113 protein-coding genes, 2 tRNA genes and 1 pseudogene (1 of these 116 running past the window's edge) are annotated in these 115,343 nt (G+C 41.6%); 78 read left to right on the forward strand and 38 right to left on the reverse strand.

From position 1 onward, the window contains the following. Positions 1 to 339: 339 nt before the first annotated feature. Complete coding sequence (locus M2135_RS04115; protein WP_280747337.1) at positions 340 to 1,245, reverse strand: helix-turn-helix transcriptional regulator; 906 nt, start codon at positions 1,243 to 1,245, stop codon at positions 340 to 342. Positions 1,246 to 1,610: 365 nt separating this feature from the next. On the opposite strand from M2135_RS04115, the gene M2135_RS04120 reads away from it, so the two are divergent. The 6 genes from M2135_RS04120 (at position 1,611) to M2135_RS04145 (ending at position 8,815) form a co-directional block, all read left to right on the forward strand. Then, entirely contained in the window at positions 1,611 to 2,222 is a 612-nt protein-coding gene (locus M2135_RS04120) for a TetR/AcrR family transcriptional regulator (protein ID WP_280747489.1), read from the forward strand. A 41-nt stretch (positions 2,223 to 2,263) separates the two neighbouring features. Continuing rightward, positions 2,264 to 3,658 (forward strand): TolC family protein, encoded by a 1,395-nt coding sequence (locus M2135_RS04125; RefSeq protein WP_280747338.1) that lies wholly within the window; start codon positions 2,264 to 2,266, stop codon positions 3,656 to 3,658. Positions 3,659 to 3,690: 32 nt separating this feature from the next. Continuing rightward, entirely contained in the window at positions 3,691 to 4,710 is a 1,020-nt protein-coding gene (locus tag M2135_RS04130) for an efflux RND transporter periplasmic adaptor subunit (protein ID WP_280747490.1), read from the forward strand. Positions 4,711 to 4,725: 15 nt separating this feature from the next. Beyond that, complete coding sequence (locus M2135_RS04135) at positions 4,726 to 7,866, forward strand: efflux RND transporter permease subunit (RefSeq protein WP_280747339.1); 3,141 nt, start codon at positions 4,726 to 4,728, stop codon at positions 7,864 to 7,866. A gap of 91 nt (positions 7,867 to 7,957) precedes the next feature. After that, entirely contained in the window at positions 7,958 to 8,251 is a 294-nt protein-coding gene (locus M2135_RS04140) for a PG0541 family transporter-associated protein (RefSeq protein WP_280747340.1), read from the forward strand. 3 nt (positions 8,252 to 8,254) lie between these two features. Beyond that, a complete protein-coding gene (locus M2135_RS04145; protein ID WP_280747341.1) occupies positions 8,255 to 8,815 on the forward strand; it encodes an STM3941 family protein in 561 nt (186 codons plus the stop codon). Between the two features lie 59 nt (positions 8,816 to 8,874). On the opposite strand, the gene M2135_RS04150 is transcribed toward M2135_RS04145, so the two are convergent. From M2135_RS04150 to dnaG, 3 genes are read right to left on the reverse strand one after another with little or no spacing between them, the layout of a single operon-like run. Next, complete coding sequence (locus M2135_RS04150) at positions 8,875 to 10,179, reverse strand: ABC transporter permease (protein WP_280747491.1); 1,305 nt, start codon at positions 10,177 to 10,179, stop codon at positions 8,875 to 8,877. Further along, positions 10,179 to 11,093 (reverse strand): ABC transporter ATP-binding protein, encoded by a 915-nt coding sequence (locus tag M2135_RS04155; RefSeq protein ID WP_280747342.1) that lies wholly within the window; start codon positions 11,091 to 11,093, stop codon positions 10,179 to 10,181. Before M2135_RS04155 ends, M2135_RS04150 begins: the two co-directional genes overlap by 1 nt. Before the next feature lie 11 nt (positions 11,094 to 11,104). Then, positions 11,105 to 13,180 (reverse strand): DNA primase, encoded by a 2,076-nt coding sequence (gene dnaG / locus M2135_RS04160; RefSeq protein WP_280747343.1) that lies wholly within the window; start codon positions 13,178 to 13,180, stop codon positions 11,105 to 11,107. A 170-nt stretch (positions 13,181 to 13,350) separates the two neighbouring features. On the opposite strand from dnaG, the gene M2135_RS04165 reads away from it, so the two are divergent. Further along, positions 13,351 to 14,025 (forward strand): peptidylprolyl isomerase, encoded by a 675-nt coding sequence (locus M2135_RS04165; RefSeq protein WP_280747344.1) that lies wholly within the window; start codon positions 13,351 to 13,353, stop codon positions 14,023 to 14,025. 6 nt (positions 14,026 to 14,031) lie between these two features. On the opposite strand, the gene M2135_RS04170 is transcribed toward M2135_RS04165, so the two are convergent. From M2135_RS04170 to M2135_RS04185, 4 genes are all read right to left on the reverse strand, one after another. Continuing rightward, positions 14,032 to 14,700 carry an RluA family pseudouridine synthase gene (locus M2135_RS04170; RefSeq protein WP_280747345.1) on the reverse strand — a complete coding sequence of 223 codons (669 nt, stop codon included), beginning with the start codon at positions 14,698 to 14,700 and terminating at the stop codon, positions 14,032 to 14,034. 90 nt (positions 14,701 to 14,790) lie between these two features. Then, entirely contained in the window at positions 14,791 to 15,537 is a 747-nt protein-coding gene (gene fabG, locus M2135_RS04175; RefSeq protein WP_280747346.1) for a 3-oxoacyl-[acyl-carrier-protein] reductase, read from the reverse strand. 58 nt (positions 15,538 to 15,595) lie between these two features. Beyond that, complete coding sequence (locus tag M2135_RS04180) at positions 15,596 to 16,540, reverse strand: ketoacyl-ACP synthase III (RefSeq protein ID WP_280747347.1); 945 nt, start codon at positions 16,538 to 16,540, stop codon at positions 15,596 to 15,598. Between the two features lie 8 nt (positions 16,541 to 16,548). Beyond that, positions 16,549 to 17,142, reverse strand: coding sequence for a TetR/AcrR family transcriptional regulator (locus M2135_RS04185; RefSeq protein ID WP_280747348.1), 594 nt, complete (start codon positions 17,140 to 17,142; stop codon positions 16,549 to 16,551). A gap of 150 nt (positions 17,143 to 17,292) precedes the next feature. On the opposite strand from M2135_RS04185, the gene M2135_RS04190 reads away from it, so the two are divergent. Beyond that, a tRNA-Met gene (locus M2135_RS04190) sits at positions 17,293 to 17,364 on the forward strand. A 582-nt stretch (positions 17,365 to 17,946) separates the two neighbouring features. Here the strand turns inward: M2135_RS04190 and M2135_RS04195 are convergent. From M2135_RS04195 to M2135_RS04205, 3 genes are all read right to left on the reverse strand, one after another. Beyond that, positions 17,947 to 20,064, reverse strand: a complete 2,118-nt coding sequence (locus M2135_RS04195; RefSeq protein ID WP_280747349.1) for a tetratricopeptide repeat-containing sensor histidine kinase — start codon at positions 20,062 to 20,064, stop codon at positions 17,947 to 17,949. A gap of 205 nt (positions 20,065 to 20,269) precedes the next feature. After that, positions 20,270 to 22,213 (reverse strand): ATP-binding protein, encoded by a 1,944-nt coding sequence (locus tag M2135_RS04200; protein ID WP_280747350.1) that lies wholly within the window; start codon positions 22,211 to 22,213, stop codon positions 20,270 to 20,272. 28 nt (positions 22,214 to 22,241) lie between these two features. After that, positions 22,242 to 22,889, reverse strand: coding sequence for a response regulator transcription factor (locus M2135_RS04205; RefSeq protein ID WP_280747351.1), 648 nt, complete (start codon positions 22,887 to 22,889; stop codon positions 22,242 to 22,244). Positions 22,890 to 23,139: 250 nt separating this feature from the next. Here M2135_RS04205 and M2135_RS04210 point away from each other — a divergent pair, with 250 nt between their 5' ends. The 4 genes from M2135_RS04210 (at position 23,140) to M2135_RS04225 (ending at position 28,103) form a co-directional block, all read left to right on the forward strand. Further along, complete coding sequence (locus tag M2135_RS04210) at positions 23,140 to 24,801, forward strand: PL29 family lyase N-terminal domain-containing protein (RefSeq protein ID WP_280747352.1); 1,662 nt, start codon at positions 23,140 to 23,142, stop codon at positions 24,799 to 24,801. A 102-nt stretch (positions 24,802 to 24,903) separates the two neighbouring features. Then, complete coding sequence (locus tag M2135_RS04215) at positions 24,904 to 26,616, forward strand: FISUMP domain-containing protein (protein WP_280747353.1); 1,713 nt, start codon at positions 24,904 to 24,906, stop codon at positions 26,614 to 26,616. A 24-nt stretch (positions 26,617 to 26,640) separates the two neighbouring features. Further along, entirely contained in the window at positions 26,641 to 27,642 is a 1,002-nt protein-coding gene (locus M2135_RS04220) for a leucine-rich repeat domain-containing protein (protein WP_280747354.1), read from the forward strand. Positions 27,643 to 27,644: 2 nt separating this feature from the next. Then, positions 27,645 to 28,103, forward strand: coding sequence for a hypothetical protein (locus tag M2135_RS04225; RefSeq protein WP_280747355.1), 459 nt, complete (start codon positions 27,645 to 27,647; stop codon positions 28,101 to 28,103). Here the strand turns inward: M2135_RS04225 and M2135_RS04230 are convergent, their stop codons facing one another. The 4 genes from M2135_RS04230 to M2135_RS04245 are packed head-to-tail and all read right to left on the reverse strand — an operon-like array spanning position 28,104 to position 29,500. Then, complete coding sequence (locus M2135_RS04230) at positions 28,104 to 28,481, reverse strand: winged helix DNA-binding protein (RefSeq protein WP_280747492.1); 378 nt, start codon at positions 28,479 to 28,481, stop codon at positions 28,104 to 28,106. It abuts the gene before it with no gap. Positions 28,482 to 28,504: 23 nt separating this feature from the next. Next, on the reverse strand, positions 28,505 to 28,975 hold the full coding sequence (gene trxA, locus M2135_RS04235) for a thioredoxin (protein ID WP_280747356.1): 471 nt from the start codon (positions 28,973 to 28,975) through the stop codon (positions 28,505 to 28,507). 6 nt (positions 28,976 to 28,981) lie between these two features. After that, positions 28,982 to 29,284 carry a rhodanese-like domain-containing protein gene (locus M2135_RS04240; RefSeq protein ID WP_280747357.1) on the reverse strand — a complete coding sequence of 101 codons (303 nt, stop codon included), beginning with the start codon at positions 29,282 to 29,284 and terminating at the stop codon, positions 28,982 to 28,984. A gap of 12 nt (positions 29,285 to 29,296) precedes the next feature. Then, a complete protein-coding gene (locus M2135_RS04245; protein WP_280747358.1) occupies positions 29,297 to 29,500 on the reverse strand; it encodes a DUF6132 family protein in 204 nt (67 codons plus the stop codon). 260 nt (positions 29,501 to 29,760) lie between these two features. Here M2135_RS04245 and M2135_RS04250 point away from each other — a divergent pair, with 260 nt between their 5' ends. From M2135_RS04250 to M2135_RS04300, 11 genes are all read left to right on the forward strand, one after another. Continuing rightward, positions 29,761 to 31,074, forward strand: coding sequence for a TolC family protein (locus M2135_RS04250; RefSeq protein ID WP_280747359.1), 1,314 nt, complete (start codon positions 29,761 to 29,763; stop codon positions 31,072 to 31,074). Positions 31,075 to 31,090: 16 nt separating this feature from the next. Next, a complete protein-coding gene (locus M2135_RS04255; RefSeq protein ID WP_280747360.1) occupies positions 31,091 to 32,173 on the forward strand; it encodes an efflux RND transporter periplasmic adaptor subunit in 1,083 nt (360 codons plus the stop codon). A gap of 8 nt (positions 32,174 to 32,181) precedes the next feature. Beyond that, on the forward strand, positions 32,182 to 35,394 hold the full coding sequence (locus M2135_RS04260; RefSeq protein WP_280747362.1) for an efflux RND transporter permease subunit: 3,213 nt from the start codon (positions 32,182 to 32,184) through the stop codon (positions 35,392 to 35,394). Between the two features lie 2 nt (positions 35,395 to 35,396). Beyond that, positions 35,397 to 35,708, forward strand: a complete 312-nt coding sequence (locus M2135_RS04265; protein WP_280747363.1) for a hypothetical protein — start codon at positions 35,397 to 35,399, stop codon at positions 35,706 to 35,708. A gap of 2 nt (positions 35,709 to 35,710) precedes the next feature. Continuing rightward, positions 35,711 to 35,896: a DUF2892 domain-containing protein gene (locus M2135_RS04270; RefSeq protein WP_280747364.1), complete on the forward strand. Its 186-nt coding sequence runs from the start codon at positions 35,711 to 35,713 to the stop codon at positions 35,894 to 35,896. Positions 35,897 to 35,906: 10 nt separating this feature from the next. Further along, positions 35,907 to 36,437: a helix-turn-helix domain-containing protein gene (locus M2135_RS04275; protein ID WP_280747365.1), complete on the forward strand. Its 531-nt coding sequence runs from the start codon at positions 35,907 to 35,909 to the stop codon at positions 36,435 to 36,437. A gap of 456 nt (positions 36,438 to 36,893) precedes the next feature. Further along, positions 36,894 to 37,073, forward strand: coding sequence for a hypothetical protein (locus M2135_RS04280; protein ID WP_280747366.1), 180 nt, complete (start codon positions 36,894 to 36,896; stop codon positions 37,071 to 37,073). Between the two features lie 52 nt (positions 37,074 to 37,125). Next, positions 37,126 to 37,602, forward strand: a complete 477-nt coding sequence (locus M2135_RS04285) for a YdeI/OmpD-associated family protein (RefSeq protein WP_280747493.1) — start codon at positions 37,126 to 37,128, stop codon at positions 37,600 to 37,602. A 102-nt stretch (positions 37,603 to 37,704) separates the two neighbouring features. Beyond that, positions 37,705 to 38,106 (forward strand): hypothetical protein, encoded by a 402-nt coding sequence (locus M2135_RS04290; protein WP_280747367.1) that lies wholly within the window; start codon positions 37,705 to 37,707, stop codon positions 38,104 to 38,106. Positions 38,107 to 38,213: 107 nt separating this feature from the next. Next, a complete protein-coding gene (locus tag M2135_RS04295; RefSeq protein ID WP_280747368.1) occupies positions 38,214 to 38,420 on the forward strand; it encodes a hypothetical protein in 207 nt (68 codons plus the stop codon). A gap of 28 nt (positions 38,421 to 38,448) precedes the next feature. After that, positions 38,449 to 38,637 carry a hypothetical protein gene (locus M2135_RS04300; RefSeq protein ID WP_280747369.1) on the forward strand — a complete coding sequence of 63 codons (189 nt, stop codon included), beginning with the start codon at positions 38,449 to 38,451 and terminating at the stop codon, positions 38,635 to 38,637. A 97-nt stretch (positions 38,638 to 38,734) separates the two neighbouring features. Here the strand turns inward: M2135_RS04300 and M2135_RS04305 are convergent, their stop codons facing one another. Further along, positions 38,735 to 39,049: a hypothetical protein gene (locus M2135_RS04305; protein ID WP_280747370.1), complete on the reverse strand. Its 315-nt coding sequence runs from the start codon at positions 39,047 to 39,049 to the stop codon at positions 38,735 to 38,737. 16 nt (positions 39,050 to 39,065) lie between these two features. Here M2135_RS04305 and M2135_RS04310 point away from each other — a divergent pair. From M2135_RS04310 to M2135_RS04360, 11 genes are all read left to right on the forward strand, one after another. Then, positions 39,066 to 39,140: transfer RNA gene (locus tag M2135_RS04310), tRNA-Val, on the forward strand. Positions 39,141 to 39,431: 291 nt separating this feature from the next. After that, positions 39,432 to 40,493 carry a site-specific integrase gene (locus M2135_RS04315; protein WP_280747371.1) on the forward strand — a complete coding sequence of 354 codons (1,062 nt, stop codon included), beginning with the start codon at positions 39,432 to 39,434 and terminating at the stop codon, positions 40,491 to 40,493. 540 nt (positions 40,494 to 41,033) lie between these two features. Continuing rightward, positions 41,034 to 41,582, forward strand: coding sequence for a dihydrofolate reductase family protein (locus M2135_RS04320; RefSeq protein WP_280747372.1), 549 nt, complete (start codon positions 41,034 to 41,036; stop codon positions 41,580 to 41,582). A gap of 173 nt (positions 41,583 to 41,755) precedes the next feature. Further along, on the forward strand, positions 41,756 to 42,169 hold the full coding sequence (locus M2135_RS04325) for a DUF302 domain-containing protein (protein WP_280747373.1): 414 nt from the start codon (positions 41,756 to 41,758) through the stop codon (positions 42,167 to 42,169). A gap of 77 nt (positions 42,170 to 42,246) precedes the next feature. After that, positions 42,247 to 42,669: a transcriptional repressor gene (locus tag M2135_RS04330; protein ID WP_280747374.1), complete on the forward strand. Its 423-nt coding sequence runs from the start codon at positions 42,247 to 42,249 to the stop codon at positions 42,667 to 42,669. Between the two features lie 453 nt (positions 42,670 to 43,122). After that, positions 43,123 to 47,466, forward strand: a complete 4,344-nt coding sequence (locus M2135_RS04335; RefSeq protein WP_280747375.1) for a CusA/CzcA family heavy metal efflux RND transporter — start codon at positions 43,123 to 43,125, stop codon at positions 47,464 to 47,466. 1 nt (position 47,467) lies between these two features. Next, a complete protein-coding gene (locus M2135_RS04340) occupies positions 47,468 to 48,691 on the forward strand; it encodes an efflux RND transporter periplasmic adaptor subunit (protein WP_280747376.1) in 1,224 nt (407 codons plus the stop codon). 156 nt (positions 48,692 to 48,847) lie between these two features. After that, positions 48,848 to 50,689 carry a heavy metal translocating P-type ATPase gene (locus M2135_RS04345; protein ID WP_280747494.1) on the forward strand — a complete coding sequence of 614 codons (1,842 nt, stop codon included), beginning with the start codon at positions 48,848 to 48,850 and terminating at the stop codon, positions 50,687 to 50,689. Positions 50,690 to 50,846: 157 nt separating this feature from the next. Beyond that, a complete protein-coding gene (locus M2135_RS04350; RefSeq protein WP_280747377.1) occupies positions 50,847 to 51,674 on the forward strand; it encodes an RteC domain-containing protein in 828 nt (275 codons plus the stop codon). Between the two features lie 253 nt (positions 51,675 to 51,927). Continuing rightward, entirely contained in the window at positions 51,928 to 52,239 is a 312-nt protein-coding gene (locus M2135_RS04355) for a helix-turn-helix domain-containing protein (RefSeq protein WP_280747378.1), read from the forward strand. Then, positions 52,232 to 52,564: a helix-turn-helix domain-containing protein gene (locus M2135_RS04360; RefSeq protein WP_280747379.1), complete on the forward strand. Its 333-nt coding sequence runs from the start codon at positions 52,232 to 52,234 to the stop codon at positions 52,562 to 52,564. Before M2135_RS04355 ends, M2135_RS04360 begins: the two co-directional genes overlap by 8 nt. A gap of 123 nt (positions 52,565 to 52,687) precedes the next feature. Here the strand turns inward: M2135_RS04360 and M2135_RS04365 are convergent, their stop codons facing one another. The 7 genes from M2135_RS04365 to M2135_RS04395 form a co-directional block, all read right to left on the reverse strand. Continuing rightward, positions 52,688 to 53,215: an antirestriction protein ArdA gene (locus M2135_RS04365; protein WP_280747380.1), complete on the reverse strand. Its 528-nt coding sequence runs from the start codon at positions 53,213 to 53,215 to the stop codon at positions 52,688 to 52,690. 565 nt (positions 53,216 to 53,780) lie between these two features. Further along, on the reverse strand, positions 53,781 to 55,889 hold the full coding sequence (locus M2135_RS04370) for a DNA topoisomerase 3 (protein ID WP_280747381.1): 2,109 nt from the start codon (positions 55,887 to 55,889) through the stop codon (positions 53,781 to 53,783). A 35-nt stretch (positions 55,890 to 55,924) separates the two neighbouring features. Continuing rightward, a complete protein-coding gene (locus tag M2135_RS04375; protein ID WP_280747382.1) occupies positions 55,925 to 57,514 on the reverse strand; it encodes a DUF3945 domain-containing protein in 1,590 nt (529 codons plus the stop codon). Positions 57,515 to 57,658: 144 nt separating this feature from the next. After that, positions 57,659 to 59,668: a conjugal transfer protein MobC gene (mobC, locus tag M2135_RS04380; RefSeq protein WP_280747383.1), complete on the reverse strand. Its 2,010-nt coding sequence runs from the start codon at positions 59,666 to 59,668 to the stop codon at positions 57,659 to 57,661. A gap of 34 nt (positions 59,669 to 59,702) precedes the next feature. Beyond that, the gene (gene mobB, locus M2135_RS04385) at positions 59,703 to 60,971 is read right to left on the reverse strand and encodes a conjugal transfer protein MobB (RefSeq protein ID WP_280747384.1); all 1,269 of its coding nucleotides are present in this window, start codon (positions 60,969 to 60,971) and stop codon (positions 59,703 to 59,705) included. A gap of 3 nt (positions 60,972 to 60,974) precedes the next feature. Then, a complete protein-coding gene (mobA, locus tag M2135_RS04390) occupies positions 60,975 to 61,406 on the reverse strand; it encodes a conjugal transfer protein MobA (RefSeq protein ID WP_280747385.1) in 432 nt (143 codons plus the stop codon). A 51-nt stretch (positions 61,407 to 61,457) separates the two neighbouring features. Next, positions 61,458 to 61,700 carry a hypothetical protein gene (locus M2135_RS04395; protein WP_280747386.1) on the reverse strand — a complete coding sequence of 81 codons (243 nt, stop codon included), beginning with the start codon at positions 61,698 to 61,700 and terminating at the stop codon, positions 61,458 to 61,460. A gap of 460 nt (positions 61,701 to 62,160) precedes the next feature. Here M2135_RS04395 and M2135_RS04400 point away from each other — a divergent pair, with 460 nt between their 5' ends. From M2135_RS04400 to M2135_RS04485, 18 genes are all read left to right on the forward strand, one after another. Further along, entirely contained in the window at positions 62,161 to 62,913 is a 753-nt protein-coding gene (locus M2135_RS04400) for an AAA family ATPase (RefSeq protein ID WP_280747387.1), read from the forward strand. A 7-nt stretch (positions 62,914 to 62,920) separates the two neighbouring features. Continuing rightward, on the forward strand, positions 62,921 to 63,391 hold the full coding sequence (locus M2135_RS04405) for a DUF3408 domain-containing protein (protein WP_280747388.1): 471 nt from the start codon (positions 62,921 to 62,923) through the stop codon (positions 63,389 to 63,391). Positions 63,392 to 63,394: 3 nt separating this feature from the next. Further along, positions 63,395 to 64,135 carry a hypothetical protein gene (locus M2135_RS04410; protein WP_280747389.1) on the forward strand — a complete coding sequence of 247 codons (741 nt, stop codon included), beginning with the start codon at positions 63,395 to 63,397 and terminating at the stop codon, positions 64,133 to 64,135. Positions 64,136 to 64,283: 148 nt separating this feature from the next. After that, positions 64,284 to 64,586, forward strand: a complete 303-nt coding sequence (locus M2135_RS04415) for a DUF4134 domain-containing protein (protein ID WP_032853573.1) — start codon at positions 64,284 to 64,286, stop codon at positions 64,584 to 64,586. A 23-nt stretch (positions 64,587 to 64,609) separates the two neighbouring features. Continuing rightward, positions 64,610 to 64,945 (forward strand): DUF4133 domain-containing protein, encoded by a 336-nt coding sequence (locus M2135_RS04420; RefSeq protein WP_280747390.1) that lies wholly within the window; start codon positions 64,610 to 64,612, stop codon positions 64,943 to 64,945. Next, positions 64,938 to 67,436 (forward strand): TraG family conjugative transposon ATPase, encoded by a 2,499-nt coding sequence (locus M2135_RS04425; protein ID WP_280747391.1) that lies wholly within the window; start codon positions 64,938 to 64,940, stop codon positions 67,434 to 67,436. The genes M2135_RS04420 and M2135_RS04425 overlap by 8 nt, the downstream gene beginning before the upstream one ends. A gap of 41 nt (positions 67,437 to 67,477) precedes the next feature. Then, entirely contained in the window at positions 67,478 to 67,681 is a 204-nt protein-coding gene (locus M2135_RS04430; RefSeq protein ID WP_280747392.1) for a hypothetical protein, read from the forward strand. An 11-nt stretch (positions 67,682 to 67,692) separates the two neighbouring features. Continuing rightward, positions 67,693 to 68,007 carry a DUF3876 domain-containing protein gene (locus M2135_RS04435; RefSeq protein WP_280747393.1) on the forward strand — a complete coding sequence of 105 codons (315 nt, stop codon included), beginning with the start codon at positions 67,693 to 67,695 and terminating at the stop codon, positions 68,005 to 68,007. Positions 68,008 to 68,059: 52 nt separating this feature from the next. Further along, on the forward strand, positions 68,060 to 68,680 hold the full coding sequence (locus M2135_RS04440) for a DUF4141 domain-containing protein (RefSeq protein WP_280747394.1): 621 nt from the start codon (positions 68,060 to 68,062) through the stop codon (positions 68,678 to 68,680). A 3-nt stretch (positions 68,681 to 68,683) separates the two neighbouring features. Continuing rightward, complete coding sequence (gene traJ, locus M2135_RS04445; RefSeq protein WP_280747395.1) at positions 68,684 to 69,682, forward strand: conjugative transposon protein TraJ; 999 nt, start codon at positions 68,684 to 68,686, stop codon at positions 69,680 to 69,682. Between the two features lie 20 nt (positions 69,683 to 69,702). Next, positions 69,703 to 70,326, forward strand: coding sequence for a conjugative transposon protein TraK (gene traK / locus M2135_RS04450; RefSeq protein ID WP_163218438.1), 624 nt, complete (start codon positions 69,703 to 69,705; stop codon positions 70,324 to 70,326). Positions 70,327 to 70,333: 7 nt separating this feature from the next. Next, positions 70,334 to 70,621 carry a TraL conjugative transposon family protein gene (locus M2135_RS04455; RefSeq protein WP_280747396.1) on the forward strand — a complete coding sequence of 96 codons (288 nt, stop codon included), beginning with the start codon at positions 70,334 to 70,336 and terminating at the stop codon, positions 70,619 to 70,621. Continuing rightward, on the forward strand, positions 70,599 to 71,963 hold the full coding sequence (traM, locus tag M2135_RS04460) for a conjugative transposon protein TraM (RefSeq protein WP_280747397.1): 1,365 nt from the start codon (positions 70,599 to 70,601) through the stop codon (positions 71,961 to 71,963). Before M2135_RS04455 ends, traM begins: the two co-directional genes overlap by 23 nt. Before the next feature lie 46 nt (positions 71,964 to 72,009). Beyond that, positions 72,010 to 72,963 (forward strand): conjugative transposon protein TraN, encoded by a 954-nt coding sequence (traN, locus tag M2135_RS04465; RefSeq protein WP_280747398.1) that lies wholly within the window; start codon positions 72,010 to 72,012, stop codon positions 72,961 to 72,963. A 41-nt stretch (positions 72,964 to 73,004) separates the two neighbouring features. Continuing rightward, positions 73,005 to 73,586: a conjugal transfer protein TraO gene (locus tag M2135_RS04470; protein ID WP_280747399.1), complete on the forward strand. Its 582-nt coding sequence runs from the start codon at positions 73,005 to 73,007 to the stop codon at positions 73,584 to 73,586. Positions 73,587 to 73,599: 13 nt separating this feature from the next. Then, positions 73,600 to 74,055 carry a DUF3872 domain-containing protein gene (locus tag M2135_RS04475; protein ID WP_280747400.1) on the forward strand — a complete coding sequence of 152 codons (456 nt, stop codon included), beginning with the start codon at positions 73,600 to 73,602 and terminating at the stop codon, positions 74,053 to 74,055. Positions 74,056 to 74,202: 147 nt separating this feature from the next. Beyond that, positions 74,203 to 74,796 carry a M23 family metallopeptidase gene (locus M2135_RS04480; protein WP_280747401.1) on the forward strand — a complete coding sequence of 198 codons (594 nt, stop codon included), beginning with the start codon at positions 74,203 to 74,205 and terminating at the stop codon, positions 74,794 to 74,796. 65 nt (positions 74,797 to 74,861) lie between these two features. Further along, positions 74,862 to 75,314 carry a PH domain-containing protein gene (locus tag M2135_RS04485; RefSeq protein ID WP_280747402.1) on the forward strand — a complete coding sequence of 151 codons (453 nt, stop codon included), beginning with the start codon at positions 74,862 to 74,864 and terminating at the stop codon, positions 75,312 to 75,314. Between the two features lie 54 nt (positions 75,315 to 75,368). Here M2135_RS04485 and M2135_RS04490 read toward each other — a convergent pair whose 3' ends face one another. Next, on the reverse strand, positions 75,369 to 76,163 hold the full coding sequence (locus M2135_RS04490) for a cation diffusion facilitator family transporter (protein ID WP_280747403.1): 795 nt from the start codon (positions 76,161 to 76,163) through the stop codon (positions 75,369 to 75,371). A 235-nt stretch (positions 76,164 to 76,398) separates the two neighbouring features. Between M2135_RS04490 and M2135_RS04495 the strand changes: the two genes are divergently transcribed. The 3 genes from M2135_RS04495 to M2135_RS04505 are packed head-to-tail and all read left to right on the forward strand — an operon-like array spanning position 76,399 to position 79,653. Next, on the forward strand, positions 76,399 to 77,628 hold the full coding sequence (locus tag M2135_RS04495) for a tyrosine-type recombinase/integrase (protein WP_280747404.1): 1,230 nt from the start codon (positions 76,399 to 76,401) through the stop codon (positions 77,626 to 77,628). Continuing rightward, positions 77,625 to 78,605, forward strand: a complete 981-nt coding sequence (locus tag M2135_RS04500; RefSeq protein WP_163219627.1) for a tyrosine-type recombinase/integrase — start codon at positions 77,625 to 77,627, stop codon at positions 78,603 to 78,605. The genes M2135_RS04495 and M2135_RS04500 overlap by 4 nt, the downstream gene beginning before the upstream one ends. Further along, on the forward strand, positions 78,592 to 79,653 hold the full coding sequence (locus M2135_RS04505) for a tyrosine-type recombinase/integrase (RefSeq protein WP_163219625.1): 1,062 nt from the start codon (positions 78,592 to 78,594) through the stop codon (positions 79,651 to 79,653). The genes M2135_RS04500 and M2135_RS04505 overlap by 14 nt, the downstream gene beginning before the upstream one ends. A 201-nt stretch (positions 79,654 to 79,854) precedes the next feature. Here M2135_RS04505 and M2135_RS04510 read toward each other — a convergent pair whose 3' ends face one another. From M2135_RS04510 to M2135_RS04530, 5 genes are read right to left on the reverse strand one after another with little or no spacing between them, the layout of a single operon-like run. Continuing rightward, positions 79,855 to 80,082 (reverse strand): hypothetical protein, encoded by a 228-nt coding sequence (locus M2135_RS04510; protein WP_280747405.1) that lies wholly within the window; start codon positions 80,080 to 80,082, stop codon positions 79,855 to 79,857. Continuing rightward, positions 80,079 to 80,261, reverse strand: a complete 183-nt coding sequence (locus M2135_RS04515; protein WP_280747406.1) for a hypothetical protein — start codon at positions 80,259 to 80,261, stop codon at positions 80,079 to 80,081. Before M2135_RS04515 ends, M2135_RS04510 begins: the two co-directional genes overlap by 4 nt. Before the next feature lie 51 nt (positions 80,262 to 80,312). After that, positions 80,313 to 82,289, reverse strand: a complete 1,977-nt coding sequence (locus M2135_RS04520) for a ParB/RepB/Spo0J family partition protein (protein WP_280747407.1) — start codon at positions 82,287 to 82,289, stop codon at positions 80,313 to 80,315. An 11-nt stretch (positions 82,290 to 82,300) separates the two neighbouring features. Continuing rightward, positions 82,301 to 82,540 carry a hypothetical protein gene (locus M2135_RS04525; protein WP_280747408.1) on the reverse strand — a complete coding sequence of 80 codons (240 nt, stop codon included), beginning with the start codon at positions 82,538 to 82,540 and terminating at the stop codon, positions 82,301 to 82,303. A gap of 43 nt (positions 82,541 to 82,583) precedes the next feature. Beyond that, positions 82,584 to 82,874 (reverse strand): hypothetical protein, encoded by a 291-nt coding sequence (locus M2135_RS04530; RefSeq protein WP_280747409.1) that lies wholly within the window; start codon positions 82,872 to 82,874, stop codon positions 82,584 to 82,586. Positions 82,875 to 83,025: 151 nt separating this feature from the next. On the opposite strand from M2135_RS04530, the gene M2135_RS04535 reads away from it, so the two are divergent. Next, positions 83,026 to 83,304, forward strand: a complete 279-nt coding sequence (locus M2135_RS04535; RefSeq protein ID WP_280747410.1) for a helix-turn-helix domain-containing protein — start codon at positions 83,026 to 83,028, stop codon at positions 83,302 to 83,304. Between the two features lie 6 nt (positions 83,305 to 83,310). After that, a complete protein-coding gene (locus M2135_RS04540) occupies positions 83,311 to 83,607 on the forward strand; it encodes a helix-turn-helix domain-containing protein (protein WP_280747411.1) in 297 nt (98 codons plus the stop codon). A gap of 76 nt (positions 83,608 to 83,683) precedes the next feature. Here the strand turns inward: M2135_RS04540 and M2135_RS04545 are convergent, their stop codons facing one another. Together M2135_RS04545 and M2135_RS04550 are read right to left on the reverse strand one after the other, a co-directional pair. Then, positions 83,684 to 84,871 carry a site-specific integrase gene (locus tag M2135_RS04545; RefSeq protein ID WP_280747412.1) on the reverse strand — a complete coding sequence of 396 codons (1,188 nt, stop codon included), beginning with the start codon at positions 84,869 to 84,871 and terminating at the stop codon, positions 83,684 to 83,686. A gap of 20 nt (positions 84,872 to 84,891) precedes the next feature. Next, positions 84,892 to 86,118 carry a site-specific integrase gene (locus tag M2135_RS04550; protein ID WP_280747413.1) on the reverse strand — a complete coding sequence of 409 codons (1,227 nt, stop codon included), beginning with the start codon at positions 86,116 to 86,118 and terminating at the stop codon, positions 84,892 to 84,894. A 313-nt stretch (positions 86,119 to 86,431) separates the two neighbouring features. Here M2135_RS04550 and M2135_RS04555 point away from each other — a divergent pair. The 8 genes and pseudogenes from M2135_RS04555 to M2135_RS04590 form a co-directional block, all read left to right on the forward strand. Beyond that, positions 86,432 to 86,632: pseudogene (locus M2135_RS04555) on the forward strand (tyrosine-type recombinase/integrase); the annotation flags it as partial. 95 nt (positions 86,633 to 86,727) lie between these two features. Then, positions 86,728 to 87,753 (forward strand): histidine kinase, encoded by a 1,026-nt coding sequence (locus tag M2135_RS04560; protein ID WP_280747414.1) that lies wholly within the window; start codon positions 86,728 to 86,730, stop codon positions 87,751 to 87,753. Then, positions 87,750 to 88,505, forward strand: a complete 756-nt coding sequence (locus M2135_RS04565) for a LytTR family DNA-binding domain-containing protein (RefSeq protein ID WP_280747415.1) — start codon at positions 87,750 to 87,752, stop codon at positions 88,503 to 88,505. The genes M2135_RS04560 and M2135_RS04565 overlap by 4 nt, the downstream gene beginning before the upstream one ends. A 169-nt stretch (positions 88,506 to 88,674) precedes the next feature. Further along, a complete protein-coding gene (locus M2135_RS04570; protein WP_280747416.1) occupies positions 88,675 to 89,592 on the forward strand; it encodes a DUF6268 family outer membrane beta-barrel protein in 918 nt (305 codons plus the stop codon). A 27-nt stretch (positions 89,593 to 89,619) separates the two neighbouring features. Then, positions 89,620 to 90,642 (forward strand): lysophospholipid acyltransferase family protein, encoded by a 1,023-nt coding sequence (locus M2135_RS04575; protein WP_280747417.1) that lies wholly within the window; start codon positions 89,620 to 89,622, stop codon positions 90,640 to 90,642. A 154-nt stretch (positions 90,643 to 90,796) separates the two neighbouring features. Further along, positions 90,797 to 91,060: a hypothetical protein gene (locus tag M2135_RS04580; RefSeq protein ID WP_280747418.1), complete on the forward strand. Its 264-nt coding sequence runs from the start codon at positions 90,797 to 90,799 to the stop codon at positions 91,058 to 91,060. Between the two features lie 124 nt (positions 91,061 to 91,184). Beyond that, positions 91,185 to 91,439: a hypothetical protein gene (locus M2135_RS04585; protein ID WP_280747419.1), complete on the forward strand. Its 255-nt coding sequence runs from the start codon at positions 91,185 to 91,187 to the stop codon at positions 91,437 to 91,439. A gap of 150 nt (positions 91,440 to 91,589) precedes the next feature. Next, the gene (locus M2135_RS04590; RefSeq protein WP_280747420.1) at positions 91,590 to 91,922 is read left to right on the forward strand and encodes a helix-turn-helix domain-containing protein; all 333 of its coding nucleotides are present in this window, start codon (positions 91,590 to 91,592) and stop codon (positions 91,920 to 91,922) included. A gap of 126 nt (positions 91,923 to 92,048) precedes the next feature. On the opposite strand, the gene mobB (M2135_RS04595) is transcribed toward M2135_RS04590, so the two are convergent. Further along, positions 92,049 to 93,329: a conjugal transfer protein MobB gene (mobB, locus tag M2135_RS04595; protein WP_280747421.1), complete on the reverse strand. Its 1,281-nt coding sequence runs from the start codon at positions 93,327 to 93,329 to the stop codon at positions 92,049 to 92,051. Continuing rightward, positions 93,314 to 93,754: a hypothetical protein gene (locus M2135_RS04600; protein WP_280747422.1), complete on the reverse strand. Its 441-nt coding sequence runs from the start codon at positions 93,752 to 93,754 to the stop codon at positions 93,314 to 93,316. The genes mobB (M2135_RS04595) and M2135_RS04600 overlap by 16 nt, the downstream gene beginning before the upstream one ends. 546 nt (positions 93,755 to 94,300) lie before the next feature. Here M2135_RS04600 and M2135_RS04605 point away from each other — a divergent pair. The 6 genes from M2135_RS04605 to M2135_RS04630 all read left to right on the forward strand — a co-directional run bounded on the left by M2135_RS04605 (position 94,301) and on the right by M2135_RS04630 (position 101,396). Continuing rightward, the gene (locus M2135_RS04605) at positions 94,301 to 94,759 is read left to right on the forward strand and encodes a DUF3408 domain-containing protein (protein ID WP_280747423.1); all 459 of its coding nucleotides are present in this window, start codon (positions 94,301 to 94,303) and stop codon (positions 94,757 to 94,759) included. Positions 94,760 to 94,797: 38 nt separating this feature from the next. Further along, positions 94,798 to 95,583 (forward strand): division plane positioning ATPase MipZ, encoded by a 786-nt coding sequence (locus tag M2135_RS04610; RefSeq protein ID WP_280747424.1) that lies wholly within the window; start codon positions 94,798 to 94,800, stop codon positions 95,581 to 95,583. A gap of 2 nt (positions 95,584 to 95,585) precedes the next feature. Then, positions 95,586 to 96,275: a hypothetical protein gene (locus tag M2135_RS04615; protein WP_280747425.1), complete on the forward strand. Its 690-nt coding sequence runs from the start codon at positions 95,586 to 95,588 to the stop codon at positions 96,273 to 96,275. Between the two features lie 285 nt (positions 96,276 to 96,560). Further along, entirely contained in the window at positions 96,561 to 97,835 is a 1,275-nt protein-coding gene (locus M2135_RS04620; RefSeq protein WP_280747426.1) for a DNA methyltransferase, read from the forward strand. Continuing rightward, on the forward strand, positions 97,828 to 100,077 hold the full coding sequence (locus M2135_RS04625) for an ATP-binding protein (protein WP_280747427.1): 2,250 nt from the start codon (positions 97,828 to 97,830) through the stop codon (positions 100,075 to 100,077). Before M2135_RS04620 ends, M2135_RS04625 begins: the two co-directional genes overlap by 8 nt. Next, positions 100,074 to 101,396, forward strand: a complete 1,323-nt coding sequence (locus tag M2135_RS04630; protein WP_280747428.1) for a hypothetical protein — start codon at positions 100,074 to 100,076, stop codon at positions 101,394 to 101,396. Before M2135_RS04625 ends, M2135_RS04630 begins: the two co-directional genes overlap by 4 nt. 282 nt (positions 101,397 to 101,678) lie before the next feature. On the opposite strand, the gene M2135_RS04635 is transcribed toward M2135_RS04630, so the two are convergent. From M2135_RS04635 to rsgA, 3 genes are all read right to left on the reverse strand, one after another. After that, positions 101,679 to 102,632 carry a nucleotidyl transferase AbiEii/AbiGii toxin family protein gene (locus tag M2135_RS04635; RefSeq protein WP_280747429.1) on the reverse strand — a complete coding sequence of 318 codons (954 nt, stop codon included), beginning with the start codon at positions 102,630 to 102,632 and terminating at the stop codon, positions 101,679 to 101,681. After that, positions 102,625 to 103,392, reverse strand: a complete 768-nt coding sequence (locus tag M2135_RS04640; protein ID WP_280747430.1) for a hypothetical protein — start codon at positions 103,390 to 103,392, stop codon at positions 102,625 to 102,627. Before M2135_RS04640 ends, M2135_RS04635 begins: the two co-directional genes overlap by 8 nt. A 341-nt stretch (positions 103,393 to 103,733) precedes the next feature. Beyond that, the gene (gene rsgA / locus M2135_RS04645) at positions 103,734 to 104,786 is read right to left on the reverse strand and encodes a ribosome small subunit-dependent GTPase A (protein WP_280747431.1); all 1,053 of its coding nucleotides are present in this window, start codon (positions 104,784 to 104,786) and stop codon (positions 103,734 to 103,736) included. A gap of 322 nt (positions 104,787 to 105,108) precedes the next feature. Between rsgA and M2135_RS04650 the strand changes: the two genes are divergently transcribed. From M2135_RS04650 to M2135_RS04665, 4 genes are all read left to right on the forward strand, one after another. Then, positions 105,109 to 105,495, forward strand: a complete 387-nt coding sequence (locus M2135_RS04650; protein ID WP_280747432.1) for a co-chaperone GroES family protein — start codon at positions 105,109 to 105,111, stop codon at positions 105,493 to 105,495. Positions 105,496 to 105,589: 94 nt separating this feature from the next. Further along, the gene (locus M2135_RS04655; protein WP_280747433.1) at positions 105,590 to 106,381 is read left to right on the forward strand and encodes a sulfide/dihydroorotate dehydrogenase-like FAD/NAD-binding protein; all 792 of its coding nucleotides are present in this window, start codon (positions 105,590 to 105,592) and stop codon (positions 106,379 to 106,381) included. 15 nt (positions 106,382 to 106,396) lie between these two features. Further along, complete coding sequence (gene gltA / locus M2135_RS04660) at positions 106,397 to 107,875, forward strand: NADPH-dependent glutamate synthase (protein ID WP_280747434.1); 1,479 nt, start codon at positions 106,397 to 106,399, stop codon at positions 107,873 to 107,875. 104 nt (positions 107,876 to 107,979) lie between these two features. Continuing rightward, positions 107,980 to 108,135 carry a hypothetical protein gene (locus tag M2135_RS04665; RefSeq protein WP_280747435.1) on the forward strand — a complete coding sequence of 52 codons (156 nt, stop codon included), beginning with the start codon at positions 107,980 to 107,982 and terminating at the stop codon, positions 108,133 to 108,135. Here M2135_RS04665 and M2135_RS04670 read toward each other — a convergent pair. Together M2135_RS04670 and M2135_RS04675 are read right to left on the reverse strand one after the other, a co-directional pair. Then, complete coding sequence (locus tag M2135_RS04670; protein WP_280747436.1) at positions 108,132 to 109,982, reverse strand: endonuclease/exonuclease/phosphatase family protein; 1,851 nt, start codon at positions 109,980 to 109,982, stop codon at positions 108,132 to 108,134. The genes M2135_RS04665 and M2135_RS04670 overlap by 4 nt on opposite strands. Positions 109,983 to 110,408: 426 nt before the next feature. Next, positions 110,409 to 111,338 carry a TIGR01212 family radical SAM protein gene (locus tag M2135_RS04675; RefSeq protein WP_280747437.1) on the reverse strand — a complete coding sequence of 310 codons (930 nt, stop codon included), beginning with the start codon at positions 111,336 to 111,338 and terminating at the stop codon, positions 110,409 to 110,411. Between the two features lie 66 nt (positions 111,339 to 111,404). Between M2135_RS04675 and M2135_RS04680 the strand changes: the two genes are divergently transcribed. From M2135_RS04680 to M2135_RS04690, 3 genes are all read left to right on the forward strand, one after another. Then, positions 111,405 to 113,579 (forward strand): S9 family peptidase, encoded by a 2,175-nt coding sequence (locus M2135_RS04680; RefSeq protein ID WP_280747438.1) that lies wholly within the window; start codon positions 111,405 to 111,407, stop codon positions 113,577 to 113,579. Beyond that, the gene (lipA, locus tag M2135_RS04685) at positions 113,579 to 114,424 is read left to right on the forward strand and encodes a lipoyl synthase (RefSeq protein WP_280747439.1); all 846 of its coding nucleotides are present in this window, start codon (positions 113,579 to 113,581) and stop codon (positions 114,422 to 114,424) included. The genes M2135_RS04680 and lipA overlap by 1 nt, the downstream gene beginning before the upstream one ends. Positions 114,425 to 114,487: 63 nt before the next feature. Further along, positions 114,488 to 115,343 carry the 5' portion of a hypothetical protein gene (locus M2135_RS04690; RefSeq protein WP_280747440.1) on the forward strand. Its footprint extends 302 nt past the window's final position, so only the first 856 of its 1,158 coding nucleotides appear in the window; the start codon lies at positions 114,488 to 114,490; its stop codon lies beyond the right edge, outside the window.

A 115,343-nucleotide genomic window follows, 5' to 3' on the forward strand; every position in this document is an offset into this window, starting at 1 on the left:
CTATGTTTGTAAACTCTTTTAAGGACCATGAGTGTTTTGGTCTTTTTCGAAACTTAGAAACAGTCAAACTTGACAACCAATTTTAGGACGGGACATAATATGTCAAATAAACCGACAGCGACGTGACGGTTTATTGTTTGATATTCTCTTGTTTTTAATGCGAATTCAATATAAAAATTTATCTTCAGATTGTGGAAGATGGGAACAGTTTGTGTGATCTTTATATTGGGTAATGTTTGAAGACTTTCCGAAGGCCAAATCCCTGTGGCGTTCGCCTTCACTATCTTCACATATTCTTCGGATTGAATACTTTTTCTTATAACTCAAGCTGTCTTAAGATTAAGACGATTTTCGGTATTCCATTGGAGACATTCCAATATGTTTTTTAAAGAATTTCCCAAAAGTCGATTGATCAGAGAAGTTCAATAGGTCGGCCACCTGCTGGACAGTAATCTGAGGGGTTTTCAATAAGATTTTTGCTTCAACAACCAAGGCGTCATCGATCCATTTATTGGCTGATTTCCCTGTTAATTCTTTTAATACCAGTGACAAATATTGGGGAGTTATAAATAATTTATCTGCATAAAACGTAACGACATGATGCTCCTTCACATGTTCGAAAAGTAATTGCAAGAACATATTGAGAATTTCCTCTTTGCGTGAAAGGGTCGTTCGATGCATAACGTCTTTCTTTTCGACCATAATATTGGCAATTTCCAATAAAAAACCGACAAAAGCATTTTGCATCACCTCTTTATGGAATGAATGCGTGCGCAATCTGATTTTTTCTCTTAACGCATTGAAACAGTCGGCAATATGCAAAGAGTCGTTTTGATTGAATGTTGTACACGGATTCTTGCGTAATTGCATATAATTCATCATAGAAGGGCTCCGTTTGGCCGGATTACAATCTTCTAAAAATGATTTGTCAACAGCTAATAATATCCCTTTAAAGTCAGAACTTGTTTTAGCCACTTGAAAAATATGTGTCGGCATAATAATCAAAAAACTATTCGCCCCTAGTGTATAGGGGACATAATCCAGGCTGACCTCTGTTGTGCCTTGTTGAACCAGAATCATAAACAACGCATTCAAGCGGATGGGAGAGGTATACCCTTCATGACAAAGTTCTTGGTTTGAAACTCCTGCATCAAGATCTGTAATCGTAAACACGTCTTGAAAATTATCACTTCCTATAATGTGATCATTCAACTCTGCCATTTCTATAATCGGGAGCTTCTCCATTTTGCCTAATTTATTGATTTGATTATATATAGTTATAGAAAAGAGACCATAACAGTTTCGTTTTCGACCAACAAATATAGATTTATTTCTTTTAAAAGCAAAAGAAAGTCCTTTTTGTCTTTCTTTTTTGACCAATCCTGTAACAGAATAAACCTTTTCGGTTTCCAATTATTGACAGAACTTTGCCACAGGAATAAAAAAGTCAATAAAACTGTTTTTTCAATTCAGGTATTTAGTCGATAATAATCCGCTATTCGTCGATAATTCTAAGTAGATAAACGGTTTCTCTTTGTACACAGGATAGAAGAGCGATACCTTTACGGTATTAATTTTAAAGATATAAATTATGGAGTTATAAAATGACAATTGTTAAAACCCAGATCATAATAATGGCTTTGGATCTATTTTCACAGTATGGTATCAAAAGTGTGAGTATGGATGATATCGCTCGAAACATGGGCATTTCCAAACGTACATTATATAGTTTTTTTGATGATAAAGAGACCTTGTTAGTAGAAAGTTTACTCTACCTCAATCAACAACTCAAGCAATATTTCAAAGAATTGAAGAAAGGGACATATACTGCGGTTGATATTATTATTTTATTTCACCAAAAAGCAATGGAGCGCCCCAGATGGTACAGTCGAAAATTCTACGAAGATCTGAAACGCTATCCCAAAGCGGTAGAGATGAAAAATGGAGAGAAAGAAGAATTCACAGAGGTTTGTATCTCACTGTTTGACAAAGGAGTAAAAGAAGGAGTATTTCAAAAAGAGGTCAATTTTGAAATTATGGCATTATTAGCCAAAGAACAATTTAAAATGCTCCACCCTTCAAAGTCATTTTCAAAACATTCCAATACGGATGTATATAATACGGTGTTATTCACTTTTCTTAGGGGAATATGCACAGATAAAGGACGGGTAATTCTGGATAGCTGGATTAGAAAAAAACAATTGAACATCATTCAGAATTAAGGTAAAAAAGTAGATAGGTTAGAAATTTAATTTGTATTTAAATGAAACGATTAGTGTGTAACAAAAAGATGATGTGGGTAGTATTATTCATACTGCCGTCTTTAGCTTTAACAACGCTCAACGCACAACAACCGATCGTGCTCGACTTGGAAAAAGCACTAGAGATTGCGTTGAGTGAAAATCCGACAGTGAAGGTCGCCGATCAGGAAATCGAGAAGAAAAAATATGCCAAAAAAGGGGCATATGCCGCTCTGTTTCCTCAAATAAGTTTTAGCGCCGATTATACACGCACGCTGAAAAAGCAGGTGATGTATATGGATTTTGACATGAGTAGTATACCTGGTATGGGTGGAGAAGAAGGAGGAGATGCTGGAGCTTCTGCCGGCAGCAACGATGGTTTCGAAGTAGGGCGTGACAACAACTGGAGCATGGGATTCTCAGCGAGTATGCCCCTGATCAATGCGTCATTATGGAAAAGCCTTGCGTTATCCGGATTAGATGTTGAGTTGGCTATAGAACAGGCTCGCTCTTCTAAAATCGATATGGTCAATCAGGTCAAGAAAGCATTCTTCGGAGTGTTGTTGGCCAATGATTCTTACGAAGTTTTTAAAGTAAGTTTCGATAATGCCATGAAGAATTACCTGGACATTAAACAGAAATATGAGCAAGGGACAGTCGCCGAATACGATCTGATTCGCGCTGATGTGACTGTTAAAAATACCGAACCGAATGTCTTACAGGCTGAGAATGCATTAGCACTGGCGAAATGGCAGTTAAAGGCACTACTGGGGATGGATCTTGATCTGTCGATTGCCTGTGAGGGTCAATTAACCGATTTTGAGTCGAATTTGCTGGGCGACTATCTATCTACTGATACCTCTTTGGGAGAGAATACCACTCTTAAACAGATGGATATTCAGGTCAATCAGTTAAAACAGACATTGACCATGCGGAAATTCGACTATTTACCGACATTATCACTGACTTCGATGTATCAATGGAGTGCGATGAATAACGACTTTAAATTTAAAGATTACAGATGGAATCCATACTCTATTTTAGGAGTATCGCTTAGTATTCCTCTGTTTTCGGGAGGAAGCCGTTTGAATAATGTGCGACAATCTAAAGTCTCTATGCTCCAACTCAATCTGCAAAGGGAAGATACGGAGAGAAATCTGCAGTTGGCTGTTAAGCAATATATGGATAACATGTCTACTTGTATCAAACGATTTGATGCCTCACAAAAAGGGGTCAAACAGGCTGAACGTGGCTATACCATTGCTCAAAAACGGTATGAGACAGGAGCAGGTACTCTTCTGGAGTTAAACGATGCTGAATTGGCGATGACTCAGGCAAAGCTAAACTTTAATCAGGCCATTTATGACTATATGGTGGCCAAATCTGATTTGGAAAAAACACTTGGTAAACAAAACTAAAAATGAGAACAACAATAAAATCTGATGATAAAATGAAAACGAACAATTTGTTGAAATTGATTCCAACTGCTACAATACTTGCTTTATTGATCTCTTGTTCGGGAGGTGAAAGTAAAAATGTGGAGACAAAGGATGAAAAGGTAAAAGTAAAACTGGAAACCGTACATTTGCAAAATGTAGATCAGATTGCCGATTTTACAGCAACTGTAGAGGCCAACATTACAAACAACATAGCCCCTCAATCACCCGTGCGTATTCAAAAATTGCATGTGGAAGTCGGTGATCATGTACGTGCCGGACAACTACTGGCCACCATGGATGCCACCAATCTGAAACAGACGCAATTGCAACTGGAGAATCTGGAGACGGAATTCAAACGCATCGATGAGCTGTATAAAGTAGGAGGAGCGTCTAAATCGGCATGGGATGCACAGAAAACGCAATTGGAAGTCAACCGTGCCATACTCAAAAATCTGGAAGAGAACAATAAACTAACCAGTCCGATTAACGGCATTGTTACCGCTCGCAATTACGACAATGGGGATATGTACGGTGCCTCACCTGTTTATGTGGTCGAAGAGATTCGCCCGGTTAAACTGATGTTACATGTTTCGGAGCAGTATTTTGTCTATGTAAAAAAAGGGATGGATGTTCAAATCAAACTGGACGTATACGGAGATGAAGTTTTCCAAGGAAAAATACATCTGATACACCCAACAATCGATCCTAACACGCGTACTTTCCCTATTGAGGTGAGAATTAACAATAATGACGAACGTGTTCGTCCCGGAATGTTTGCACGCATTCAATTGACCTTTGGCGCATTGGATCATGTAGTTGTTCCCGACCAAGCGATTGTTAAGCAGACCGGATCAGGTGACCGCTACATTTATGTGTATAAAAACGGCGTTGTCTCCTATCAGAAAGTGGAATTAGGACGTCGCATGGGCAATCGCTATGAAGTATTATCCGGTGTTTCCGACGGAGACCGGGTAGCTATAACAGGGTTAAGCCGTTTAACAAACGGACAAGAAGTAGAGGTTGAAAACTAAGTAAAGTAGGAAAATATGAGTTTATATGGAACAGCGGTAAAAAAGCCGGTTACTACAGCTCTTGTGTTTGTGGCTGTCGTAATTATGGGACTTTTTTCTTTAACACGATTGTCTGTTGACTTGCTGCCGGAAATCGAAACCAACATGATTATGGTGATGACGGCTTACAGTGGAGCAAGTGCCTCAGATATAGAAATGAACGTAACAAAGCCGTTAGAGAACACACTTAATAGTGTGAGCAACTTAAAAAATATCACCTCTCAATCCAAGGAGAACATGTCTATTGTGACATTGGAATTTGAGTATGGTACAGATATCGACGTAGCCACCAATGACATCAGGGATAAGTTGGACATGGTGGAATCGGCTCTTCCGGATGCGGTAAATAATCCGATTATATTCAAATTCGGTACAGACGATATTCCGATCCTGATCCTGTCGGTGACAGCGGAAGAGAGCACGAACGCTTTATACAAAATCCTGGACGAGAAGATTGCGAACCCGTTAGCACGTGTCAGCGGGGTTGGAGCGGTGTCTATTTCCGGTACTCCGATCCGTGAGTTACAGATCTATTGTGATCCTTACAAATTGGAAGCTTACGGTCTGACTATCGAAACAATCTCTTCAGTTATCGGACAAGAAAACAGAAATACCCCGGCCGGTAGCATCGATATCGGTTCCAACACCTATTCATTGCGCGTACAAGGTGAATTTACCGATGCCAAACAGATGGAGAGCCTCGTGGTCGGAACATCGAACGGACGGACGATCTATCTGCGTGACGTTGCCCGTATTCAGGACACCGTGGAAGAACGCGCTCAGGAAGCCTACAACAATGGTGAACGCGGAGGGATGATCATTGTTCAGAAACAATCGGGTGCCAACTCTGTAGAAATTGCGAATAAGGTGAACGCCATGCTTCCGGAGTTGCAGGCCAGCTTACCTTCCGACGTCAAACTGGGTATTATTGTGGATACCTCCACGAATATTTCTAATACGATCCAGAGTTTGGTCGAAACAATCATGGTGACATTCATCATCGTTATGCTTGTCGTATTTGTCTTCCTGGGACGTTGGAGAGCTACATTTATTATTATCCTGACTATTCCGATCTCATTGATCGCCGCTTTTGCTTATTTGCTGGCATCGGGTAATACATTAAATATTATTTCACTCAGTTCACTCTCCATTGCTATCGGTATGGTAGTGGATGATGCTATTGTAGTTTTAGAAAACATTACCACCCATATTGAACGAGGCAGCAAACCGAAACAAGCAGCAGTACATGCAACCAATGAGGTGGCAATCTCGGTTATTGCTTCTACATTGACCATGTTGGCGGTGTTCTTACCATTAACCATGGTAACCGGTATGGCTGGTATCTTATTTGAACAGTTAGGATGGATCGTTAGTATCATTATGATTATCTCTACTATAGCGGCATTGACACTGATACCTATGCTTTGTTCACAAATGCTTCGGTTAGATCCGAAGAAAGGGAAATTGTATACCCTGTTCTTCACTCCGATAGAAAAAGCATTGAACAAATTGGATATCTACTATGCCCGATTCTTAAGTTGGGCAGTGCGTCACAGGAAAACAGTTATCGTAGGTGCTTTTCTGATATTTATTGGAGCCATGTTTTTACTCCCGTTAGTAAAAACTGAATTCTTCCCGACTCAGGATAATGCCCGTATCGCAGTCAATGTTGAGTTGCCTATTGGAACACGACAGGAGATCACACGTGAACTGGCGATCCGGATAGACAATGAACTACGAGCAAAATATCCTGAGATTGAAGTGTCAAACTTCAGCGAAGGACAAGCCGGAGAAGATAATACCTTCGGACAGTTAAGTGCTAGTGGTACACATATCATTGAATTCAACATCAGTCTCTATAGTGTTGGTTCCCGCCTGGAGAAAAGTGGTTCTAACAGGGGATTGATTGAGATTTGTGATCTGATCCGTCAGGATCTGGCAGAATATAGTGAAATTAAAAAATACGAAGTACTTGCCGGTGGTGGTATGTCGATGGGAGGTGAAACGAGTGTAGATATTGAAATTTACGGTTTCGACTTTGAAGCGACTGATATGGTAGCTAACCAGATTGCCGAACGTATGCGTAATTACAAAGGGACTTCGCAGGTAAACATTAGCCGTGAAGATTATATTCCGGAATACCAGGTTGACTTCGACCGTGAAAAACTGGCATTGAACGGATTGAATGTAACGACCGCTTCGATGTATCTGCGCAACCGGATCAATGGGTCATTGGCATCACAGTATCGTGAGGATGGGGATGAATATGATATCCGTGTCCGTTATGCACCCGAATTCCGCCAATCATTGGAAAGTATAGAAAATATCATTATGTACAATAACCTGGGGCAAGGTGTTCGCATCCGCGACGTTGGTACGGTTGTTGAGCGTATGACCCCTCCGACTATCGAACGCAAAAACCGTGAACGTGTAATCACTGTTTCTGCAATGGTAGGACCTACCGCTACATTGAGTGACGTGGTGGCTGCGGCAAATAGTGAAATGCGCAGTATGGATATTCCGTCAGGTATCGGCTGGCAGCTGGGTGGTACATATGAAGATCAACAGGATACCTTCCAGGAATTAGGTGTATTGATGCTTCTAATCATCATCCTGGTTTTCATTGTAATGGCGGCACAATTCGAGTCACTTGTCGACCCATTTGTTATTATGTTCTCCATCCCATTTGCGTTTGTGGGTGTGATTCTCGGATTGACTATTACCCAAACACCTCTTGGAGTAATGGCACTCATCGGAGTTATCATGTTGCTGGGTATTGTGGTAAAGAACGGTATTGTGTTGATCGACTATACGATCCTCTGCCGTGAACGTGGAATGAGTATCCTTACAGCGGCTGTAGCAGCAGGAAAGTCACGTCTTCGTCCGGTGCTTATGACTACATTAACAACGGTCTTGGGGATGATCCCTATGGCTATAGGTACTGGTGAAGGTGCTGAAATGTGGCGCCCTATGGGGATGACAGTTGCTTGGGGATTAGCTGTATCTACATTGATTACGCTGATTATCGTACCGGTTGTATATAGTGTATTTGCCGGTAATGGGGTAAAACGCAGACGCAGAAAATTTGCCAAACTCCGTCATTTGGAAGAACTTTAAAATTAATGATGGATGGTGAATGATTAATAACACATTTACCATTCATCATTAATAATTAATCATTAATAATTAATCATTAATAATTAGAAGAATGAAAGCTGTATTTATATCCTTTAATCAAGCATATTACGAGATGATTCTAACCATTATGGATCGCAATAATATCCGCGGATTCACTCATTGGGAAACAGTACAAGGACGTGGCAGTAAAACCGGCGAGCCCCATTTCGGCAGTCATGCATGGCCAACACTTAATTCAGCGATCATGGCGATCGTGGATGATCAAAAGGTAGCTGGTTTTCTGGATTTACTCCATAAATTGGATAAACAGACAGAAGCACAGGGATTACGCGCTTTTGTATGGAACATCGAACAAACGATTTAAGCCATGATCCCAAATGTAATCAGGTTCACATTAATCAGGAAGAAAGTAAGAGGATTGTTTTTAATCGCAATCCTCTCTCTTCTGTGTGGGGTCTTGGAAATATACCTGTCGCATATACTTGGCTTTGGACAGGGGAAATTTATCTTACTTCTTTTGGGATTAGTTTCTTTTTTGGTCGTCGCTTTCTGCCTGGGTAGTCTTTACCAATTGCGGAAAGAGAAATTTACAGGAATGTATATCTCTGATGAAGGGGTCAACGATATTTCTACGGGCAATAATATTGGAACAGTTTTATGGAAAGATGTTGAAAGTATCAAAATCATGTCCGATCTGGGAAAGCCGGATTGGAAATATATGGTATTGATAGTCTCTAATCCCAACGAGTATATCCAGCGGGAAATCAGCCGTAGCAAACGTAGGACACTGGACTTGAAACTACAGTATTACGGTTCTCCGATCTGTTTTTCCAACAGGGCTTTGAATTGTACCTTTGAACAGTTAAAAGACGCTATATTCTGCAAATACAATCAGTATAAAGAGACTCACTCAGAGAAAGAACAGTAACATACAGAAAGAGGGTACCCATTGTGGATACCCTCTTTCTGTATGTTTCGGAAGAAGTATTATTTATATCTTATCCATTTAATCATCTCTTTCAGACTCGGTTTCTTGCCATACATCAGGATTCCTACCCGATATATTTTTGCCGAAAGCCAGACGATTGCGATAAAAGAAGGATACAGAATAGCCACCGACAACAACTTCTCCCATAACGGTATTTCGAAAGGAATACGGATCATCATCACAATAGGTGATGTAAATGGGATCATTGAACACCAGAATGCCAAAGGCCCATCCGGATTGTCCATACTATAGATACCGGCATATAACGCAAATGCCATAAAAAGCGTAATGGGTACTAGAAATTGTTGTGTATCTTCCTGACTGTCTACAGATGAACCGATAGCAGCAAATATAGAAGCGTACATCATATACCCGCCGACAAAAAAGACAACAAAATAAATCCCGATCTCCGTAAAATTGATCGTAGAGATCATTTCAAGCCATTCTGCTCCCTGTGTCAATCCGGCAGTCTGCATCTCCTGCTGCATAGCAAGCATATCTGTGGCATTGAAACTAACCTCTCCTGCCATAACCAAACTGGCTATAAGAAACAGAATCATGGTCAGTATTCCCCACAAAAAAATCTGTGTTAACCCAACAAATCCAATACCTATAATCTTACCCATCATCAAATCAAACGGACGTACAGAAGAGATCATAACCTCTACGATCCGATTGGTTTTCTCTTCCATGACGCCTTGCATGACCATCGAACCATAGATCATAATAAACATATACACGATCATCGTAAAAATGATACCAACAATGGAAGCGACCATTGCCGAAGAGGCTTTCTCGCTGCCGTCATCACTCCACTTCATCGTCTGGATCTGAAAATCCACTTTGCTCTCATGAATGATCTGTTGCAGATTGGGGATATTGAATGTCGCAAGTTTATCTTGTTCCATTTGCCTACGGATTGTTTGATCGACCAACCGACTTAACTCACCAGGCACCTGTTTCTCCGAATAAAGAAATGCCGCTTTGGGCTGCAGAAGCAAATCATCGGTAATATTCAGAATAGCAAATATCTCCTTATCCGGATTTTTACGATAGCTTTCCAGCGACTCTTCACTCTGAATAAAACGGAAGCTTTCCGTATCTTCAAACAAAGGGGCATATTTACCTGTAGCATCTACAATAGCAACCGTTCGCACTTGCCCATCTTTTATTGTCGACAGCCATAGGGGTACAAAGATCAAAGCGACCACCAAAAAAGGCATAAATATTGTCAGTAGAATAAAGGACTTCTTATTGACTCTGCGTAAATATTCCCGTTTAACAATTAACCCGATTTTGTTCATCATTGTATGGTGTTAGTGGCAGATACCGTTTGAATAAAAATGTCATTCATCGAAGGAACCTCTTCTTCAAAAGAAAAGATTTCACAACCTGAAGCCAATATTGTTAATAATTCGGAATTACTGATCTCAGCTCTTTTATGAATATACAATTCCGTTATATCTCCTTGCTGTTTCTCCGATAAAACGGTACAACAATCTGGCAACACCGTATATCCCGAACCTATTTTCAATAAAAAATTATTCGTTTTAAACCGGTTACGCACTTCTGTCACATTACCCGACAAAACAACTTTCGAATGATTGATCAATGCGATCTCATCACAAATCTCTTCCACAGAGGCCATATTATGGGTTGAAAAAATGATGGTATGCCCCGCTTCTTTCAATTCCAATATCTCCTGCTTCAGGCGCTCCGCATTAATCGGATCGAAACCACTAAAAGGTTCATCAAAAATCAACAGAGCCGGCTCATGAATAATCGTGATAATAAATTGTACTTTCTGCTGCATTCCTTTGGATAGCTCTTCCAGTTTTTTATTCCACCAGGGCATGATCTCGAATTTCTCAAACCAACGGATAAGCCTTTCCCGAGCCGTTTGGTAAGAAAGTCCTTTGAGTTGAGCCAAATAAATGGCTTGTTCTCCGACTTTCATCTTTTTATAGAGTCCACGTTCTTCAGGTAAATACCCTATCTGATAAATATCATCCGGTCGGGATTCATGACCATTAAACCTGACCGTACCACTATCTGGCGCTGTAATCCTGTTTATAATACGGATCAAAGTCGTTTTTCCGGCACCGTTCGGTCCTAATAAACCAAATATTTTTCCTTGAGGAACCTTGATACTTACATGATCCAAAGCCAGATGAGCCGCATATTGCTTGACTATATCCTCCGTTTCTAAAAAAAACATTCTAATTTGAATTACATTTTTATGACAATACGTTCTCCTAATTCCTTACAAAGAACATTTTTTATTTCATTCAACTGGGTCAGCCGCATCATCTGCGCGATCACCTTCTCCTGATCACCGTTGGCGTGAGCCTCTTTGATCTGCGCGTGAGTCTCTTTGATCTGATGAGAAATATAAGCGTCTTTCAACGCATAGATATCTTTAAGTACGATCTGTTCCAATTTGTCCTCCTCCTGCTCTATCTCCCGAAAACGCGTATGATATTTACTCAATTGGTATTTCTCACTGATCAGATTGGCCGCCAAACGGCTAACGCTCGGATCGGGATGCGCCAGAAAATAACGACTGGCTTTAAATTCCTCTTCTTTACATTTTAAGGCGGCCTCATCCAATATGGCTTTAAACAGTGGAGTCTGGAAACTCAGATCATCCCGTTCCAAATCAAAAAGGATATAATCAGCCACACGCCAGACGATCTTTTCTTTCGTCTCTTCATCGATATAATCATACAATACCTTCTCTCCATACCGGATTACATAACGCAATAACGCAATTTCATAAGACTCGAACGGAGACTGTTTGAGCATCGTAGTTGCTTGAACACTATCTGAAGAAATAGGCGAAGACTCTCCATCTGCCAGATAATCCTCTGGGGGTGGAGGAAGCAAATCGTCCGGAGGAGAAGGTGTTGTCCCGACCTCTCCCTGGTTTAAATTATTCGTTCCCGAAGAGGCCGTCTGCGATCCGTTCGGGGATACCGGTGAAGAAACTCGTTTTTCATTATTCCTAAGCTGTATCTTATTGACCTCATTCAATAATAATCGTTCATCCACCTCCAACATTCTGCTACATTCACGGATATAGACAGAACGGGCTATATTATCAGGAATAATCGCTACGGATTGGATAATATCATTGATCAGAGTCGACCGTTTTATCGGATCTCCAGCCGCCTCATCCAGTAACAATTTCGTTTTAAAACGGATAAAGTCCACTTCATTCTTCCGAATGAACTCATTAAAAGCTGTGGCATTATGTTTACGGGCAAATGAGTCGGGATCTTCTCCGTCGGGCAAAAGAACAACCTTAATATTCATTCCCTCTTCCAACAACATATCAATCCCGCGAATGGCCGCTTTTATCCCGGCAGCATCCCCGTCGTAGAGTACGGTTATATTATTTGTAAACCGTTTGATCAGACGAATCTGTCCATGTGTCAAAGCAGTTCCCGATGAAGCGACAACATTCTCTACACCGGCCTGATGCATGGATATCACATCCGTATACCCCTCGACCAGGTAACAGCGGTCGGCCTTTACGATCGGTTGTTTGGCAAAATAGATCCCATAAAGTTCATTGCTCTTATGATAGATCTCACTTTCCGGGGAATTGACATATTTTGCAGTCTTGTCATCCTTCTTCAACGTTCGTCCGCCAAAAGCGATCACCTTTCCACTGATCGTATGAATGGGGAAAAGGACACGTCCGCGAAAGCGATCATTCACATTCCCGTTTTCATAGGCAATGATCAGGCCGGTTCGCTCCAGAAAATCCTTTTTATACCCCTCTTTCGTCGCTGATTTATAAAGCGCATCACGCTGATCCAAGCTATACCCTAATTGAAATTTTCGGATAATATCATCCCGAAAACCACGTTCGATAAAATAGCGGTAACCGATATCTTTTCCTTCACTGCTTTCGAAAAGCTGCGTTGAAAAATAGTGCTGTGCCCACGTGTTCACAATCAACATACTTTCGCGATCTCCTCTGGCCTGTTTCTCCTTATCCGACAACTCGCGTTCCTGAATCTCGATATTGTATTTCTTAGCCAGAAAACGTAACGCATCAAAATAGGTCAACTGTTCATGTTTCATGATAAAGTGAACAGCCGTTCCTCCTTCACCACAGGCAAAACATTTACAGATATTTTTAGCCGGCGACACATAAAACGAAGGAGTCTTATCGGTATGAAAAGGGCAAAGACCAACATAGTTGACCCCTCGCTTACGAAGAGTCACAAAATCGGAAACCACATCATAAATATTTGCAGTATCCAGTATACGATCTATAGTGAGTTGATCGATCACGGTTCTGTTTTAGCCTTACAAAGGTACGATTATTTCCGCTTAGACGTAAACATCCCAGACACAATATTAAAGAAGTAGACGACTTGATTTTTTGAATATGCTATTTACCTGTTCATCAGAATTAAGAGATTGAATTTTTATTACCTTTGTCAGACATAAAACATAATCATATGAGACGTATACTACTTACATGGATGCTGATTGGTGTGTGTGGATTAATTGTAAGTCCGCTGACAGCTCAGGAAAAAGAAACAGTTGTGTTGATGGATACCAGTATGGGAAAAATCAAAGTGAAGTTATTCAATGATACTCCCCTGCACCGGGATAATTTCATCAAACAGGTGAACGACAAAGTGTATGACGGGCTTTTATTTCACCGGGTAATCCGTCATTTCATGATACAGGGAGGTGATCCGAACTCCAAAGATGCTCCTACTGATGCCAAACTGGGTGATGGCGACTTGGGATATACCATTCCGGCCGAAATTGTTTATCCGAAATACTTCCATAAACGGGGTATGCTCTGTGCCGCCCGCACCTCCGATGAAGAAAATCCGGAAAAGGCATCCTCAGCTTCTCAGTTCTATATTGTCACAGGCAAACATCTGACGGAAATGGAACTGGATAAGTTGGAGAAAAATGAAAATAAAACCTTTACTCCCGAACAACGTCAGGGATATATGCTGGAAGGTGGGACGCCTCATCTGGACGGACAATATACGATCTTCGGAGAAGTGATCAGCGGTATGAAAGTGGTTGATAAAATCCAAGTAGTAGACATAAACGTAGAGAGCCGCCCTTTAAAAGATGTCGTTATCAAATCGGCTAAAGTGGTCGAGAAATAACAATTGTTAGCTTTTAAAACAACCCCACAATGGTTCATCCGGTAACGGAGCAATTAGTTCGATCGGTTGCTTGGATACCGGATGTACAAATGCAACCTGGCGAGCATGTAGACTGATCCCGCCGTTTTTATTTGAACGGTCGTACCCATATTTCAGATCACCTCGGATGGGTGAGCCCATTTTGGCCAGTTGAACCCTGATCTGATGATGGCGGCCGGTTTTCAAATCGATCTCAAGTAAATAGTAATTCTCCGACTGTGCCAATAGTTTATAATGAAGGATCGCTTTTTTCGAATGTGGCTTTTCGGTATCATACGCATAACTTTTATTCTGTTTCTCATTACGCACCAGCCAGTTTTCGAGTACCCCCTCTTCCTTCGGAGGTCTGTTCTTAACAATTGCCCAGTATGTTTTTTTCACCTCACCTGTACGGAAAAGTTCATTCATACGCGACAAAGCCTTACTCGTTTTGGCAAACAACACAATCCCGCTTACCGGACGATCCAAACGATGCACCACACCCACAAAGACATTGCCCGGCTTATTGTATTTCGCCTTCAACCATTCTTTTAGCTGCTCAGAGAGAGGGATGTCGCCCGTTTTGTCTCCCTGAACAATTTCATTACACGTCTTGCTAACGCCTATCAGATGATTATCCTCGTAAAGTATTTCCACCGGAAAAAAGATTAAAAATTAAAATGAAGAATCAAGCCTGTTTATACAACCCTTAATTCTTCATTTTTCTATTTTTTATGTTTCATTCTATTAGGTGTTCATCCCACCGCATACAGGTATCACTTGTCCTGTGACATACGAAGACAAGTCGGAAGCAAGGAATGTCGCCACATTAGCCACATCCTCCGGTGTTCCGCCACGACGAAGCGGAATTTGTTTCGCCCATTCGGCCTTAACCTCTTCAGACAATACCGCTGTCATTTCAGTAATAATAAAACCCGGAGCAATGGCATTGGCACGAATACCTCTCGAACCCAATTCTTTGGCTACACTCTTAGCCAAACCAATCATACCCGCTTTAGAAGCCGAGTAATTACTCTGCCCGGCATTCCCTGAAACACCTACAACAGAAGCCATATTGATGATACTTCCGTTTTTCTGTTTCATCATAATAGGAGTAACCGCATGAACAAAGTTAAATGCCGATTTTAAATTGACATTGATCACCATATCCCATTGCTGTTCCGTCATACGCATCATCAGACCGTCTCGTGTAATACCGGCATTATTCACCAGAATATCGATATGTCCGAAGTCTTTATGAATTTCAGCTATGACAGCATGAGCATCCTCAAAATTGGCCGCGTTAGAAGCATACCCTTTTCCTTTTACACCAAAAGCTTCAATCTCTTGCTGAGTCGCCAACCCATTTTCGTCGATCGCTAAATCAGTGAATGCCACATCAGCTCCTTCTGAAGCGAACTTCAATGCGATAGCCTTACCTATCCCGCGTGCAGCACCGGTTACTACGGCAACCTTCCCTTCTAATAGTTTCATAATATATTTAGTTAGTTATTTATTACAAGAAAACAGAAAAAAACACTCAACCCCTCGCTTAACATTTTATTAAACAAGCACCTGCCGAATACCCTCCTCCAAAGACTGTTATAGCGACTAAGTCATCCTTTTTAAAGAGACGACTATTTTGTGCATATACCAATGCCGAACTCACCGAGCCGGTATTTCCCAACTCCTCAATGTTATGCAGGAATTTCTCTTCCGGCAAGTTCAACTGTTTGGCGATATTAGTCATAATACGCATATTCGCCTGATGCCCGATAAAATAGGCCAGATCGTCAAATGAATATCCGTTCTTTTCCAACAAATACAATACATTCTTAGGCATATAGGTACACGCCTGGATAAAAACATCACGTCCTTCCGGCATCATAATTCCTCCGTCACGCGGACGTAGCTGAACCCCTTGCGGTCCTTTACCCAAATGACCTAATCCTTCTGTATATATATCCAGAACACGAGGCTCTTTGCCGGTGATTGGCTCCTTAGAGATAAAAAACGCTGTTGCCGCATCCCCCCATAAGTGTCCGGCTTTCGGATCTGTCTCATTATAGTATGCCGAGTTTTTATCTGCTGACAACACCAATGCTTTCGACGCCTTGCCCATCGCAAAATAACCCTCTATGATTTCCAAGGCATTGACGAAAGACGAACACGCCGATGAGACATAAAAAGCTTTTGCTTTGGATAATTTAAACTCTTGTTGAGCAACATGAGCCGCCGTTGCAACGGTATCATATGGAGAATAAGACGCTGAAATAATCAGATCGACCTCCGTTATATCATAGGGCAACCGGGGTAAAGCATCATGAACGGCAGCTAAACTCATTGTCGTTATATTCTCTTCCGGTTTGGCTTTCGATCGGGTGACTATACCCGTGCGTTGTTCAATCCACTCATTCGTTAACCCGTTTAACTCTAAAAAATGATCGTTATGTACCCGTTCTTCAGGTACATAAACACCTGTAGCATTTATAAACATCCCTGTTTTTACTTAATCTTTATTCCGTTGAATATCAAATTTATTACATTCTCCCGGCGTCTTACCCGCTGACTGATATTATCACCCATTACACCTCGTATGTACGGCACTTCCAATCCTTTCAAACAATGATGAAGAACCAAAGCGGTTACATGGGTATCGGGCATTCTGAAAACCCCTTCTTCTACCCCTGCATCCAGAATGCCTTCTATAATCTCTATTTCGCGTATATCAAAACTCTTACGAACCTTCTCCACACGCCAAATATCCCTGAAAAAATTAGCCCTCAATGTACCGTTACGAAAAACCAACGCTTTCACAGCATCCAGTCTCGTATAAATAAAGGTGATTAATTTATCGTCTGCCGGCAGATCCTTTTCAGCCACATCCAAAAGCATCTTATGCAATTTATCCAACTCCGACTCCACCACAGCCAGATAAACCTCATTTTTACTCTTAAAATAGGTGTAAAGTGTACGCCTTCCTTTTCGTGAAGCTTGTGCTATATCATTCATGGTGGTGTTGTCCACACCCATGCGAGCAAACAATTGTCTGGCCACATCCACTAACATATCCCGTGTTTTTGACACACTCACCGGCATAATAATTGCACATTTTGATTAAAACTGTGCGCAAAGTACTTAAAAAAGATTGTATCTACCAAGTATATCAAAAAAAACTTGGCAGAAATTTGATATCATAGAAAAAAAGCCTACCTTTGCAGTCGCAATCAGAAATGATCGCAACTATATCGCGGAGTGGAGCAGTGGTAGCTCGTTGGGCTCATAACCCAAAGGTCGTAAGTTCGAGTCTTGCCTCCGCAACAAATTCGGAAGAATCGCTTTTCAGCGATTCTTTTTTTTGTTTCTACATACCCAATCAATCCGGGATCACCCCGGATCTTAAACTATTTTTTTCGATAGACAAGGAGAATATACAGATGACAATTTGTTATTTGAACATTTTGTCATTTTATCCCTTCCGAGAATCATCTATTTGAGGTTCACCTCGATCACACGCGGAAATAACGCCAGGATTCGGAGTTTATTTTTGCATTATACATTGAGTTTCATGGTTGCAGTCCTATTTTTATCGATCTGAAATAATGACTATTCCAGAAAAGAAACAGCCGGTTTTGAGTCCGTTTTTTGCCCATTTCAGTCCCCTTTTAAAATTTATGCTAATGATTTTTTTAACGGTTAAGAGCATCCTCCAAAATCATCTGCATGATCTGTTGCATTCATGCAAATAAATTCCCGAAAAAACCAACATAAATAGTCAAAAACAACCCGATTTTCACCGAAAATACTTAAAAAAACCATCTATTTGCCTAAAAACGACCAAAGCACGAGTTAGCAAAAAATGCATTTTCCCCAACTTATGTTATCAACCAACCCTTTTCAACATCATATTGTAAATCTAAAAATACTCCCCTCCCCTCTTACACTCTCCACAGCAAGCGTACCGCCATGCTTCTCGATCAGTTCTTTACAGACGATCAGCCCCAGGCCGTTTCCCTGTTCTCCGGAAGTCCCTTTCTGTGATTGACGGCGGTTGATCTGGAACATTTGATGGAGTTGGTCGGAAGAGATGCCGATACCGGTATCACGGATGATAAAAGTGTGATTTTTGCCGGTTTGTTCTACGTATAAGGAGACGAGTCCGCCTTTGTGAGTAAACTTTACGCCATTTGTCAATAGGTTACGGACGATGGTCGCCACCATGTTCCGGTCGGCAGTCAGGATCGTGTTGACGGGTATCTCTATATGCAGGAGAACGCCTTTGTTTTTAGCCATATTGTTTAACAGGGATATATCGGTGGCTAATTCCGTTGCCAGATCAAAAGCCGTAGGCGAATAAGGCATACGTCCGGTCTGTACCTGCGCCCAATTGAGCAGGTTATACAATAGTTCAACCTGACTGTCTGCCGACTTGAGTAACTCATTGTAGTAGGTCGAGAGCGACTCCGTGTCCCACTCTTTGGCATAATCGATCAACATTTGTAACGCTTCACGCTGGGCGATGGCGGGGTTTTTCAAGTCATGGGAGATAATACTGAAGAACTGGTCTTTGGTGGCGTTCATTTCGGCCAGTACCCGGTTGCGTTTGGTTCGAAGAGCCAGGACATACCAAAGGAGTATCAGGATAATAAAGCAAACGATAAATCCGGATAACAGAATAAAGCGGTGCAGGTTCTGTTGCTTGATCACATGCTGCTGCCGTTCGATTTCCAACTCTTTTTCGGCTGTTTGATATTGAATGTGGAAGTTGTTGAGTTGGTGCTGTGTCTCTTCCTTTTGCAGTTGTTTGAATAGTTCGGTCGATTTTTCTAAGTAATTGAGTGCAAGAACAGGATTCTGCGGTTTATGCAACGTATAAAGTCTATCGTAAGCAAGCATAACATCTTCCGACCGGTTGTTTTTCTCATTTTCAGCGACAGCACGCAACAGGTATTTTTCGGCATGAGCCTGACTGATACCGCTTTCGAGGTATATATCGCCCAGATGCAACAGACAGAGACTGACAAATTCGCTGAATGCATATTCCTCTGATGCCGTTAAAGCAATATTCAGCCGTTCAATGGCTTCACCCCATTCCCGTTTTTTCTTATGGATCAACGCCATGGCTATCCAGCAATCGATTTTGAACGAAATCCGATCCACCTGTTCGCATAACAAGTAGGACTCCTCGATACAGTCCCGGGCTTCCTCAATCCGATCCAGATCGATATAGAGGTTACACAATGCGTTCAACGACCAGATAATCATTCGGGTATTCTCCAGTTCGCGGTTAATTACCAACCCTTTTTTGATACAGTCGATTGCCGACTCATTATTCTGATTATGTGTATGAAGGCTACCCATACACAATAAGCTGTTGGCAACCATTGCCTGATCGCCGATAATTGTGGCGATAGCCAAACTCTCTTTCAGGCAGTCGAGTGCTTTGTCGAATTGCCCGGTAGAGGCGTAGTTTACATACAGGTTTTGCAATTTATGGATGATACGTGTGGAATCATTTATCTGGCGATAGAGGCTAAGACTCTTTTCGTTGTGAAAAATCGCTTCCACATAATTGCCCCGGTCGGAGTAGTAGAGTGCCATTGCGCCATAAATAATCGCATCGATCAAATGCGGAGTCTCTTTTTCTGTCAGAGGATTGATCTTATCGATATGCCCAAGTGCATGAATACGATCGGCAAGCTGGTTGGCCATTTCTACATGTGATCGGCCTTCGCTTTGGGAGAATACGGAGAACAGGCTATCTACATCCTGCCCCAATGTCAGGGTAGAAAAACTAAAAGAGAACAGTATGCCGATCAGGATTTTAATTCCTTTATTCTTTAAAAGCTTCTTTATCCTCTTTTTGTTTATCGACGATTTATCCAACCGTTTTTCGACATTTCGAACCCCTTCTTCTTCCGACAGCCAGTTGTCACTTTGCTCGATCAATAAGTCGCAGTAACGTTTTGTTTTTTCAGCTAAGGAGATAATCTCTTTTTTGTCCGGTTTCTTTGTCGCCATAATCTATAGAATTTATATCGACAAAGTTCGATACCGTCGAGAACCGCAACAATGAGTAAAAATACTCAATCTGTCTAAGTAATATTACTTAGTACAAACTGTTCAAAAAGGTTATAAAACGCGAGTTCGACATAAAAACAGGCTTTGAATGGAAGAAGATGGAAAGAGGTTCTCTTCAAATTTTGCCCTATTTGAAACTTGTTCATTATATAGTGAACCAAAAGCGGCTTCCTTTTCCCTCTTCACTTTCCACATGAAGGGTGCTTCCGTGTTTTTCGATCAGCTCTTTGCAGACGAGAAGACCGATTCCGCTACCGTGTTCACCGGCTGTTCCGGTTTTTGAGCGTTGACTGTCGAGAAGGAAGAGAGTTTTCATCTGTTCTCGGCTCATGCCTGTGCCTGTATCGGTAACAGAAATCCGACAATGACTATTCTCTTCCGGTTGTATCTCCAAGGTGATACATCCGTCTTTACCTGTGAATTTCACGGCATTGGTCAAGAGGTTACGCACAACGGTCGTCAGCATATTCCGGTCACCCGTCACCATAGCGGTATCGGGCATTTGAACACCCAAGGTAATTCCTTTCCGGTCTGCCATATTCCTAATCAGGGCAATATCCAAATGCAACTCGGCAGTCAGATCGAAAAGTGCCGGTTTGTAAGGCATCCGTCCGGTTTGCACCTGTGCCCAGTTCAGGAGATTATAAAGCAACTCGACCTGTCCGTCTGCTGATTTAAGAAGTTCTTCATAGTAAAGAGAGAGGGACTCTGTGTCCCATTTCCCCGAGTGAGCGATCAGTTGCTGTAGTGCATCACGCTGTGCGATCACAGGATTCTTCAGGTCGTGTGAGATGATACTGAAAAATTTGTCTTTGGTGGTGTTAATTTCGGCCAACACCCTGTTGCGTTTGTTTCGCAGATTGACAATAACCATGAGCAATGCCACCAATATTCCAGCGATAACCAATCCGCCGATAAATACATATTGCCGGGTTTTATGCTTCTCTATTTCGGCCTGTTGGCGCAGGATTTCAACATCTTTTTGCTGTGTGTCATATTTGACTTGAAACTCATTGATTTGTTGTTGGGTAGACTCCTGAAACAGCGAGTCGTTCAAGGCGATAAATTGCTCCAGTGTCGAAAGGGCAAGCTGTGGCTGATCCGTCTGTTTGTATAATTGATGGAGTGTATTCAATGCTTCGCGTTTACTTCTTCTGATCGTATACGCTTCGGCCAGCGCAATACAACGGGTCAAGACATCAATACCCTCTTTATACCTTTCCTCTTTCAGATAGAGCCGCCCCAGCGACATCAGCGAAACAACCTCCATCCGTTGATTTCCTTTTTTTTCAAAAAACTGAAGTCCTAGGCGGAAACTCGCTTCTGCTTGTTCCAAACTATCGAGTGCAAAATAGATATCTCCTTTGATATTCAGGTGTACGGCAATACGATCTCCCTTTACACCCTCATTCAACGTTTCATCCATGGCCAACGCTTCTTCAATGAGTGGTAAGGCCTCTTTGGCTTCACCCAATAAGAGTGTCTCTTTGGCAAGTGAGGCCAATCGGTTAGCGTAATAGAGCGGACGTGCCAGCACACGTTCCATATCTATGGCTTCCTGAAAAAAGCGAATAGCCGCTTCATGTTGTCCCCACTGGCTATGCACGATACCCAAACTATTCAACGTCACACTAAGCCCCTCTTTATCGTCTATCTCTTTTTCATATACATAACATTTCATCAATAGTTGAACCGATTTCTCATACTCCCCCAAATAATGGTAGTTGATTGCCGCATCACCATACATGATATCGGCCGACAAAAATTCACCCACCTGTTCATAAAGTTTTGCCGCCTCCAAATAAAACAATGTGCTTTTGTTGTAATCCGAATGTTGGTGTTTGGCGTAATATCCCATGACTTCAGATATAATGGCCTGCTGGTGTTTCGTCGACAGGTTATTGTCTATTTGAAAAAGCGTATCCACATAATCTAGTTCGTACACCGTCCGGGCAATCTCATTGGCAAGTACAATCTGCTTATTTCGACTGGATTGGGTGTAAAGCGAAAACAAGCTGTCTACATCTTGTGCACACAACACAACGGAAAAAAGAAATAACAGTGCGAGAAGTAATTTTATTTTATTCATAACTGATCAGATTTAGAACTTTTGCAGATTACTCCAAGCTGACTATTCCATGTTTCAGTGCATATTGCACCATCTCCATCGTGTTGTTGATACCAAGTTTGCGGAAAATATTGTTCTTATGGTTATCTACCGTGCGCGAACTGATACAGAGTCGGTCGGCAATCTGTTTACTTAACAATCCATCACGACAGAGGAGTATAATCTCCTTTTCTCGTTCGGTAAACTCCGGTGTGACTTCGGCGGTTCGTTTTTTGGAGACATAGATCTTGTAGATAATGGCGGAAATATCATTCCCGAAATAGTCAAAACCGTTCATAATCGCGCGGATGGCCTGTGCGATCTCATCCGCTCCTCCCTGCCGTTTGCTGATAAACCCTTCGATGCCAATATCCAACATCTCCTGTATGACATCGGCCGTGTTTTCGGCGGAGATCGCCAATACTTTTATAAGGGGATACTCCTTTCTGATCCTTCGGGCAATTTCTATTCCGGTCATATCGGGCAGGGCTATATCCAGGAGGATAATATCCGGCGTTACGGTTTCAAGCAGACGGAACAAGGCTGAACCGCAATCTGCTTCACCGGCGATGCAAATATCGGTATGCCCATTCATGATCGCACTTTTTATCCCCAGACGAAACAGGGCGTGGTCATCAACTAAAATTGTGTTTATCATAAAAGTAAAAGAACAAGATTTATTTTGAAAATCAAAGCGTAAGATACTGTCTATCTTTCACAAATCAAAATCTGAAAAAGATTTTCTATCTCTTTCCCTCGTTCTATTAAGCAAAATTACTTAGTCCAATTTGAGTAAAATTACTCATTGACAGGTTTTTCCCCGGCACATACTTTTGTGGAGTGAACTTTTCATTGGTGCAATCCAAAAAAGAAGAGTAACAAACAAACAACTACTAAATATGACAATTATGAAAACAAAGTACATCTTAGGAATGATCCTTTCCGCGGCAGTCTGGTTGACCGGATGCGAGTATGACGACAATGAATTATGGGATACAGTAAACGGTCAGGCCGTGCGCATCGCTGCATTGGAGCAATGGCAAAAGACGGTGAACAGCAACATCTCCACTTTACAGGGGATTGTTTCGGCACTTGAGTATAACGACTATGTAACGAAAGTGACTCCATTTGACACTCCGGCACCGGGCGGCTACACAATCGCATTCGCCAATAACTCGCCAATCACCATCTATAACGGCACTGACGGAAAAAACGGCACTGACGGAAAGGATGGTGCAGACGGAAAAGACGGCTCGACACCCGTTGTGGGAGTGAAGGAATATCCCGCCAAAAGCGGAGTCTACTATTGGACGGTAAACGGTGAATGGCTTTCCATCGACGAAAAGTCCCCAGACAAGAAGATACCCGTGACGGGTGAAAAAGGTAGAGACGGAGCGACACCGAAGCTGGCTATCGGCACCGATAACTACTGGTATATCTCAGCCGACGGCACAGCCTCCGGTAAGGCCCCGGGTGCAGGTTGGGCAAATACAGGCGTGAAAGCCACCGGAGACAGAGGGGCGGATGGCGCCAAAAGCGATAACATTTTCGCCTATAACGGCGTAGACAATACCCACCCGGATTATGTGCTATTCAAACTCGCCAACGGAGAGATTATCTCCTTACCCAAATACAGAACCCTTGGTATCAGTTTCAGTCAGCCGGAAATCTTTATACCAAACAAAGAACAAGTGATCTCATTCATTGGAACAGGCACGACAGAATCGACCAACATCTGGGCGATAGATATTCCGGAGGGATGGAGTATATCAGTCAATCTGTTGGCTAAAACAATCACTATCACACCTCCAAAGACAATTGGCCCGGCTAATTCGGGAGGCACGTCAACGATACTGGTTGCCGACGGTGACCGGGTAACGGCCATGTACAGATTGACACTCAATTCCGTATCCAACAACGAGAAAGGCTCCACCTATTATGAAAACGGCAAAGCGACGGGTATGATCTATATCCCTACCGGGGAGCCCCGCGATGGCACAGGCCGCATAATAAGCCTACAAGAATCAACGGCAGCGTGGGCAGAGAGTGGATATGACAATGATCAGACGGGATGCGACTCTTACACAAACGGTCGATTGAATATGGCGGCAATGGCCACCTATATCCGCGACAACGATAAATCGTGGAGTAATTTCCCCGCATTCGAATGGATACATACGATGAACGGTGGCACAGCCAACTATACGTCTGACGCTACGGGTCTTTGGTATTTCCCAGCCCCAGCGGATTTACAATATTTATTATGTGCGGCAGCCGAAAAGCCGTTGCAGACCTGGTCCTGGCCTGACAGTGATAATCCAAAGAAATATTTAGCTCCGTTTACATTTGACTTGACGACATTTAATGGTTGGCTGACGGCTAATGGCGGGACAGCACTCTCCATTAGTGAGGCAAAAGCCTACCGGTTGTCCAAAGAGCAAGAAGTTGGTGGTGATGATGGTAAGTACTACTATATGTGGTGTATCAGTTTCTATGAAGGAGAAACAGCGAACACTGCCTATAAGGAATATAGTAAATACTCTCTCACCCGGGCTATCCTGGCATTTTAACCCACTGATCGATGCGTCTCCTCCGCGTGGGGGAGATGTATCGGTGTCATTATTTCAACGCGAAATTCTTTTTGAAATATCCTCAACAAAAACAACTCAAAAATGAAGACAAAAGTATTTTTTATAACATTGTTGCTTAGCCTGTTTAGTATAAACAGCGGTTATGCGCAACTGGGTAACGCTTTGAAGAAAGCGAAAGAGAAAGCAAAGGAGGTCGTAAAGGATACGACAAAAGAGACGGTTCTGCCCGAAAGTAAGACAGAACAGGCTCAGGAAAAAGCAACAACTCCAGACGCTGATTCCAGACAGAAAGCCAGTTCGGGAAATAAACTCAAACCTTCTGCTGCCGCTATTGCTGCCGATCCAAAAGCCAGCGACGAAACGATTGAAAGTGGCTTTACCAGATCTCATAGCGAGATACGTGCTCATTACGAACAACTGTCGGACAAGGTCTATTATAAACCCTACTACGCTGACGAATGCAACTATTTTTATGCGCTCGGAGAAGAACAGCAACAAGTATTTCAGACGGAATTGAGTTATGTCGAGCAGACTTATCAGGCTGCCCGCAAATTTGCACACATAAAGATCATACAGCCAATAAACTATCGGAATTACGTGAAAGTAAAAATACCGGCTTACCGCGAAAATCCCGCGCGTGAAGGGTACGCTGTCATAGGGCAACATGCTGTATATGCTTACTTTGCCCAATTCGCAGCCGATCCCGAAGGTTTTTACCCGTACCTGAACTTTGTTTCCGCACGCGTGGCTCATACGGCACTCAGCTTCTTTAAGGTGGCCGAGTGGATGAACAGAAATGGCGAACAATGTGAGTGTGCGATCACGCTCGAAGACGGCAGTAAAGCCCAATTAGTAGAAAGTTTTCAGGGGTGGAAACTTAAAATGAACGATGAATTTTTCCGCTTAAACAAGATACTTAACGAACAAACCCCCTTTAATACCATTGGAAAAGCGGCGGTCGGTGTCTTGCAGCAAATGAAAAAAGCGGAAAGCGATAGCAATTTACCGATACTGCGTATGTATTTCCACCGGTATGAAACCATCATAGACGATTTGATGAATCATCCCCAAAAAGTAGAAGAAGAGTCATATTTTATGCTTGTACGCGAATACAACGCATACAAGGAAAAATACGAAGGATGGGCTGCTACCACAAAATCAGCCAATAATTATAATCCGACAAGCGCACAAACGCAATCAAACAGTAACTCCAACGAAACCAAAGCGGCGGTCGACGACAAGGAAGGGGTTGTTATTAACGGTATCAAATGGGCGATCTCTAATATCGCCGCTCCCGGCACCTTTGCCGCCAAACCCGAAGATGCAGGTTTGATGTACCAATGGAACCGGAAAAAAGGCTGGCATGCAACCACACCAAAGAATTTCGAAGGCGATTGGATTAATAAAGAACAAACCGGCAAGGTATGGGAAAAAGCGAACGACCCCAGCCCGGAAGGATGGCGTATACCAACCTTAGCCGAAATGCAAAAGTTGTTGGATGAAACCAAAGTGACTCAAGAATGGATAACTGTAAACGGAGTACCGGGAAAGAAATATACGGATAAAGCTTCCGGCAAGTCTATTTTTCTTCCGGCTGCAGGTAGTCGCCACCAGGGTAATGGTAATCTCAACAAGCTGGCCGGTGACAACGCTTCCGGAGCCTACTGGAGTAGCGAGGCTACTGTTCAACGAAATGCCCACTGTCTGACCTTCGCCAAGACATTTTCAAAAGCAGATAATTACTCGGCTGCAAATGGCAATTACGGTTATTGCCTCCGTTGTGTGAAAAAATAAAATGAACAAAAAAACAATGATATTATGAACAAAATATGCTTTTTTAGAACCTTAATGGCGATAGTCATTATGTTCACAACAGGTACAGACGCACAAGCGCAAGGGTTGAAAGGCCTTGTAAATAAAGTTAAAGATAAAACAGGACAGACGGCTACCAAAGAGGGCGGAGGTGCAGTAGCCGGTAAAGCGGTCATGCTTAAACAACCCTGGTCGGTAGGCGAGAATGGGACAGGGAGTGTACAGGCGACATTTGCAGATGGTGTCCTGACGATCTCAGGAACAGGGCGAATGAAAAATTTCGATGTCACCATGCATTCCGACAACCGTCCGTGGGGCGCACATGCCAAGGATATAACGACCGTAATCGTGGAGGAAGGGGTTACCCGTGTCTCATCACCTGCTTTCTATAGGTGTGAAAACATCACATCGGTCTCTCTGCCCAGCACATTAACAAGCATTGGCGGAAGCGCGTTCTATGGGTGTAAATCTTTGCCTACGATTACGCTACCCAAGAGTTTGACTGATTTCGAAACGGGACAGATACAAACCGACCAGGGAACAAAGGAGCGAGCTGGTCTGTTCGAGCAGTGCACAACGCTTAGCGAAATTAAGGTAGAGGCCGGAAATGCGAAGTACAAAGCCATAGACGGCATACTGTATGAATTCTTTAGTAACAAATGGCGATTGAAAGCTTATCCGGCAGGACGTTCGGCCACTAAATTTACCATTCCCGACAATACACCGGTTATACAGACAGGCGCTTTTGCATCATGTCAGGCAATCAAAGAAGTCATATTACCTGCCAGTTGCGGAACCATCGATGAGGTTGCTTTCAAAGACTGCGTGAATCTGCAATCACTCACCATGAATCAGTCGTCGGGAGTCGTCTCTTTGAGCCGGCATGCCTTTCAAGGTGTAGAGATGACGAAAGTTAAGTTCATCGTTCCCTCCAAACTCCTCAACGACTACAAAACCCGCCCCGACTATGAGTGGAGGGATTGGGCCGATCAATTTACAGGGAAATAATCATGGATATAGGTATACTCAACTCAATCAGCTCCCGGCGGGAAGCACTCTGCGCGCATTACAACCTGCCGGAAGATGCTGAGCGAAAAGTAGCGGAACTATTTGCCCGGATCGAACGGTTCGGGCAGACCTGCTGCGATCAGGCGGACTTTGAAAAGCAATTCCTTATTTCTGAACTGAACCAGATATATACGAATTTTTTTACGGAATTTGCGCCTTATGTAAAAACACCGGAAGGAACAATAACAGTGGAAGAGCAACAGCAACAAGCGGCTAACGAATTAGCAGAGTCGGTTGTGAAAAGCCAGGCGAAACGAACTGTCAAAAGCGCTTTTGTGCAGATGCTTCCCCGACCTCTTTACGACTGGTATATCTATGGCATATACAATATTCCGATACTGGGTCGCATCCTGGGAGCGAAGAATAATATTGAACAGATTAAGCGTTTAAAAAAGAAGTAGTCATAGTTTGACTACTTCTTTTAGGGTTTCCGGGATGACGAATTCAGCGCATTTTATCGATTCGAGCTTTTTACGTCCCAAATCAGTTAACGTAAAATACATCTGACGTTTATCGTCTTTCCCGACAATACGCTTGATAAGCTTTTTCTTTTCAACCGACTTTATAACCTTCGATGTGTTCGAGTTGCTTAGTCCCAGAACTCCTGCCAGTTCGTTTGAAGAATATCTCTGATCGTTGAGCGAGCATAATAACATCCCTTCGTTCAGGCCCAGGTCGTATGATTGTTGGAAGTTTAATTCAAATTCATAAATGGCCCTGTACACATCCCTGATCTGACAAAGGGTATTGACTTGTGAATTGTTCATATTGTCTGCCATCATAGTATAAGTTTATACTTTTATTACTCTTTTAATAAGACGTTATCGATCGCCTCTTTCAACTGCTGCTTAGGTAATGCGCCTGCAGCCATCTGAGGCTGTCCGTTCATCGGAATAAACAACAACGACGGAATACTTCTTATCCCAAAGACAGTAGCGAGTTCGGATTCTGTTTCCGTATTGACTTTATAAATATAGATACGATCGCCATATTCTGCGGCCAGTTCTTCCAATATCGGAGCTATCGCTTTACATGGGCCACACCAGTCTGCATAAAAATCGATCAATGCCGGTTTGTCCCCTAAATACTGCCACTCGGAATTGGTCTCAAAATTAGCAACTTTTGATAAGAAATCTGCTTTTGTTAATTGTAATGTTTTCATTTTATTCTCTTTTTTAGTTATTTCTTTCATTTGATTTTTTGCTTCTGTCTTGTTTGTACAAGAGATTAACCATAGCGCTATTAGCGGGATGAATAAGACGATCTGTTTCATTTTTCTTTATTTAAAATTAGACCAGCTTCCGCCATTGTATACCTCCAGAAATCCATTTGATCTTAAAAGAGCAACCGCACCACGACTGCGCATACCACTGACACATACAGCAATAATCGGTCTGTCTTTCTCCAATTTGGATAGATTCGTATTCAAACGATCCAAAGGGATATTCAGGGAATTTACTACTGCTCCTTGCTGATACTCTTCTTCTGTGCGAACATCCAGAAGTATCGCTCCGTTCTCTAATAATGTTTTGTAATCGGCCTTCTCCTCTAATCCGAACAGCCTACTGATAAATCCTGCCATAATGTTTTTTTATTATTGTTCTTTTACTTTATCTCTTTTAAATATTCCGCCTAATAAACCGCCCATCACGACTCCATACAATGTACTCATGGTAGGCGACGAAGTTATGGGGCAAGTTCCGGTATTGCATCCGATGTACCTCCAATAGAGATATCCACCTACAGCCCCCAATAGAGCCCCTAAAAGATACGTCCAATTGTTTTTTATACGATTCACACTTCCTTATTTTGAGGTTTCAGCTGCAAAGATATTAATTTATTTCTAACGGAAACCATTTCTTTGAGAAATAATTTTACAAAAGTGCATATTTGCTGAAAACAAACCAATTATAACACATATTCCAACTAAAACAATACTTATTAAATATATTTTCCTCAGGAAACTTGTTTCTTTGGAATATATTGTTTTCCTTTGCATCATATTTCCAATGGAAACTAAATGGAATATCTAATAAATTAAGAATAGAATAGAGCAAAATGAAAAGGACAACTATTATTACATTAAGCGCAATATGGCTTAATCTCTCGGTTCAGGCGCAAAACAATCAATACATTACGGCAGATCAGGCGGTAAGTATGGCGATCGAGAATAACAGCCATATAAAGATGTCGGATATGGATCGGAAAATCGCCAACGCCGACTTTCATCAGACAGATGCGATTTTTCTGCCCCAGATTACATTGGGATATACGGCATTGACAACGAATAATCCGTTGAATGCTTTTGGTTTCCTATTACAGCAAGAATCGGTTACGACGATGGATTTTGATCCTGCAAAATTGAACCATCCGGGTGCTACACAAAACTACGGCACTCAGGCCGAGGCAAAACTACCTCTTTTGAATCTGGATATGATTTACGCCCGTAAGGGAGCCCGGGCGCAGGAAGAGATGTACAAATACAAAGCTGAACGAACAAAAGAGTACATCGAGTTCGAAGTGCGAAAAGCATATACGGGATTGCAAATGGCTTATCAGGCACGGGAGATCCTCCGGAAATCGTTCGAAGATGTGAAGCAGATACACCGTTCAGTGACGAATTTTCACGATCAAGGTTTGATACAGAAATCGGATGTATTGAACGCTCAGGTTCAAGTCAACACCATTGAAAGCGCTTTGGCCAGAGCTGAAAGCAATATACATAACGCCTCTAATGGACTTCGTCTGTTGATGGGGTTGGCTATAAGTGATGAAGTATATACGGCTGATTCATTAATACAGAAAAAGGAAATATATCCCGAAACGACTCTTTCGCTGTTCCGCTCAGATATTATGGCGCTACAGAAAGCCGTAGATGCAACAGATATGATGGTGAAATCTTCCCGGATGACCTTTCTTCCACGCATTAATGCCTTTGGTTCGTACAACTTGAATGACTCCAAAGCTTTTAAGTTCAGAAACGATTCGTACCTGGCCGGCATCAACCTGAGTTGGGATATCTTCTCGGGCAACCGCAACCGGAGTAAAATGAAGTCGGCACAATACCAAAAAGGTCGAATGCAGGAAGAACTGAATCTGCATATTAAAAAAGAACAACTCGAATTGGACAAGGCCAGACGCGATTTGAACGACTCGCAAACAGAAATCGACAAACAACAGATAAGCGTTGAACAGGCGGAAGAAGCTTTGCGTATTCTGGCTGATCGCCACAACGAAGGTTTGGCAAGCACCACCGATCTATTGATGGCGCAAGCTCAGTTCTCTCAACAGAAACTTTTGCTTTCACAAGCCATTATGTCCTATAACGTTATAGAGGCATACCTCCATTTTTTATCGACAACTAAGAACTAAATAAAAATAGACAGATATGAAGATTTCAAGAAACGCAGTTTTAGGTATTGTAGCAATATCCTTGTTTTATGCCTGTTCATCGGCCGATGAACAAAAAGAGAAAGGCCAGGCGGTCGTAAATGTAGAAGCCTACTATCCGACACAGTCGACAAACAACGGTTTCTACCTGAGTGGCGAGATCACTGCCCGGCAAACAGCTGCCATCAGCACACGCATGATGGGCTACATTAATAAGATACACATCAAACCCGGTGATAAAGTTTCAGCAGGACAGTTATTGGTTTCGATCAGTAGCGATGAGGTACAAGCCAAAAAGGCACAGGTACAGGCCATGATTACCGAAGCCGAAGCCGCGGCTAAAAATGCCGAACGCGACTACGAACGCTTCCAAACATTACGCGCGCAAAACAGCGTATCGGACAAAGAATTGGAAAACGTAACCTTACAACATACGTCTATGCAGGCCAAGGTTCAGATGATGCATCAACAGATGAATGAAGTAAATGCAATGTTGGCCTATACAGATATCCGTGCACCATTTTCAGGAACAATTACCCAAAAACTGATGGACGAAGGTAGTATGGCCAATCCGGGAATGCCTATCCTGATGATGGAGCAAAGTGGCGAACTACAGATCGTAGCGTCGGTACCTGAAAATTACATCCCATACGTGAAAGTCGGAGATGCGGCTCAGATAGAAATCAAGTCGTTAGGTACAACTATTTCCGGAAAGGTGTCGGAACTTAGCCCTTCCGCCTACCGCACAGGAGGACAGTATGCCATAAAGCTGGCTATCGACACCAAAGACAAGGCAAATATCCATTCGGGCATGTATGTGAATATACTTATCCCCAATAAGGTTAAAGAGGATACTGCTTCAAAGATACTGATCGATAAAAAATCTCTTGTATACCGCGATCAGCTTACGGGAGTCTATGTCGTAGACGACCGTAGTGAAGCGAACTTGCGCTGGGTTCGGCTGGGCAAAACAAATGGGAATCAGATAGAAGTACTTTCGGGTTTAAATGCCAATGACAAGGTAGTATTAAGCGCTGATAGTAAGTTGTATAACGGAGTAAAAGTATCAGCATCTAAATAAAAGGAGTTATGGAAAACGGAATTTCAGGAAAAATAGCCAAGGCATTCCTTCAATCGAAACTGAGTGTTTTGCTCTTTATCGCTTTTATGCTCTTGGGGCTGTTCAGTATATATCTGATCCCGCGTGAGGAAGAACCGCAGATCGATGTTCCGATGGCGGATATTATGGTGGGTTACCCCGGTGCGACACCACAGGAGGTAGAATCGAGAATCATGCAACCGCTTGAAAAGGTGGTCTCTAATATCAAAGGGGTCGAACATATCTATTCGACTTCCATGAGCGATATGGGAATGTTTACCGTACAATTTTATGTAGGCGAAGACGTGGAACGCTCGTTGGTAAAACTTTACAACGAGATCATGAAGAACATGGATCGTATGCCGGAAGGAGCCACTATGCCGCTGGTAAAATCGCGGGCCATAGACGATGTCCCTGCATTGGCATATACGCTCTGGAGTGAAGAGATGGGCGATTACCAATTGCGCCAGGTAGCCGAAGTGGTGGGTGATGAGATAAAGAAGATACCCGACGTCGCTCAGGTCAATATTGTCGGTGGACAGAGCCGCGAAGTAAAAGTCATGCTCGACAAGGACAAAATGGCACAAAGTAGACTCGATTTTGGGGCGATCACCCAGGCTTTGCAGGCAAACAACGCGCAGATGCAGAGCGGTAATATCATAACCGGTGACCAGGTTTACTCGGTACAGACCGGTAACTTCTTTGCCGACGTGGAAGAGGTAAAACATCTGATCGTAGGAACGAACGACAATCAGCCCGTATATCTTTATCAAATCGCCGAAGTAGAAGACGGCCCCGAATTGCCTAAACAATATGTTTCGTTTGGTTATGGTGCCGCAGCGAAAGAGAAAAAGGATATTATGCCCGATGATTACTCGGCAGTAACTATTTCGATAGCCAAGAAGAAAGGAGCCGACGCTATGCAGTTGGCGGAAATAGTAAGCGACAAAGTAGAACATTTAAAGAAAGAGGTGATCACCAATGATGTATATGTGGAAGTAACCCGTAATTATGGAGAAACGGCTTCCGATAAAGTATTCGAACTATTGTCGCATCTTTCGATCGCAATCGTCATCGTCACCCTGTTTGTGATGCTGGCGATGGGTTGGCGCGGCGGATTGGTCGTATTCCTTTCCGTACCGGTGACCTTCGCTCTGACGTTGTTTGCCTATTACTTCCTGGGATATACCCTCAACCGTATAACCTTGTTTGCGTTGGTATTTGTAACAGGCATTGTGACCGACGACTCCATTGTGATTGCCGAGAATATGCACCGCCATTTCAAGATGAAGAAACTGCCACCATTGCAAGCAGCCCTGTATGCGATTAATGAGGTGGGTAATCCGACTATCCTGGCAACACTTACCGTGATTGCCGCTGTACTGCCTATGGCTTTTGTTTCTGGAATGATGGGACCTTATATGAGCCCGATGCCTATTGGTGCATCTATCGCGATGACTTTCTCGTTAATTATTGCATTGACACTCACTCCTTATTTCGGTTATCTATTTCTTCGCCATAAAGAGAAAAAGGGAGAGAGAAAAGGAGAGATACAGGAAGAGAAAGATTCCGACCTGCGTGAAACAAAGATGTACCGGCTGTACGCCAAGACCATTACTCCATTTTTGGAAAACAGAAAATACCGTTGGGGCTTTATGATTGGGTTGACCGTGATTCTATTTGCGACCTTCTCATTGTTCTACACCAAAGCGGTTCCCGTGAAGATGCTTCCTTTCGACAATAAGAACGAGTTTCAGGTAGTTATCGATATGCCCGAAGGTACGACTTTGGAACGCACGGCAGCTGTCACTAAAGAATTGGCGGTGTATCTGAGCCGGAACGCGATGGTAACGAATTACCAGACCTATGTAGGCACTTCGGCTCCGATCAGTTTCAATGGATTAGTTCGCCATTACGATATGCGTAAGGGGGATAATGTAGCCGATATACAGGTCAATCTGATAGGCAAAGGAGAGCGTAGCGAACAGAGTCACGATATAGCCTCTTCCGTGCGTGCCGATTTACAAGCTATCGCGAAGAGATACAACGCCAACGTAAAGGTGGTAGAAGTGCCTCCCGGTCCTCCGGTGATGTCGACTATCGTCGCCGAAATCTACGGCCCGGATTATGAACAACAGATCGATGTTGCCCGTCAGGTAAAGGATATTCTGGCGACAACCGACAACGTAGCTGATGTCGATTGGTCGGTAGAGGATACACAAATCGAATACAAATTCGAAGTCGATAAAGACAAGGCCATGCGGTTGGGGATCCCCAACGCACAAATCGCTCAGAACCTGCGTGCCGCATTGTCGGGTATGTCCGTGGGGGTATTGCACCTCCCTGCTTCCGTCCAACAGGTTGGGATTGTACTTCAATTGCCCGAAATAGAAAAAGCAAGCCTCGAAGAGGTATTAAATCTGAAAGTCGTCAATCAACAGGGAATGGCTATTCCAATCAGCGATCTGGTAACAGTAACCCAGGGCGAAAAGGCAAAAAGTATCCAGCGTAAAGATCAGAAACGGGTGGTCTTTGTGTTGACCGAAGTGGCCGGAGACTTAGAAAGTCCGATCTATCCGATCACCACCGTATCAGATAGGTTGTCCGAGATAAAGCTACCCGAAGGATATACGCTGTCGGAAGAATACAGCGAACAACCCCGATACGAAGATAATTTCGCCCTGAAATGGGATGGTGAATGGCAGATTACTTACGAAGTCTTCCGCGACCTGGGTTTAGCTTTTATGCTGGTATTAATAATTATATACACCTTGATTGTAGGCTGGTTCCAGAACTTTATCACACCGCTGGTTCAGTTGGCCGCCATACCGCTCTCCCTGATCGGGATTATTCTTGGACATTGGATCTTTGGTGCTTATTTCAGTGCCCCTTCGATGATCGGGTTTATTGCCCTGGCCGGCATTATGGTACGCAACTCCGTGTTGTTGATCGACTTCATCGACATCCGTCTCAAAGATGGTGTCCCATTGAAACAGGCGGTGATCGAATCGGGAGCCGTGCGTACAACCCCTATTATATTGACCGCCGGAGGTGTGGTATTGGGAGCGATTGTTATGTTATTCGATCCGATCTTCCAAGGCCTGGCTATCTCTCTGTTGGGTGGAACGATCACTTCTACTGTACTGACATTAATTGTCGTACCTCTATTATATTTCAAGATGTTAAAGAAAAAAGTGAACTAATTATGAAACTACTGATCGTATTAAGTATCAAAGAACACCAGGAGCGGGTTGCCAGCCTGCTCCAGGATGCCGGAGTGAAACGTTTTAGCGTAACCGACATCGTTGGTTATAAACGGAAAAAGGAAAATCTGGGCTGGTTTGCCATCAATTCCAATGCGGCGAAGACAAACTCCATTATGCTCTTCAGCTTTCTTGAAAAAGAGATCGCCGATAAAGCCCTTGCGGAGATCGATAGCTGCAATCTGGAAACGGAGAACCCTTTCCCGGTACATGCCTTTATTCTTGATGTTGAAAACTTCTCTAAATTATTCTGATTATGAAACGTGAATATATTATCCGCATAGTTGCCGGTACCATGGTATTGGCCGGTATTTCCCTGGCTTATTTTGTCTCCATCGGGTGGCTGTTACTGCCTGCCTTTGTGGGGGTGAACCTTATACAATCGTCGTTTACCGGGTTTTGCCCCTTGGAGATGATACTCGATAAATTGAATATTAAATAGTAATCCAATTATGAATAATAGCCGGTTAGCAATTCGTGAAGCAAATAATTTCAGTATGAATAGTACGGACTTCTGTGTGTATTTCCGCTATTTATACTCCCATTTGCAAAATAATTTATCTCAGGATGAAATACTTGAGTTTTTCAAACAGATTTCTGTTGATATGGAGAATTTTATTCTGTCCAAATATCAACAAGAAAAAAAATATCGCAAGTCGAGGCAAGATGAGCTTTTCGAAAAGTTCATCGCCGCCTTGCGGTTGCACTGTTCCACCGAACATAGTCTCAAATTTTATGCCGATAAACTTTTTGTCTCCCCTCAATATTTATCGAAAGTGGTAAAAGATGTAAGTGGCAAAACGGCAAGTGTATGGATCGCAGAATTTGTCTTATTGGAAGCAAAAGCACTATTGACACACACCAATCTAACCATTCAGGAAGTCGGTTTTAATATGGGATTTGCCGATCAATCTTCATTTGGCAAGTTCTTCAAGAAAAATGTAGGGATGTCACCCAAGAAATTTATTCAACAATTGGCTTAACCCCTCCTCTTTTCTCCACTTTCAAGAATCACTGGATATGGTCTGTAAAAAAAATGAATTGAATCTTGTCCCCCAATCTTGCGGATCATCTGTTTTTTTATCCGGAAACATTGATCGTCTACCAATTGGTAGACGATCGAGCCACAGTTGGTAGACGAAAGTGATCCAACTGGTAGACGATCGGGACACAGTTGGTAGACGATTAATTCCTTCAAAAAAAATATTAGACTATCTGGGCAAAAAAAGAACAAGATCCAATTGAATTTTCAACTCTCTGAGAGAAGAAACAAGGTTGAAAATAAGACAACTGTGTAGGCAGTGGAATTAAAATCAGGCAGAATCGGATAAACATATTCCACCTCTTTGAGGTTTAATAGAGATAGTTCAAAGCAAATTATATGAAATACACTATCTTTGTTTGAACAATTGTATGAAAAAAGTAAAAAGTGTTCTATTATGACGCACCATAATTGCGAAAACTGCTCCATAAGAGCGAAGTATGACCAAGCTCCCAAGTCGCTGATCGGTCGTTTCTGGCGTTGGCACATCAACTTCTGTCCGGGATGGAAAGGATATATCCATTCATTGGATGATGAGAAAAGGCAAGCCTTGAAAAATAAATATCAGCTGAAATAAATATTGAAGAATTAATCTGGCTTTCGGCCGAAAAAGAAACAATTGGAATATGGTGGAGAAACCCCTGGTAGATAAACAGTACTTACTCGAAAAATTCCCCGGCAAAAGCGGTTGGACATATGCAGAAATTCCTGAACTCCAGATTGGCAATCGATCCTTTGGGATGTTGAAAGTAAAAGGTTCGATTGATGGTTTTGAGGTTGCCAACTTCCATTTAATGCCTAAGGGCAACGGCAATTTGATGATCACGGTTAAAACCGAAATTCGAAAAGCGATCAACAAGCAAGCAGGTGATTGGGTACACATTGTTTTATATTCGAATGATGAACCGCTTGTTACCCTCGAAGACTTTCTATTATGTCTGCGCGATGAGCCGGAAGCCCTACGGTTTTATCAGTCGCTCAACGAAAACGAACAACAAGACTACGTCAAGTGGATCTTCTCCGCCAAGGCTGAGCAAACGAAAGTAGAACGAATCGCCAAAACACTTGACAGGCTTGCGAAGAATCAGAAGTATCACAAAGAATAAGGATAAAGGAGATAAAAATGAGAACACCTACCGATCACAAAATTTCAATAGTTCAATCTACTGAATAACACTATATTTCTAAAAAAATACTATCTTTAGCGCATGAAAAAATTTCTTTTCATACTCGGACTGTTTTTTACAGCATTTCTACTTACACCCAAAGAAGTTGTGAGTAGTGATGATATGCTTGTTTTGCAAGAACACGAGGCTGTTATGAAAGAAAAAAATGCGGCAGATATGCAGCATCGACTGGAAACGATTACTAAAGATTTACGGAACAGTAGCGGCCTGACTCCTCGTCGAAATTTTCAGACATCTTCTCAGACAATCAATGTTCGTTTTTTGAAAAATACCGAACGAATCATTCAATATATCCGTTTAAAAAACCAAAACTGTCTTCAAAAAGTCTCAGAATACGTTAGTTTTAATGAAACGACCAACCACTCTGCACTTCTTACCCGAATGCGGTATCACGTCTTCGCTTTGCGAAAAATAATTATTTGAAATTTAAGTAAATATCAGATTTGGTGAGGGAAATAAGTTTCTTTCACCCATACGTTTGCGTCTAAGCGTAACAAAAAGTCTATTTATTTATTAAAATCATAATTATCATGGCAAAAAATAAAGCGGGAAAAACGCGTATCTATCTATATGTACTTTTAACAATTGCAGGTTGTATCTTAGCTTGCAGTTCTATCATCACAAACGACTATCTGAAATTACTGGTAGTGATGCTTACGTTATGTGGTGGACTTTTCGGTATTATGAAGGGGTTAAGCAACCCTTCAGATACAGAGAAATCAATAACTAAGGAATAAATAACTTCAAATAGAAAATATAATGCGCATGAATAAAGATTTGGCAGAAGCTCTTATGATGCTTTCTGCAATCTGCTTGGTATTGGTCGGCACTTCAGCTTTTGATAGTGGAACGACAAAAAACATACTAATGGGCGGATTAGGTATTTTAGCTGTTTTAATGGGAATCATTCGCTTCTTCTCAAAAAAAGGGGGAGAAGAAACGACCGAAAATTAACCAGCCAGTCTGTTCTGATAGAAAAGAGAAGTTTTCCAGACTTCTCTTTTTCTATTTTAATGCGTTTGCACAAGCACTCTTAAACCTTCTCCTAAAGTCAGCACTCTCTTTTCTCCTTCTGCATTATAGACGCATCAAAAAGAACTATTAGAGAGCAACTATATATTATCGCAGGGTATATGACCCCAATTTTTACACAAAACTCAATTCTTTGGATTTTTAAAATTATCGTCATCAACAATTCTAACAACCCAACACCTCCTTGATTTACAGGCATTTTATCCATTTCTCCGATACACAAAAGTCTCTTTCGCCCCACCCTCATCATCTTTTTATCCATTTTTTTCTCGATATCGTTTGGAGTTAACCAAAAAAGCCATATCTTTGCAACGCTTTTCAGGGGAAAAGTCATTCAAAAACAAATTTACGGGCGTTTAGCTCAGCTGGTTCAGAGCATCTGCCTTACAAGCAGAGGGTCGGCGGTTCGAATCCGTCAACGCCCACGGAACGGCGAAATCCTAAAAAGACAGGAGAAGCCAACAAAAGACAAAAAGTCTGTTAGTCAGTAGATTAGCAGACTTTTTTTATTCTACCCTCGGACAAGAAAAGACAATTTAGGACAGCAGTCGAGTGAGTAAAAAGTGACCGAATTCACATACTCATTTTTCAGTCACTTTTTCGTTAATTATCGGCTGGAATATAATGACTTACAATGACCTAACTTGGCTTATTTGAGAGCTTCATTCTTTAAGTTTCAGTGAGTAATTTTGTCGAATTATTAAAAAGAATGAGCAATGAAAAGTACGTATCGAATCCTTTTTCTTATCAGAAAGAAGAATGCAAACAAAGATGGCCTGACTAATATTATGGTCAGAATATCCATTAGCGGAGAAAAAGCAGAATTCAGTTCTAAAGAATTTGTAAAGCCTGAAATGTGGAATTCATTGGGCAAAGTCATGGGAAGAACAAAGGAAGCCCAACAAATCAATGATTCACTGGATAAAATAAAGATTGCTCTAGATAAGCAATACAAAGAAATCCTTGAAAAAGACGGTTATGTTACACCAGATAAACTCCGAGATACCTATTTGGGTAAAATTATACGCAAACACTCAGTCTTATCTTTATATGATATTAAGGTGGAGCAAAAGCGAAATCTTGTAGGCAAAACAATTCGTGATACTACTCTTGCTAAATATCTGGCAACCAGAAAACGCGTCGGTGATTTTATGGTATATAAATACAAGAAAGAAGATATGCCAATCCGCGATGTAGATTTTCAGTTCGTAACTGATTATGAAGTTTATTTAAAGTCGGTCTGTGGATGCGGGCATAACTCAACGGTCAAGCATTTACGTTATCTGAAACAAGTTGTTACCAATGCACTCAAAAACAGATATATCACTGTTGATCCTTTCGATGATTATACATTGGGATACAAACCTGTAAAAAAGGAGTTTTTGATTGAACCTGAAATCAAGAAACTGATGAATAAGAAATTCGAATCGAAACGATTAGAAGAAGTACGAGATGTTTTTTTATTCCAAATTTTCACAGGATTAGCTTATATAGATGCTGCCAATCTAACAGAAGATAATATCATAGAAGATGGCTTCGGTCAGAAGTGGATACAACTAACCCGCCAAAAATCTTCCGTTCAGGCAAATATTCCTCTGTTGGATGTTCCTTTATCTATCCTCAAAAAACACAGAGGATTAGAGGATGGCAAACTTCTACCAATTCATACCAACCAGAAAATGAACGAATATTTGAAAGAAATCGCTTCTTTATGCGGCATAAACAAAAGGCTTACAACACATTGCGGAAGACACAGAGTTGTATCTTTTGCGCTATAAATAAGCAAGTTACAGAAAATAATTTCTTGATAGGTAACGATTTAGAAACGAGCGAACTTCATTGATTCGCTTAGTTCTTGCATAAAATAAAGAGCGACTTAACTTGGTGTAAAGATACGGAATAATCTCCATATTGCCAACATTTTCAATATATATTCTTAATCCCTTTCTCTGCTATTTCTTCCGTTCAGCCATTCAACATATTGGCACAATGTACGTGTAAATATGTGATTTTGAAATTTCTACTATTCTCAAAGAATCACTATCTTTGTATCAGAAATATAGAATTTTAACGGGTTAAATCCGTTTAGATATAACATAACGTTCGCTGAACGTCTCAATGTAGAAAACTGGTAATTTTCATTTGAAAGAGACTAATAGCGCAATGTTCATGCTATACGAAAGTATGGCGTGGGCTTGCCTGTTTCTTTCAAAGGGTATACCAGTACCTCTACATTGGAACTGTGTGAGTTCCACGCTTTTTTTTGCGTGTTACAGCGAATTAAGTTAAGGACTTAATAATACGTAAATATTAGTAACATGAAAAAGATTATTCTTTACATTGCTGCATCACTCGACCAACGCATTGCAGAACCGGGCGGTGAATTGGACTGGCTTACCGGATTCTCAAATCCCGAAAAGGCAGATTACGGCTACAAAGAACTATCAGCTTCGGTAGACACGGTTATTATGGGTGGTCGGACTTACCGTGAAATTCTGAATATGGATGTAATCTGGCCGTATTCAGAGCAAACGGCTTATGTTGTTTCCCACCATGAATGGGAAGCAAAGGGAAATATACGTTTCATTACAGAGAATATTATTGAAACAATTTCTGAACTTCGCAATCAGGACGGGAAAGATATTTGGTTGGTCGGAGGTGGCAAATTGGTTTCAATGTTGCTTGCTGCGGATTTAATTGATGAAATGCAAATTTGCTACGTCCCTTTAATTTTAGGAAATGGTATACTCTTATTTCCCGGACAAGATAAGGGATCAAAATGGAAAATAACAGGTACTAATGTTTACAATTCAGGTATGCTAAAAGTTGATTATCAAAAAATATTACAGTATCATTTAAAATATTAGTATCTTCATACAAGATACTAATAAATTAAAGTACATATTAATGCGTATTATGTAACCTTTTTGGCAATAAAATTGTTTATAAAATATATAAGAATACATAAAGGCGAGTTTCCACTAAAAATTAGGGAATTGTTCACTCGCCAAAACATTAAGTAATATTAAAAAACATCATTATGGAATCAACTAAACAGCAAGCAAACACCATGTTCTTAGAAAACGTAAGCCGCTACAGTTTTGACGAGACTTTTGAAAAATTGTCAGAAAAAATCCTGTCCATAGGTAATTGGAAAATACAGCATATTCATGATATGCAGGAAACGCTTCGTAAAAATGGGAAAGAAGTACTGCCTATAAAAGTTATAGAATTGTGCAGCCCTAAATATTCCGGAAGGATATTGGAGCGCGATGCGGAACGTCTCTATTCATCGTTACTTCCATGTCGCATATCTATATATCAAACTTCTGACGGTGTAACTCATATTTCGCGTATGAACTCGGCTGCAATGGCTGCACAAATTGGTGGGCTGGTAGAAGAAGTAATGAGTGAAGCCTTCGCAGAAATTGAAAAAACGATAACTGAAATATAATCGTAAATTTAAGGGTAGGTAAAAACGAATAATTTCATGGCAAATTTGTAATTTTACAGCATGAAAAATTTGGCTGAATGTCTGAAAATATAGAATCGTTATTACAAGCAAGAGGTATAAAACCTACTGCCATGCGTATGCTTATTTTAAAGAATATGCTTGATTTTTCGCGGGCATTCAGTTTAGCTGATTTGGAAGCAGTGATGGAAACTGCTGATAAATCAACCATTTTTCGTACCATTACCCTTTTTCACGAAAAACAGTTAATTCACAGTATTGATGACGGGTCAGGAGCGGTGAAATATTCCGTCTGTAACAGTAATTGCTATTGTAGTATCGACGATACACATGCTCATTTTTACTGTTTACATTGCCACAAAACCTTTTGTTTGGAAAAAGTTGCCGTTCCTGATATAAACATTCCCGATAAGTTAATTCCAGTAAGTATAAATCTCGTAATTAAGGGCTTCTGTGAAAATTGCACTAAGTTTGCAACTTAGTTGCAAAATATAATCGCTATCTTTGCAGCATGAAAATATTCGCTCTCATATTTGCATTATTCATTTTTTCACTTTCGGTTAACGCCTTTGGTGAGATCGGATGTTTGTGCGATAAATATGAGATTACGGCGAATATGGACGGAAACTCGCAAAGCAGTGATGATGGTTGTGCAGAGGGTTGCTCCCCTTTTCATGCGTGCCACACCTGTTCGGGGTTTACAATATCTCCGGTTTCTCATATTGCGAAACCTGTATTGAATAACAGGCTTTCGACACCAATTTTCCACGCTCAACAATTCATTTCCGCTTTCTGCGTAAACATCTGGCAGCCGCCAAAAATCGGTTAATTTAACACCTTACTTAAGGGACAGACTTTACGTTGAACACATTTATTGCTGTTCAGCGAGGTAATTTTTGTATTCAATAAAGTTGTCAACAATTAAACCGAATAATATGTTCGATAAAATCATAAAGTTCTCAATAGAGAACAAACTCATAATTGGTGTCCTAACACTGGCACTGGTTATTTGGGGAATCATATCCGTGGTACGGCTACCAGTGGATGCTACTCCCGACATTACCAACAATCAGGTACAAATCATCACGCAAGCCCCTACATTGGGTGCACAAGAGGTGGAGCAGTTTATTACTACGCCCATCGAACTGGCTATGGCTAACATACCCGATGTGATTGAAAAAAGGAGCATTAGCCGTAGCGGTATTTCCGTTATTACCATCGTATTTAAAGATGACGCCGACATCTATTGGGCACGGCAACAGATAAGCCAGCAATTGAAAGAAGCGGAATCACAGATTCCGCAAGGGTTGGGTGAACCGACTTTAGCCCCTATTTCCACGGGGTTAGGCGAGATATACCATTATGTGATCCACACAAAAGAGGGATATGAAGACAAGTACAGCAGTACCGACCTGCGTACCATACAGGATTGGATTGTAAAACGTCAACTCGCCGGAACTGAAGGTTTAGCCGAAGTAAGTGGCTGGGGCGGTTATGTGAAACAATACGAAATAGCATTAGATAATGATAAGCTGGCTTCAATGAATGTCAGCATTGCTGAAATTTACGAAGCCTTAGAAAAGAACAATGAAAATACAGGTGGCAGCTATATAGAACAAGGCAGTAACTACAACTTTATCCGTGGTATTGGTTTGGTAAAAACCTTATCTGATATTGAACGGATTGTTATTAAAAATACTAATGGTACACCCATATTGATCAGGGATGTAGCCGAAGTTCGTTTTGGAACGGCTACCCGCTACGGAGCCGTTACCCGTAACGGTGAAGGCGAAGTGGTTGCAGGCATCACATTGATGTTGAAAGGCGAAAATTTCTCGCAAGTGATAGCTAATGTCAAAGAGCGGATGGAGCAAATCCAAAAGAGCCTTCCCGAAGGCGTAATCATTGAACCCTTTATTGACCGTACAGAACTCGTAGGTCGGGCTATGGGTACTGTTGAAAGGAACTTGCTCGAAGGAGGGTTAATTGTTATTTTTGTTCTGGTCTTATTATTGGGAAATTTCAGAGCAGGACTGATTGTCGCCTCTGTCATTCCTCTTTCCATGCTCTTTGCCGTTAGTATGATGAATATGTTCGGCGTGAGTGGTAACCTGATGAGCTTGGGGGCTATTGATTTCGGGTTGATTGTGGACGGGGCTGTTATCATAGTCGAGGCCATTGTCCACCGCATTACAGGACAGAGCCTATTATTTAAAGACAAACCCCTGCTTACCCAGGCCGAGATGAACAAGGAGGTCTACACTGCCGCTTCAAAAATCCGAAACACTGCGATGTTCGGGGAAATAATCATCCTTATTGTTTACCTTCCCATCTTATCGTTAGTAGGCATCGAGGGCAAGATGTTCAAACCGATGGCTCAAACGGTATCGTTTGCCATACTCGGTGCATTCATCCTGTCGCTGACCTATGTGCCGATGATGAGCGCACTGTTTTTAAGTAAGAAAACCTTTCATAAAGAAAATTTTTCCGACCGCATCATCAATACCCTCAAACGTTGGTATCGTCCTGCGTTGGATTTTAGCCTGCGTTGGAAAAAAACGGTTATTCTGTCAATGGTCGTTCTGTTTATCTTCAGCCTCGGCGTATTCAACCGTTTAGGCGGCGAATTTATCCCCACATTGGAAGAAGGAGACTTGACTGTTGAAATCAGCATGGTACAGGGCACATCGCTTACACAGGTAATCGAAACCTTCGGCATGGCTGAAAAAATATTGAAAGACAAATTTCCCGAAGTAAAGCAAGCTGTTACCCGTATCGGTAGCGCAGAAATCCCTACTGACCCGATGCCTATCGAACGAGGCGATATGATGTTATCCATGATACCAAAGAAAGAATGGACAACAGCCAAAAGCCGCGAAGAAATGATGGAGGCAATGGAAGAAGCATTGGAAGTAATTCCGGGTATATATGTGGAAATAACACAACCGATGCAAATGCGTTTCAACGAATTGATAACAGGTATTCGTCAGGATGTAGCCATTAAAATTTATGGCGAAGATTTAGAAGTTCTTACCGCACAGGCGGAGAAAGTGGCTGGCTATATTAAAAACGTGGAGGGAGTTAGCGAACCATTTGTGGAGAAAGTAACAGGATTACCGCAAATACAAGTGGAATATAATCGCGACAGGATAGCGGCTTACGGGCTTACCATAAGCGATGTAAACACTGTACTAAGAACCGCTTTTGCCGGAGAGGTGGCAGGCGTGGTTTTTGAAGGCGACAGACGTTTTGAAATGGTTGTCCGCTTGAAAGACGATTTACGGAGCGATTTGGCTAACCTTGAAAACTTATTTGTAATGCTACCGTCAGGCAACCGCATTCCGCTTAACCAAGTAGCCGAAATATCCTATAAAACCGCCCCTGCACAAATCAGTCACGAAGAGGGACAGCGCAGAATATACGTCGGATTTAACGTTCGCGGTCGTGACGTGGAAAGCACAGTAGAAGAAATTCAACAAATATTAGATAATAAGTTGAAACTTCCGGCTGGTTATTATTACACCTATGGAGGGCAGTTTCAAAATCTAAATGAAGCTAAAGACCGACTGATGATAGCCGTTCCTGCCGCGTTGTTGCTTATTTTTGTATTGCTGTTCTTTACGTTCCGTAATGTAAAATTAGCCCTGCTTATTTTTACTGCCATCCCTCTTTCAGCTATCGGTGGAATATTTGCCCTGTGGTTGCGGGATATGCCGTTCAGCATATCTGCGGGCGTTGGATTTATTGCCCTGTTTGGGGTTTCCGTACTCAACGGCATTGTGCTGATCGGACAATTCAAGCAATTGAAGGAAGAAGGCATGGATGATATTTACGAACGGGTACGAACAGGAACCGACATTCGATTGCGTCCTGTAATCATGACAGCATTGGTGGCTTCGCTCGGTTTCTTGCCTATGGCTCTTTCTACGAGTGCGGGAAGCGAAGTGCAAAAACCACTGGCAACGGTAGTTATCGGTGGATTGATAACGGCAACCATACTTACCTTATTGGTATTGCCTGCACTCTACATTATATTCAACTCGAAAATCAACTTAAAGCATAGGATAATGAAAATAGGAAAATCAACAACATTGCCAATAGTCGGTCTGCTAATTGCATTTTCTCTGTTTTCTGCCGAAAACGCCAACGCTCAAAGCAACCGTAAGTCTTTGCAGGAATGTATTGATATAGCCTTGAGGGGAAACCTGCAAATCCGTTCGGCAGATTTAGGAATAGAACAGGCGGAAGCCTTGCAGGGAACGGCATTCAACCCTGAAAAAACAAGCATTGAATACGCCCAAGACCCCATAATGCCCGGTTTGATTGATAAAAAAATCGGCATCACGCAAACATTCGAGTTCCCGACTGTATATATAAGTCAAGGGAAGATGCTGAAACAGGAGACCCTGTTGGCCGAAAGATCGAAAAGTATTACGCAGAATGAAATCGTGCGGGAAGTGTCTGAAACTTATTACAACATGCTTCACGCATTACAAACGGTCAATCTTTTACAGCAGCAGGACAGCATTTATGCCGATTTTTTGCAGAAGGCAACTGTTCGTTATAATACGGGCGAAAGCAGCCAACTGGAAAAAATGAATGCAGAAAACAGGTATCAGGAAAACCGCTTGCAGCTAAATCAAGCTATTTCAACGTTGGCAAGCCGTCAATTGGAAATGCAAACGCTGCTCAATACCGGAGAATCTATTTTGCCGCTGGAAAACGAGTTGCAAAAACTTCCCGACTTGGTTTCGTTGGATGTAGAATCGGTATCTGTTAATCCGTTGATGGGTTACTTCGATCAACAACTGAACGTCAGTATGGCACAGGCAAGTGTAGAAAAGAATAAACTGCTACCCGATATTTTTGGTGGATACAACTTTACGGATGCTAAAGTTCCGAGCTTTCAGATAGGAATCAGCGTACCCTTATTTTTCGGGGCACAACGCTCGAAAATCAAAGCAGCCAACATAAGGAGCACACAAATCGGCATGGAAAAACAACAAGCCCTGCAATCTCTGCAAAATGCTTATTCCGTGCAATACAACGAATATCTCAAAGCCAAAGAAAGTTTGACGTATTATGAAACCGCAGGCGTGGCACAGGCCAATGATATTGTGCGGGTCGCTAATGCATCCTATCAACTCGGAGAAATAGGCTACATGGAGTACATTCAAAACCTGCAAACAGCTATCGGTATCAAATTACAGTATGCCGGAGCAATGAACCGTTTCAACCAGTCAATTATTTTGTTAAACTATTTAAAAGGGAATCAGTAAAATGAAAACAACAATAAAATCAATCACAGCACTCCTTTTGCTGGCAGGTGCAATCGGATTTTCTTCGTGTACTGAAAGTGGAAAAAAGCAGGAAGAAACCGCGACAGAAGAGAGCCATTCGGAAGCCATTGAAGTGTCCGAAGAACAGATGAAAGCCGTTGGTATAGAGTTAGGGACGGTAGAAATGAAAAACCTCAACAGTGTGGTTAAAGCAAGCGGGCAAATGGCTTTGCTCCCTCAAAATAAAGCTGATGTTACATCACTGGCGGCAGGAATTATCAAGCAGATTATGGTTATTGAAGGAACTGCTGTGAAAAAAGGACAGACCGTTGCCCTATTGGAAAACCTCGAAATTGTGAAACTGCAAGAGGCTTATCTCGCCCAAAAGCAAGAACTGGCTTTCAGCTATCAGGAATACGAACGCCAGCAGGAATTGAGTAACCAAAATGCAGGAACGGGCAAAGTGTTTCAACAGGCTACATCCAAGTATGAAACGGATAAGGCTCGGCTTGCAGGACTTGAAACCCAGCTACGCCAACTGAATATAAACCCGGCAATGGCAGCAGCGGGAAATTTTGTTACGCAAATTCCCATCTTAGCCCCCATTAACGGAGTGGTTGGCGAGATTCACATCAAAACGGGAAGCTATGCCGATATGCAAACTCCGCTGATGGAAATTACAGATAATTCGCAGATACAATGCAATATACAGGTATTTGAGAAAGATTTCCCCAAAGTAAAAACAGGGCAGCAGGTAGAGATCGTCCTCACCAATATGGAGAATAAACCTATTTCGGGAAAAGTTCACAGTATCAACCAGTCGTTCGAGAACGACAGCAAATCCATTACCGTACACGTAAAAGTGAACAATCCTGACGGTGCGAAATTGCTTCCCGGCATGTACGTTTCGGCTCTGATTAACGTTGGCAATCAACTTGTAAGAGCTGTACCTGCCAATGCTATCGCCCATGCAGAAGGCAAACAGTTCATCTTTTTGTTTACTGGTATAGAAGAAGGATGCAATGACCCCGATTGCAAAGAAGAATGTGATGAGGACGGTAAAGTTTTCCAATTCAATAAAGTGGAAGTAATAACCGGTACATCGGAATTAGGTTTTGTGGAAATCACACCCTTAGAAACGATTCCCGAAAATGCGGAAATTATTTCAAAAGGAGCATTTTACATTATGTCTAAAATAAGTGGCGGGGAAGAGGAAGAAGAATAATTAAAAAAATGGGAAAGCATTTAAGATATATTACTTAGTAAAATAATCATAATTATGAGTAATTGTAGTGGTGGTAGTTGTTCAATAAACACTACCGGAAAAGAAGAAAATTTCTCTCAAAAGAAGGCGTATATAAGAGCATCCATTTCATTTATCATGCTCATAGCAGGCATAATCTTTTCTGCCACAGACCTATCTTTTTTTTCTAACAACTGGATAAGGCTGGCATGGTATATCATTGCTTACATTCCGGTCGGAATACCGGTAATAATGGAAGCATGGGAAAGTATTCGTCAGAAAGATGTATTCAGCGAATATACATTAATGAGTATCGCAACTATCGGGGCATTCTTCATCGGAGAATACCCCGAAGGAGTTGCTGTGATGCTGTTCTATGCTGTGGGAGAATTGTTTCAGGACAGTGCGGTAAACCGTGCAAAAAGAAGTATCAGCGCATTACTTGATGTGCGTCCTGAAACGGCAACAGTTATCAAGACAAATAGAACAGAAACAGTTTCGCCGGAGGATGTAAATGTGGGTGATATTGTTGAAGTCAAAGTTGGCGAAAGAGTTCCTCTTGATGGGATTTTACTGAATGAATCGGCATCTTTTAATACTTCGGCATTGACTGGCGAAAGCGTTCCCAGAACGATACGGAAAGATGAAGAAGTATTCGCTGGTATGATATTAACCGACAATGTTTCAAGAATTGAAGTAACAAAACCATTCGGCATGAGTGCTTTGGCTCGCATTCTCGACCTCGTTCAGAATGCGACAGAGAAAAAGGCTCCTGCCGAACAGTTTATTCGCAAGTTTGCCCGGATATACACCCCGATAGTGGTCGTATTGGCAGCACTGATTGTATTGCTGCCATTGGCATATTCAGCTATCAATCCCGCATTTGATTATGTTTTCTATGACTGGATTTATCGGGGACTTGTATTTTTAGTAATATCTTGTCCATGTGCATTGGTAATAAGTATTCCGCTTGGCTATTTTGGAGGTATAGGAGCCGCTTCAAGAAACGGTATATTATTCAAAGGAAGTAACTATCTGGAAGCTATTACAAAAGTTAATACAGTAGTAATGGACAAAACAGGAACACTGACACAGGGTGTTTTCAAAGTACAAAAGATTGTTCCTGCAAACCATTTACTTGAAACAGATTTAGTAAACATAGTTGCTTCAGTGGAAACTCAAAGTACACATCCGATTGCTAAAGCGATTGTTGAATATGCAAAGCAGCAGAATATCGAAATTATTAAGCCGGAAATTGTAAATGAAATAGCGGGACACGGATTACAGGCATCAATCGACAAGAAAATAGTATTGGTAGGTAATCCCAAATTATTGACTAAAAACAGTATTGAATTTCCTGCGGAGATTACTACAATACCCGAAACGATTGTTACCTGTGCTATTGACGGGTTATATGCAGGTTATATCCTTGTAGCGGATGCACCTAAAGAAGATGCATTCATAGCTGTAAACGCTTTAAGGGAATTAGGCATCAAAAATATCGTGATGCTTTCCGGTGATAAACAGGCTATCGTATCAAAACTGGCGACAGAACTAAACATCGGTCAGGCTTATGGTGATTTGCTTCCCGAAGGAAAAGTCGAGTATGTAGAGCAATTAAAATCTGATCCGTCGAACAACATCGCATTTATTGGAGACGGAATTAATGATGCTCCTGTTCTTGCCATGAGCGATGTGGGGATAGCAATGGGGGGATTGGGTAGCGATGTTGCCATAGAAACAGCAGATGTTATTATACAAACAGATCAACCCAGCCGGATAGCAACAGCAATCAGGATAGGAAAAGCAACCCGCCGGATTGTCATTCAAAATATAAGTCTGGCTTTCGGTGTAAAACTTATTGTGTTGATTTTGGGTGCAGGAGGTATCGCTACTTTATGGGAAGCGGTATTTGCAGATGTGGGTGTGTCATTATTGGCAATACTGAATGCAATAAGAATTTTGCGGATGAAATTTTAATTCTGCCCGCTTTGGATTTTTTCTGTATAAACATGTGAATAAATATGTTAGTATTATAATTAATACCCAAAGTAGTTCAATGAGTAATAGAACCCTGTTTTTATCATAATGATTACAGGCTTAAGTCCTGCCTTTGGTATAAATAAAGCACGGAATTATGATTCAATTTACTTCCAGTCTTAAAAAAGAGGTCGATATGAAAGTTGAGCAAATCGAATGCTCAGAAATCAGTATGATAACGAAGTCTTTGGAGGCTTGCCGTATACTTACCGAAGCATTCACCCAGCTAAAATCATTTATTCTATCATACAATTTTAAAAATGAGGATGAGGAAATATTTTTTTTCAAAGAAGCAAAACCAAGATTATGCTCCCGCCTTATATATTATCGTAAAGTTTTCAATATTGAAATGAACCGACCTGCGGGTATAGAGATGCAGCGGGAATATCTGAGTGAAATATTGGATGGTATAAACAAATATAATACTAAACGGCTTGATTTTATCCGTTATTACCGTTCCTGTTCTTCTCATTTAGATGCTGCTTACTTCCTACGGAGTCAACCTCATATGGAGCAATACCTCGAAACATTCAATTACGAATTTGATCCTAATTTTTCCACAAATTGCGATTTCAAAGTAGCGAAGATTTTGGCAAATGATATGCTTTCTGCCTATCTTATGCACGAAGTTGAGCTATTGAATGACAACGGAATGAAAATCGGTTCTTTTGGGTTTCCTGCCACCAAACTAACATGGAAAGGCTCAAAAGCAGAATTGCAGGAACAAATCATTTCATGGGATAGCGCAGGAACATTTGGTGATGTTCCACTCACGCAGCTTCACTGCTACATCCAAAATGTATTCAATATTCAGTTAGACAGCAATCTTTCACGAACCTTTGGAGATTTGAAAATACGGTTATCCCCAACACCGTATCTTGATAAATTAAAAGATGCCCTGTTGCGGCGTATGGGTAGAAAATAACAATACCGGGGTCGGTATGTATCGTAAAACATCCGATTTTGATGCTGATTCAGGTCAAAATCGGGTGTTTTGGCTTATAATTCACTCTATACCGACCTTTTCTGTATTTTTTATTTCAACTTTTCGGAGAAAATATGTCTATAATCAACTGCAAACAAGCGGCTTGTAAAAATATTCAAAAAAAGTTACACCGACCTCCTTATCAACGATCAAGAAACGTTCGAACTTTGCAACGAATCAATAAGTTACGAGTATGAAAGTAGTAGTCATAGAATCGGAAGTATATAAAAAGTTGGTGCGAAAAATCGAATGGATTTATTCCTATACAAAAAAGAGAGAGAATGAAAATGCAACCTTACAATCAAACCCTTCAGAGGTTTGGCTAAACGACCAAGATGCAGCCGCTATACTGCGGGTAAGTAAACGTACTATGCAACGGCTACGCAGTAACGGAGAAATAACCTACTCTATCAGGGGCGGCAAAGCATGGTACACGCTGGCAGAAGTTAAACGTCTGTTGTTGGGACGTGTGATAATAAACAGGAAGGAGGCAAGCCATGAGTGAGGAAAACGGAGAATTAAAAGGTTTCATGCAGGAATGGTTCGAGCAATTCATGGGACGTTTTGACCGACTGGATAAGTTTATGGATATAATGAGCGGACGGCATAACGTACTGAACGGCGAGCGACTTTTGGATAATCAGGATTTGTGCCAACTGCTGAACGTGAGCAAACGGACACTGCAACGCTACCGCTCTGCGGGCGAATTAACCTACATAACCATTCATCACAAGATATTTTATACAGAGAAAAATGTAGAAAAATTCATCCGTGACCATTTTTCCAAAGGTGATAATAACAGCGAAACAGAACTTGAACCATCCGGTTAGCTTTTCTGATTTATCCATTATTAAGACCCCGTACTGTCGTGAGATAGAGTGGGGTTTGTTATTTATGGCTGACAAACAATAAAAAAAGCGGATTGCTCCGCTTTGAAACCGTTTCCGGTCAGGTTATGAGTGCCGGAATACATAACCGTCATCAAACCAGTAGTCGGTCATAAATAAGTCCCGGGCGAACTTTTCATAGTCGAAATAAGTTTTCGCAAATTCCGGCAGGTCGTAGCATTCTTCAACGATTTCATACGCATAATCTTCTTCATCGTTGTATGCGCCCTGAAAGTCATCGTCGAAAGAGGAAATAAGGTCGTTTATATCTTTGGAACTAAGATCGTAGCTTTCGTGGTTCAGCCAAACCTCGAATGCTGCCTTTTTATCTTCGTCCATATCGTCTATGGCTTCGATAATTTCAAATATGTTATCGGACAGCCAGCTTTCACCTATTAACCCGGAGGGTATATATTCCCAATCCTGAAACATCAGTTCCGGGTCTTCCTCGTCTTTGTGTAACTCGCGGCAAGCCTCGTAAAACTCTTCTTTATCGGAATAATCCGAAAGGTCTAACCACTTACCGAAAATTGAACCTTCATTATACTTAGCGTAAGTTCCTACATAAATCCGTGCTTCTGATATATTTTCCATAACCTTAATTTTTAATCGGCATCTGCCGGGTTGATTTTTTATTCAGGTGCATTTCCGGTGTAGGAATTAGGGCTGTCAAGTATTCACGGATAAAATACTACCCTGAACTTATACGGTGTGGAGATTTTTTCGGGAACCTGCAAGGCTTGTGCTTTACTGCCCGTTAAGATTCCGTAAACACCTTTGCGCCATGATAGAAAATAACCCATCGGGGCAGTTGCCGTATGCATTAAGGTGGAAAAATTGAAATGCCGGATTTTTAATGCTTACGCCTATGAATGATGGTTCTTATTTAATAATGTGGTTTTCTGCCGTAACCGATAAGGAAGATAAAAGGTGCTGCCGTTTAATCCGGACGAAAGAAAGAACCGTTAAGTGTAAGATTGGGAATATCCGGTTCATAAGGGGAAACGATGTCGCTTTATATATAAATGCGAGCCTTTGATATGGACGAAAAAAAGGCATCCGAAGCCTTGCCCCGGATGCCCACCACTAAAAGATCAATGTTAAACGACTATTCCGAATCGTAAAACAAAGTCTTTCAGTGGCAAAGATAATGAAGATTTTACTTAGAACGTCGTTTTTTGCTGCCTCCTTTATTCTGTGGGAACTCAAAGACTGTTTTATAGTCCGCATTGAATTTGACTGCTGCCTCAAATGTGCTTCCGGTTTTACTGCTTACGAAACCTTTAATAAAGGCGGTCTTGCCGTTCATTAAAAGGTCTGTCAGTTGCCCGTCCGTCAGTTCCTTTTTAGCAATGGAACGCCACACGGTAAGCCCGCAATTTTCATTCTGGCATTTGGCAACTATATTATAGATAACCACATTCCCGCTCTTGCATTTCGGACAGGGACAGGTATTTCGGTTATCCGTGCGTTCAATAGCAGTAGATAATAATTCTGCTGTTATCTGCGAAGCATAAACCTCTATTGCCTTATGGAATGTCGATGCCTCCATTTCACCCGATGCGATCTTATTCAGGGCTTGTTCCCATTGCCCGGTCATAGCAACGTCCGCAATCTTTTTGTCTTTCACTGCCAGATATACCACCAGCCCTTTGTTTGTCGGGACAAGGGATTTTTTCTCGCGTACAATATATTCACGCGAAAATAGGGTTTCGATAATAGCAGCGCGGGTCGCGGGCGTTCCGATACCGCAGTCTTTAATAGCCTCTCGTTCTTCCTCGTTCTCTATCTCCTTTGCGCAGCTCTCCATCGCCGCAAGCAATGAACTTTCCGTGTGAAGCGGCCGGGGTTTAGTTTGCTTCTCCTGAATCTCGCAATCACGAATAGACAGGCTATCCCCTTCAATGAGGGTGGGAAGAACTGCCGTATCATCCTCATCGTTTGGCTCGTCCTTAGAATTAAATACTGCCCTCCAACCGGGGACGAGCGTAACGTTTCCTTTGCAGGAAAAGTGTACGCCGCCCGCGTCAAGCGATACGGTGGTGTTCTCTTTGATGCAACGTTCGCCGAAGGCTTCAAGCATACGCCCGGCAACCATATCGTAGATAAGCTGTTCGTCTTTGGATAATCCCGTAGCGGGATCTTCCGTAATAATCAGCGCATGGTGGTCGGTTACTTTCGTATCATCAACCGAACGGGTATTGAGCGTAGTGTCGAATCTGCTGTCAATATACCCTCCGAAATCGGGATGCGAACGAAGCATGGCGATCAGGTGAGGTATTACCTCCAGTACATCTTCCGAAATATAGCGGCTGCCTGTGCGGGGATATGAGATTTTCTTTGCTTCGTATAACGCTTGTACAATTGTCAGGGTCTTATCCGCTGAAAATCCGTGCTTGCTGTTGGCTTCTTTTTGGAGAGTGGTAAGGTCATACAGTAAGGGCGGTTCCTGTTTAACCTCTTTACGTTCCACCCCCGTAACCTTAACCACTCCGACAGCTTTGACCTGTGCTGTAACTTCTTCGGCAATGGTTCGGGTAACGAACTTATCCACCGAAAGGGCGGGAAATGCCACAGCATCTTTCGCCGTATGCAGTTTCAATCGGAAATAGGTTTGCGGCTTGAAATCCTTGTTTTCAAGGTATCGGCTACAAATAATCGCCAGTGTCGGAGTCTGTACTCTGCCCAGCGACCAAACACCATAACCTGCCGAGATTGAAAGTGCCTGACTTGCGTTCAATCCCACTAACCAGTCAGCGGTACTGCGGGCTTTCGCCGAAGCATAGAGGTTGTCGTAATCGCTTCCCGGACGTAAGGTTTGGAAACCATCGCGGATGGCGCGGTCGGTAAGTGAGCTTATCCACAAACGGCGAAACGGAAGTGAACTGCCTATATATTCAAATATATAGCGGAATATAAGTTCTCCTTCTCGTCCGGCATCGGTGGCTACAATTATTTCATCCCCGCTATTAAACAACTCTTTGATTACTTTAAGCTGTTTCATTACACCGGGGTCGTTCTTATACTCTTTGCCCTCTTTTACCTGACGGGGCAACAGCTTAAATTCTTTTGGGAGTATCGGCAGGTTCTCACGCTTAAAGCCCTCGATGCCGTAATGCTCCGGCATGGCAAGCCCGACCAAATGTCCAAAAGCCCACGTAACAGCATACCCGTTACCCTCTATATAGCCATCTTTTTTATTGTTTGCACCGATTATGGCTGCTATACTCTTAGCCACAGACGGTTTTTCTGCAATTATAATTTTCATTTTAACATTGATTTTTTAGTGGTTGAAAAAATAGATTACATCTTGCGCCCCTTGCCTTTCTTCGGAGCATCAGGAGATTTCTTTTGTTCCTGTTTCTGCTCCTTCTTCTCCGCTTGCTTTTCGGTAGGCTGCGACTGACCTTTCTTTAGGGGTTCGGTCGAATGCTTGGTCGCTTCGTTGGTCTTACCCTCGTTATTGACTGCGACCTGCGTTTTACTCTCGGCGGCAGGTTTAATGTTCTGTGTATTTTGTGCCGCCTGCTTTGCCTCGATAGCCCGTACCTGATCGGGGTGCTTGGTGGTGTGGCGAACCTTACCCCTGTTTTCGTCAATCCATACCCACGCATTGTACTTTTGTCCTTTCTGGTCGGTGGCTTCCACCTTTTGCGATCCCGAAGCATCCTGCTGTTGTTTGGGTTTCTGTGCTTCCATGTCCTTGATAAAGACAGGCTCTTTGTTGCATAGCTTGTCGAAATCCTCACGGGAAAGTTGTACACCGCCCTGTTTGGAATAAACCCATATTTCACCGAGTTTGCGGGCTTTAGGCATTTTCTGTTCCTGACCTTCTGCCTGCCCCTCTCCCTGCTTTGCTCGCCGCTCTTGGTTGAACTGCTGGCGTTGCTCATCGCTGAACTTAAAGTCGAAATTCTTGCTTGCAGCGTTGTACTGCACGAAGCGGTCAATCTTCTGCGGTTGTTCACCCTGCTTCGTTTTCTTATCCATACCCTCAATCCAAACGGCTTTACCCTCTTTCAATCCTTGCTGTTGTTCTTCGGAAAGAGGGGTATTTTTCAAGGTCTGCGGAATATAAATATCCTTCAACGTCATAGCCTCAAAGCGATTGGTAAGTTTGTCAAGGGAGATAAGCGAAGGCACTTTTTCGCCTCCGGCTACGGGTTCGAGATCGAACACACGCCCGCCGTGCCCTGTCTTTTGGAACTGCTCTTTATCCTGATCGGTAAAGACAACTCCCATAAAAGGTTTTTCAAAATCGGGCTGCTCCTGCTTAGGATGGGTCGCGATTTTGATACTACCGTCCGGCTGCTGTTCCAACGATAAGCGGGCTTGCATGGGAAACTCCTGTCCGTCAACGGCAGGTTTTATATCGACCAGACTGGGCGACTTATGCCCGTAAACCATTGCCTTGAGAGCATCTTGCAAGCTCTCACCGGAAACGCCTAACTTTTCGACCTCTTTCCAGTTGAGCTTATTCAGGTCTAATGGTTGATACTTGCCTGTAAACTCTACCTCTATGCGTATCTTACCGTCAAATTTGACACGGTACGGGTCGAGTGCCTTGTCTTTGTGGTCAATACGGATTAGTTTGTCGAGGAAAGCCGCAACCTTATCTACGGCTGATGCGGTAACAGCATAAACGCCCGTATGCGATGGGTGGCTGAACTGTGCCGAGAACTTCTTGAAGAAATTCTCCAATGCATTGCCGTTGGTGTCAATCTTCATAAACTGGTCGGCATTCTCTTTCTTGGGATCGACTGTTTTTAGTTTGCCGTCCTGTTCTCCTGCGATGACTTTGAGTTTGCCATCTTCGCCCTGTGTCAGAAAGACTTTAGGCTCTTCATTTTTTACTTTTTTTTCGTCCATAATAAATATGTTTTTATTCTGCATTAATATTAATGCAGAACGAAAGTAAGCCTAAGTAATGGATTGACTGCAAGGTTTTAACGCAGTGGAGGCTTGTGTCCGGGGTTGTCTAATGTATTTTGTTATAAGAAGAAAAAGCCATCCAAAACGGATGGCTTTTGTGCTTTTTTATTCTTCCTTTGGTAACAAATGGCAAAGGTCGGGATCGTCCTTAATGCGTTGCAATTCATCGGCAACAATCTGTTTGGTTTCGGCTTTGATGCGGTCGTAATTCTCCTTAATCATTTCCTTCATACGATCAACTCCGTTTTCATCTACAAAGTTGGTGATAATGGGTATTTTACGGTACGCTTTCGTTTCAGCGGCTACACGCTCGTTATCGACTACGATTTCGCAATGAAAAATCTTCTGTTCAATACGTTCATCGAAGTTATCCGCTACCGCACCCACAAACATACCTTGCGTAAGATTGGATATTTTGGAAGGTGGTATCAGGCTATCCATTTGTGTAGAAATGGAAGTCGATTTATCGTTCCGGTTTATCGTCATGGACTGGCGTTTCTGTAACACTTTCCCGAAACGGTCGGACAGCGTTTTTGCCGTATCGCCGACTACCTGACCGGAAAAGATATTCCCTACGGTGTTCATCACGACAGCGGCTTCCTTATCTCCGTAATCGCGCTTTAGCTGCGAAAAGTCCTGAAAGCCCAACAATACGGCAACCTTGTTGCTCCGGGCGGTGGCTATCAGGTTATCCAACCCCTTAAAATAGATAGTCGGCAACTCATCAATGATAACCGAAGATTTGAGTTGCCCCTTTTTATTAATCAGCTTCACGATACGGGAATTATACAATCCCAATGCCGCCCCGTATATATTCTGACGGTCGGGATTATTTCCCACGACCAACATTTTCGGGTCGTCCGGATTATTAATATCCAGCGTAAATTCATCACCTGACATTACCCAATATAATTGCGGACTAATCATACGGGAGAGCGGAATTTTTGCACTCGCAATCTGCCCCTGCAACTGGTCGGCAGCACCAGATTTCCACGCATCCATAAAGGGGGAAAGGTAGTTTTCCAAGTCGGGATAAGAGGTCAGAATCGGGAAAATATCTTCATAACTTTTATTCAAAAACTCTATGGCATGGGGAAAGGTACAATACTTCCCGTCCTTATAAATCCGCAGATACCAGATGAGAGCAGCGAAAAGGATAATCGGGGATTCCACGAAGAAGTCGCCCTGTTTCTGTACCCACGTCCGGTTCAAATTAAGCATTATCGTATATGCCGATTCATAGGCATCCGAAATATCATCCATGAAAGAGGGGTTAATCGGATTGCAACGGTGCGAACGGGAAGGATCGTCAAAGTTAATCACATAGAAAGTCGGTACTTTCTCATAGCCTTCGCGGTTGTTTAACAGGTGGTTATAGGCAATAGTCGAGAGGTCGGGAAACTTGAAATCGTAAATATAACCCGTATAGCCCTTCTCGATTTGCTGTTTGATGAACTGGTTTACAACGGCATAGGATTTACCTGAACCCGGCGTACCCAAAACGATAGCTGCCCTGAACGGATTTACAACGTTTATCCAACCTTTCCACTGCTTCTTTTTATACCAGAATTTCGTAGGCAGGTTTACCGAATAGTCGTTTACCATCAGCTTAGTTTCCTGCATAAACGATTCGTTTTCCGTGTTGAAAACATCGTCAAACATATTGTTTTTGAGTAAGCGGCTTATCCATGTACCCGCCATCAATAATAATATGTAGCCTACCGAAATGCTGAAAATGTAAAACCCGGCATTGGCTACTTTGGGTAACGGCAATGCCAATAGCCACCAGTTCAGAAAGAACAGGACGAAACCAATACCGAGGCATACATAGATTTTCGTCCATGTAATCTTTTCCTCTTTCACGCCCTTTGTTCCCAGACAGGACAAAGCGAGAAATACCACTGCGAATACTTTAGTTATCAGAATTGAGCTAAACAGTCCTGCCGTCCGTTGGAAATTCATCAGGATTTTATCGACTACCCCGATATTGATTCCCCACTCGTGCATTGCCTCGTAACAGAACCAATACACATTTATCACTACAAATAGTATAGAGAGCGCACGCATAAAGTCCATTACTTTAGCCAAGCCCCTCAAATCATCTTCATTTTGCATAATTGTAAAAATTAAATTGTTATTACTTCAAATTTTATAGCTGCCTGCCGTATCTGCGCTTCTTCTTTTTCTTGCGCTTGATAGTCGGCTGGTTGTTGTCCTGCCCCTGTGTTTCGGGGGTAAGGACAGATAACAAGCTACCCGCCGCATCATCAACCGTAGAATGCCCGGCTTGCGGTTGCTTGTCGGTAGTGGATTTATCAGTCTGGCGTAGGTTATCGGACTGTTTCGGCTGTTGGGTTTGCAGATCCTCGCGGAGCGAATCATCTGCGAACCGTTCGTTAAGAACATTCGCTGAAAACTCTTTACCCAGACGCGAGCCGTTCAATACCGCCCGTTCGTTATGGTTGATAAACGTAGCCCCGAATATGCGCCCTTCATCATTCCGGCGAAGAACCAAGTCAATACCTTTCTTCTGCAATGCCGCTCGGAACTCGCTTTCGGTGCGGGTACTATTCAAGGCTTCGGAAACCACCGCGCGGGTACAAGCTGTAACGCCGTCCGCTTTGATTGTTTCTTTCGATGTGCCAAACTTATTTTCCAAAGCCTCAATACCGAGAGCTTTACCGAACAGGGAGGATTTCAAAGGCTTACGGACACGGTTGCCCTCGCTATCCAATGCCGAGTAAACCAATCCCCGGTAAGGTTTACCTTTATTCTCCCCTTTGATTTCCTCCACGCCTACATTATATAATGAGAGCAGGGCGCGATACTCGCCGAGCGTTTGGAAGCGGTACATTTCGGAAAGCGGCTTGATAACGTTTGCCACCTGTTTTTTTAAGTTCCCCTGGCTAACGTTTACCGGAGCAAGCTGCCACGCCTCACCCTGCTTCTGACCTTTGGCGGGAATCAGATTGTATTTCCGTTCCAAATCTTCTATAATAGCTGCACTGCGCCGTTTCTCCATTTTGTCGGAAACGGGCCTGCCGTCAGGCTGCACCCGTGAACCGACAATGTGAATATGCTGTCGGTCGATGTCCTCATGCTTAAAAATTATATAAGGCTGATTGCCATAGCCGAGGCGTTCCATGTATTCACGTCCGATGTCCGATAGTTGCTGATCGGTCAGCTTATCGTCGGGATGTGGATTCAGTGAAATATGGATTGCGGGATTTTTGGTAGTGATGTGTGCAGGCATCATACGTTCAAAATCAGTCATACTTGCCCCGATACTGAACACTCCGTCGGCAGGTTCCAGTATTAAATTTGTACCTAAAACCTTACCCAAACCTTCGTCCACTTTCTCCTGATTGTAGGAAAGTGCGCCGTACAGATTGCTTCCGTGAGAGATTTTCGCCACCATTTTTTACAGGTATTTCACCTTAAACTGCTCGCATAGCTTCATCACTTCGCGCCCGATCCCCGCCAGTTCTACGGTCGCTTTTTCCAATTTATAGAGCAATACGAGAGCTTTTTTCTCCCCGAAATTGCTGTGCAATTCCTTTACAATCTGGTTGTAATTCACGCCAACGCTGCGGAATTGGCTATGCAATGCGGTCAGCTTTGCAGTAAATTCGACAGCCGATGCGTCCGTTTTTACTACCCGGAACTCATCGCCAAAGATGCGCGCTGAGATAAAAGCAGACAGCGATTGTACGCCTGACTGCTCGAACATGGCAAGAAATCCGGCATGCTGGGTGTCCGTCAGGTTCACCGTCAGCCGATGTTTTGCCGGGTCGTTCTTCGGGGGTCTGCCCCCCTTTCCCCGTTTGCGGGGTTCTCTTTTTTCTTCGTTCATAACATTAATCTTTTAGTGGTTATATGAACGCTACGGACGGCTCATGCCGGCTTAATTTTTCCCGACTTCGGAGAGGAAAATCCCCTCTGGAAGAGCAAGAGGTTGATGCTGCAAAAAACGAAGTTTGCTGCAATCAACACATCTTGCTATTTGCCAAAATGCAAATACGTTTTGCCCGCAAGGGGCATCTTTCCATCCCGAATTTTTCGGGATATAAGACTGCCCCCTGACCGGGCAATTTATGAGTGCCGAGTCTATCTTAAAAATCGGCATGAATACCCCGTAACGTTTCATGCTGCAAAGTTATGTTGAATAAATAATACGCTGTATATCAGCAAGTATAGACAATGCCGGACACAAGCTACCACCCCTCGAAAATATAGTGCAAGTGTGAAAAAGAAGGCGTTTATTTGCCCCCGGATTTGAATAATTGAGTAGTTGAAACTTTGATTTTTCAGTGTCGTGTTTAATCATGAAAATGTATAAAAACAGACACATGAATAAGAATAGAAATGAACGCACGAATGACAGGTCATACATATTCTTAAACAGCAAAATTCAATCCTGCATAAATGATTATGAATGCAAGCATATAAATGCTCAAACGCATAAACGCATGAGTGCTTAAACGCTTAAACATTCAATCATGCAAAACTGAATATGTGATTTATTGAGTGTGAAGACAGATACACAGGCATACGTGCATTTGCAATAACATAAAATCAACTGATTGTATAATTAAAAATTCAAGAACATGAAACAGCCTATTTATGTGGCATTCTCGACCCAAAAGGGCGGAGCCGGAAAGACAACCCTTACTGTGCTGATAGCTTCCTATCTGCACTATGTGAAAGGAAAGAATGTAGCGGTAATCGACTGCGACTACCCGCAGCACTCCATTTTTGAAATGCGCGAGCGCGATTTTAAGATGGTGGATGAGGACGAATTTTATAAGGGTATGGCGTATGAGCAAGTTACCCGGTTAGAGGGCAAGAAGTTTTACCCTATCGTGGAAAGTAACCCGCAGGAAGCTTTGAACGATGCGGACGAACTATGCGAAAAAGAAGAGTATGATTATATCTTTTTTGATCTGCCCGGAACGCTCAACAATAAGGACTTAATCATAGCCCTTGCCAACATGGATTATATCATTGCCCCTATTGCTGCCGACCGGGTGGTAATGGAAAGTACCCTTAACTATATGATCTCCGTAAGGGATAATATAGTGAGTACAGGAAAATCCAATATCAAAGCCATGTACCTGCTTTGGAATATGGTCGATGGCAGGGAAAAATCCGACCTGTACGAAGTTTACGAGGGAGTAATTAAAGAACTGGAATTTACCACCTTGAAAACCTTTATCCCGAACAGCCTGCGTTTCCGCCGGGAACAATCGGAAAGCCGCCGACCGTTGTTCCGTTCAACTCTTTTCCCTGTGGATAAAAGCCTTATCAAAGGCAGTAACATCGAAGAACTGTCGGACGAATTACTGGAAATCCTAAAGTAATGCGGCTATGGCTAAAAGGATAGATACAAACGGGATAAACCCGGATTTAGTGATTAATAGTGCGAAGCCGAGTTATCGGGAAAAAGACCTGAAACCTTACGACCCGTCAGCATCGGCTTCTACTCCCGAACCGGAAACAGTAGAGGAAATACCACAGGAGGAAATAATACCTCCTGTGGCTGAACCCGAAACGGTGAAAGGAAAAGAACGCGAGGAAAATAAACGGAAGCGCAAGGCACAACCGGAGGACTACGAGGCTCTTTTTATCCGAACAGCTCCCACTACCACCCGTAGCGGAAAAGCAGTCTATATCCGAAAGGAGTTCCACGACCGTATTATGCGGATTGTGCAGAATATCGGATATAACGAAGTGTCGCTGTTCAGCTACATAGATAATGTACTGGAGCATCATTTTAACACCTATCAGGATGACATTACGGAATTGTACCGTAAACGCCGTCCCGAAGATATATTTTAAGCTATGGAACGATATATCATTTCAGCCATCGTATTGTATGCATTGGTTGTCGCCGTTTACCTGCTCCGGGAACGGATGCAGAAACGAAAGAAAAATGCAGCGAAAAATCCCGGTTTCAATCCGTTTCTCTCCATCCCGAAAGAGGATATAATCGGCAAAAGTAAATTTGACCTTAGACAATCCCGGACAGAAGCTACCACGCTGATTCATAACGAAAAACTGATTGAAAATGAGCCTATATTTGCTGATGAAAACAAAAAAGATACTCCGGTAACACTCCCTTTGGTTGAATCGGAAACAGTCTTGTCGGGTGAAAATATGACGGACGAAAATTCAAATGAAATCAATTTAGTAATTGAGAACACACCCCCCGAATTTGAGCCGGAAGATAACACGGAAGATATAGACGAAGAAGAAACAGAGGACGAAGATAACGAAGGGGTTGCCGGGGTTTCAATGGCTCTTGGACTTGGCTTTGACGATCTGGCGGGAATGGTGCGGACGGTAGAAACTGCCGATGCCGCAACATCCGAAGAAAAAGAAGAAGCCGGGCGGGTACTGGTTGAGATACGAAAGACCGAAATGTTCGATCAGGTCGCGGGTGATGAACCGAAAAAGAAAGTAGTGTCCTCACTAATGGACGATTACTTCGCAGCCTTCCACCGAAAGAAACGGGAGGCGGGAGAGACGGACGAACCAGCGGTGAAAGCACCGAAAGATTTTAATGTACGCGGCTTTGCGTAAGTTGTATAACAGTAAAAAACAAAGTAAGATGAAAGAACGGGATTACGGTTAGCTACGCTGCCAACCACTAAAAGATCAAGTTAAACAAATTATTCATTTCCGGTACAGGGGACTATTCCACCCCCTGTACCATTAATCAAAAAATCGTATGACAAAGAAAAAAATTCTTATGTCGGCAGCATTTATTTTCGCTGCCGTATCATCCGCCTTTGCACAGGGCAACGGTATCGGGGGTATCACCGAAGCTACCAATATGGTAACATCGTATTTCGATCCCGGCACAAAATTGATTTACGCCATTGGTGCAGTAGTAGGTCTTATCGGCGGAATCAAAGTCTATAACAAGTTCTCTTCAGGCGACCCCGATACCTCGAAAACCGCCGCCTCGTGGTTCGGTGCGTGTATTTTCCTGATTGTCGCCGCCACTATCCTACGCTCTTTCTTCCTGTAATCCATTTCAAAACAACATACGAAATGGAGCATAACATTAATAAAGGCATAGGCAAGAGCGTGGAATTTAAGGGTTTGAAAAGTCAGTATCTATTCATCTTTGCGGGTGGGCTATTGGCTGTATTCGTAGTCTTTGTGATTATGTATATGGCAGGTGTAGACCAGTGGGTCTGTATCGGCTTTGGCGTTATCGCCGCCTCCGCTCTGGTGTGGCTGACTTTCAACCTGAATGCGAAATACGGGGAGTATGGGCTTATGAAACTGCTTGCCAAACGGCAACACCCGCGCTACCTGATAAACCGCAAAAATTCCCGCCGCTTGTTCCAACGTTCAAAAAAGAAGGAGGTGCGCGATGCGTAATGTAATGAAAGCGGCTACCATCGAAAGCAAGTTCCCGCTGTTGGCTGTGGAACACGATTGCATAATATCGAAAGATGCGGATATAACGGTAGCTTTCCGTGTCGATCTGCCGGAACTGTTCACCGTTACCGCCGTAGAATACGAAGCCATACACTCGGCTTGGGCGAAAGCGATTAAGGTTTTGCCTGATTATTCAATTATCCAAAAGCAGGACTGGTTCGTAAAGGAAACCTACAAACCCGAAACGGACAAGGAAGATATGAGCTTTTTGTCCCGCTCGTTTGAACGGCACTTTAACGAACGACCCTACCTGAATCATAGCTGTTTCCTGTTCCTGACAAAAACAACAAAGGAGCGTATGCGTATGCAGAGCAACTTTTCGAGCCTTTGTCGTGGGAACATTATACCTAAAGAGGTAAACAAGGACACGGCTACACGGTTTTTGGAGGCGGTCGGACAGTTCGAGCGCATCGTAAACGATTCGGGATTCGTAAGCCTTACCCGCCTGACTTCGGACGAGATTACAGGAACGGAAAGCGAACCGGGACTGGTGGAAAAATACTTTGCCCTCTCGCTGGACGATACGACCTGTCTGGAAGATATGGAACTCGGAGCGGACGGGCTTCGCATCGGAGCAAAAAAAGTATGCCTGCATACGATTTCCGATGTGGAGGACTTGCCCGGAACGGTCGGAACGGATATGCGCTATGAAAAGCTATCCACCGACCGGAGCGACTGCCGATTATCGTTCGCCGCACCTGTAGGGCTGCTGCTCTCGTGCGACCATGTATATAACCAGTACATTTTTCTGGACGATTCGGCGGAGAACCTGCGGAAGTTTGAAAAGTCTGCCCGCAATATGCAATCCTTATCCCGCTATTCACGCGGGAATCAGATTAATAAGGAATGGATAGACAAGTACCTGAACGAAGCACATTCGTTCGGGCTTACCTCTGTCCGGGCGCATTTCAATGTAATGGCGTGGTCGGAAGACGCGGAGGAACTGAAACATATCCGTAACGATGTAGGTTCGCAGCTTGCCTTGATGGAATGTAAGCCGCGTCATAATACAACGGATGCGGCTACGCTCTATTGGGCGGCTATGCCGGGCAATGCGGGGGATTTTCCTTCGGAAGAAAGTTTCTATACGTTCATCGAACCCGCGCTATGTTTTTTCACAGAGGAAACCAACTACCAAAGTTCGCTTTCGCCTTTCGGTATCAAGATGTGCGACCGTGTAAGCGGTAAACCCCTCCATGTGGATATATCGGATTTACCTATGAAGCAAGGGATAACCACCAACCGAAATAAATTCGTGTTGGGGCCATCCGGCAGCGGTAAATCCTTTTTCATGAACCACCTCGTCCGCCAATATTGGGAACAGGGAACGCACGTTGTCTTGGTCGATACGGGTAATTCCTATCAAGGGCTTTGTGAAATGGTGCGCAGGAAAACCAAAGGTCAGGACGGAATTTATTTCACCTATACCGAGGAAAATCCTATCTCTTTTAATCCTTTCTACACGGACGATTACAAGTTTGATGTAGAGAAAAAAGACAGCATCAAAACATTGCTGCTGACCCTCTGGAAGTCCGAAGATGACAAGGTGAGTAAAACGGAATCCGGTGAACTTGGAAGTGCGGTATCGGCGTATATCGAGCGGATCAGGGCAGACCGGAGTATCGTCCCGTCCTTTAATACATTCTACGAATATATGTTGGGCGACTACCGCCGGGAACTGGAAGAAAGGGAAATCAAGGTAAGCCGGGAGGATTTTAACCTCGACAATATGCTTACCACCCTGCGCCAGTATTACCGGGGCGGGCGTTTCGACTTCCTCTTGAACTCCGAACAGAACATTGACCTATTGAATAAGAGTTTTATCGTCTTTGAAATTGATTCGATTAAGGAGAATAAGGAATTATTCCCTGTGGTCACAATCATTATTATGGACGCGTTTATTCAGAAAATGAGGCGGTTAAAGGGTGTCCGCAAGCAACTTATCGTAGAGGAAGCGTGGAAGGCTCTTTCTTCGGCGAACATGGCTGAATACCTGAAATATATGTACAAAACAGTCAGGAAATATTTCGGAGAAGCCATAGTCGTAACGCAGGAGGTGGACGATATTATCGCTTCACCCATCGTCAAAGAGGCGATTATCAATAACTCCGACTGCAAAATCCTCTTAGATCAGCGAAAATTCATGAACCGCTTTGATGTGATCCAGTCGCTTTTAGGTCTGACCGACAAAGAGAAAGGGCAAATCCTGTCTATCAACATGGCGAACCATCCCGGCAGGTTTTATAAAGAAGTCTGGTTCGGGTTGGGTGGTGTTCAGTCGGCGGTTTATGCGACAGAAGTTAGCGGCGAAGAATACCTGACATACACAACGGAGGAAACCGAAAAGATGGAAGTGTTCAAAAAAGCGGACGAACTCGGCGGGGACTATGAACTGGCGATTAAACAGATTGCCGAAAGTAAGCGCGGGTAATTATCAACCGGGGCGGTTAGCCCCACAACCACTAAAAGATCATGTTAAAAAGATTTAGTAACGAGCAACTGGAAAAGTTGCTGCTCCACACGGTAGGAATAAACAGTGTCCTTACCGAAGTCCTGCTCGAACAAGCAGAAAGAGAAAAAGAAGCGGAGGTCATAGGCATTAATGCCCATATTGACATCCTTGTTATTGACCCTGCAAGCCTGCTGAGAAAAGAGGCTAAGGAAGCGAAAAAGTAAGGAGGTGCGCCATGTTCAGCAAATGTAATGCAGCCGACCCTTGCGCCGCACATCAGGATTTTCACCTGTGGGAGATTACGGGACGTTGGGTAAGCCCGGACGGTGCGCCTGCGGTAACTGTTTACCGCAACACTTCCCGCAAGCGGGGAGGCATCCGTGTAGAACTTACATACAACAACCCGCAGGTAGTCTGTGATTGTACGATGTACTGTGTGTTCGGTCTGTATTACATAGACCTGTACGGGCGTATCGGAATAGCCTACGACCGGGAGCGAGAGGTACTCTTGCTTTCCGCTTTCGGTGAATATATCCGGGAAGAGGAGTAGCCCGAAGGTTACTCCTTCAACCCAAGTAAATAACAATTAAAAAAATATAGCAATGAAAAAGATTCTTTTAAGCCTTTTGGTTTGTATGGGGCTATGCACCTATCAGGCAAAAGCGCAATGGGCGGTCATCGACCCCTCGAACCTTGCTCAAAATATACTGACGGTTTCCAAAACAGCGACAACGGCAACCAATGTAATCAACTCGTTCAAAGAAATGCAGAAGATTTATAGTCAGGGTAAGGAGTATTACGACAAATTACAATCGGTGCATAATCTTATCAAGGATGCCCGAAAGGTAAAGGAAACGGTAGAGCTGGTCAGCGAAATATCGCAGATATATTCGACCAACTTCAATAAGATGCTGACGGATAATAATTTCTCCCATTCGGAACTGGAAGCCATATCTAACGGATATTCCAAATTACTGAAAGAGAGCGGAAACCTGCTGTCGGATATAAAAAATATCGTTTCGGCTTCCAACGGGCTTTCTATGACCGATGCCGAGCGAATGGCAATCATAGACCAGATACATACTAAAATGGTGCAACATCGCAACCTTGTGAGTTACTTTTCCAAGAAAAGTATCTCCGTTTCGTTTATCCGCAGTCAGGAAAAGGGTGATATGGAGCATGTACGCGCCCTGTATGGTGATCCATCTGAAAGATACTGGTAAGCCATGATGTTGTTAGCAATAGATTTTGAGAACCTGCATCAGCTTCTACGGAATCTGTATCAGGAAATGATGCCCCTTTGTGGCGACATGATTGGTGTCGCCAAAGGGATAGCGGGTTTAGGTGCATTGTTTTATGTGGCTTCCCGCGTATGGCAAGCCCTCTCACGGGCAGAACCGATAGACGTATATCCGTTGTTACGTCCGTTTGCGATTGGCTTGTGTATTATGTTCTTCCCAACAATCGTACTTGGCACAATCAACGCCGTTATGTCGCCTGTGGTAAAAGGAACGCATACCATACTGGAATCGCAGATAGAAGATGTGCAGGCATTACAGGCAGAGAAAGACCAACTCGAATACGATGCACGGGTACGCGAGGGTAAAGCATGGCTGGTCGATGATGAGGTGTACGACCAGAAAATGGAAGAGTTGGGTGTTTTTGATGCGGCAGAGATTATCGGAATGTGGGCTGAACGCACATGGTACGATATGAAAATGTGGTTCCGGCAGTTAGTCCGGGATTTCTTTGAACTGCTGTTCAATGCCGCTGCCCTTACGATTGACACGTTACGCACCTTTTTCTTAGTGGTATTGTCAATCTTGGGGCCGCTGGCATTTGCCCTCTCTGTTTATGACGGTTTCCAATCCACGCTTACCAACTGGCTTTCACGGTATATCTCGGTGTACCTGTGGTTACCCATTGCCGACCTCTTTTCAGCGGTGCTGTCTAAGATTCAGGCACTCATGCTGCAAATGGATATAGGTCTGCTCAAAGACCCGTCATACGTGCCGGATGGCAGTAACGGTGTGTATATCATCTTTTTGATTATAGGCATTATCGGGTACTTCTCAATTCCGACCGTTGCAGGCTGGGTCATTCAAGCCGGAGGCGGTAGCGGTACACGCGGAGTAAACACGGCGGCAAGTAAAGGGGCTGCAATGGCAGGAGGCGTAGCCGGAGCCGCTGCGGGCAACGTGGCCGGACGCTTATTAGGTAAATAATAAAAAACACTCAAAAAATTATGGAGTTCAAAAGTTTAAAGAATATAGAAACATCATTCAAACAGATACGCCTTTTTGGCATCGTGTTTCTGGTGTTGTGCGCCGCCATTACGGGTTATTCCGTATGGTCGTCGTACAGCTTTGCCGAAGCGCAACGCCAGCGTATCTATGTGTTGGACGGGGGCAAGTCCTTAATGCTTGCCCTCTCGCAAGACCTTTCGCAGAACCGTCCCGTTGAAGCGCGGGAACACGTTAAGCGGTTTCACGAATTGTTCTTCACGCTCTCACCCGACAAAAAAGCCATTGAAAGCAATGTAAACAGGGCGTTGTTCCTTGTCGATAAAAGTGCTTTCAAATACTATCAGGACATGGCGGAAAAAGGGTATTATAACCGTATCGTATCGGGCAATATCAACCAGATCGTGCAAGTGGACAGTATAGCCTGCAACTTCGATGTGTACCCCTATACGGCGGTAACATACGCCCGGCAAATGATCCTCCGGCAGTCGAACATGACTGAACGCAGTCTGATTACCCGCTGCAACCTGATTAACTCGGTACGCTCGGACAATAACCCTCACGGTTTCACTATGGAGAAATTCGAGATCGTGGAAAACCGGGACATCCGGGTAACGGAAAGGTAGGTGTGGTATGATACGGAAAATCATTCAACGTGTAAACGAGTGGTTGGAAGACCGCTTGCGAAGTATTGTCAGACCTCTAAGCCCTGATGCACGGGTAATCGTAATCGTTACGATGCTAATAGTATTCAGCGGGCTGTCTATCTACATGACTGTTTCTTCCATTTACAATTTAGGTAAAGACAAAGGACAGGAATTGCAGATAGAGCAGATAGAAACCCTGAAACTGCAACAGCAGCAAAGGGATAGTATTAACAATCAAAACAGATTTTATAATGGAACAGGAGAATTTGAATAGAGGAACGCCACCGCCGGAAACGGCGGCTGTTCCCGAAGTGCAACCATCCACACCGGAAGCGAAGAAAGAACCTCAAAAGCCGCCAAAAAAAGAACTTTCGATGGCAGAGAGGCAGAAGCGTAAAAAGATGCTGATAATGCCGCTGTTCTTCCTGATTTTCGGTGGTGTCATGTGGCTGATTTTCGCACCATCGGACAATGACGATAAAAATATTATCGGGCAATCGGGCTTTAACGCCGAACTGCCGATACCCAAAGACGAGGGCATTGTCGGGGATAAGCGCGATGCCTACGAGCGGGAAGCTATGCAGCAAAAGGAACAGGAACGGATGCGCTCTTTGCAGGATTTTTCAACTATGTTCGACCGGAACGAAGAACAAAAGCCGGAAGAATCCAAACAGCCGGAGTATTACGAAAATCCGTCTGTACGGCAATCAAAACCTGTAAATAACCTGCAAGCCTCCGCAAATGCCTATCAGGACATAAATAAGCAGTTGGGAGAATGGTACGAAGAACCTGCCGGGAAGAGCGCACAGGAACTCGCTGTCGAGGAACGTATGAATGAACTCGAACGCAAACTGGAAGAAGCCGAAGCACGGAAAGCCGCTGAGGACGAACAAACGGCACTACTGGAAAAATCCTATGCGATGGCGGCGAGGTATATGCCGCCACAGACGGGGCACGACGAAAACAGCAATGCTGCTCCCTCTACGAAAGACAAGGTAAATGTTCAACCTGTAAAGCAGGTGCGGCACAATGTAGTTTCGCTACTGGCCGCGCCGATGTCGGACGATGAGTTTATAGAATCGTTCAGCCAGCCCCGCAATATGGGATTTTTCACTGCCGCCGGAAACGAGGGAGTGAAAGATAAAAACAGCATCCGTGCCTGTGTAAACCAGACCGTAACACTGACAAGCGGACGGGAGGTACAAATCAGGCTGTTAGAACCGATGCAGGCAGGAAATATCCTTATCCCTGCAAACAGCCTTATCACAGGCTCATGCAAAATTGCGGGTGAACGGCTCGATATAGCGATTAACTCCATTCAGTACGCCGGAAACATTATTCCAGTTGAAATATCGGTGTACGACACGGACGGTCAGCGGGGTATTTTCATTCCCAATTCGGACGAAGTAAAAGCGGTGAAAGAAGTTGCCTCTACACTGGCATCGTCAGCCGGGACAAGCATTATGATTTCGGACGATGCGGGTTCGCAGCTTGCCGCCGATATGGGAAAGGGACTGATACAGGGAGCATCGCAGTATGTGAGCAAGAAAATGAGCGTGGTTAAGGTTACGCTGAAAGCGAACCACCGCTTACTGCTCCTGCCTAAAGAGAATTAATAACACCACTAAAAAATCAATGTTTAACGAATTAAAAATTAAAAGTATGAAACGAATCTTTTTGATGCTCACCCTTGCGGTGAGCGTATTTACAGTGAGCGCACAGGAAGTAACCGAAGAAACGGCTACCGTAACACAGACCAAGCCCACAACAGGCGACTACTATCAGGGCTTTACCCGCCCGCTGACCTTTGACCGGATGATACCGCCTTATGCGTTGGAAGTAACATTCAATAAAACCGTTCACGTTATTTTCCCTGCACCGATCAGGTATGTCGATTTAGGGTCGGCAGATCTTCTCGCGGCGAAAGCGGACGGAACGGAAAACGTGTTGAGAGTGAAGGCATCTTTGCGGGATTTCAGCCGGGAGAGTAATCTGTCCGTCATTACAGAAGATGGAAATTACTATACGTTCAATGTAAAATATGCGGACGAACCCGTCAAGCTGTCCGTTGAAATGACCGACTTCCTGCACGATGGGGAGGCGATGAACCGTCCGAACAATGCCCTTGCCGTCTATATGCAGGAGTTGGGGCAGGAATCGCCCTTACTTGTCAAGCTGATTATGCAGTCCATCTACAAAAACAATGACAGGGAAATTAAGCATTTAGGCAGTAAGCGTTTCGGCATACAGCACACGCTCAAAGGAGTTTATACCCATAACGGGCTGTTGTATTTCCACCTGCAACTGAAAAACTCGTCCAATGTGCCGTTCAATATAGATTTTATCACGTTCAAAATCGTGGATAAGAAAGTAGCCAAGCGTACCGCTATTCAGGAACAGGTGATCTGGCCACTCCGCGCCTATAATAATTTGATGGTAATAGGCGGTAAACGCACGGAGCGAATGATTTTCACCCTGCCGAAATTTACGATACCCGATGATAAAATGCTTGTTATCGAACTGAATGAGCAGGAGGGCGGTCGCCATCAGCGGTTCACGGTCGATAATGCCGATCTGGTGCGGGCAAAGGTTATTAACGAACTGAAAGTGAAATAAAAGTCGCAGACTTTTTTATTAACACATAGACGATAAAAATCATGAATAGAATAATAGTGTTAGTGGTTGTGCTGTGCTTCGCCCTTTCGGGCGTGGCACACGCACAACGTCAGCTACCGGGTATGCGGGGCATACAGGTAACAGGCGGAATGGTGGACGGTATATATTCGTCCGCATTGGATAATGAAGCCGGATATTACTTCGGTATAGCGATGGCGACCTATGCGAAAAAAGGGAATAAGTGGGTGTTTGCTGCGGAGTTTATGGAACGGTACTACCCGTACCGGACGATCCGCATTCCGGTTTCGCAATTTACCGCTGAAGGCGGTTACTATCTGAAAATTCTGTCTGATCCGTCAAAGACCTTTTTGCTCTCGTTGGGAGGCTCTGCCCTTGTAGGCTATGAAACATCGAATTGGGGTGAAAAGACCTTGTACGATGGTTCTACGCTCCGGCACAAAGACGCATTTATTTACGGCGGGGCTATCACACTGGAACTGGAAACCTATCTGAACGACCGTATTGTATTGCTCCTGACAGGGCGTGAACGCATCCTTTGGGGCAACTCTACGGGGCATTTTCATACGCAGTTCGGTATTGGGCTGAAATTTATAATCAACTAAAAAACAAAATACGATGAAAAAAATAAAGAGTTTTTTCGGGATAACAGCCGGGCTGGTAGCGATAATGCTACAGGTCTTAGCCTGTAACGACGATATGGATATTAATAAGGTTTACCCATTTGATCTGGTTTGTATGCCGGTTCAGAAAAAAATCGTTCAGGGCGAGGTGGCGGAAATCCGTTGCCAGATCGTAAAGGAAGGAGATTATCAGGACACCAAGTTTTTTATCCGCTACTTTCAGCCTGACGGCGTGGGCGAACTTCGACTGGACGATGGGCGGGTATTGCTGCCAAACGACCTTTACCCGTTGAAAAAAGAAATGTTCCGAATGTATTATACTTCGCATTGTACCGACCAACAGGTAATAGATGTGTATATCGAAGATAATCACGGACAGGTGATACAAAAAACTTTCTCGTTTCAGAATGACAAGGGAGAGGACGAAACGGAAGATGATGATAATTTGTAGCTATATCGTGTTCAACGTCCTTTGCTGGCTATGTATAACCCGGTCGTTGATGAATGCCCCGACAGACGTAGAGCTGTGGGGAGAGGAAATAGACTAATAGGAAAGCACCCGGAGTATTTCGGGTGCTTACTTTCATTCAAACAGACTATGAAATATATACTAATATTCTTTATCACCTTGTCGTATTTACCCGCATCAGGGCAGCCGGGCGATTCACTAAACAGGAAACCGGAGATAGGAAAATGTATGGAGCAGGCTCATTCCGTATCGGAATTTCAGAGGGTAGCGGATTCGTTGCAAATGAGCATTGACGAGCTATGCGACTATCCTGTGATTTTTCCGATTAAGAAGTCACAGCGTATTTCATCGGGCTTCGGTATGCGGTATCATCCAATTTACAGGGTGCGGAAATTCCATACAGGGATTGATATATCAAGCACGAAAGGTATTCCCGTGTATGCCACAGGTAACGGTATGGTAATTCGTAAGGGGTATTGTTCGGGGTATGGAAACTTTGTAGAAATTCAACACGCAGGCGGTTTTCGTTCATTTTATGCTCATTTAAGTAGGACAATGGTAAATGTAGGCGATTCGGTAGAGATAGCCCGACAAATTGCTTGTGTGGGTAATACCGGAATATCAACAGGTAGCCATCTACATTATGAGGTAAGGAAAGGAAAACGCTACCTGAATCCGACCGGATGGTGCTATTGTTTGTTTGAAATATTGAAAAACAAGTGATTATACTTTGTGCTGTTTTGAAAATATGTATATTTACAACCATCTTAAATAAAAATCAGGGCATTATGAACTATATCGAATCAAATTTACAACCCGGAGAAGAGATAAAATATGTTGCAAAGCTGCACTTCTTCCTGTTTCTGCAACCGATAATACTACTGCTTATTGGGGCTTTACTTGCTTCAAGTCCTAAAGAAATATCAGCTATGACCCACTATGCTGGGTTGCTGATTTTGTTTTTCGGGATTGTGTCGCTTGTACAAAGGCTACTTGTAAAAATAGGTTCGGCTTACGCCGTAACTAATAAACGGGTGGTTCTTAAAACAGGTGTTATCAGTCGCAGGGCGGTAGATTTGGTACTGGCAAAGTGTGAGGGTCTGCACATAAAACAGAGTATTTTAGGCAGGATGTTCAACTTTGGAACGATTACGGTTACTACCGGAGGTGTTACAAGTTCATATCCGTTTATAGCTGATCCGCTCGCTTTCAGAAGGGAAATTAATACACAGATAGGGTAGCAAAATAAAAAATCCGATGGAAACGATCATCGGATTTTTATTATATCAAAGTATTTAGCGAGATAGCTTAAGGATTCTTATTGCCCCTCTGATAACAATTAAAAATATAATAACCCCAATAATCAAGTCTGGAATATTATTATTGAACCACCAAACAAGTAATCCGGCTACAATGACCCCCACGTTTATTATAACATCATTTGCCGAAAAAATTATGCTCGCTCGCATATGAGCATCTTTACTTTGAGTTCTATGCAATAACCACAAACAAATAGAATTAGCAATCAGGGCGAGCATGGAAATTCCAATCATCGCCTGAAAATTAGGCATCATTTCAAGACCGAGGAATCGGCGTATAACCTCCGATAAGCCAACAAGAGCGAGTAAAATTTGTAAAACTCCACTTAGTAATGCTACTTTCTTTTTACGTGAAACAATAGCACCGACAACTAACAAACTCATACCATAAACTAAAGCGTCAGCCAACATATCGAGACTATCGGCAATCAAGCCCATAGATTTGGAGAATATCCCGGTTATCATTTCGATTAGGAAGAAACCAAAATTAATAGCAAGGACTACCCAAAGAACTTTCCTTTGCGTTGAATCTTCATCGGTCGATATAAGAGTTTCTACCTCTTTCGAATGGGTAAGGTGCGAACCAAGATTAAGGGAGGCTAATTCATTTGCGATTTTCTCTGAATCGCCATTGTGAAAAACGTTTAGCGTTCGTTCTGCGAGATTAAATTCCAATTTAAGAATAGAACTATCATCCTGCAATTTCATCCGTATTAAGTTTTCCTCACACGGACAATCCATTTTATCAACTCGAAATGTAATTTGTTTCATAGCTGCAAATTTACACACATTTCTTCTAATAGATATTATTATACAGCGATAAATGACAAACAAGCTGCAATGTCGGCTTTTTGCTTCTTTTATCCAAATGTTTGGATAAAGTAACTTATCAAAACTTATTTATTATCAAAACTTTACCTATAATAAGTTGTAATATACGCATATAGCTGTTGCGAGTTTGGATAAAAATTGCATATTGTCCATTTCATTAAAATCATATAGTGTTATGGACATGTCAAATCTTAAACTCAAACAACATTTGTTGATGGATTATTTATCCAAAGTAGGTTACTGCGCCAATAAACGGCGTAGTATTGAAAAATGTATCGAACTGGTTCTGATTAAAGGTAGCTCTTCCAGTATTACCTCTTATGAAGATTTATTTTTTCAAGAAGTGAAAGAGCAAGGCTATACTCCCGAAGATTATCGTTTTAAGTCCCTAAGAACGAACCTAGGGCAACTGAAAAATTTTGATTTATACGATAAATATCCTGATGGCAATTACACTGGATTTATTTACACTACAAATGGCTTTGATAATCTCAATGACTATTACAAATCATTGGCTATATACCATTTAGAGAATGGTACGCGTAACGGAAAACGCAAAAACACAGTTAGGGTAGAGTATCTTTCAGCAATTCTATTTTACAAACATTTTCAAGATAATGGAGCGGAAGTATTGGAAAAAGCTACATCTAAAATGATTTGTTCTTTTTTTCATGATGGTGTTAAGCAAATCAGAGGGGTTGGTTATTTAGGTCATATAAGAGCATTAATGAAAACTCTTAAATTGCGTGAACCAAAAGTGGCTGATTATATACTCAACTTTTTACCCAAAATACCAAAGGCATACAAAAATTTGGAATTTCTTTCAAAAGATGAATCTGACCGTATTCGGAAGTGTCTTGAAAATCCTGACAATACATTGTCCTTAAAAGAGCGTACAATAGGATGGCTTTTGTATTTTTATGGACTGCGAGGCGCTGACATAACGGCTATGTGTTTTGACAATATAGATTGGAGAAAAGACATGATCACTCTAATTCAATCAAAAACAGATTATCCTCTTACATTGCCTTTAAATGCAGTTACAGGAAATTCTCTTTTTGATTATATCACTACCGAAAGGGCTGAATCTGATATTAAAACGATATTTGTCCCCCAGAAAAATCCAAATGCACCATACAAGAAGATTGCTTATATTGTCCAGAAAATCTTCAGATGTGCGCATGTCAGAGATAAAGGAGGAAGCAAAGGAGTCCGTCTTTTTCGCCATCATTTTGTGACTTATCTCCTTTCGTGTGGCGTTGAATGTTCAGTCGTGTCATCTCTGACCGGACACATATCTCCCGAGTCTCTCAAGTTTTATGCAGATGCCGACTATGAGCATCTCAAGGAATGCTCTCTTGATATATCTTCTTACATCGTACCCTCTAATCTTTTCGACTTATGACATATCCATTCAAATCCAAACTATCTTCAAAGTTTGAAGAATTTGCAGCTATTTGCATTGCGTCCGGTCGATGGAATAAGACCTATGACTACAACCTGCATCACTTCGACAAATACATCGCAGCTAACTACCCCTCTTGTGAAAAATTGACAATGGAGATGCTGGACTGGTGCAAACGCAGAGAAACGGAAAGGAACAATACTTGTATATCAAGGACTACACCTGTCCGAAACTTCCTTAAATATGCTAACAAGAAAGGCTGGTCAACCTTAAATCCTTTGCCTTTGCCCACTTTTGAAGCCAGCTCTTATATGCCACACTTTTTTACACAGGGCGAACTTTCTGCATTTTTTAAGGAATGTGACTCTTATGTAATACGATCATATCAAGAACACAGACAAATAACCACCTTATTGAATCGATTACAACTTCCTGTTTACTTTCGTATGCTATACAGCTCTGGGATGCGTACATGTGAAGTCCGGTGGCTAAAATGTTCTAATGTCAATTTCAAGTCTGGCGTCGTAAAAATCATAAAATCTAAAAGTATAGATGAACATAACATTGTTCTTCATGATTCTATGTTACAATTACTTCAACATTACAACCAAGCTATGGAGAAAGTTATGCCTAATCGGATTTATCTTTTTCCTGATAAGAATGATGAACCGCATAGGGTACGTTGGGGATGCACTTTCTTTAGAAAGATATGGTCTAAAGTTAGCAATGAAAAGGCTGTTGAATATGATTTACGCAGTTTGTATGCCGTCTCCAATATTTCTAAATGGGAAAATCATGGATACGAATTGAGCGGCAAACTCTTGTTCCTTTCCCGTAGCATGGGGCACAGAAATATACAAAGTACTTTTGGCTATTTTCATCTTACCCCGATGCTTACGGATAAACTTAAATGCAATTGCTCTAAAAAATTTAGTGAATTATTACCTCAAAAGCCAGAATATAATGAAAACATCTAAATCAAGTGGCGCATTAGCCACTCAAAATCGTAAAATGGCAAAATTGATTTATGACTGGCACACCATATATGTGCCATCCGTAAAAACAACAAGTGAACACACATTACGTTCTTACAAACTGTCATTGTCCCTATTTCTCAGATACCTACAGTTAGAAAGAGGCATTACATCGTTAACCCTTACTCCGGAATGTTTCTCTGTTGAAGTCTTAACGCAATGGCAGATATGGTTGAAAAAAGAGCGACACGTCAGTGCAACAACTTGCAATATAAGAATGGCTGCTATTAAAAATCTGACAAAATATATTAGTGGTCAGATGCCGGAGTATGCTTATATTTATATGGCAGTTTCGGAGTTTATAAAACCAATGCGGAAGGTAAAACGCATTGTACATGCTATGACACGGGATGCGGTAAAGGCTATTTTTGCAGTACCTGATACAACTACGAAAATAGGTTTACGGGATTTGACTCTAATGATGCTCAGCTATGGGGTTGCAGCGCGTCTGAACGAAATACTCTCTTTGACAGTCAAAGACATAGTACTTGACAACGTTAAAGACCCATATGTAATATTATGTGGAAAAGGAGGTGGTTTCAGGTCAATCTACTTGCATGATGACCTTGTCGAATGGTTAAGACTGTACCTTAGAGTTTTTCATGGCGATAAACCCAATAAAGATGCTTTATTGTTCTATTCTCCATGCAAAGGATGTATGGGGAAATTGACACAACCGGCAATAGCGAAACGTCTCAGGTTGTATGCAGCCAAAGCACATGAAGCATGTCCTGATGTGCCTCTGGATCTACACAGCCACCTTTGGAGGCATAGTATGGCTACCCATTGGCGAGAAGATAATATCAATATTGTTGAGATAAAAGAACTTTTAGGACATCGTAATCTCTCTACCACTATGATATACGAGGATGTAACTGAAGAACAGAAGAAAAAGGCGATTGATACACTGGAAGACACTATTACTAAATCTCAAGAAAAAAAATGGGGAAAGTTAGAAAATATGGAACTTCTTACTCTTGTAGGGCTTTAGCCAATAAAATATTATCCAAACTATTATTTTGTAATATTCTGTTATACAATAATATTGCAATGAATGGTTTGGATAATAAATAAGTTTTGATAAGCTTCTTTTTCTCCCGCATAAAGCCCTGCTAATGGCTCATGGAAAAAGAAGTCCGGGCAAAGTTTCCCCTGCCCGGATGTAAATTCTTAAAATCGTTGTCAAAGGCATTTACAGCCCGTTCTCGACCATATATCGCAGTTTCCCAGCTACCCACTCAATAGAGGCTTTTCGTGGGTAATGAAACGTCCTGCGGGCGATATTCTCAATAATGACAACCTCCTGCCGGAGTTGTACCGAATTACATTGCGGGTCTATCTCGTGCAAAAGTTCCTCCAGTTCGTAATAATCCTGCTGTGTGGCAATAATAGGATTCCCGACATATGTGTCTATTCTCATACCTCCCCGAATTTATCCGTTTCACACTCAATTATAACGACTTCTGCATCGTGGGTATATAAGCCATTTTCTTTGGCGTGATCTATCGCCAATGCCTCGGAGGTGAACACGCCGAAAAATACACGGCTTGCCTTTGTTCGGTGTATATCTGTTTGGAACAATACAAATACTTTCATCATTGGGTAATTTATAGGAGCGGAATTTCTCCCGCTCCTTGTTAATAATTTAGTTTATACCGCTACTGCCTCCGCTTTAGGTTGTGCTTTGGATACGGTAACAATCAGCACCTTATCCGCTTGCGGTGTCGGTGTCGCTTCTTTCTTCTCCGATTGGGTCGCTTTGGGCTGTTCCTTACCTTTCGGCTTGGCGGTTTCCGACTTCGGGGCGGTGGTGTTCACTCCTTTTTTGACGGCTTTTTCGGCTGTTTTAGGGGCTTTCTCCGTCTTGGTGCTCTGCTCTGCCTTTTTCGCTTTGGCATCAGCTTTCGCTTTCTTTTCAGCCTTTTTCAGCCCTGCGATACGTTCGTCCAATCGGGCGTTTCTCTTGCCGTAATCCTCTTTATGAGTGGTTACAATTTCCTCCGTCTTTTCGGGTAGGTGCTGTTTTGAAAACGCCAACAGCATACTGCCTTTTTCATCGCCTACGGTTCTTGTGCCGTCCGTTAGGTGGCTATATAGGTAATCACGGCGTACAACGGTTTTCTGCTCCTCTGTCAGCGAAGATGCGATTTTGAGTTTCTTCTCGTCCGTCAGATAGCCGTAATAATCGTTTTCTTTCAGTCCTACGGCTTTGTAGTTATGACGGCGTAATTTGGTAAGCATAAAGAAATACATTGCCGTTTCTTCATCGGTGGTAAATGCCGACTGTGGTATCTGTTCCGTGCGCAAAAGTTCCTTTAAGCCCTCGGCGGTCTTTTCGTCTGCTAATTCGTTGTTACGCTTTTTCTTGGCGGTAAGGTCAACGATTAACTGCTCGTTGCTCTTGGTGTCTTTGGTGGCTACCTCTTTGTAGTACATTCTTACGTTACTATCGCCGATTTTAGCGTACACACGGATTTTGCCCTGTTCTTTCAGTTCTTCAAGGTGCGCTGTCTGTTTGGTGTACTTTTCCTGCTCCTTGCCGTATTTTTCCTGTGCCTTGTTGTAATCTTCGGGCTTTTTATACTCGGAGGCTTGCGGTTCGGTCGGGGCTGTGGGGTATGAATTAAGGTTATACGTTTGCACGTTCTTAAACTCATAACCGCCCTTTTTGATTATCGTTGTTGCCTCGTTGTCGTGGCTGTACTGTTCGCCGACAAATGTAAGTTTAGGGTCGGCAAGGGCTACGGCTTGCGCCTGTTCTACAAGGTATGCCGTTTGCTTATCCGATAAACATTTTTTGTTGGTACACTTGCCACAATCGCCACCCTCGGCGAATAGGTCAAAATTGCTCGAATTGTGAATGCATTTCAGACATCCCGTTTTGTCGAAACTGTAATTATCAAGGTTGTTCGTATAACAGTTCCGTATCTTGCCCTCCAACGCATTTGCGGAGATATTGCACCATTCGCCTGTGCCGTCCTTGCCTAAACGGTCGTTCAAAATATCCTCCTGTATCTTCTTGTCGTACTTGCTAATAACTATCCCTGCCGATGCGGTCAGTTTGCCCTCTTTTATAAGGTTGGCAATTCCTTTGATAAGGTCGCAAAGTTTCAGCGTATGATAGATGCTTTTCTCACTCTTGCCGAATTGTACGGCGAGGCTTGCGATGTCGTACCGCTTTGTGTCGATAAGGCGTTTATAAGCCTCTGCCGCCTCCATTGGTAGCACGTCCTCTCGCTGTAAGTTCTCGGAGATTGAAAGGTCATACGCCTGTTCGTCTGTTACCTCCCGAACGATGCAAGGAATTTCGGAAAGTTTAAGCATACGACAGGCACGGAAACGGCGTTCCCCGCAAATGATTTCATAATGTTCGCCTTTCTCCCCCTTGCAGCATACTGTAATGGGTTGTATTAGTCCATGAACGGAAATACTTTGCGCCAACTCTTTTAATGCCTCTTGGTCGAATGTTTTCCGGGCGTTGTAATTGCTCGGCTCTATCAAGTCCGATGCGATATTTACGGCTTTGTGCTGTCTGTTGTCGGGTGTGCGTACCACTACTGCGGTTACTACTTCGTTTACTTTTTCTGCTATTGCTACGGCTGTGCCGTTGTTCTTAATTGCTGTCATGATGTTGTTATTTAAAAGATTAAACCTATTATCAGTATTATAATGATTGCCAAAACGAGCAAGGAAACAAGACAGGACAAAACCCCTTTAATGATTACCCACGCTAAATAAATCCCTGCGACAACCATCACGAACGACCAACCCCAAAGGGCAAAACCCGCTACCGCAAAAGCTATTTTCAAAATCGAACCTATGCTGATTGGAAGGTTTGAGAATCGTTGTTTCCTGTTTTTTTCTGCTGTTCGTATCATAATTCTGACTTTTTTTTAAAACGCTATGCCGTATCGGAGCCGGTTATGAGTGATCGAGTTTCAGGGGCAGAGAAAGGTAGTGTTTAGCCGATGCAAGTTTTTCGGGAATAAATACGCTCGCCGGAACGGAAAGAGGAAGATTTTTCACGAAACCGAAGGCTCGAACTTGATTCGGCGTAAAGAACACGGAAATACTTTCGCGCATGAAATCGAACACTTCATCGGCTAAGTCGGCATTCCCGCTAAAAGAGGAAGAAATTATAAGATACGGGCAGTAGAAAAAATCCCCTTTTACTCCCGGATAGTCTGAATAGGGAGTATAAAAAAGCGGCATATTTGACTGCCGCCGGAATCAGTTTGCACTTTAGGTATAGACAAGTGCAGACGAAAGCTACCTGCCCGTAAGGGATTGATATATGGTGTTTTTTAATGACTTACCTTTGTTTTCCCGTAATCGTAGTATTAACGATTAAAAGTAAAATGATATGGAAATAGTCAATATAGAAGCAGGTACATTCGAGGCTATGATGGAACGCTTTGAAGCCTTTACGCAAAAGGTGGAATCGCTGTGCGGTCAGCATCATAAAGATAAAATGCTGAAAGACTGGTTGGATAATCAGGATGTATGCTTAATTCTGAATATCAGTCCCCGGACATTACAGACTTTACGAGATACAGGGAAACTGGCATACACCCAGATACACCGGAAAATGTACTATAAGCCGGAAGATGTGGAGAAAGTCATTAACAGCTTAAAACCGTAAGTGATTATGAGTAGTGAGATTATAACAAAAGATCATGAGCGAATAAAGACGTTTTTTAGCTCGCTTGACAGGATGTTAGACAAAATCGAAATTGCTCTGACGGACTACAAACCGATGCTGAACGGGGAAAGGTTTCTGACCGATGTACAGGTGGCGGAAAGGTTAAAAGTGAGCCGCCGGGCATTACAGGAGTATCGCGCTAAAGGAAAAATCCCGTATATTCAGTTCGGAGGAAAAACCCTGTACAGGGAATCCGATATTCAAAAGATACTGGAAAAGAACTATCGCAAAGCATGGGATTAACCCTTTATCAGTCTGCCTCGCCTATTAATTTTAGCCCCGAAATCGCTTTGATTCCGGGGCTTAAAATTGAATGACCTCATATTGCCTTTCTCCGTTCTATCAATCTATCCATATCCTCCGAAATCTTATCATCGGTTACTTTAGCATAGGTTTGAGTGCTTGTAATATTCGTATGCCCCATCATTTTGCTGATACTCTCGATAGGAATACCAGCCGAAAGTAAAAGTGTCCCAAACGAATGGCGACTTTGATGATAGCTTAGATTGCCTTTTACTCCGGCAAGGAAGCCTATTTCGTTAATACAGTACCATAACTGGTCGCGGTTGGGTAATGGGAAAACAGGCTTGGTATCATCCGTTGTATTATATAGCGATAAAATCTGTTCGGCTACCGGATGCAGAGGGATAAAGGCTTCAACATCGGTCTTTTTACGGTTGATTTTTATATAACGCCGTCCATCGGCTGTTTTTCCTATATGGTGGGGATATAACCCTTTTATATCAGCATAAGCAAGTGCGGTAAAAGTGGAAAAAATAAATGCTCTGCGAGTTAATTCCTGCCATTTGTCGGGCATGGGTCTTTCCATAATCGTTTTCAACTCGTTTCTGCTGATATGATGCAACTTTGGAGCAGCTTTCTTTTCATACGGCACATCGGCAATCGGATTAAACCGAAGTATCTCCCTATCAACAGCAATGTAAATAAGCCGATTCAGCCAAGTAAAGCAATGGTTGATATGTCCCGGACTGTAACCTTTGCCCTTTAAATAGAGTTTATACCCCTCTCCGAACTCTTCGGCAATGTCTGTAAAGGCAATATCTTTCAGCTTCCGGGTAAGAAGGAATCCACGCAGGTTACTTTGAGAAACCTTAGATTGACGATAGCTGGAAGTTGAGTTGATTTCTAATGAACGCAACCTCAACCGCTCACGCTCTTCTTCTCCGGCTTCCAATAACATTATCGGAACAGAATTTACTTCGGTAATCGTATTTTTAAGCAATTCTGCACTGATAACGCCCTGCTCTTTGAGGATTTTTTCATAGGTCTGTTCAATCCGCCCACGAAAGGCTATCAGTTCATTGTTCGCCCTTTCTTCTTTAATCCCGCCTTTGTTACTGTTCCAATTACAGGGATTACAAAAGATGCCTGTCGAAATAACTGTTTGCTTGTTATCAACTGTAATGCGACACATAACAGCCGTTGTTCCGTCTGCCTTTATTTTGTTCTTATTGATATAGAATAATATTTTGAATGTACTACGCATGATATTTCTATTTTAATTGGTTACAGAACTAATTTTAAATCTTGGGTTGCTTCGATATACTTATCCATATCCTCAAAGAGTTTCTTCGGGGTAACACGGGCATATATCTGTGTGGTCTTTATATCCGAATGACCGAGCATTTTGGAAACGGTTTCGATAGGTACGCCAGCTTCGAGCGTAATTAAACTCGAAAACGAGTGTCGCCCCATGTGATAGGTCAGCACCGGAATATCGAGCATTTGACGTATGCTTTGTAGATTCCATTTGAGCGTGTTGTACTCCATCTTAGGGAACAATGTCTGTCTTGACTTGTTCCTGTATTTTTCGATAAGTTCAATAGCTTCGGGAAGCAATTTTACCCGGCAAAGTTTACCGTTCTTGCCTCGCTGATATTTGAGCCACAGGTCACCTGCATCATCTTTAGACAGGTTTTCGTTTGTAATGGCTACTACATCGACATAGGCAGTCCCTGTATAGCAGGCGAAAAGAAACATATCGCGGGTGGTATTGTGCGACCATCGGTGTTCTTCAATCTCCAAATCCCGTATTTTCTCAAACTCTTCACGGCTAAGGGTTCTCGGAGGGTTCTCTTTCTGCTTTAGCAAGGGATAGTTCGCAAAGTAGTGTTTATCGGAATATCCTTCTTTAAAGGCTATCCGGCAAATCTTTTTCAGTAGTGCCAGATAGTGGCGTGCGGTTTCCACACTCAACCCTTTATCAAGAATTATATAATCCTGAAATTCCCGTATAAACTGCTCGTTAAGCTGGCTGAACGCAAGGTCTGACGAGTTGGAGTTTTTCTTGATAAATTCTGTCAATCGCTTGCGGGTATAAAGATAGTTCGGCAGGGTGCGGTGTGATACATCTATACCGACACGCGCTTTTACTTCTTCGATATGGCGGTCGAAAAGCCGCATCAAAGTCATTTGTGTTGCCATCCCACCCTGAAACAGATTTTTCACGGCTTCGGCATCGAAAGGCTGTTTTCGTTCAATGAGTGTGTCGTAAGCCTCATTGACGGCAAGAAGCAATTTATCCAACTTTGCGTTGGTTGCCACTGCCTCGTGGCTTTTCCCGTCCAGACGGCTCGCGCGTGGATTCCACAGAGAGGGGGTACAGGAGAGTTTGGAACTGAACTGCGCCATCGACTGGCCGACAGTGATACGCCCCATGATCGGGGTCTTGCCCGACTTGTCGGGAGAACTCTTTTTCAGGTAGAGTAACACCTTGAATTTTTCTTGTTTCATAACACTTATAATTTTATGGGCTTTGCTGTCAATTTCTGACAGCAAAGTTACCAGTTATACAAGTGCTCTTGATTACGCAAAATACTGTATGTCAGCACAAAAGAATCGATATTGAAATTCTTCGGTCTGCTGTTAGTTACCTATTTTTATTCGGTAACTGGCAAGCTAACGATTTGGTAACTGAAATACTGTGTAAATCTGCTTCGGTTTGAATATTTCAGTTTACCGCAAATCTTCACAAATCAACTCATTTCAAACGTGTTAGCTATTCTACTTCTTATCTCTTCTAACCCTTGCTTTTCTGCTTTTTATCCATATGGCCCGCCACAGCTTCGGAACGATTATGCTGACCAAGGGCGTTTCTATTGAAAGTGTTTCAAAGATGTTAGGACATACAAACATCACTACCACACAGATTTATGCGAAAGTTCTGAATCAAAAAATATTCACAGAAGTGAATAAGGTGAGAGGGGAACTGGATAGCTTGGCTAAGTATTATAAACAACGAAAATAATTTCTAAAACTGAAATTCATTCCCCAAATAATGAAGTTCATCAGAAAATCAGGAGATTTACCCTGAATCTCCTGCAAAAAATCTATTTTTGAGCTATGGTTAAGAATAAAAAAGTAAATATAAAACATGCTCTTATTTTTCTGTTTGCCACACTGCTTTACGCTTTGTGTCAAATGCTTTTCAGTGCTATTCTGATGAAAGAAGATTTAGGGGATAAATTTCTGATTCAGTTACTATCCCACTATATCGTAATCTTTACCATGTGTATCGCAGATTACATATTATTACTATTCCTGAATAAGTATATACCTTATTCCAAAAACGTACTATTCCGTATCATAGCGGACTTTGTGGGGGTAATCGTAATATGCCTGATTGTATTAGGTATGTTCAATTACCTGATATACGATATACTTCTTATCTCAAAAGATGGGCTGCCTTCTTTTCTTGTCAAATTTGCATTTGGAATGACAAACAATATTCCGATCCTGTTGGCATTTGAACTGATCCACTACTTCCAGTCCGAACAAAAAGCCATCGCCGATTCCGAAAAAGCAAAACGTGAAGCATTGCTGTTCGAGCATGAAACGCTGAGGGCACAGATAAACCCACATTTTCTGTTTAACTCTCTGAATGTGTTATCGTCATTAATCTATATGAATCCGGACAATGCGAATAAGTTTACCAAAGCCTTATCAAAGACCTACCGGTATGTGCTTTCTTTGAATAGGCGACCAATGGTTTCTGTTGAAGAAGATTTGGATGCGCTGGAATCGTATATCTTTTTGATGGAAATGCGGTTTGAGAACTCTTTTACTTTCACGGTAAACAAAACGTGCGCCAGTGAAAAGAAGATGATTATCCCACTTACCTTGCAACTGTTGATAGAAAACGTATTCAAACATAATGTAGCAACCGAAGAAATGCCATTGGATATAAAAGTTGCTATCGAAAATGAATACATTACGGTTGAGAACAATATCCAACCCTCGAATGATGTGGATAAAGGCGGAATTGGGCTGAAATACCTAACGAAGCAATATAAAATGTATGCCAAAGATGTAGTAGTCGAGCATACACCCCAACTATTTATTGTAAAAATCCCCTATATACAGCAATGAAGTACCTGATAGTAGAAGATGAGCGATTTGCATACGAAGAATTAAAACGTATGTTGACAAATTTACGTCCCGATTATTTGTTAGAAAAGCGGACGAAAACAGTCATAGATACCATTGCGTTTCTGAAAACTTCTGCTGTCGATCTGATTTTGTTGGATATACGGCTTGCAGATGGCAACTGCTTCGAGATATTCAACTATGTAGAAGTTTCTACACCTGTGATATTTACCACTGCTTATGATGAACATGCTATCAAAGCATTTAAGTTGAATAGTATTGATTACCTGTTAAAACCTTTTAATGAAAAGGAATTAGAGGCGGCATTAGTCAAGTTTGAGAATATCTTCCATAATAATTCTCATAAAACTGATCCTAAGAATTTTGAGCAGATATTAGCTGCCAAAAATAAAAATCGTTTTCTCATTTCGAAAGGGGAAAACTATCATTATATAGAAACGGCGGATATTGCTCATTTTTACAGTGAGGAAGGAGTTGTATTCCTGCACACATTTCAAAATAAACGATATATCATTAATTACACCTTAGACCAGTTGGAACAGCAACTTGACAGCCGTTTGTTTTTTCGCGTATCGCGTAATTGCATTGGTAATGTGAAATCAATCGAAAATGTAGCTAAATACTTCAACAGTCGTTTGAAACTCTCCTTTTCTCCCGCATGTCCTCACGAAGTGCTTGTCAGCCGTGTGCGTGTACCCGACTTCCTGAAATGGATGGACGGGATTTTGGAATAGTCCTCATATTTTTTTCTTTTTATACAGGGTATGGAAAATTCCATGCCCTTTTTTCTGCATTCCACTTTACCGATTCTGAACTCCATGGTTATTGGCTTTTGGTATTACTCCATTCATCGTTCTTTTGCTAAGAAATAAAGTGAGTATAAACTAAATAAATGTAGAAATCATGAAGTTAACATCATTGTTCTTTGTAGTATTGGGAACTCTTCTATGTCTGGAAGGGAAAGCACAACAATTATCATTCAAAACCGAATATCTCGGAAATTCAGGTTATTATTTTCTACCACCGGGTGAAAAGCCAAGAGAACGGATTGGCGATGCCAAAGGCTCCGCCGTTGTCTATCAAGGAGCATTCAACATGCCTCTATCCGTGAAACTGAATGAGAACAATCGTCCAACTGCATGGGGTATTGGTCTTGGCGGGTCGTACACTTCGTTGAACAACAAAAATTTCACGGATCACATGGTTTCCGAAATCATGAATTTACAAGTAGGACTTTACCACTTACGACCGTTAAACGACAAATGGTCGATGCGGGCAAGTGCGGGCGTGGCGGTACTCGCTCCTTCCGCAGACCTTTCTAAAATCAGGTTCAAGCACGTACTTGGAAGCGGAGGAATTATCTTCATCCGCCACCTGAAACCAAACCTGTCTATTGGAGGCGGTGTGGCTATCAATAGTTCATTGGGCTATCCGATGATATTTCCTGCCGTGTATCTTAATTGGGAACTTGATGGGAAGTTCGATGTGAATGTAGAGCTGGTTGAAGGTTTAGACGTATCAGCAGGTTATAGTTTCAACGATTGGTTTAAACTATCGTATGCTTTAGAAATGAACGGACAAGCAGCTTTGTTGGAAAAGGATGGCAAAGATGTCATATTCTCCCATCAATACATCACTACAGGATTTCGTCCCGAAATAAAAATCAGTAACGTATTATCCATAACTGCTATGGCAGGACTAAACCTGTACCGCCCGGCTTCCTACAGCGACAGAACTCTAAAAGGAGTCTTTGCAACGGATAACGACTATTATTTTCAAGCCTCACCCTATTTATCTGTCGGACTAACCGTAAATTTTTGACGAGCCGACTTCTTAGGAATTATACTCATGAATGAATTATCAAAAGAGAGTCTTTTCTTCCTGTTGACTCAATTCTCACAAGTAGTATTTGTGCTTATAGTGGTTGTAATCACTTCAATGCAATTATCAACAGAAGAAAAACCAGTGAGTAGCTATCACAATAATCTATATATCTTAAAAATGAAACAAATATTACAAATCATTGCTTGCAAAGGTATTTATGGTATTGTCTATATCATAAGCTTACTGCCAATGACATTCTTATATGCAATAGCATCCGTCACATTTTTTCTCGCTTATCATATTGTCGGATATAGAAAAACAGTCGTAATCCAAAACATCTCACGTTCTTTTCCCGATATGAAATACGGAGAAATCCGCTGTGTAGTAAAGAAATTCTATACCTGCTTTACCGCCTACTTTGCCGAAATACTTAAAAGCATATCTGCTCCGGCAGAGGTTCTTGATAAGAAGATAACGTTTGAAAATTTGGAACTTATAAACAGGTACATGGACACCGGACGGAATGTTATTGCTTGTCTGGGGCATTGTGGAAATTGGGAAATGCTGAACTTTATGCCCTATAAACTTCTCCACGATATATATGCCGTTTATAAACCTCTGCGATCTGGCATAATGAACAGATTGATGATTAAACTCCGGTCGCGGTTCGGTATGAAGCTGATACCCGACAAATCGGTTACACGTCATATTCTGACAAAGAAATCATCATCTGCTGTTTACTTATTTCTGGCCGATCAATGCCCTCGGATAAAAGAAGATAAATACAAATTTGAATTACTGAATCAGGAAACTTATATTTTTTCAGGTATGGAGAAACTGGCACGTATAAGTCGGTCGGCAGTCATCTACCTTCATATTACTCAGCTATCAAAAGGAAATTATAAAGTAACGTGTATTCCCATATGCTCCGATGCAGAGCCTACGAATGAAGGAGAAATAAGCCAAAAATATGTTGATTTACTGGCGGAAAATATCAAGGAAGAGCCATACGGCTGGTTATGGACACATAAAAGATGGAAAAGATAAAACAATGATCTGACAATAATCTCAAAAAAATATAATTATGGACAGTTCTTAAAAATTAAAACGAAAGCCACTAAAAAATCAAGGATAGACTTAGCAATTGACTTATGATATCGTATGAACTTTCTTTTGATTACATCTTAAAAAACAATTGTATATGAAAGAATTATTCGACACGAAGTTATTCAGTCTATTGTCTGAAGCTTCAACAGTAACAAACCGTGAAATACAGAATGCCTATGGGCACTTTATGGAACAAATAGAATCTATTGGTCAATTCGAAACTGATTTCTCGAAAATCTTTCGATTATTGACTTATTCTCGTATAGAGCTTAAAACATTACAAACACAAATTTTATACGAGCAGGGAAAAAAATGCGCTCAAAAATCTCTATATCCAAAAAGCAATATGGTTCCTTGAATCTGAAATTGAGTTATTAAAACTCAAAATTCACTCCCCGCAATCACTTCAACAATCAATTGAGCAGACATTTAAATCTACTTTATCACTCATACCTAAATTTCCGAATCTGGGAATAATGGGCATGACAGAATTACTCACTTCTATAGAATTGTTAGGCGGTATTGATGAAGCAGGTAAAAATCCTTCAAAAATAGCATTTGCCAATGTTTTTGAACAGAGTTTTGGATTCAGTTTCAATGATATTTATGATTGCCAAAGAGAACTTTTCAAACGAAAGCCTTATAATCTGACTAAAACACTTGATGCCTTAAAAGCAGTCCTTGTCAAAGAATATAATAAACGAAAAACTCAAAGAGATAAAGATGAAAAAAGATAATTCTGTAATCAGCTGATATACTATTTCTTATGAATTCAAAATAGAGGGCCTATACCAGATACCTCTATTTTTATTACCTCATTCTACCGAGCTTTGCCATACCAATGCATTGGAATTAATTGAGTTATTAATTTCAAAACAAGTAAAATCATGTATATCAATAACGAAGATTTTGAAAAATGGATGCAGAAGCTATCCAAGAAATTGAATGAAATCGGTCAAGGCTTAAAATCACTGATTAACACAAGCGAAGTATTCAGCGAAGAGGAAAAACTGTTGGATAACCAAGACTTGGCATTTCTCCTGAAAGTATCGTATAGAACGCTCCAACGGTATAGGACAAGTAAGAAATTACCCTATTTCATGATCGCTCACAAAACCTACTACCGCACTTCCGATGTACGGGAATTTGTCCGTAGCCACATGGATTTCCATACTTGGCAGGAATTTGAGAAACAGACGGATTCCAGCAAAAGTACCTAAGTTTCACACAGAACTCTCTCCAACAAATATTTTTCTTTTCGAACGTCCCCTCACCAACCCCTGGGGGACTTTGAAAAGGAAAATATTTCATTTAAAATCTGAATCTTGGATATTTCATTGATGAGTTTATATCTGCCTACCCGGTTTTCGTCTTTTTGCTTTCCGCTGCCGTTGCTTTTCTTCATATTCTTTCTCTTTAGCAAAAGCGATGTCTTCATAATTATCACCCTGCGGCTCTATATCGAAGATACCGAACAGACTTGAAGCAGCATCCATAACACCAGACATATTTAGGGATTGAGAAGATGACTTTTCCACTTGAGATTTGTGATTGACTTGTTGTTCCGGTCTTTCTTCTTTCACTGGAGAGTCTTTGAATAAATCCTGAAACTGATTGGCAGAAAACTCTTTCCCTAAGCGCGAACCGTTAAGAATAGCCTGATTCTTGTAGTCGATAAATGTAACTCCATAAATGCGTCCTTGTTCGTTTTGTCGGAAAATGGCACCGATATTTTTCTCTTTCAACAGCAACTTAAAATCATCTATATTATTAGCATCTTTCATCGCTTTGGCAATTATCGGACGAAGGCTTTCCCTTACCCTATTTTTCTCGATAGCTGATTTGGAGTGCTCAAAATGCTTTTGCATTGCATCATAGCCGACCAATTTACCAAACTTGGAGGATTTAACCGGCACACCGATTTTATCTCCTTTGTCATCTATTACAGAATAAATCAATCCCTGATAGGGCTTGCCTTTATATTCGCCTTTTACTTCTTCCACCGTTATATTGAACTGCTCCAATAGTGTCCGGTATTCTCCGAATGACTGAAAATAGAAATGGCTCATTACCGATTTAGCGATATTACCCATCTGATGTTTTATATCTCCCGCTTTATAGTCTATCTTCTTTGTCGGGGTATCACTTTCACGCTGTCCTTTCCTTAGCGGAATAAGATTAAACTCTTGTTCCAGTTCCTTGCATATTTTCATGGAACGGGCAACTTCATAGCTATCGTTTATCTTCTTGCCGGTTTCATCAATCCGTAAGGAAACGATATGTGCGTGTGTACGATCTATATCTGAATGTTTAAAAACAATATAAGGTTGATTCCCATACCCAAGTTTCTCCATATAACTTTGAGCAAGTTCTGATAGTTGCTCATCCGATAGTTTATCTTTCGGGTCAGGATTGAGTGAAGCATGGAATACGACCTTTTCAGTTCTGTTGTTTATCGCCAGATAAGGATAGAACGAATCCATACAATCATGAATAGAGAATTTTCCGTCAGGAGAGTTAAACATCTTCTGGCTGTATAATACATCTGCCTGATTGTCTTTCACCTTGATTTTGTTATAGGCTAATACCCCGAAAACGGATTTACCCGAACTTATTTTGGCAAGCATCTTTCCCGGATTTGAGTGTATAAATCTTCTATCTGGCTTTTTAACAGGATAAAATCTAGTGTTGTTTTCTCGATAATTCTCATCATTGAACGGGCTTTTTCTTCCCCTAAATTCCGAATCAAGACTTGAAAGGCTTGGTTATAATTGCTCTTTATCGCCCGAAACTGCGCAAAGAATTGGGACAACAACATTGCAAAATCCATTGTCGGTTTATTTATCGAAACGATTTTTACCGGATTATTCAGGATACAATCCAGTATAAACTGGGACTTACTTTTATGTCCCGACTTACAGAACAAGGATAGAAACCGTTCGTTATCTTTGTTATTCAGGCGTATCATAGGGCGGTAAGTCTGCTTATCTGCTTTAGGTTTACGCCCTCTTTTCTTTTTGAGCCGTCCTGCTCCATTATTAACATGTTCCATGTTCATTAATCTTGAATTTATTCTTTAAAAGGTTCGACTTGGGAGAACCGCCCCCAACTTGCGAGTTTGGGCAAGAAATGTTTTTGGAGGAAGAAAATGGAATTTTTCGCTGACAAAAACACTTCTTGCTATTGTCTGACGACAATAAAATCCGCCGGCATTGGCGGACATTAATAGGAGCCGGAACGGTTATTCATTTATCGGGAGTTTTAAATCATAGATAACTCCCGGCTTTTCATTCCCGCCCAACAAAGATAGGGGATGAACTTCGCTTATACACAACAGAATAAGCGGACAGAAACGGTCAGTCAGTGCCACTTATACTTGATTCCAAAATCAGCTTTCTTTTATCGTTTTCTTTGTGGCATGAAAGCAAAAATGCAAGTCAGGATACAAGAAAAATTGTCTGTTTGCCTATTTGGCGATCAGTATGCAGATAGACAGATGTGCGAATGTTCAAGTAATCAGAAACAGATACCTGAATAGCTGATTAAATGAATAAAAGAAGAATTGTATAAATGTGGGTAATCATAAAATCATTCATATATGGAAGAAGATAATCAAGTAAACAAAAAAGCAGGTGTGAAGATAGACACAAGTGCATTTATCCGTCAAGTCGCGGTTGCAGGCAGCACTGAAGAAATGCCTAAATCGACACAGGCAGAAAATCAGTTGGAAGTTGCCGGATACAAAACGAACACAGAACCGGAAATCTCCATTGAAGAAAAAACAAAAGAACCGCCCAAAAAGAAGCGGGGACAATCGGTAGATTATGAATCGGTATTTCTTTCCCGTAATGAACTTCGTAATCGGCAGGGATTGTATATCGACAAAGACAACTACGAAGTTCTTCAAACCCTTGTCCGCTCAATACGCAATGAACGGATTAGCGTCAGCGGATTGGTTGATAACATCATCAGCCATCATATCGAACTCTATGAAGATGAAATCAATCGTATCTACGAAGAGAACATCAAAAGGCCCATAAAAAGGAGCGGTAAGTAATTCATTTCAGAAACAGTATAAACTAAAAAAAGAGCATCATGAGCAATTCAGAGAATCAAAAGCAAACAAGACCTGTGTATCTATCTTTCTGTACACAAAAAGGAGGAGCAGGCAAATCCGTCTTCACAACTTTAGTAGCCAGTTATCTGTATTATTTGAAAAACTATAATGTGGCTGTTATTGATTGCGACTTCCCACAATGGAGCATCCAGAAGATGCGGAGGCGGGAAGCGGAACAATTACAAACTAATGCTTTTTATCAAAGGAAAGCGGAAACCCTGTTCACGAAATTAGGTAAACCGACTTATCCTATCGTTCCGACCGAACCGGAACAAGCTCTGACAAGAGCAAAGGATTTTTTGGAAAACGAATCCGAAAAATACGATGTAGTATTATTCGACTTGCCGGGAACAGTAAACAATGAAAATGTAGTTGAGATATTCTTTCAGATGGATTACCTGTTTGTTCCGATAACCACTTCTCGGATTAATATGGAAAGTACCCTACCATTTATCATTTCTATTAACGAGATGATAACCATGAATCCGCAAGTTAGATTGAAGGGTATCTATCCGTTCTGGAACAGAGTAACGAATCGGGAAAGAAAAGAACTATTCAATTATTACGAAGAAGCTATTTTAGGATTAGGTATTTCCATTATGGAGAACCGCATCCCGCAAAGTGTCCGTTATGACAGAGAACAATCCATTGAGGGGAATGACTATCTGTTCCTCTCTACAATATTCCCTCCTGATAAACCATTACTAAATGGCAGCAATTTGGATTTACTGATTGAGGAAATTATCAGAATAATCAATCTGTAAATATGGAAGCGGAAAAGATTAAAGCAATTCTATTGGCGACGGCATGTTTCTTTATGGCATGCCTGAACCTTTGGAATATCTTTAAAGATTGGTTTGATAAGAAGTGTCAATCAAGGCAGGAGGGTAATGACAAGAAGAAACGCTTGTCAACCAAAGAAGCGATACCGGATATTATCGGAAAAACGAAGTTTAAACTGAACTCAGATAATATCCCTAAGCAGACACAACCGGAACCAATAGAACCCGAAAACCCATTGAAAAAGGAAATCGCCGAATTGAAGGAACTGGTATTACAACAATCCAAGATGATAGAAGAGAATAAACCTTTTATGTCTGTCCCGTTGGAGAAAAAAGAACCTTCCGATATTGATCCGGACACGATAGATGAGGAAACGATTCCGGTTCTGACGGAAAAGGGACGGTCGCAATTCAGCACAGGAACAACACTTGATGAATTTGAATTGGTGGTCAAAACACTAAAAGGCAAACCAATCACAAAAGAAGAAGAAACGCGAGTCGAACAGATCATTCCCAAAATTGAAGGTACTGATATTTACAACCAATTTACCAAACAGATTCATGGTGCTGAGGAACGGGCAATGACGATCCTGAATAGGATTGAGGATAACAAACAAGCTATGTCTAGCAATGAAGCTGACAATTTTGATTACAGGAAATTTGTTAGAGAATAAAAAAATGGGAATACTGGATAAAAAAATCAATGAATATCAGTTCTTTCTTTTAATTTCTATGGGGTGGTTGTGGAATATCCATATCTCATCTCGAACCTTACAGGGCGGGTGGGATACAAGCAAATACCGTTTATTCAGATTAAAGAGAAGATCCTGTATGAAGAGTCGGAGCTTTAAAAATGGTTATAAAGCTCGATTTATTCTGGTAAGTAGGAATGACTTACCAGAATTTCATGTGCTCAAATCAATTTATATAATTATATTTGCATTTAAATATAGAAGAGTATGATAGTAACGATGAATGATATACATCTTATAGACTTCAACGCTATTCCGATTGATAATTTTTGGAATATAGGAGAAGAAAAAGAAAATAAAATGCATCGGATACATGCTTACCCTGCAAAATTTCCTGCTTTCATAACAACTAAAGCACTTCAATATGTAAACGAACGAGGAGGGAGTATAGAGGTAATTGCAGATGTCTTTTGCGGCTGTGGAACAACGGCTTACGAGGCTACTCGTAATCAAAAAAACTTCTGGGGCTGTGATATTAATCCTGTAGCAACGCTAATCGCCAGAACAAAAAGTCGAAATTACGACCAACGAATTTTAGATATTTATTATCAAAAAATACTAGATAGATTCAGTAAATTAAATGTTACCAACATAGGGGCTGTTAATGACCGGATTAAGTATTGGTTTAAAGACGAGCAAATTTCAGATTTATTAAAATTGAAATCTGCAATTTATTATAGCGTTAGACGAATAGAATATAGAGATTTTTTCCTATGTGCTTTTTCAAACATTCTTAAACCAACATCTATATGGTTAACGAAATCAATTAAACCGACCATTGATAAAGCTAAAAACCCTGCGAATGTTTTGACATCATTTTCCTCGCAATATTCTTTAATGAGAAAAGCTAATATGGAAAATTTAGTAGATAAATCATTAAATATAAATATTGAAAACATTAATTTTTTAGAGAAAGAGATTCATCATCCTTTTGCAGACTTGATTGTTACTAGCCCCCCGTATGTTACATCATATGAATATGCAGATTTGCATCAGTTGTCAACTCTTTGGTTAGGGTATACTGATGATTTTCGATCATTTAGGGATGGAACGATAGGTAGTCTTTATCATAATTCAAATTTTGAAGAAGATAGTAAATTATTAAATACAACTGCGACAAAAGTTGTTTCTCAACTATACAAAGTGGATAAAGGAAAAGCCAAGTCTGCTGCAAAATACTATGTAGACATGCAAAAATGTATACAAAAGACGTTTGATTTGTTAAATATGAATGGATATGCGCTTTTTGTCATAGGTGATACGGAATATAAATCTGTTCGTATAGATAATGCAAAACACCTTGTTGAAAGTATGATAAATTACGGATATACAGAAATTGAAGTAACAAGGAGGAAAATATCAAACAAAATATTATCTCCATATAGAGATGAGAATGGAAAATTTACTTCAAATTCAAATAGTAGAAAAGTATATGCCGAAGAGTTTATTGTAATAGGAAAAAAGGGGAATAGTTATGCCTAAGAAAACTTTAAAAATAAGACCTTATGCTCGTTTGCTTACAATGCTGGGAGAGCAATTGATAAAAAATGAACAGATTGCTTTGGCTGAATTAATTAAAAATGCTTATGATGCTGATGCTGATTGGGTAAAAGTTAGCTTTGTTGATTTTTTAGAAAAAAATAACAAATTAGTGGTATCTGATAATTCAAAAATCATTATAGAGGATAATGGTAGTGGAATGACTTTGGATACAATTGAAAAAAGTTGGATGAATCCTGCAACTCCGAATAAAAAGGCAGCAACAGGCAAAGAGAAGAGAACCCCTTTAAAGAATAGAGTTATACAAGGAGAAAAAGGAATAGGGCGCTTTGCTATCCTAAAGTTAGGACGTAAAATTGCTATAACAACTCGAATAGAAGATGGTAAAGATGAATATATAATTGATTATGATTTATCTGTTTACGATGATGACTTTTTGACGATTGATGGAAAGGAAAAAGAACTTTATATTGATGATATCTCTATAAATGTATATTCTGAACCTGCGACACAAATTGTAGATAGAGTTGTAACTCTTAATAACCAAAAATTTACCGAAAACGCTAAAGGTACTAGAATTGAGATTTCCAATTTAAAAGGAGAATGGGATAGAAAAAAAATAGAAGAAGTCAGTAAAGAATCTCAAAAACTACAATCTATTTTTGATAAAATTTTTGGAAAACAATCTGTAGACAAGTTTGAAATTGGGTTTGAAATAAATAATGAACGTGTGTCAGCTTCGGATAGAACCATTGAAGAATTATCTAATCTACTACAACACAACTCAGTTCTAAAAATCACAGAGGGGAAATATAAGGAAAAGGAAAGATGCTTTGAATTTTATATTAATAATAATCCTTTCAAACTAATATTGGAGGACGCTGCTATAGCTGGATTGTCTATTTTTAAAGAGCATTTTGTAAGTAATGATTTATTTAATAATCCAATAATTAAAAATAGTTCTTGTGGAAATTTTAGTTTCAATTTTTTTATTTTCGATTTTCAGGCAAATAAGGATTCTATATACTATTTAGACAGTAAAGAAAAAGAGTTGGTTAAAGAACATCGAATCTACTTATATAGAGATAAGATTCGTGTTGCTCCCTATGGAGACCCCGATGATGATTGGGTTGGCACGGATAAAAAAAGAGCTCTTGCTCGTTCTGGGGATTACTTAAGCAACGACCAAGTAGTTGGATTTGTAGATATAACAAAAAAAGATAATCCAAGACTAAAAGACAAAACTAATCGTGAAGGATTAATTGAGGATGGTAGTGCTACAAAAGATTTTATTGTTCTTTTGCAAACGTTTTTGCGTTATACCCGACTACATCCTTATGCTCAATATAAGAATCAGTTGGAGCAAGTAGAACAACAAAAAATGAATAAATTACGTGTGGTTGATTCTAAATTTGAAGTACTCCGAAATAGTATTGGAAACAATACAATGGCATTACAAGCATATAATGATGTCGTAAAATCGTACAAAATAGAACAAGATTTCTATAAAAAACAACTTGATACAACTACTGATTTAGCTGGTGTCGGGCTCTCTGTAGAAACTGCTTCTCATGATATTATGATGATGCTAGAAAAAGGTATGGAGGCCATTGATAATTTAATCAAAGATATTGATGGAGACATACTTACAGAAAAAGAAATATCAGAAGAACTTTTAAAAATAAGAGGTATATTCTCTTTTGTTGACACCCAGATGAAAGATATACAATTGTTGTTTAAATCTTCAAAACAAAGACGAAGATCTATTCGAGTAAGTGATATCTTAGACAAAGTTATAACTATTTACAAACGAACTTTGCAACGAGAGCATATTGAATTAAGTGTTGATAAAAAAGGGAGTCCTGTAAATGCAAAATGTACAGACGCAATTCTTTTACAACTACTTATAAACCTTTTCGATAATGCAGTTTATTGGCTGTCTGTTGTGAATATTCCTATTAAGAAAATATGTGTTACATTGGATGGAGAGAATCAGCAACTTATATTTTCTGATAATGGACCAGGTATTCGAGAAGATGATAAACCATACATTTTTGAAGCCTTTTATTCAGGCAAAGAAGAGGGACGAGGGTTAGGTTTATATATTGCGAAACAATTACTTACTAGACTTGGATATTCTATTGATTTGGCAGATATTCCTGCAGAAAATATCTTAGAAGGGGCAAACTTTGTTGTAAACTTTATAAAATCGGACGAAATATGACAAATATAGACGAACTGTTTTCTGGGGTTTGTGTCATTGTAGATGATGCTTTTGGGAAAGAAGGGAGTACAGATAGTATTAAAGAAATAAAACAATCTATCGAAGAGAAGAATATCCCTATACTTGTATATTCCGAATTGCCGATCATAGATCAAATAAAGCATTTTAAGAATCTTAGTTTTGTTGTGTTAGATTGGGACATTAACCCTATTGAAGAAGCAACTAAACTCGAAGGCGTATCTTTGGGTGAAACAGCAAAAATCTCTCAAAAAAATGAAATTGTCGCATTTATTAAAGAGCTAAATGAACAAGCGTATATTCCTGTTTTTATTTTTAGTAATGAAGATGTTGTTACAATTAAAAGTTGTTTAACTGCAGAAAATCTTATAAATGAGGATAAGCCGAATAATATTTTTGTAAAAAGCAAAAGTGAGCTTCTTAATACTGCTGAGAATAAAAATGTTTTATTTGACGAAATTGAAAACTGGTTAAAAGCAACACCATCAATTTATGTCTTGAAGGAATGGGAAAATGCAGTAAAATCTGCAAAAAGAGATTTGTTTTGGTCTTTTAATGATGTACATCATGAATGGCCTTCCACTCTTATTAAAGCATTTAAATTAGATGGAGCAGACACTAATCATGAACTAGGGACTTTGATCTTTAAAAATATCTCAGCCAGAACCACACCTATTGAATTCGATAGTTCAATTGTAGAATCAGCTTCTGGAAAGATCAGCAAAGAAGATATACGAAGAGTTTTAGAAAGGGAAAGATGCTTGACAGAACATCTGCCTGATAAACCATTCACAGGTTGTCTATTTAAAATACCACGACAAGAAAATGAAACTGAATTTGATTATTTTCTGAATATTCGCCCTGATTGTGATATTATTCGAGATAAGAATCCTCAACTATATTGCTTAAAAGGAAAAATTGCTGATGAAAGCAAAATAAACAGTAATGAAATTGATAGTATTATTTTCGCAAATGGGGAATTCAGGGAAAAAATCAATTCCGTTTATATTGCATGCGTTGATGATGGAAAAATAATTGATTTCACATTAAGAAATATTCATATTAAAAAATGGAATGATATAAAAATAAATAGAATCGGAAGAATATTACCTCCTTATATTACAAGGATACAGCAAAAATATTCTTTTTATCTGCAGCGCCAAGCAATACCTGGACTTCCTGAGGAAATAATTTCTACAATAGCTACAAGTGAAGTCGTCTCTACAGAATCAAAGATAAAAACTGATCTTAATCCACAGCCTATACGTCGTTGCATATTGCGAAAAAAAAACAAGGACTAATAAAAATCCTTCATCGGTAAAGCTTGCAAATTTTCGTTGTGATTATTTGGTTATTATTGATAAATTGAACTCCTAAAGCGAGCTCGTTTGCGAAAAAAACTACAAGATATTGGACTGTTAGTCAGGAGACGAGCTCCGAAAAGGAAATAAATATGAATTTTAACAATAAATCTGGATTACATTCCAAGAAAATGTAAATATTTTCGGATTAGAACGAAGGGTGTTCAAAGTCTCTTGTGGTTTGTCCGAAAAATTACATATAATTCGGACATATGAATCCTTTTATTTGTTATTCCTCATTTTCCAAACTGCCATCGGATGATTTTTAATTCGCTCTACAATTTCAGTATCTTCAAACAATAATTCCGGTCGATAAAAATTGTTGTTGAAGTTTTCAATAAACGACTTTTCTTCTTCGGTAAATACCATCAATTTCATAAGAAACTCTTTCACTTCTACTTTTGCTGATTCAAAATCAAACCGTTCGCTTTTCTTAAGGACAGGAAGTAAAGAGCTTCTGATTTGTGCAAATTTCAGGTTGTCAATACTTTCAAAGCTATAGCTGTTTGATGGTTTATCACTTCCTCCTACAGCAAGATAGAATAATATAATTTTGCGGAGTTTGTTTATGTCATCAGGATGGATGATATTATATTTCAGCATGTTGTGAATATCATACAAGTCCCGGGGAGCCGTTCGCTCAATAAGAGCTTTAATTTTACTTCCAAATAATTCAAGGGTAGAAAGCGTTTTTACTTCAGAGTCAAATTGTAGAAAGTCTATATTCACTTTCTTTTCAACTATTGGCAAGATATGATTTCGCAAAGAATAGTTTATTTCTACTTTCAGGTTATCTTTATTCCCTCCTGCGTTCTGGAAATAAAATACCCATGAATCAAGAGAATGCGGACTTTTGGTATTAGGACTCAAAGCATATCCTAGTGTAAACATATAGTTCAGAAAATCCTGATTGATATTTTCCCGGATTGTCATCATTTCATCCCGTGAACACTCTTTGGTAAAATCCAAGTCAATATCAACCGATAAGCGTGGAAAATTAAAAACTGTCAGGTTAATTGCAGTTCCTCCTTTTAATGCTAAATGTTCGGCAAATAAAGGATTTTCATTTAAGTGTTTCAAGATATCACAAAGGCGGAACACTTTTTCCAGATTATCCCGGATAAAATCTGTACCGGAAGCGATTCTCTCCAAATCAGTTTTGCTATAATTATACATTGACGTTTCCTCCTTGTTCTAAAAATGAAAGAATGTTTTTAGGAGCGTAAAGCTTCCATTCATTAAAATATACATTGGATTCCTGTTGATCTGTCAGATAACGGATACTTTTCCCAATCTTGGATTTACAAAAATCAAAGAAAGCATCACTTAATTTCATTTCCTTTTGAAAGTAGCCAAGAACAAATCCTGTCTTTTGATAAAGAATCTGTTTGCCGAATTGCTTCAAATAGTCTTGTAGTTTATTCTCATTAATATAAGTGATAAGGGCAAAACATTCTATCATTTCTTCCAGTCCTCCACTTCGGTCTATTTGATTAATACAGTCTAAAACAGTACGTTCCAAATCAGTTACTCTGATTAGTGTATCAGCAGGAGGAATAATAACTCCGGCATCTGATTTCGATTCCGAATAAATATAACTAATCCCATCGTACTCAAAGTTGTTAAACCTCTCTTTGGATGAAACCTGCATTTCATAAAATACCTGATGAGCCAGACCATGATATTCCAGTGCAGCATGATAGGATAGATAAGAAGAAGAGTTTATTTGACTGGCTATTTCATACTTTGAAGCAGAACTGGTTTTTGTAGCTAAATCCGTTGCAACGTAGAGATCTCGTCTTACTTGTGATATTAACCCTTGCTGTTTATACCTTCGTAAAAGTTCTTTTGCTGTATTTTCGTCACTGGTCAATGCAACAATATCTTTTTTATGGAAGATTTTGAGCTTATGGAATTCTTCAATATATTTACTCATGGCTCCACCTTTGTTTTTTTATTTTACGCACAAAGATACATAAAAATATGTATTATTGAGCAAAAAACAAAATAGTAATTAGGAAATTCACAAATTTATTTCTACCTTTGCCCTATCACTTAAAGAGGAAAAGTTCTCTTAAAAAATCACTCTAAAAACAGAGTGAGTAACGAGTGAGTAGAATACAATCTTCGATAGTTAAACGACTAACAGCATACGGGTTAGATAGGACACTCAAAATCCGTCAACGCCCACTTTAAAGAAAAAAGACTTACGATTTCTCGTAAGTCTTTTTTCTTTTATATGCTCATGCAATTTGCATGCAAGACAGGGAGATCCATTTATTCTCTTTTATCCTTATAAAAGTTCTTTACCATCTTGGTAAATGACCTCTCTTGCTTCCGTTTCTCATATACAGAAGCTGTATAATGCCACGCTTCCCTGCGAAGTTTGAGGTAGTTCTCATATACACCACGCTCTATCTCACCATTCTCTACCGCTTCGATTACGACACATCCTTTCTCGTTGACGTGCTGGCAGTCATTGAACCGACATTTACCTTCATAATCTGATATATCCAAGATTTCTGACAGGTTATCGACATTATCATTTGTAACACCGAAAAGCTTTACGTCCGGAGTATCAATCAGTACACCTGAATTCGCCATTAAGACCATCTCCCGGCGGGTGGAGGTATGCCGACCTTTTCCGGTTGAATCACTAATTATACCTGTCTGCAACACTTCTTGTCCGCAAAGAGCATTGATTAAGGTACTTTTCCCAACACCCGACATGCCTGTAAAAACAATGGTTTCTCCCTGAGAAATAAATGTTCGAAGTAGAGCGATACTTTCCTCCGATTCCATACTGGCATAAAAAACAGGTATCTTACCGGAAATATGTTTCAAGACCTTTTCTGTTTCTTCTCGATTGAAACCCAAATCCGTTTTAGTTAATACCAATACGGGTTGAATACCTTCGTCTGCGGTTTGCAACATGAAACGCTCGATGCGGCGGACATTAAAGTTCTCATCCAGACTTTGCACAATGAAGGCCTTGTCGATAAACGAAGCAATAGCCTGCCTTTCTGAAACAGTTCCGCTTTTCAGCCGATAAAGTGTTTTTTGGCGGGGCAATAAATCAAGGACAATACCTTTGCCTGTATCGATAGGCTGAAAAATAATCCAGTCACCTGTGCATGGATATTCGGATGAACTCTTGCCATAGAGCATATTCCCGGCAAGTTCACAGGTGTAAAAGCCATCTTCGGCAACTACTTCGTAACAGGTTTTATGCGTAACTGTTACCCGTCCGTGCAGAAAGTCTTTGAAATTAGAATGTTGTTTTTGTTGGAATAGTCCTTCGTTCCAACCGTATAGTTGTAAGTTATTCATTGTATTTAATGTATGATAATATACACAGAAGACATAATAATGCTTTCATGTTGTACGCAAATTAAAAACTGAAATTATAATAATGGAAAACCACTCCCGAAAAGAACTATTCGAGAGCAAACGAATGGACAATCTGTACAGAACCGCACAGATTGTTTACTAAACCAAATCCTTCTTTGTAATTGTCATAGGAAGGCAAAGATACGATATTTTTCTGTATCTGCCTCAAATGCACTACTTATAGGAAGAATCCCTATGTATAAAGGAGATGCTCTTTTATTTTTTCTATCTTTGCGTGCAGAGAGTTAAATCTATAGAACATATGCAACTATCAATAAACCGCAAAGACATTGACAAATTTTTGATGATTGGCGATAAGGTATTGATCAAACCCTCCAATCCACAAAGTCGAACCAAATCAGGCCTCTATCTCCCTCCTTCTGTCCAAGAAGGAGAAAAGATTCAATCCGGATATATCATAAAAGCCGGTCCGGGGTATCCACTTCCTTCACAAGCTGAAGAGCACGAGGTCTGGGAAAAGAAAAAAGATGAAGAGGTACACTATCTCCCCTTACAGGCGCATGAAGGAGATCTGGCTGTTTATTTGCAAAATGCAGCGTATGAAATAAACTTCAATGACGAGAAGTTTCTGATTGTACCCCATTCAGCGATCCTCATGCTTGTCCGGGATGAAGGATTGTTTGAATAACGCCATTTTATTTGTCAAATTATTTACAAATCCACTTTTTTGATATACTTTTGCAACCTAAAAGCAGCACAAACTATCAACAGCAGCGATTATAATGAATAAAATTGTAAGTAAAGAACAATTCTCCACCAATGTGTTTCAGTTGGAAGTGGAGGCGCCTTTGATTGCCCGTTCGCGTAAAGCCGGGCATTTTGTCATTGTAAAAGTAGGCGATAAGGGAGAACGTATTCCTTTAACTATTGCCGGGGCAGATATTGAAAAAGGCACTATCACTTTAGTGATTCAGGCCGTTGGCAATTCTTCAAAAAAAATATGTGAATTGGAAGTCGGTGACTATATCACTGATTTAGTGGGGCCGTTAGGTCAAGCGACACACATAGAAAAAGTCGGAACAGTGGTATGTGCCGGAGGAGGTGTTGGTGTGGCTCCACTTATGCCGATTGTAGAAGCATTCCATAAAGCGGGCAATAGAGTTATTGTCGTATTAGCCGCACGTACCAAAGAACTCGTTATCCTGGAGGAACAGATGCGTGCCAACTCGGATGAAGTTATTGTCATGACAGACGATGGTTCTTACGGCACTAAAGGATTAGTGACCGATGGCATAGAGAGCGTGATTAACCGAGAGCAAGTCGACTTATGTGTAACGATCGGTCCGGCTATTATGATGAAATTCGTTTCTGCTTTAACAAAGAAACATAACATCCCGACTGTCGCTTCACTCAACACCATCATGGTTGACGGAACCGGCATGTGTGGTGCATGTCGTATTACCGTGGACGGAAAAACCAGATTCGTTTGTGTGGACGGACCGGAATTCAATGCGCATCAAGTCGATTTTGACGAAATGATTATGCGCTTGGGAGCCTATAAAGAAATGGAGTAAAAATAACTTATAACGATGAATCAAGATAAAGAACTTTCAACTTCCGCCCGAAGGGCAGAGCCTTGGAGAGAAGAACTTCGGAAAAGCAAAAAAAATAAAGAACGCACGGATATCCCTCGTGTAAAAATGAACGAACTGGATGCGGAATACCGTAGTCGCGTTCGCAATGAAGAGGTCAATCTGGGATTAACTGCCGAACAGGCGATGCAGGAAGCGCAACGTTGTCTCGACTGTCCGAATCCAACCTGTATGAATGGGTGTCCGGTCAATATAAATATCCCTACATTTATTAAATACATCGAAAAAGGCGAATTCCTTGAAGCGGCCAAAGTATTGAAAGAGACCAGTGCGCTTCCGGCTGTATGTGGACGTGTATGCCCACAGGAGAAACAGTGTGAACGAGAGTGCATCCATCTTAAAATGAAAAAAGAGCCTGTTGCCATCGGATATCTTGAACGTTTTGCGGCCGACTATGAGCGTGAAAGCGGAAACATATCCGTTCCGGAGATTGGAAAACCGAACGGAATAAAAATTGCCGTTGTCGGATCAGGGCCAGCCGGACTCTCTTTTGCCGGTGATATGATCAAGAAAGGATATGACGTCACCGTATTCGAGGCCTTGCATGAAATAGGTGGGGTATTAAAATACGGTATCCCCGAATTTCGTCTACCCAATGAAATCGTAGATGTCGAAATTGACGGATTACGCAAAATGGGTGTTCAGTTTATCTCCAATTGTATTGTTGGGAAAACAATCAGCTACGAAGACCTGCATGAAGAAGGGTTTAAAGGGATTTTCGTTGCAAGTGGAGCCGGGCTTCCGAATTTCATGAACATCCCGGGTGAAAATCTGGTCGGCGTAATGTCATCTAATGAATACCTGACTCGCGTGAATCTGATGGATGCTGCAAATCCGGAAAGTGACACGCCTGTGTGGCAAGGAAAAAACATCGCAGTTATTGGTGGAGGGAATACCGCAATGGACTCCGTTCGCACAGCCCGTCGCCTGGGAGCCGAACGCGCGATCATCGTCTACCGTCGTAGTGAAGAAGAGATGCCGGCACGCCTCGAAGAGGTCAAACATGCCAAAGAAGAAGGTATCGAATTTATGACTTTACATAATCCGATCGAATACATTGGCGACGAACGTGGACGAGTCAAACAGATGCGTCTTCAAAAAATGGAGTTGGGAGAGCCTGATGCCTCCGGACGCCGTCGCCCTGTTGCTATTGAAGGTGCGATCGAGACGATTGATGTAGACGGAGTGATTGTCAGCGTCGGCGTATCTCCGAACCCACTTATCCCAAGTGCATTTCAAGGACTGGAAGTCAGCAAATGGGGCACTATTATCGTCAACCAGGAGACGATGCAATCTGCCCTGTTGGATGTCTATGCCGGAGGAGATATTGTGCGCGGGGGAGCTACAGTCATTTTAGCCATGGGCGACGGCCGTAAAGCTGCCGCTTCCATGCATGAAACACTTCAAAAGAAATAATTAAACCAAAAAAAGTCAAAAAATAGACTTACCGAGTAGGGGTTTTTGTTCCGTTCTTTGTCTTTAGACAAACAAAATCAAGATTATCAACAAAACATATCGATATGAGAAGTAAAAAGAACGAACAAAAACCGCTACGTTGGTTTTGGAATCAGCCCAAAGAAGGACAAAGTATTGAAGACTGTGAATCAATCGCAGAAATCTTACAGGCTGAATATAGAAAGCAAAAAGAGGCAAATGCCGGTCTGGCTCCTGCTTAAAAGATAAGATCCAATAATTTCTGACCAGTTGTATCGAGGACTTGCAGTGATAGTTGATCGCCATATTTTCGAAGCACCATAACAGTGGCACCTTCCAGACGTTGATTCCCCCCGATTACAACTGGGAAGTTATTCCCTTCCGAACCTTTCGGGTGATACATAAAACGATGGGTATGCCCACTGATATTTACATCAAAGGGTATTTCCTTGAGTAACGGTCCCCATAAATCAGTACAAGGTCTATACGCATCACCATTCCCATACAACGGGATATGGTTCAACAAGACACGCCGAGAGGCATTTTGAAATGCAGGTTGGCTGAACTCCTTCTGAAGGAAGTCCACCTGATCCTGCCTGAGTTGTGTAAAATCATTCAGACCATAATAGACCCATGTCGAGTCCGGTTTATCTTCTCCGCAGTCAAGCATAACAAAACGGGTATCGCCCCAACTGAACGCACCGTATGTTTTATCGCCAACATAGTCAAACAGACTGCGAAGGCCAATCGAATAAGCGTCTCTTATTTCATGGTTCCCTCTCAAATAGAAAACAGGTACTTTATTGGCTCCCACCGCCTCGCACTGCATCGATAGATGAAAAAGCGCCTCTTCCTCCGTCTTTGGATCATCAATACAGTCACCATTGAAAACCACAAAGTCGTAAGGGATATCCTTTACCTGACGGCACAAAGCATTCAACGTCTCTTCTTGTTTGTGAAGATCATTAAAAATGATCGCAGTAAAATCTGTAGAATCTTGTGAAGGAAGTGTAAAGGAAGAAAACGGACTAACAGCTGTTTCTCCGAATTCCTTTTTATAGGCCTTGTACAGGGTTATTTCACGCGAACATACTCTATAATAATACGTTCTTCCTGCCTCTAAATCATTCAACCGTATCTTATTGTGCAAACCGTTGCAAATAACCTGTCCGTCGACCAACGTATGTACTTTCTGCAGATGCAACGTATCTGTGCCAAACTCTACCCAGCTATATGTCGGAACCGTCGTCTGCCACATGATCGTGATGCCATTGCCTACAGGATTCTGCAAATAAGGCTGCGTATGAAAAATAGCGTCCTTTGCAGCTTTTAAACGAACTTCTGCCAATATCGGTCTGTGATCCGAAGCCAAAGGTTCATCCACCACCTGATTAAATAGCAATGTCGGAGTCGTTGCCGACTTCTTGTAAAAGCCGATATAATCAATACAGTTTTGCGGATCAGGCGAAGGGAAGGTCGGTTGTTCGGGATTAGTCAATAATCCGAAATCTTCCGACATTTGCTGTATAAAAGGAGAATCGGGCCGGGCATTCAAATCTCCGGCAATAAAGAAAGGTTTAGCTGTTCCCATGGCTTCCCGGCGGATAAGATCAAGCGAATACATCCGGTCTTCCTCCGTCAGCGACAGATGCGTACAACCCAGAATATAGCGTTCGAACTCAACAATCAATAAAACACGCTGTTCCTCCCTGCCGGGGAGTTTGATCGTATAACTATTGAGCGGTTTCTCTTTACTCAACACCCCTACTCCATATTTCCCTCCGTCAAAATCGATGGCCGGACCATAAGTGCGATACATCAATACCCGCTCTGCCAATTCGCGTAAAACATCCGTTTGGCCACTACGAGCGGTCATACTATCCACCTCCTGAAGGGCTACAACAGTTGGTTCGGCTTGCATAATCACTTGAGCAACCCTGTCATAATCAACCCTTCCATCCATACCGCGTCCATTTCTGATGTTATAACTAAGTATACGCAAAGTAGCTGAATCATGCCCCGATCCCTGTTTGGCATTTACCGGAAAAACAGACAAGAGAGTAAACAGACAGAAAATAAAATATTTCATGATTATCCTTTTTAGGTTGAATCACAAAAGTAATCAATCGAACGAAAAACCATCTCAAGTTGAGCACAATTTGGGTATCTCTTTCATGCGTTTATATCTTTGTTGCGCTTTAAGTTTATAAGATCAAGTACACAAAAAAACAAAACGTCCGATCGGTTTATTTGCAACTTCAGCAACACTTTTCTGTTAGAGGTACCTCTAAAATGATTTAGACGTACCTCTAAATCGATTTACACCTACCTCTAAATTTATTTAGACGTACCTCTAACAAAAAACAGAGGTAGGTGTAACAAAAAAATAGACAACATGTCGCAAAAAAAAGGACTGAATAATGTTCTTATTCCTATAGGATGGTTAAAAAAACAGGTGGACTTTTTGGAAATCGGATAAGAGATCTGTTGCGGGTAAGATCGTATAATAAGCGGATTAGTGATCAGTAAACAGCCGTCCCTGATAAGTGTCCCTCTCTATGAGGCGTTTCTTGATTTTTGCTGTAAACTCATAGTTTTTGATTCCCCAATCAGGGGCAATCAACAGTTCTTTAGGCGATTGCGAGATAAATCGTTCGATCACCATAGAGGGGTTTAACCGTTCTATAAAATCGATTGCCAGATCAACATATTCATCTACGGAATAGAGTCGGAATTGTTCGGGATTATCTGCATATTCCCTGGCCATACGCGTGTGCCGGATTAACTGTAATTGATGTAATTTAATGGTATGGATAGGTAGTAGAGAAAGTTTTTCTGCATGCTGCAGGATCTCTTCCCTACTCTCTCCCGGCAATCCCAGAATCATATGTACTCCGGTATAAATACCGCGATCGGCCGTTCGAGAAATAGCGGCTTCCGAATCGGCCATCGAATGGCCACGGTTTATCCGTTGTAATGTCCCATCCAACGTACTTTCCACACCGTATTCTATCATCACAAACTTCTCCCGGGAGATCGCTTCAAAATAATCCAACAATTCATCCGGCATACAATCGGGACGGGTGCCTATGATTATCCCTTCTACGCCGGGAAAAGAGAGCGCTTCTTCGTATTTCTTTTTCAGTTCTTGTAACTCGCCATAAGTATTCGTATACGCCTGAAAATAGGCCAGATACCTCATCTCCGGATATTTCCGGGAAAAGAACGAAATTCCTTCTGTCAGCTGTATCGGTACAGGTTCTTTCACCTGGCAATAAAGCGGACTGAATGTCTGATTATTGCAATAGGTGCATCCGCCCGACCCTTTTGTACCGTCTCGATTCGGACAGGTAAATCCGGCGTCAATCGATATTTTCTGAACTTTAAACGGGAAAATACCTTTCAGAAAATCACTAAATTCATTATACCGTTTTCTCTGCTCCATATGACAAATATAATGACTTTTTTATGCTAACTTTGTCCCTAAAACTGAAAAAAACGACTAATACGCATGAAACACGTAGGCTTATCCCTGTTAGTACTACTGACTATAACAGGAAGTTTATTCGCACAAAACGGAACTAAACGTATTCAATTAAAAGAGATCATCGATGGAAACTTCCGTCAGGTAACCGCTACCGGAGAAATGCGCTCTTTACCGGATGGTGAACATTACACGGCGATGAACCGTGAACGCAATATGATTATCAAATATTCCTATCGCACAGGGAATCCGGTAGATACACTGTTTAACACCCAAAAGGCTCGGGAATGTACATTTGACTCTTTTGAAGGATATGAAATCAGCAGTACGGGTCATCGGATAATGATCTGGCGGGAGACGGAATATATCTATCGCCGCTCATGGAAAGCAACGGTATATGATTATGATGTGCGGCGTAATTTTGTAAAACCATTGACCGACCAACAGAAAAAAGTGATGATACCCACCTTTTCTCCCGACGGTCGTATGTGTGCCTATGTGATCGACAATAATATCTGGATTCGTAAATTTGACTTCGACACGGAGTTACAGGTCACCAAAGATGGCGAGTTCAACAAAATAATCAACGGAGTTACCGACTGGGTGTATGAAGAAGAATTTGCGGTGACCAATCTGATGGCTTGGTCGCCCGAGAGTGACTATTTGGCTTTTGTCCGTTTTGACGAATCTGAAGTGCGCGAATATTCCATGCAGATCTATGGTAACGGGGTATATCCGGGCTATTATAATTTCAAATACCCCAAAGCAGGAGAGAGCAACTCGCGCATCTCGCTTCATGCGTATGACATACAAACCAGAGATACTAAAGAATTGAATGTGCCGATTGATGCCGACAGTTATATTCCACGTATCACCTTTACAAAAAACGTTGAACAACTGGCGATAATGACATTAAATCGTAACCAGAATATCTTCAACATGTATTATGCCAATCCGAAAAGTGGAGTTTTCAGATTGATCCTCCGGGAAGAGAATAAAGCCTATATTGATTCCGACTGGTTTACTTCCATACAGTTTACAAACGATGGCTTTACATATGTCAGCGAGCAAGACGGTTATGCACATATATATATGTATTCCCCAACCGGCGTGATGCAAAAACAGGTAACTCAGGGGAACTGGGATGTCACCCGCTTCCTCGGTATGGATGAGGCTAACAAAACCATTTATTACCAATCAGCAGAAGAGAGTCCGCTTCGTCGCGCCATCTACAAAATAGACGCCAAGGGCAATAAAACAAAACTCTCTACACAGGAAGGGACAAACAGTGCTGTGTTTAGTGCGACTTATGCTTATTTCGTCAACAACTATTCCAATGCAAACACCCCAGCCAAAATCACAGTCCATGAGACGAAATCCAATAAATCATTACGTGTGCTTCAAGACAATGCGGCATTAATCGGCAGATTATCCGAATATACGTATCAGCCAAAAGAATTCATCAAAGTGGAAACAGCTTCCGGTTATGAGTTGAATGGCTGGATGGTCAAACCGGCCAATTTCAGCGAGACCAAAAAATATCCGGTACTGATGACCCAATACAGTGGACCAAACTCTCAACAGGTACTCGATCAATACAGTTTTGACTGGGAACAATATCTGGCTGCCAATGATATTATCGTCATTTGTGTAGACGGCCGTGGCACCGGAGCACGTGGTGAAGCGTTCCGCAAATGCACCTATCAACGGATGGGCGAGTTGGAATCGCGCGATCAGGTAGAAGCAGCACAGGCTTTAGGTCAATTACCTTATATCGACGAACGACGGTTTGCGATCTATGGCTGGAGTTTCGGAGGATACAACACATTGATGTCTATGACTACCGGCAACAGTACGTTTAAAGCCGGTATTGCTGTGGCACCCGTAACGGATTGGAAATATTACGACACGGTCTACACCGAACGTTTTATGCGTACACCTCAACAAAATTTCGAAGGATATGCCGCCACCTCTCCTTTGGCTAAAGCAAAAGATCTTCAGGGTAAGTTATTGTTGATCCATGGAACGGCTGATGATAATGTGCATTTCATGCAGTCGCTCGATTATGCGGAAGCACTGGTTCAGGCGGGTAAACAATTCGATATGCATATCTACAAAGATCGCGACCATGGTATCCGGGGAGGCAATACACGTTATCATCTCTATACAAAAATCTGTAATTTCTTATTTGAAAATCTGTAATGTCTCAACATGTGCGCAAACCGGAATGGTTAAAAATCAGGCTCGGAGGAAACGAACAGTTCACCCGGACCAAAAGCATTGTGGAGTCACACTGTCTGCACACCATCTGTACCAGTGGTAAATGTCCCAATATGGGCGAATGTTGGAGCAAAGGAACGGCCACCTTCATGATTGCCGGTGAAATATGCACCCGTTCCTGCCGGTTCTGCAATACGCAGACAGGGAAACCGCTACCCCTTGATCCGGAAGAGCCGCAACGAATAGCCGAAAGTATCCGTCTGATGAATTTGAAACATGCGGTCATTACTTCTGTCGACCGGGATGATCTGCCGGATTTGGGTGCAACCCATTGGGCAACGACCATACGGGCAATCAGAACTGTTAATCCGCATACCACGATCGAAGTTCTTATTCCCGACTTTCAGGGTCGGTTAGACTTAGTTGATTTAATTATAGATGTACAACCGGAGATCATTTCCCATAATATGGAAACCGTCCGGCGTATTAGCCCTTCCATCCGTAGTGCTGCCAAATACGATGTCAGTTTATCCGTATTAAAACATATTGCCGATCATCCTATTTCAGCAAAAACGGGCTTAATGGTCGGATTAGGTGAAAGTGAAGAAGAAGTGTTTGATTTAATGGATGATACATTAAAATCAGGCGTGTCAATCTTAACGATCGGACAATACCTCCAACCTTCACGTAAAAACATCCCCGTAAAAGAATATATCACTCCCCAACAGTTTGATAAGTATAAAGTTATTGCACTGGAGAAAGGGTTTAAAATGGTAGAGAGTGCCCCTTTGGTTCGCTCCTCCTATCATGCCGAGAAGCATGTTTAGGCATGAACATTTAATCTATTCAGTTGTTATACATATGAGACGAAAGGAGAGAAAGAATAAGGGATGAATAAAGTCAGCAAACGTTTAGATAACCAGGCAATAGGACTCGTTCCATTGTTATTGTTCATGTTTTTGGACAATTATATTTCGTATTTATTTTCATTGGCTATAGGTGCTGCTGCCTTCTTTGTTCTGACAGTGATGCTTTATCTTGTTTTGAAGAAAGACAAGATTTATCAGTTCATGTTATTGCCGGCTGCCGCCACATTAAGCCTATATGCCTTATTTGTCATATCCCGCCTTGATCTGGTTCTCTTCTCCTATTCCCCCATTGTCATAGAAGTTTTATTAGTCGTTGTACTGGCTATAATCGGTTCGTTTAAACGCACCATTATCCGGCGTATCCGTCATTCTGCAAATCCGAAATACAGAAAATCGTTCATGCGGGCTACGATAAACGAATTCTATTTTCTGGTTCAAATCGTACAAAACCTATATACATTACATCTGTTTATCATTTTATTCTACAGTATCCTCCCCGATACGATGCAACATCCGGATATCGAACATTTTCTTTTCCGTCAGCTCGGCCTGATCATCGGAGTTGTTGTCATTATATACGAACAGATCAGGTTGACCATGATGCAGGGCAGTTTGAGAAAAGAGATGTGGCTGCCTGTTTTAAATAACGAAGGCAAAGTGATTGGTTGTATAGCCCGCTCCGTCAGCCGATCGCTTCCCCGAAAATATTATCATCCGATTGTACGGGTCGCTGTGATTTACGAAGGAAAACTATACCTATCCAAACGAAATAAAGAAGATTATATCTCTCCCGACACATTAGATTACCCCTTTCACCAATATGTGACATTCCGCCACAGTATCGACCAGACGATGAAAGAGACTATCGGCGAATTGA

This window comes from Parabacteroides sp. PF5-9 (assembly GCF_029893105.1).
Lineage (GTDB): Bacteria > Bacteroidota > Bacteroidia > Bacteroidales > Tannerellaceae > JARXWG01.

Bases quoted from the DNA above. Each gene is read 5' to 3' on its own strand.
- M2135_RS04115 (WP_280747337.1), bottom strand. From the start codon at position 1,245: ATGGAGAAGCTCCCGATTATAGAAATGGCAGAGTTGAATGATCACATT.
- M2135_RS04125 (WP_280747338.1), top strand. From the start codon at position 2,264: ATGAAACGATTAGTGTGTAACAAAAAGATGATGTGGGTAGTATTATTC.
- M2135_RS04130 (WP_280747490.1), top strand. From the start codon at position 3,691: ATGAAAACGAACAATTTGTTGAAATTGATTCCAACTGCTACAATACTT.
- M2135_RS04135 (WP_280747339.1), top strand. From the start codon at position 4,726: ATGAGTTTATATGGAACAGCGGTAAAAAAGCCGGTTACTACAGCTCTT.
- M2135_RS04140 (WP_280747340.1), top strand. From the start codon at position 7,958: ATGAAAGCTGTATTTATATCCTTTAATCAAGCATATTACGAGATGATT.
- M2135_RS04145 (WP_280747341.1), top strand. From the start codon at position 8,255: ATGATCCCAAATGTAATCAGGTTCACATTAATCAGGAAGAAAGTAAGA.
- M2135_RS04150 (WP_280747491.1), bottom strand. From the start codon at position 10,179: ATGAACAAAATCGGGTTAATTGTTAAACGGGAATATTTACGCAGAGTC.
- M2135_RS04155 (WP_280747342.1), bottom strand. From the start codon at position 11,093: ATGTTTTTTTTAGAAACGGAGGATATAGTCAAGCAATATGCGGCTCAT.
- M2135_RS04165 (WP_280747344.1), top strand. From the start codon at position 13,351: ATGAGACGTATACTACTTACATGGATGCTGATTGGTGTGTGTGGATTA.
- fabG (WP_280747346.1), bottom strand. From the start codon at position 15,537: ATGAAACTATTAGAAGGGAAGGTTGCCGTAGTAACCGGTGCTGCACGC.
- M2135_RS04180 (WP_280747347.1), bottom strand. From the start codon at position 16,540: ATGTTTATAAATGCTACAGGTGTTTATGTACCTGAAGAACGGGTACAT.
- M2135_RS04185 (WP_280747348.1), bottom strand. From the start codon at position 17,142: ATGCCGGTGAGTGTGTCAAAAACACGGGATATGTTAGTGGATGTGGCC.
- M2135_RS04195 (WP_280747349.1), bottom strand. From the start codon at position 20,064: ATGGCGACAAAGAAACCGGACAAAAAAGAGATTATCTCCTTAGCTGAA.
- M2135_RS04200 (WP_280747350.1), bottom strand. From the start codon at position 22,213: ATGAATAAAATAAAATTACTTCTCGCACTGTTATTTCTTTTTTCCGTT.
- M2135_RS04205 (WP_280747351.1), bottom strand. From the start codon at position 22,889: ATGATAAACACAATTTTAGTTGATGACCACGCCCTGTTTCGTCTGGGG.
- M2135_RS04210 (WP_280747352.1), top strand. From the start codon at position 23,140: ATGAAAACAAAGTACATCTTAGGAATGATCCTTTCCGCGGCAGTCTGG.
- M2135_RS04215 (WP_280747353.1), top strand. From the start codon at position 24,904: ATGAAGACAAAAGTATTTTTTATAACATTGTTGCTTAGCCTGTTTAGT.
- M2135_RS04220 (WP_280747354.1), top strand. From the start codon at position 26,641: ATGAACAAAATATGCTTTTTTAGAACCTTAATGGCGATAGTCATTATG.
- M2135_RS04225 (WP_280747355.1), top strand. From the start codon at position 27,645: ATGGATATAGGTATACTCAACTCAATCAGCTCCCGGCGGGAAGCACTC.
- M2135_RS04230 (WP_280747492.1), bottom strand. From the start codon at position 28,481: ATGGCAGACAATATGAACAATTCACAAGTCAATACCCTTTGTCAGATC.
- trxA (WP_280747356.1), bottom strand. From the start codon at position 28,975: ATGAAACAGATCGTCTTATTCATCCCGCTAATAGCGCTATGGTTAATC.
- M2135_RS04240 (WP_280747357.1), bottom strand. From the start codon at position 29,284: ATGGCAGGATTTATCAGTAGGCTGTTCGGATTAGAGGAGAAGGCCGAT.
- M2135_RS04250 (WP_280747359.1), top strand. From the start codon at position 29,761: ATGAAAAGGACAACTATTATTACATTAAGCGCAATATGGCTTAATCTC.
- M2135_RS04255 (WP_280747360.1), top strand. From the start codon at position 31,091: ATGAAGATTTCAAGAAACGCAGTTTTAGGTATTGTAGCAATATCCTTG.
- M2135_RS04260 (WP_280747362.1), top strand. From the start codon at position 32,182: ATGGAAAACGGAATTTCAGGAAAAATAGCCAAGGCATTCCTTCAATCG.
- M2135_RS04265 (WP_280747363.1), top strand. From the start codon at position 35,397: ATGAAACTACTGATCGTATTAAGTATCAAAGAACACCAGGAGCGGGTT.
- M2135_RS04270 (WP_280747364.1), top strand. From the start codon at position 35,711: ATGAAACGTGAATATATTATCCGCATAGTTGCCGGTACCATGGTATTG.
- M2135_RS04275 (WP_280747365.1), top strand. From the start codon at position 35,907: ATGAATAATAGCCGGTTAGCAATTCGTGAAGCAAATAATTTCAGTATG.
- M2135_RS04280 (WP_280747366.1), top strand. From the start codon at position 36,894: ATGACGCACCATAATTGCGAAAACTGCTCCATAAGAGCGAAGTATGAC.
- M2135_RS04290 (WP_280747367.1), top strand. From the start codon at position 37,705: ATGAAAAAATTTCTTTTCATACTCGGACTGTTTTTTACAGCATTTCTA.
- M2135_RS04295 (WP_280747368.1), top strand. From the start codon at position 38,214: ATGGCAAAAAATAAAGCGGGAAAAACGCGTATCTATCTATATGTACTT.
- M2135_RS04300 (WP_280747369.1), top strand. From the start codon at position 38,449: ATGAATAAAGATTTGGCAGAAGCTCTTATGATGCTTTCTGCAATCTGC.
- M2135_RS04305 (WP_280747370.1), bottom strand. From the start codon at position 39,049: ATGACTTTTCCCCTGAAAAGCGTTGCAAAGATATGGCTTTTTTGGTTA.
- M2135_RS04315 (WP_280747371.1), top strand. From the start codon at position 39,432: ATGAAAAGTACGTATCGAATCCTTTTTCTTATCAGAAAGAAGAATGCA.
- M2135_RS04320 (WP_280747372.1), top strand. From the start codon at position 41,034: ATGAAAAAGATTATTCTTTACATTGCTGCATCACTCGACCAACGCATT.
- M2135_RS04325 (WP_280747373.1), top strand. From the start codon at position 41,756: ATGGAATCAACTAAACAGCAAGCAAACACCATGTTCTTAGAAAACGTA.
- M2135_RS04330 (WP_280747374.1), top strand. From the start codon at position 42,247: ATGTCTGAAAATATAGAATCGTTATTACAAGCAAGAGGTATAAAACCT.
- M2135_RS04335 (WP_280747375.1), top strand. From the start codon at position 43,123: ATGTTCGATAAAATCATAAAGTTCTCAATAGAGAACAAACTCATAATT.
- M2135_RS04340 (WP_280747376.1), top strand. From the start codon at position 47,468: ATGAAAACAACAATAAAATCAATCACAGCACTCCTTTTGCTGGCAGGT.
- M2135_RS04345 (WP_280747494.1), top strand. From the start codon at position 48,848: ATGCTCATAGCAGGCATAATCTTTTCTGCCACAGACCTATCTTTTTTT.
- M2135_RS04350 (WP_280747377.1), top strand. From the start codon at position 50,847: ATGATTCAATTTACTTCCAGTCTTAAAAAAGAGGTCGATATGAAAGTT.
- M2135_RS04355 (WP_280747378.1), top strand. From the start codon at position 51,928: ATGAAAGTAGTAGTCATAGAATCGGAAGTATATAAAAAGTTGGTGCGA.
- M2135_RS04360 (WP_280747379.1), top strand. From the start codon at position 52,232: ATGAGTGAGGAAAACGGAGAATTAAAAGGTTTCATGCAGGAATGGTTC.
- M2135_RS04365 (WP_280747380.1), bottom strand. From the start codon at position 53,215: ATGGAAAATATATCAGAAGCACGGATTTATGTAGGAACTTACGCTAAG.
- M2135_RS04370 (WP_280747381.1), bottom strand. From the start codon at position 55,889: ATGAAAATTATAATTGCAGAAAAACCGTCTGTGGCTAAGAGTATAGCA.
- M2135_RS04375 (WP_280747382.1), bottom strand. From the start codon at position 57,514: ATGCAGAATAAAAACATATTTATTATGGACGAAAAAAAAGTAAAAAAT.
- mobC (WP_280747383.1), bottom strand. From the start codon at position 59,668: ATGCAAAATGAAGATGATTTGAGGGGCTTGGCTAAAGTAATGGACTTT.
- mobB (WP_280747384.1), bottom strand. From the start codon at position 60,971: ATGGTGGCGAAAATCTCTCACGGAAGCAATCTGTACGGCGCACTTTCC.
- mobA (WP_280747385.1), bottom strand. From the start codon at position 61,406: ATGAACGAAGAAAAAAGAGAACCCCGCAAACGGGGAAAGGGGGGCAGA.
- M2135_RS04395 (WP_280747386.1), bottom strand. From the start codon at position 61,700: ATGAAACGTTACGGGGTATTCATGCCGATTTTTAAGATAGACTCGGCA.
- M2135_RS04400 (WP_280747387.1), top strand. From the start codon at position 62,161: ATGAAACAGCCTATTTATGTGGCATTCTCGACCCAAAAGGGCGGAGCC.
- M2135_RS04405 (WP_280747388.1), top strand. From the start codon at position 62,921: ATGGCTAAAAGGATAGATACAAACGGGATAAACCCGGATTTAGTGATT.
- M2135_RS04410 (WP_280747389.1), top strand. From the start codon at position 63,395: ATGGAACGATATATCATTTCAGCCATCGTATTGTATGCATTGGTTGTC.
- M2135_RS04415 (WP_032853573.1), top strand. From the start codon at position 64,284: ATGACAAAGAAAAAAATTCTTATGTCGGCAGCATTTATTTTCGCTGCC.
- M2135_RS04420 (WP_280747390.1), top strand. From the start codon at position 64,610: ATGGAGCATAACATTAATAAAGGCATAGGCAAGAGCGTGGAATTTAAG.
- M2135_RS04425 (WP_280747391.1), top strand. From the start codon at position 64,938: ATGCGTAATGTAATGAAAGCGGCTACCATCGAAAGCAAGTTCCCGCTG.
- M2135_RS04430 (WP_280747392.1), top strand. From the start codon at position 67,478: ATGTTAAAAAGATTTAGTAACGAGCAACTGGAAAAGTTGCTGCTCCAC.
- M2135_RS04435 (WP_280747393.1), top strand. From the start codon at position 67,693: ATGTTCAGCAAATGTAATGCAGCCGACCCTTGCGCCGCACATCAGGAT.
- M2135_RS04440 (WP_280747394.1), top strand. From the start codon at position 68,060: ATGAAAAAGATTCTTTTAAGCCTTTTGGTTTGTATGGGGCTATGCACC.
- traJ (WP_280747395.1), top strand. From the start codon at position 68,684: ATGATGTTGTTAGCAATAGATTTTGAGAACCTGCATCAGCTTCTACGG.
- traK (WP_163218438.1), top strand. From the start codon at position 69,703: ATGGAGTTCAAAAGTTTAAAGAATATAGAAACATCATTCAAACAGATA.
- M2135_RS04455 (WP_280747396.1), top strand. From the start codon at position 70,334: ATGATACGGAAAATCATTCAACGTGTAAACGAGTGGTTGGAAGACCGC.
- traM (WP_280747397.1), top strand. From the start codon at position 70,599: ATGGAACAGGAGAATTTGAATAGAGGAACGCCACCGCCGGAAACGGCG.
- traN (WP_280747398.1), top strand. From the start codon at position 72,010: ATGAAACGAATCTTTTTGATGCTCACCCTTGCGGTGAGCGTATTTACA.
- M2135_RS04470 (WP_280747399.1), top strand. From the start codon at position 73,005: ATGAATAGAATAATAGTGTTAGTGGTTGTGCTGTGCTTCGCCCTTTCG.
- M2135_RS04475 (WP_280747400.1), top strand. From the start codon at position 73,600: ATGAAAAAAATAAAGAGTTTTTTCGGGATAACAGCCGGGCTGGTAGCG.
- M2135_RS04480 (WP_280747401.1), top strand. From the start codon at position 74,203: ATGAAATATATACTAATATTCTTTATCACCTTGTCGTATTTACCCGCA.
- M2135_RS04485 (WP_280747402.1), top strand. From the start codon at position 74,862: ATGAACTATATCGAATCAAATTTACAACCCGGAGAAGAGATAAAATAT.
- M2135_RS04490 (WP_280747403.1), bottom strand. From the start codon at position 76,163: ATGAAACAAATTACATTTCGAGTTGATAAAATGGATTGTCCGTGTGAG.
- M2135_RS04495 (WP_280747404.1), top strand. From the start codon at position 76,399: ATGGACATGTCAAATCTTAAACTCAAACAACATTTGTTGATGGATTAT.
- M2135_RS04500 (WP_163219627.1), top strand. From the start codon at position 77,625: ATGACATATCCATTCAAATCCAAACTATCTTCAAAGTTTGAAGAATTT.
- M2135_RS04505 (WP_163219625.1), top strand. From the start codon at position 78,592: ATGAAAACATCTAAATCAAGTGGCGCATTAGCCACTCAAAATCGTAAA.
- M2135_RS04510 (WP_280747405.1), bottom strand. From the start codon at position 80,082: ATGAGAATAGACACATATGTCGGGAATCCTATTATTGCCACACAGCAG.
- M2135_RS04515 (WP_280747406.1), bottom strand. From the start codon at position 80,261: ATGATGAAAGTATTTGTATTGTTCCAAACAGATATACACCGAACAAAG.
- M2135_RS04520 (WP_280747407.1), bottom strand. From the start codon at position 82,289: ATGACAGCAATTAAGAACAACGGCACAGCCGTAGCAATAGCAGAAAAA.
- M2135_RS04525 (WP_280747408.1), bottom strand. From the start codon at position 82,540: ATGATACGAACAGCAGAAAAAAACAGGAAACAACGATTCTCAAACCTT.
- M2135_RS04530 (WP_280747409.1), bottom strand. From the start codon at position 82,874: ATGCCGCTTTTTTATACTCCCTATTCAGACTATCCGGGAGTAAAAGGG.
- M2135_RS04535 (WP_280747410.1), top strand. From the start codon at position 83,026: ATGGAAATAGTCAATATAGAAGCAGGTACATTCGAGGCTATGATGGAA.
- M2135_RS04540 (WP_280747411.1), top strand. From the start codon at position 83,311: ATGAGTAGTGAGATTATAACAAAAGATCATGAGCGAATAAAGACGTTT.
- M2135_RS04545 (WP_280747412.1), bottom strand. From the start codon at position 84,871: ATGCGTAGTACATTCAAAATATTATTCTATATCAATAAGAACAAAATA.
- M2135_RS04550 (WP_280747413.1), bottom strand. From the start codon at position 86,118: ATGAAACAAGAAAAATTCAAGGTGTTACTCTACCTGAAAAAGAGTTCT.
- M2135_RS04560 (WP_280747414.1), top strand. From the start codon at position 86,728: ATGGTTAAGAATAAAAAAGTAAATATAAAACATGCTCTTATTTTTCTG.
- M2135_RS04565 (WP_280747415.1), top strand. From the start codon at position 87,750: ATGAAGTACCTGATAGTAGAAGATGAGCGATTTGCATACGAAGAATTA.
- M2135_RS04570 (WP_280747416.1), top strand. From the start codon at position 88,675: ATGAAGTTAACATCATTGTTCTTTGTAGTATTGGGAACTCTTCTATGT.
- M2135_RS04575 (WP_280747417.1), top strand. From the start codon at position 89,620: ATGAATGAATTATCAAAAGAGAGTCTTTTCTTCCTGTTGACTCAATTC.
- M2135_RS04580 (WP_280747418.1), top strand. From the start codon at position 90,797: ATGAAAGAATTATTCGACACGAAGTTATTCAGTCTATTGTCTGAAGCT.
- M2135_RS04585 (WP_280747419.1), top strand. From the start codon at position 91,185: ATGACAGAATTACTCACTTCTATAGAATTGTTAGGCGGTATTGATGAA.
- M2135_RS04590 (WP_280747420.1), top strand. From the start codon at position 91,590: ATGTATATCAATAACGAAGATTTTGAAAAATGGATGCAGAAGCTATCC.
- mobB (WP_280747421.1), bottom strand. From the start codon at position 93,329: ATGCTTGCCAAAATAAGTTCGGGTAAATCCGTTTTCGGGGTATTAGCC.
- M2135_RS04600 (WP_280747422.1), bottom strand. From the start codon at position 93,754: ATGGAACATGTTAATAATGGAGCAGGACGGCTCAAAAAGAAAAGAGGG.
- M2135_RS04605 (WP_280747423.1), top strand. From the start codon at position 94,301: ATGGAAGAAGATAATCAAGTAAACAAAAAAGCAGGTGTGAAGATAGAC.
- M2135_RS04610 (WP_280747424.1), top strand. From the start codon at position 94,798: ATGAGCAATTCAGAGAATCAAAAGCAAACAAGACCTGTGTATCTATCT.
- M2135_RS04615 (WP_280747425.1), top strand. From the start codon at position 95,586: ATGGAAGCGGAAAAGATTAAAGCAATTCTATTGGCGACGGCATGTTTC.
- M2135_RS04620 (WP_280747426.1), top strand. From the start codon at position 96,561: ATGATAGTAACGATGAATGATATACATCTTATAGACTTCAACGCTATT.
- M2135_RS04625 (WP_280747427.1), top strand. From the start codon at position 97,828: ATGCCTAAGAAAACTTTAAAAATAAGACCTTATGCTCGTTTGCTTACA.
- M2135_RS04630 (WP_280747428.1), top strand. From the start codon at position 100,074: ATGACAAATATAGACGAACTGTTTTCTGGGGTTTGTGTCATTGTAGAT.
- M2135_RS04635 (WP_280747429.1), bottom strand. From the start codon at position 102,632: ATGTATAATTATAGCAAAACTGATTTGGAGAGAATCGCTTCCGGTACA.
- M2135_RS04640 (WP_280747430.1), bottom strand. From the start codon at position 103,392: ATGAGTAAATATATTGAAGAATTCCATAAGCTCAAAATCTTCCATAAA.
- rsgA (WP_280747431.1), bottom strand. From the start codon at position 104,786: ATGAATAACTTACAACTATACGGTTGGAACGAAGGACTATTCCAACAA.
- M2135_RS04650 (WP_280747432.1), top strand. From the start codon at position 105,109: ATGCAACTATCAATAAACCGCAAAGACATTGACAAATTTTTGATGATT.
- M2135_RS04655 (WP_280747433.1), top strand. From the start codon at position 105,590: ATGAATAAAATTGTAAGTAAAGAACAATTCTCCACCAATGTGTTTCAG.
- gltA (WP_280747434.1), top strand. From the start codon at position 106,397: ATGAATCAAGATAAAGAACTTTCAACTTCCGCCCGAAGGGCAGAGCCT.
- M2135_RS04665 (WP_280747435.1), top strand. From the start codon at position 107,980: ATGAGAAGTAAAAAGAACGAACAAAAACCGCTACGTTGGTTTTGGAAT.
- M2135_RS04670 (WP_280747436.1), bottom strand. From the start codon at position 109,982: ATGAAATATTTTATTTTCTGTCTGTTTACTCTCTTGTCTGTTTTTCCG.
- M2135_RS04675 (WP_280747437.1), bottom strand. From the start codon at position 111,338: ATGGAGCAGAGAAAACGGTATAATGAATTTAGTGATTTTCTGAAAGGT.
- M2135_RS04680 (WP_280747438.1), top strand. From the start codon at position 111,405: ATGAAACACGTAGGCTTATCCCTGTTAGTACTACTGACTATAACAGGA.
- lipA (WP_280747439.1), top strand. From the start codon at position 113,579: ATGTCTCAACATGTGCGCAAACCGGAATGGTTAAAAATCAGGCTCGGA.